At 35.8% G+C, this 115,343-nt stretch carries 121 protein-coding genes, 1 pseudogene and 1 other annotated feature (2 of these 123 running past the window's edge); of the genes and pseudogenes, 31 read left to right on the top strand and 91 right to left on the bottom strand.

Features of this window, described 5'->3' with window-relative positions; genetic code table 11:
• The 8 genes from ACFQU5_RS02845 to ACFQU5_RS02810 form a co-directional block, all read right to left on the bottom strand.
• Positions 1 to 478, bottom strand: the beginning of a protein-coding gene (locus tag ACFQU5_RS02845) for an Ldh family oxidoreductase (RefSeq protein ID WP_390284499.1). 599 nt of this gene lie to the left of the window's left edge; only the first 478 of its 1,077 coding nucleotides appear in the window; its start codon is at positions 476 to 478; its stop codon lies beyond the left edge, outside the window.
• Positions 479 to 481: 3 nt separating this feature from the next.
• Positions 482 to 1,447 (bottom strand): hydroxyacid dehydrogenase, encoded by a 966-nt coding sequence (locus tag ACFQU5_RS02840; protein WP_390284497.1) that lies wholly within the window; start codon positions 1,445 to 1,447, stop codon positions 482 to 484.
• A gap of 195 nt (positions 1,448 to 1,642) precedes the next feature.
• Positions 1,643 to 2,584, bottom strand: a complete 942-nt coding sequence (gene kdgD, locus ACFQU5_RS02835; protein ID WP_390284495.1) for a 5-dehydro-4-deoxyglucarate dehydratase — start codon at positions 2,582 to 2,584, stop codon at positions 1,643 to 1,645.
• A gap of 42 nt (positions 2,585 to 2,626) precedes the next feature.
• On the bottom strand, positions 2,627 to 4,156 hold the full coding sequence (garD, locus tag ACFQU5_RS02830) for a galactarate dehydratase (protein ID WP_390284710.1): 1,530 nt from the start codon (positions 4,154 to 4,156) through the stop codon (positions 2,627 to 2,629).
• 190 nt (positions 4,157 to 4,346) lie between these two features.
• Entirely contained in the window at positions 4,347 to 5,342 is a 996-nt protein-coding gene (locus tag ACFQU5_RS02825; protein ID WP_390284493.1) for a tripartite tricarboxylate transporter substrate binding protein, read from the bottom strand.
• Between the two features lie 24 nt (positions 5,343 to 5,366).
• Entirely contained in the window at positions 5,367 to 6,887 is a 1,521-nt protein-coding gene (locus tag ACFQU5_RS02820) for a tripartite tricarboxylate transporter permease (RefSeq protein WP_390284491.1), read from the bottom strand.
• An 11-nt stretch (positions 6,888 to 6,898) separates the two neighbouring features.
• Positions 6,899 to 7,402 carry a tripartite tricarboxylate transporter TctB family protein gene (locus ACFQU5_RS02815; RefSeq protein WP_390284489.1) on the bottom strand — a complete coding sequence of 168 codons (504 nt, stop codon included), beginning with the start codon at positions 7,400 to 7,402 and terminating at the stop codon, positions 6,899 to 6,901.
• Positions 7,403 to 8,422: 1,020 nt separating this feature from the next.
• The gene (locus tag ACFQU5_RS02810; RefSeq protein ID WP_390284487.1) at positions 8,423 to 8,692 is read right to left on the bottom strand and encodes a hypothetical protein; all 270 of its coding nucleotides are present in this window, start codon (positions 8,690 to 8,692) and stop codon (positions 8,423 to 8,425) included.
• 237 nt (positions 8,693 to 8,929) lie between these two features.
• Here ACFQU5_RS02810 and ACFQU5_RS02805 point away from each other — a divergent pair, with 237 nt between their 5' ends.
• Complete coding sequence (locus tag ACFQU5_RS02805; protein ID WP_390284485.1) at positions 8,930 to 9,400, top strand: DinB family protein; 471 nt, start codon at positions 8,930 to 8,932, stop codon at positions 9,398 to 9,400.
• 63 nt (positions 9,401 to 9,463) lie between these two features.
• Here ACFQU5_RS02805 and ACFQU5_RS02800 read toward each other — a convergent pair whose 3' ends face one another.
• The 3 genes from ACFQU5_RS02800 to ACFQU5_RS02790 form a co-directional block, all read right to left on the bottom strand.
• A complete protein-coding gene (locus tag ACFQU5_RS02800; protein WP_390284483.1) occupies positions 9,464 to 9,577 on the bottom strand; it encodes a YjcZ family sporulation protein in 114 nt (37 codons plus the stop codon).
• Between the two features lie 283 nt (positions 9,578 to 9,860).
• Positions 9,861 to 10,484 carry a nitroreductase family protein gene (locus tag ACFQU5_RS02795; protein ID WP_390284481.1) on the bottom strand — a complete coding sequence of 208 codons (624 nt, stop codon included), beginning with the start codon at positions 10,482 to 10,484 and terminating at the stop codon, positions 9,861 to 9,863.
• A 23-nt stretch (positions 10,485 to 10,507) separates the two neighbouring features.
• A complete protein-coding gene (locus tag ACFQU5_RS02790) occupies positions 10,508 to 10,942 on the bottom strand; it encodes a MarR family winged helix-turn-helix transcriptional regulator (protein ID WP_390284479.1) in 435 nt (144 codons plus the stop codon).
• 206 nt (positions 10,943 to 11,148) lie between these two features.
• Here ACFQU5_RS02790 and ACFQU5_RS02785 point away from each other — a divergent pair, with 206 nt between their 5' ends.
• Positions 11,149 to 12,891 carry a B12-binding domain-containing radical SAM protein gene (locus ACFQU5_RS02785; RefSeq protein ID WP_390284477.1) on the top strand — a complete coding sequence of 581 codons (1,743 nt, stop codon included), beginning with the start codon at positions 11,149 to 11,151 and terminating at the stop codon, positions 12,889 to 12,891.
• A gap of 36 nt (positions 12,892 to 12,927) precedes the next feature.
• On the opposite strand, the gene ACFQU5_RS02780 is transcribed toward ACFQU5_RS02785, so the two are convergent.
• The 8 genes from ACFQU5_RS02780 to nirB all read right to left on the bottom strand — a co-directional run bounded on the left by ACFQU5_RS02780 (position 12,928) and on the right by nirB (position 22,435).
• Entirely contained in the window at positions 12,928 to 13,335 is a 408-nt protein-coding gene (locus ACFQU5_RS02780; RefSeq protein ID WP_390284475.1) for a hypothetical protein, read from the bottom strand.
• 184 nt (positions 13,336 to 13,519) lie between these two features.
• Positions 13,520 to 15,025: an aldehyde dehydrogenase family protein gene (locus tag ACFQU5_RS02775; protein ID WP_390284473.1), complete on the bottom strand. Its 1,506-nt coding sequence runs from the start codon at positions 15,023 to 15,025 to the stop codon at positions 13,520 to 13,522.
• An 80-nt stretch (positions 15,026 to 15,105) separates the two neighbouring features.
• Positions 15,106 to 16,668 carry an alkaline phosphatase family protein gene (locus tag ACFQU5_RS02770; protein ID WP_390284471.1) on the bottom strand — a complete coding sequence of 521 codons (1,563 nt, stop codon included), beginning with the start codon at positions 16,666 to 16,668 and terminating at the stop codon, positions 15,106 to 15,108.
• A 155-nt stretch (positions 16,669 to 16,823) separates the two neighbouring features.
• The gene (locus tag ACFQU5_RS02765) at positions 16,824 to 17,660 is read right to left on the bottom strand and encodes an N-acetylmuramoyl-L-alanine amidase (RefSeq protein ID WP_390284469.1); all 837 of its coding nucleotides are present in this window, start codon (positions 17,658 to 17,660) and stop codon (positions 16,824 to 16,826) included.
• 340 nt (positions 17,661 to 18,000) lie between these two features.
• A complete protein-coding gene (gene cobA, locus ACFQU5_RS02760; protein ID WP_390284467.1) occupies positions 18,001 to 18,771 on the bottom strand; it encodes a uroporphyrinogen-III C-methyltransferase in 771 nt (256 codons plus the stop codon).
• A 1-nt stretch (position 18,772) separates the two neighbouring features.
• The gene (locus tag ACFQU5_RS02755; RefSeq protein ID WP_390284465.1) at positions 18,773 to 19,624 is read right to left on the bottom strand and encodes a formate/nitrite transporter family protein; all 852 of its coding nucleotides are present in this window, start codon (positions 19,622 to 19,624) and stop codon (positions 18,773 to 18,775) included.
• A 54-nt stretch (positions 19,625 to 19,678) separates the two neighbouring features.
• Positions 19,679 to 19,999: a nitrite reductase small subunit NirD gene (nirD, locus tag ACFQU5_RS02750; protein ID WP_390284463.1), complete on the bottom strand. Its 321-nt coding sequence runs from the start codon at positions 19,997 to 19,999 to the stop codon at positions 19,679 to 19,681.
• 18 nt (positions 20,000 to 20,017) lie between these two features.
• Positions 20,018 to 22,435, bottom strand: a complete 2,418-nt coding sequence (nirB, locus tag ACFQU5_RS02745; RefSeq protein ID WP_390284461.1) for a nitrite reductase large subunit NirB — start codon at positions 22,433 to 22,435, stop codon at positions 20,018 to 20,020.
• 269 nt (positions 22,436 to 22,704) lie between these two features.
• On the opposite strand from nirB, the gene ACFQU5_RS02740 reads away from it, so the two are divergent.
• Together ACFQU5_RS02740 and ACFQU5_RS02735 are read left to right on the top strand one after the other, a co-directional pair.
• Entirely contained in the window at positions 22,705 to 23,529 is an 825-nt protein-coding gene (locus ACFQU5_RS02740; RefSeq protein ID WP_390284459.1) for a uroporphyrinogen-III synthase, read from the top strand.
• Between the two features lie 331 nt (positions 23,530 to 23,860).
• The gene (locus ACFQU5_RS02735) at positions 23,861 to 24,079 is read left to right on the top strand and encodes a hypothetical protein (protein WP_390284457.1); all 219 of its coding nucleotides are present in this window, start codon (positions 23,861 to 23,863) and stop codon (positions 24,077 to 24,079) included.
• A 277-nt stretch (positions 24,080 to 24,356) separates the two neighbouring features.
• Here ACFQU5_RS02735 and ACFQU5_RS02730 read toward each other — a convergent pair whose 3' ends face one another.
• Both ACFQU5_RS02730 and ACFQU5_RS02725 read right to left on the bottom strand, forming a co-directional pair.
• A complete protein-coding gene (locus ACFQU5_RS02730) occupies positions 24,357 to 24,890 on the bottom strand; it encodes a D-glycero-alpha-D-manno-heptose-1,7-bisphosphate 7-phosphatase (protein ID WP_390284455.1) in 534 nt (177 codons plus the stop codon).
• 5 nt (positions 24,891 to 24,895) lie between these two features.
• Positions 24,896 to 25,381, bottom strand: a complete 486-nt coding sequence (locus ACFQU5_RS02725) for a hypothetical protein (RefSeq protein WP_390284453.1) — start codon at positions 25,379 to 25,381, stop codon at positions 24,896 to 24,898.
• Positions 25,382 to 25,920: 539 nt separating this feature from the next.
• Between ACFQU5_RS02725 and ACFQU5_RS02720 the strand changes: the two genes are divergently transcribed.
• Complete coding sequence (locus ACFQU5_RS02720) at positions 25,921 to 26,562, top strand: hypothetical protein (protein ID WP_390284451.1); 642 nt, start codon at positions 25,921 to 25,923, stop codon at positions 26,560 to 26,562.
• Positions 26,563 to 26,689: 127 nt separating this feature from the next.
• Here ACFQU5_RS02720 and ACFQU5_RS02715 read toward each other — a convergent pair whose 3' ends face one another.
• Positions 26,690 to 27,106 (bottom strand): DUF378 domain-containing protein, encoded by a 417-nt coding sequence (locus ACFQU5_RS02715; protein ID WP_390284449.1) that lies wholly within the window; start codon positions 27,104 to 27,106, stop codon positions 26,690 to 26,692.
• 224 nt (positions 27,107 to 27,330) lie between these two features.
• On the opposite strand from ACFQU5_RS02715, the gene cbpA reads away from it, so the two are divergent.
• On the top strand, positions 27,331 to 27,978 hold the full coding sequence (cbpA, locus tag ACFQU5_RS02710; RefSeq protein WP_390284447.1) for a cyclic di-AMP binding protein CbpA: 648 nt from the start codon (positions 27,331 to 27,333) through the stop codon (positions 27,976 to 27,978).
• Positions 27,979 to 28,049: 71 nt separating this feature from the next.
• On the opposite strand, the gene ACFQU5_RS02705 is transcribed toward cbpA, so the two are convergent.
• The 4 genes from ACFQU5_RS02705 to ACFQU5_RS02690 all read right to left on the bottom strand — a co-directional run bounded on the left by ACFQU5_RS02705 (position 28,050) and on the right by ACFQU5_RS02690 (position 32,328).
• Positions 28,050 to 28,880: a carbonic anhydrase gene (locus ACFQU5_RS02705; protein ID WP_390284445.1), complete on the bottom strand. Its 831-nt coding sequence runs from the start codon at positions 28,878 to 28,880 to the stop codon at positions 28,050 to 28,052.
• Positions 28,881 to 29,267: 387 nt separating this feature from the next.
• Positions 29,268 to 30,047 (bottom strand): YqhG family protein, encoded by a 780-nt coding sequence (locus ACFQU5_RS02700; RefSeq protein ID WP_390284443.1) that lies wholly within the window; start codon positions 30,045 to 30,047, stop codon positions 29,268 to 29,270.
• Between the two features lie 61 nt (positions 30,048 to 30,108).
• On the bottom strand, positions 30,109 to 31,635 hold the full coding sequence (locus ACFQU5_RS02695; protein ID WP_390284708.1) for a DEAD/DEAH box helicase: 1,527 nt from the start codon (positions 31,633 to 31,635) through the stop codon (positions 30,109 to 30,111).
• Between the two features lie 243 nt (positions 31,636 to 31,878).
• Positions 31,879 to 32,328, bottom strand: coding sequence for an SRPBCC family protein (locus ACFQU5_RS02690; protein WP_390284441.1), 450 nt, complete (start codon positions 32,326 to 32,328; stop codon positions 31,879 to 31,881).
• Positions 32,329 to 33,060: 732 nt separating this feature from the next.
• On the opposite strand from ACFQU5_RS02690, the gene ACFQU5_RS02685 reads away from it, so the two are divergent.
• Both ACFQU5_RS02685 and ACFQU5_RS02680 read left to right on the top strand, forming a co-directional pair.
• Positions 33,061 to 33,225, top strand: coding sequence for a Spo0E family sporulation regulatory protein-aspartic acid phosphatase (locus tag ACFQU5_RS02685; protein WP_390284439.1), 165 nt, complete (start codon positions 33,061 to 33,063; stop codon positions 33,223 to 33,225).
• 519 nt (positions 33,226 to 33,744) lie between these two features.
• Entirely contained in the window at positions 33,745 to 34,134 is a 390-nt protein-coding gene (locus tag ACFQU5_RS02680; RefSeq protein ID WP_390284437.1) for an RDD family protein, read from the top strand.
• A gap of 56 nt (positions 34,135 to 34,190) precedes the next feature.
• On the opposite strand, the gene prpE is transcribed toward ACFQU5_RS02680, so the two are convergent.
• The gene (gene prpE, locus ACFQU5_RS02675) at positions 34,191 to 34,976 is read right to left on the bottom strand and encodes a bis(5'-nucleosyl)-tetraphosphatase PrpE (RefSeq protein ID WP_390284435.1); all 786 of its coding nucleotides are present in this window, start codon (positions 34,974 to 34,976) and stop codon (positions 34,191 to 34,193) included.
• Between the two features lie 124 nt (positions 34,977 to 35,100).
• Between prpE and ACFQU5_RS02670 the strand changes: the two genes are divergently transcribed.
• Positions 35,101 to 35,595: a GNAT family N-acetyltransferase gene (locus ACFQU5_RS02670; protein ID WP_390284433.1), complete on the top strand. Its 495-nt coding sequence runs from the start codon at positions 35,101 to 35,103 to the stop codon at positions 35,593 to 35,595.
• 173 nt (positions 35,596 to 35,768) lie between these two features.
• Here the strand turns inward: ACFQU5_RS02670 and ACFQU5_RS02665 are convergent, their stop codons facing one another.
• The 12 genes and pseudogenes from ACFQU5_RS02665 to ACFQU5_RS02610 all read right to left on the bottom strand — a co-directional run bounded on the left by ACFQU5_RS02665 (position 35,769) and on the right by ACFQU5_RS02610 (position 45,990).
• A complete protein-coding gene (locus ACFQU5_RS02665; RefSeq protein WP_390284431.1) occupies positions 35,769 to 36,224 on the bottom strand; it encodes a helix-turn-helix transcriptional regulator in 456 nt (151 codons plus the stop codon).
• A 237-nt stretch (positions 36,225 to 36,461) separates the two neighbouring features.
• A pseudogene (locus ACFQU5_RS02660) lies at positions 36,462 to 37,127 on the bottom strand (MOSC domain-containing protein).
• A gap of 170 nt (positions 37,128 to 37,297) precedes the next feature.
• Positions 37,298 to 38,458 carry a thiolase family protein gene (locus tag ACFQU5_RS02655; RefSeq protein WP_390284429.1) on the bottom strand — a complete coding sequence of 387 codons (1,161 nt, stop codon included), beginning with the start codon at positions 38,456 to 38,458 and terminating at the stop codon, positions 37,298 to 37,300.
• A 109-nt stretch (positions 38,459 to 38,567) separates the two neighbouring features.
• Positions 38,568 to 39,338: a 3-hydroxyacyl-CoA dehydrogenase gene (locus ACFQU5_RS02650; RefSeq protein WP_390284427.1), complete on the bottom strand. Its 771-nt coding sequence runs from the start codon at positions 39,336 to 39,338 to the stop codon at positions 38,568 to 38,570.
• A 295-nt stretch (positions 39,339 to 39,633) separates the two neighbouring features.
• Positions 39,634 to 39,777 carry a YfhE family protein gene (locus tag ACFQU5_RS02645; protein WP_390284425.1) on the bottom strand — a complete coding sequence of 48 codons (144 nt, stop codon included), beginning with the start codon at positions 39,775 to 39,777 and terminating at the stop codon, positions 39,634 to 39,636.
• Between the two features lie 220 nt (positions 39,778 to 39,997).
• Positions 39,998 to 41,062, bottom strand: a complete 1,065-nt coding sequence (locus ACFQU5_RS02640; protein WP_390284423.1) for a branched-chain amino acid aminotransferase — start codon at positions 41,060 to 41,062, stop codon at positions 39,998 to 40,000.
• Between the two features lie 339 nt (positions 41,063 to 41,401).
• Entirely contained in the window at positions 41,402 to 42,076 is a 675-nt protein-coding gene (locus tag ACFQU5_RS02635) for a GNAT family N-acetyltransferase (RefSeq protein ID WP_390284421.1), read from the bottom strand.
• 120 nt (positions 42,077 to 42,196) lie between these two features.
• The gene (locus ACFQU5_RS02630) at positions 42,197 to 43,054 is read right to left on the bottom strand and encodes an alpha/beta fold hydrolase (protein WP_390284419.1); all 858 of its coding nucleotides are present in this window, start codon (positions 43,052 to 43,054) and stop codon (positions 42,197 to 42,199) included.
• A gap of 44 nt (positions 43,055 to 43,098) precedes the next feature.
• Complete coding sequence (locus ACFQU5_RS02625; RefSeq protein WP_390284417.1) at positions 43,099 to 43,485, bottom strand: retroviral-like aspartic protease family protein; 387 nt, start codon at positions 43,483 to 43,485, stop codon at positions 43,099 to 43,101.
• A gap of 227 nt (positions 43,486 to 43,712) precedes the next feature.
• Positions 43,713 to 44,138 (bottom strand): hypothetical protein, encoded by a 426-nt coding sequence (locus ACFQU5_RS02620; protein WP_390284415.1) that lies wholly within the window; start codon positions 44,136 to 44,138, stop codon positions 43,713 to 43,715.
• A gap of 119 nt (positions 44,139 to 44,257) precedes the next feature.
• Positions 44,258 to 45,568: a hemolysin family protein gene (locus tag ACFQU5_RS02615; RefSeq protein WP_390284413.1), complete on the bottom strand. Its 1,311-nt coding sequence runs from the start codon at positions 45,566 to 45,568 to the stop codon at positions 44,258 to 44,260.
• A 35-nt stretch (positions 45,569 to 45,603) separates the two neighbouring features.
• Positions 45,604 to 45,990 carry a MerR family transcriptional regulator gene (locus tag ACFQU5_RS02610; protein ID WP_390284706.1) on the bottom strand — a complete coding sequence of 129 codons (387 nt, stop codon included), beginning with the start codon at positions 45,988 to 45,990 and terminating at the stop codon, positions 45,604 to 45,606.
• 372 nt (positions 45,991 to 46,362) lie between these two features.
• Here ACFQU5_RS02610 and hpaB point away from each other — a divergent pair, with 372 nt between their 5' ends.
• A complete protein-coding gene (gene hpaB / locus ACFQU5_RS02605) occupies positions 46,363 to 47,814 on the top strand; it encodes a 4-hydroxyphenylacetate 3-monooxygenase, oxygenase component (protein WP_390284411.1) in 1,452 nt (483 codons plus the stop codon).
• Positions 47,815 to 47,973: 159 nt separating this feature from the next.
• On the opposite strand, the gene ACFQU5_RS02600 is transcribed toward hpaB, so the two are convergent.
• From ACFQU5_RS02600 to ACFQU5_RS02590, 3 genes are all read right to left on the bottom strand, one after another.
• Positions 47,974 to 49,041 carry a PQQ-dependent sugar dehydrogenase gene (locus ACFQU5_RS02600; RefSeq protein ID WP_390284704.1) on the bottom strand — a complete coding sequence of 356 codons (1,068 nt, stop codon included), beginning with the start codon at positions 49,039 to 49,041 and terminating at the stop codon, positions 47,974 to 47,976.
• A 131-nt stretch (positions 49,042 to 49,172) separates the two neighbouring features.
• Entirely contained in the window at positions 49,173 to 50,066 is an 894-nt protein-coding gene (gene hslO / locus ACFQU5_RS02595) for an Hsp33 family molecular chaperone HslO (RefSeq protein WP_390284409.1), read from the bottom strand.
• Positions 50,067 to 50,110: 44 nt separating this feature from the next.
• Complete coding sequence (locus tag ACFQU5_RS02590) at positions 50,111 to 50,533, bottom strand: MarR family winged helix-turn-helix transcriptional regulator (RefSeq protein ID WP_390284407.1); 423 nt, start codon at positions 50,531 to 50,533, stop codon at positions 50,111 to 50,113.
• Between the two features lie 307 nt (positions 50,534 to 50,840).
• Here ACFQU5_RS02590 and ACFQU5_RS02585 point away from each other — a divergent pair, with 307 nt between their 5' ends.
• Positions 50,841 to 51,377, top strand: coding sequence for a GNAT family N-acetyltransferase (locus ACFQU5_RS02585; protein ID WP_390284405.1), 537 nt, complete (start codon positions 50,841 to 50,843; stop codon positions 51,375 to 51,377).
• Between the two features lie 40 nt (positions 51,378 to 51,417).
• Here ACFQU5_RS02585 and ACFQU5_RS02580 read toward each other — a convergent pair whose 3' ends face one another.
• Positions 51,418 to 51,555 (bottom strand): hypothetical protein, encoded by a 138-nt coding sequence (locus tag ACFQU5_RS02580; protein ID WP_390284403.1) that lies wholly within the window; start codon positions 51,553 to 51,555, stop codon positions 51,418 to 51,420.
• A 423-nt stretch (positions 51,556 to 51,978) separates the two neighbouring features.
• Here ACFQU5_RS02580 and ACFQU5_RS02575 point away from each other — a divergent pair, with 423 nt between their 5' ends.
• The 3 genes from ACFQU5_RS02575 to ACFQU5_RS02565 all read left to right on the top strand — a co-directional run bounded on the left by ACFQU5_RS02575 (position 51,979) and on the right by ACFQU5_RS02565 (position 54,941).
• Positions 51,979 to 52,116 (top strand): hypothetical protein, encoded by a 138-nt coding sequence (locus tag ACFQU5_RS02575; protein WP_390284401.1) that lies wholly within the window; start codon positions 51,979 to 51,981, stop codon positions 52,114 to 52,116.
• Positions 52,117 to 52,549: 433 nt separating this feature from the next.
• A complete protein-coding gene (gene proB, locus ACFQU5_RS02570) occupies positions 52,550 to 53,632 on the top strand; it encodes a glutamate 5-kinase (protein ID WP_390284399.1) in 1,083 nt (360 codons plus the stop codon).
• Positions 53,633 to 53,675: 43 nt separating this feature from the next.
• Positions 53,676 to 54,941 carry a glutamate-5-semialdehyde dehydrogenase gene (locus tag ACFQU5_RS02565; protein WP_390284397.1) on the top strand — a complete coding sequence of 422 codons (1,266 nt, stop codon included), beginning with the start codon at positions 53,676 to 53,678 and terminating at the stop codon, positions 54,939 to 54,941.
• 88 nt (positions 54,942 to 55,029) lie between these two features.
• Here the strand turns inward: ACFQU5_RS02565 and ACFQU5_RS02560 are convergent, their stop codons facing one another.
• Positions 55,030 to 55,827: an alpha/beta fold hydrolase gene (locus ACFQU5_RS02560; protein WP_390284395.1), complete on the bottom strand. Its 798-nt coding sequence runs from the start codon at positions 55,825 to 55,827 to the stop codon at positions 55,030 to 55,032.
• Between the two features lie 369 nt (positions 55,828 to 56,196).
• Here ACFQU5_RS02560 and ACFQU5_RS02555 point away from each other — a divergent pair, with 369 nt between their 5' ends.
• Positions 56,197 to 56,682, top strand: a complete 486-nt coding sequence (locus tag ACFQU5_RS02555) for a hypothetical protein (protein ID WP_390284393.1) — start codon at positions 56,197 to 56,199, stop codon at positions 56,680 to 56,682.
• Positions 56,683 to 56,715: 33 nt separating this feature from the next.
• On the opposite strand, the gene ACFQU5_RS02550 is transcribed toward ACFQU5_RS02555, so the two are convergent.
• On the bottom strand, positions 56,716 to 57,066 hold the full coding sequence (locus ACFQU5_RS02550) for a DUF3889 domain-containing protein (RefSeq protein ID WP_390284391.1): 351 nt from the start codon (positions 57,064 to 57,066) through the stop codon (positions 56,716 to 56,718).
• A 174-nt stretch (positions 57,067 to 57,240) separates the two neighbouring features.
• Between ACFQU5_RS02550 and ACFQU5_RS02545 the strand changes: the two genes are divergently transcribed.
• Positions 57,241 to 58,698, top strand: coding sequence for an aldehyde dehydrogenase family protein (locus tag ACFQU5_RS02545; protein ID WP_390284389.1), 1,458 nt, complete (start codon positions 57,241 to 57,243; stop codon positions 58,696 to 58,698).
• A 428-nt stretch (positions 58,699 to 59,126) separates the two neighbouring features.
• Here ACFQU5_RS02545 and argH read toward each other — a convergent pair whose 3' ends face one another.
• From argH to ACFQU5_RS02525, 4 genes are all read right to left on the bottom strand, one after another.
• The gene (gene argH, locus ACFQU5_RS02540) at positions 59,127 to 60,497 is read right to left on the bottom strand and encodes an argininosuccinate lyase (RefSeq protein WP_390284387.1); all 1,371 of its coding nucleotides are present in this window, start codon (positions 60,495 to 60,497) and stop codon (positions 59,127 to 59,129) included.
• Positions 60,498 to 60,561: 64 nt separating this feature from the next.
• Positions 60,562 to 61,776, bottom strand: coding sequence for an argininosuccinate synthase (locus tag ACFQU5_RS02535; RefSeq protein ID WP_390284385.1), 1,215 nt, complete (start codon positions 61,774 to 61,776; stop codon positions 60,562 to 60,564).
• A 172-nt stretch (positions 61,777 to 61,948) separates the two neighbouring features.
• Positions 61,949 to 62,698: an SDR family NAD(P)-dependent oxidoreductase gene (locus ACFQU5_RS02530; RefSeq protein ID WP_390284383.1), complete on the bottom strand. Its 750-nt coding sequence runs from the start codon at positions 62,696 to 62,698 to the stop codon at positions 61,949 to 61,951.
• 85 nt (positions 62,699 to 62,783) lie between these two features.
• Positions 62,784 to 63,227 (bottom strand): RrF2 family transcriptional regulator, encoded by a 444-nt coding sequence (locus ACFQU5_RS02525; RefSeq protein ID WP_390284381.1) that lies wholly within the window; start codon positions 63,225 to 63,227, stop codon positions 62,784 to 62,786.
• Between the two features lie 233 nt (positions 63,228 to 63,460).
• Between ACFQU5_RS02525 and hmpA the strand changes: the two genes are divergently transcribed.
• Positions 63,461 to 64,633: an NO-inducible flavohemoprotein gene (gene hmpA, locus ACFQU5_RS02520; RefSeq protein WP_390284379.1), complete on the top strand. Its 1,173-nt coding sequence runs from the start codon at positions 63,461 to 63,463 to the stop codon at positions 64,631 to 64,633.
• 46 nt (positions 64,634 to 64,679) lie between these two features.
• On the opposite strand, the gene ACFQU5_RS02515 is transcribed toward hmpA, so the two are convergent.
• Positions 64,680 to 65,621 (bottom strand): MBL fold metallo-hydrolase, encoded by a 942-nt coding sequence (locus tag ACFQU5_RS02515; RefSeq protein ID WP_390284377.1) that lies wholly within the window; start codon positions 65,619 to 65,621, stop codon positions 64,680 to 64,682.
• A gap of 148 nt (positions 65,622 to 65,769) precedes the next feature.
• Positions 65,770 to 65,993 (top strand) — a binding site (T-box leader).
• 313 nt (positions 65,994 to 66,306) lie between these two features.
• Here ACFQU5_RS02515 and proC point away from each other — a divergent pair.
• On the top strand, positions 66,307 to 67,113 hold the full coding sequence (gene proC / locus ACFQU5_RS02510; RefSeq protein WP_390284375.1) for a pyrroline-5-carboxylate reductase: 807 nt from the start codon (positions 66,307 to 66,309) through the stop codon (positions 67,111 to 67,113).
• A 260-nt stretch (positions 67,114 to 67,373) separates the two neighbouring features.
• Here proC and ACFQU5_RS02505 read toward each other — a convergent pair whose 3' ends face one another.
• The 4 genes from ACFQU5_RS02505 to trhO form a co-directional block, all read right to left on the bottom strand.
• Positions 67,374 to 67,604: an acyl-phosphate glycerol 3-phosphate acyltransferase gene (locus tag ACFQU5_RS02505; protein WP_390284373.1), complete on the bottom strand. Its 231-nt coding sequence runs from the start codon at positions 67,602 to 67,604 to the stop codon at positions 67,374 to 67,376.
• A gap of 188 nt (positions 67,605 to 67,792) precedes the next feature.
• Positions 67,793 to 68,731, bottom strand: a complete 939-nt coding sequence (gene rnz / locus ACFQU5_RS02500; protein WP_390284371.1) for a ribonuclease Z — start codon at positions 68,729 to 68,731, stop codon at positions 67,793 to 67,795.
• Between the two features lie 66 nt (positions 68,732 to 68,797).
• Positions 68,798 to 70,033, bottom strand: coding sequence for a DNA polymerase IV (locus tag ACFQU5_RS02495; RefSeq protein WP_390284369.1), 1,236 nt, complete (start codon positions 70,031 to 70,033; stop codon positions 68,798 to 68,800).
• A gap of 375 nt (positions 70,034 to 70,408) precedes the next feature.
• On the bottom strand, positions 70,409 to 71,368 hold the full coding sequence (trhO, locus tag ACFQU5_RS02490) for an oxygen-dependent tRNA uridine(34) hydroxylase TrhO (RefSeq protein WP_390284367.1): 960 nt from the start codon (positions 71,366 to 71,368) through the stop codon (positions 70,409 to 70,411).
• 342 nt (positions 71,369 to 71,710) lie between these two features.
• Here trhO and ACFQU5_RS02485 point away from each other — a divergent pair, with 342 nt between their 5' ends.
• The gene (locus tag ACFQU5_RS02485) at positions 71,711 to 72,259 is read left to right on the top strand and encodes a biotin transporter BioY (protein ID WP_390284365.1); all 549 of its coding nucleotides are present in this window, start codon (positions 71,711 to 71,713) and stop codon (positions 72,257 to 72,259) included.
• A 62-nt stretch (positions 72,260 to 72,321) separates the two neighbouring features.
• Here the strand turns inward: ACFQU5_RS02485 and ACFQU5_RS02480 are convergent, their stop codons facing one another.
• The 8 genes from ACFQU5_RS02480 to ACFQU5_RS02445 form a co-directional block, all read right to left on the bottom strand.
• A complete protein-coding gene (locus ACFQU5_RS02480; protein WP_390284363.1) occupies positions 72,322 to 72,873 on the bottom strand; it encodes a 5' nucleotidase, NT5C type in 552 nt (183 codons plus the stop codon).
• 17 nt (positions 72,874 to 72,890) lie between these two features.
• On the bottom strand, positions 72,891 to 73,973 hold the full coding sequence (locus tag ACFQU5_RS02475; RefSeq protein ID WP_390284361.1) for an FAD-dependent monooxygenase: 1,083 nt from the start codon (positions 73,971 to 73,973) through the stop codon (positions 72,891 to 72,893).
• Complete coding sequence (gene ribD / locus ACFQU5_RS02470) at positions 73,970 to 75,076, bottom strand: bifunctional diaminohydroxyphosphoribosylaminopyrimidine deaminase/5-amino-6-(5-phosphoribosylamino)uracil reductase RibD (RefSeq protein ID WP_390284702.1); 1,107 nt, start codon at positions 75,074 to 75,076, stop codon at positions 73,970 to 73,972. Before ribD ends, ACFQU5_RS02475 begins: the two co-directional genes overlap by 4 nt.
• An 18-nt stretch (positions 75,077 to 75,094) precedes the next feature.
• The gene (locus ACFQU5_RS02465; protein ID WP_390284700.1) at positions 75,095 to 75,796 is read right to left on the bottom strand and encodes a GTP cyclohydrolase II; all 702 of its coding nucleotides are present in this window, start codon (positions 75,794 to 75,796) and stop codon (positions 75,095 to 75,097) included.
• Between the two features lie 385 nt (positions 75,797 to 76,181).
• Positions 76,182 to 76,904 carry an exonuclease domain-containing protein gene (locus ACFQU5_RS02460; RefSeq protein ID WP_390284359.1) on the bottom strand — a complete coding sequence of 241 codons (723 nt, stop codon included), beginning with the start codon at positions 76,902 to 76,904 and terminating at the stop codon, positions 76,182 to 76,184.
• A 26-nt stretch (positions 76,905 to 76,930) separates the two neighbouring features.
• Entirely contained in the window at positions 76,931 to 77,896 is a 966-nt protein-coding gene (locus ACFQU5_RS02455; RefSeq protein WP_390284357.1) for a DUF294 nucleotidyltransferase-like domain-containing protein, read from the bottom strand.
• Positions 77,897 to 77,974: 78 nt separating this feature from the next.
• The gene (locus tag ACFQU5_RS02450) at positions 77,975 to 79,279 is read right to left on the bottom strand and encodes an ammonium transporter (protein WP_390284355.1); all 1,305 of its coding nucleotides are present in this window, start codon (positions 79,277 to 79,279) and stop codon (positions 77,975 to 77,977) included.
• A 478-nt stretch (positions 79,280 to 79,757) separates the two neighbouring features.
• Positions 79,758 to 80,543 (bottom strand): 3D domain-containing protein, encoded by a 786-nt coding sequence (locus tag ACFQU5_RS02445; protein ID WP_390284353.1) that lies wholly within the window; start codon positions 80,541 to 80,543, stop codon positions 79,758 to 79,760.
• Between the two features lie 416 nt (positions 80,544 to 80,959).
• Here ACFQU5_RS02445 and ACFQU5_RS02440 point away from each other — a divergent pair, with 416 nt between their 5' ends.
• Positions 80,960 to 82,633: a PrpR N-terminal domain-containing protein gene (locus ACFQU5_RS02440; protein WP_390284351.1), complete on the top strand. Its 1,674-nt coding sequence runs from the start codon at positions 80,960 to 80,962 to the stop codon at positions 82,631 to 82,633.
• Between the two features lie 400 nt (positions 82,634 to 83,033).
• Here the strand turns inward: ACFQU5_RS02440 and ACFQU5_RS02435 are convergent, their stop codons facing one another.
• Both ACFQU5_RS02435 and ACFQU5_RS02430 read right to left on the bottom strand, forming a co-directional pair.
• A complete protein-coding gene (locus ACFQU5_RS02435) occupies positions 83,034 to 83,249 on the bottom strand; it encodes a hypothetical protein (protein WP_390284349.1) in 216 nt (71 codons plus the stop codon).
• A gap of 142 nt (positions 83,250 to 83,391) precedes the next feature.
• Positions 83,392 to 83,664: a hypothetical protein gene (locus ACFQU5_RS02430; protein ID WP_390284347.1), complete on the bottom strand. Its 273-nt coding sequence runs from the start codon at positions 83,662 to 83,664 to the stop codon at positions 83,392 to 83,394.
• A 244-nt stretch (positions 83,665 to 83,908) separates the two neighbouring features.
• Here ACFQU5_RS02430 and guaC point away from each other — a divergent pair, with 244 nt between their 5' ends.
• Positions 83,909 to 84,892: a GMP reductase gene (gene guaC / locus ACFQU5_RS02425; RefSeq protein WP_390284345.1), complete on the top strand. Its 984-nt coding sequence runs from the start codon at positions 83,909 to 83,911 to the stop codon at positions 84,890 to 84,892.
• Positions 84,893 to 84,957: 65 nt separating this feature from the next.
• Here the strand turns inward: guaC and ACFQU5_RS02420 are convergent, their stop codons facing one another.
• The 5 genes from ACFQU5_RS02420 to ACFQU5_RS02400 form a co-directional block, all read right to left on the bottom strand.
• Entirely contained in the window at positions 84,958 to 85,446 is a 489-nt protein-coding gene (locus ACFQU5_RS02420) for an SRPBCC domain-containing protein (RefSeq protein ID WP_390284343.1), read from the bottom strand.
• A gap of 174 nt (positions 85,447 to 85,620) precedes the next feature.
• On the bottom strand, positions 85,621 to 86,190 hold the full coding sequence (lepB, locus tag ACFQU5_RS02415) for a signal peptidase I (RefSeq protein WP_390284341.1): 570 nt from the start codon (positions 86,188 to 86,190) through the stop codon (positions 85,621 to 85,623).
• A gap of 147 nt (positions 86,191 to 86,337) precedes the next feature.
• Positions 86,338 to 87,129, bottom strand: coding sequence for an ABC transporter ATP-binding protein (locus ACFQU5_RS02410; RefSeq protein ID WP_390284338.1), 792 nt, complete (start codon positions 87,127 to 87,129; stop codon positions 86,338 to 86,340).
• 357 nt (positions 87,130 to 87,486) lie between these two features.
• The gene (locus tag ACFQU5_RS02405; RefSeq protein ID WP_390284336.1) at positions 87,487 to 88,026 is read right to left on the bottom strand and encodes an NADPH-dependent FMN reductase; all 540 of its coding nucleotides are present in this window, start codon (positions 88,024 to 88,026) and stop codon (positions 87,487 to 87,489) included.
• Between the two features lie 192 nt (positions 88,027 to 88,218).
• Entirely contained in the window at positions 88,219 to 90,126 is a 1,908-nt protein-coding gene (locus tag ACFQU5_RS02400) for an FUSC family protein (RefSeq protein WP_390284334.1), read from the bottom strand.
• Between the two features lie 248 nt (positions 90,127 to 90,374).
• Here ACFQU5_RS02400 and ACFQU5_RS02395 point away from each other — a divergent pair, with 248 nt between their 5' ends.
• Positions 90,375 to 90,893: a methylated-DNA--[protein]-cysteine S-methyltransferase gene (locus ACFQU5_RS02395; protein WP_390284332.1), complete on the top strand. Its 519-nt coding sequence runs from the start codon at positions 90,375 to 90,377 to the stop codon at positions 90,891 to 90,893.
• Positions 90,894 to 91,036: 143 nt separating this feature from the next.
• Here the strand turns inward: ACFQU5_RS02395 and ACFQU5_RS02390 are convergent, their stop codons facing one another.
• From ACFQU5_RS02390 to ACFQU5_RS02370, 5 genes are all read right to left on the bottom strand, one after another.
• Positions 91,037 to 91,516, bottom strand: coding sequence for a DUF4064 domain-containing protein (locus tag ACFQU5_RS02390; protein WP_390284330.1), 480 nt, complete (start codon positions 91,514 to 91,516; stop codon positions 91,037 to 91,039).
• A 2-nt stretch (positions 91,517 to 91,518) separates the two neighbouring features.
• Positions 91,519 to 92,004, bottom strand: a complete 486-nt coding sequence (locus tag ACFQU5_RS02385) for a nucleoside 2-deoxyribosyltransferase (protein ID WP_390284328.1) — start codon at positions 92,002 to 92,004, stop codon at positions 91,519 to 91,521.
• Positions 92,005 to 92,048: 44 nt separating this feature from the next.
• Positions 92,049 to 92,393, bottom strand: coding sequence for a fluoride efflux transporter FluC (locus ACFQU5_RS02380; RefSeq protein WP_390284326.1), 345 nt, complete (start codon positions 92,391 to 92,393; stop codon positions 92,049 to 92,051).
• A complete protein-coding gene (locus ACFQU5_RS02375; protein ID WP_390284324.1) occupies positions 92,381 to 92,740 on the bottom strand; it encodes a fluoride efflux transporter FluC in 360 nt (119 codons plus the stop codon). The genes ACFQU5_RS02380 and ACFQU5_RS02375 overlap by 13 nt, the downstream gene beginning before the upstream one ends.
• Before the next feature lie 296 nt (positions 92,741 to 93,036).
• Positions 93,037 to 93,426 (bottom strand): DUF1648 domain-containing protein, encoded by a 390-nt coding sequence (locus ACFQU5_RS02370; protein WP_390284322.1) that lies wholly within the window; start codon positions 93,424 to 93,426, stop codon positions 93,037 to 93,039.
• Between the two features lie 230 nt (positions 93,427 to 93,656).
• On the opposite strand from ACFQU5_RS02370, the gene ACFQU5_RS02365 reads away from it, so the two are divergent.
• Positions 93,657 to 94,325 carry a VTT domain-containing protein gene (locus tag ACFQU5_RS02365; protein ID WP_390284320.1) on the top strand — a complete coding sequence of 223 codons (669 nt, stop codon included), beginning with the start codon at positions 93,657 to 93,659 and terminating at the stop codon, positions 94,323 to 94,325.
• A 46-nt stretch (positions 94,326 to 94,371) separates the two neighbouring features.
• Here ACFQU5_RS02365 and ACFQU5_RS02360 read toward each other — a convergent pair whose 3' ends face one another.
• The 4 genes from ACFQU5_RS02360 to ACFQU5_RS02345 form a co-directional block, all read right to left on the bottom strand.
• Positions 94,372 to 94,860: a chemotaxis protein CheW gene (locus ACFQU5_RS02360; RefSeq protein WP_390284318.1), complete on the bottom strand. Its 489-nt coding sequence runs from the start codon at positions 94,858 to 94,860 to the stop codon at positions 94,372 to 94,374.
• A gap of 258 nt (positions 94,861 to 95,118) precedes the next feature.
• Positions 95,119 to 96,834, bottom strand: coding sequence for a GMC family oxidoreductase (locus ACFQU5_RS02355; protein ID WP_390284316.1), 1,716 nt, complete (start codon positions 96,832 to 96,834; stop codon positions 95,119 to 95,121).
• Between the two features lie 62 nt (positions 96,835 to 96,896).
• On the bottom strand, positions 96,897 to 97,667 hold the full coding sequence (locus tag ACFQU5_RS02350) for a gluconate 2-dehydrogenase subunit 3 family protein (protein WP_390284314.1): 771 nt from the start codon (positions 97,665 to 97,667) through the stop codon (positions 96,897 to 96,899).
• Positions 97,668 to 97,683: 16 nt separating this feature from the next.
• Positions 97,684 to 97,935: a hypothetical protein gene (locus tag ACFQU5_RS02345; protein ID WP_390284312.1), complete on the bottom strand. Its 252-nt coding sequence runs from the start codon at positions 97,933 to 97,935 to the stop codon at positions 97,684 to 97,686.
• Between the two features lie 375 nt (positions 97,936 to 98,310).
• Between ACFQU5_RS02345 and ACFQU5_RS02340 the strand changes: the two genes are divergently transcribed.
• Positions 98,311 to 98,391 (top strand): twin-arginine translocase TatA/TatE family subunit, encoded by an 81-nt coding sequence (locus ACFQU5_RS02340; RefSeq protein ID WP_390284698.1) that lies wholly within the window; start codon positions 98,311 to 98,313, stop codon positions 98,389 to 98,391.
• 174 nt (positions 98,392 to 98,565) lie between these two features.
• On the opposite strand, the gene ACFQU5_RS02335 is transcribed toward ACFQU5_RS02340, so the two are convergent.
• The 4 genes from ACFQU5_RS02335 to ACFQU5_RS02320 form a co-directional block, all read right to left on the bottom strand.
• Positions 98,566 to 99,678 carry a M20/M25/M40 family metallo-hydrolase gene (locus ACFQU5_RS02335; protein WP_390284310.1) on the bottom strand — a complete coding sequence of 371 codons (1,113 nt, stop codon included), beginning with the start codon at positions 99,676 to 99,678 and terminating at the stop codon, positions 98,566 to 98,568.
• Between the two features lie 556 nt (positions 99,679 to 100,234).
• Positions 100,235 to 101,956, bottom strand: a complete 1,722-nt coding sequence (locus ACFQU5_RS02330) for a GMC family oxidoreductase (protein WP_390284308.1) — start codon at positions 101,954 to 101,956, stop codon at positions 100,235 to 100,237.
• Between the two features lie 40 nt (positions 101,957 to 101,996).
• Complete coding sequence (locus tag ACFQU5_RS02325; protein WP_390284306.1) at positions 101,997 to 102,764, bottom strand: gluconate 2-dehydrogenase subunit 3 family protein; 768 nt, start codon at positions 102,762 to 102,764, stop codon at positions 101,997 to 101,999.
• A 16-nt stretch (positions 102,765 to 102,780) separates the two neighbouring features.
• Positions 102,781 to 103,038 (bottom strand): hypothetical protein, encoded by a 258-nt coding sequence (locus ACFQU5_RS02320; RefSeq protein ID WP_390284304.1) that lies wholly within the window; start codon positions 103,036 to 103,038, stop codon positions 102,781 to 102,783.
• Positions 103,039 to 103,236: 198 nt separating this feature from the next.
• Here ACFQU5_RS02320 and tatC (ACFQU5_RS02315) point away from each other — a divergent pair, with 198 nt between their 5' ends.
• The 3 genes from tatC (ACFQU5_RS02315) (at position 103,237) to tatA (ACFQU5_RS02305) (ending at position 104,532) form a co-directional block, all read left to right on the top strand.
• Positions 103,237 to 103,977 (top strand): twin-arginine translocase subunit TatC, encoded by a 741-nt coding sequence (tatC, locus tag ACFQU5_RS02315; RefSeq protein ID WP_390284302.1) that lies wholly within the window; start codon positions 103,237 to 103,239, stop codon positions 103,975 to 103,977.
• Between the two features lie 18 nt (positions 103,978 to 103,995).
• Complete coding sequence (locus tag ACFQU5_RS02310; protein WP_390284300.1) at positions 103,996 to 104,223, top strand: twin-arginine translocase TatA/TatE family subunit; 228 nt, start codon at positions 103,996 to 103,998, stop codon at positions 104,221 to 104,223.
• Between the two features lie 129 nt (positions 104,224 to 104,352).
• Positions 104,353 to 104,532, top strand: coding sequence for a twin-arginine translocase TatA/TatE family subunit (gene tatA, locus ACFQU5_RS02305; RefSeq protein ID WP_390284298.1), 180 nt, complete (start codon positions 104,353 to 104,355; stop codon positions 104,530 to 104,532).
• A gap of 287 nt (positions 104,533 to 104,819) precedes the next feature.
• Here tatA (ACFQU5_RS02305) and ACFQU5_RS02300 read toward each other — a convergent pair whose 3' ends face one another.
• The 3 genes from ACFQU5_RS02300 to ACFQU5_RS02290 are packed head-to-tail and all read right to left on the bottom strand — an operon-like array spanning position 104,820 to position 107,602.
• Entirely contained in the window at positions 104,820 to 106,538 is a 1,719-nt protein-coding gene (locus ACFQU5_RS02300) for a GMC family oxidoreductase (protein ID WP_390284296.1), read from the bottom strand.
• 14 nt (positions 106,539 to 106,552) lie between these two features.
• Positions 106,553 to 107,329, bottom strand: a complete 777-nt coding sequence (locus ACFQU5_RS02295; RefSeq protein WP_390284294.1) for a gluconate 2-dehydrogenase subunit 3 family protein — start codon at positions 107,327 to 107,329, stop codon at positions 106,553 to 106,555.
• 21 nt (positions 107,330 to 107,350) lie between these two features.
• Positions 107,351 to 107,602: a hypothetical protein gene (locus ACFQU5_RS02290; protein ID WP_390284292.1), complete on the bottom strand. Its 252-nt coding sequence runs from the start codon at positions 107,600 to 107,602 to the stop codon at positions 107,351 to 107,353.
• Between the two features lie 172 nt (positions 107,603 to 107,774).
• Between ACFQU5_RS02290 and tatC (ACFQU5_RS02285) the strand changes: the two genes are divergently transcribed.
• The 3 genes from tatC (ACFQU5_RS02285) (at position 107,775) to tatA (ACFQU5_RS02275) (ending at position 109,074) form a co-directional block, all read left to right on the top strand.
• Positions 107,775 to 108,515: a twin-arginine translocase subunit TatC gene (gene tatC / locus ACFQU5_RS02285; RefSeq protein WP_390284290.1), complete on the top strand. Its 741-nt coding sequence runs from the start codon at positions 107,775 to 107,777 to the stop codon at positions 108,513 to 108,515.
• A 19-nt stretch (positions 108,516 to 108,534) separates the two neighbouring features.
• Positions 108,535 to 108,762 (top strand): twin-arginine translocase TatA/TatE family subunit, encoded by a 228-nt coding sequence (locus ACFQU5_RS02280; protein WP_390284288.1) that lies wholly within the window; start codon positions 108,535 to 108,537, stop codon positions 108,760 to 108,762.
• A gap of 129 nt (positions 108,763 to 108,891) precedes the next feature.
• Positions 108,892 to 109,074, top strand: coding sequence for a twin-arginine translocase TatA/TatE family subunit (tatA, locus tag ACFQU5_RS02275; RefSeq protein ID WP_390284286.1), 183 nt, complete (start codon positions 108,892 to 108,894; stop codon positions 109,072 to 109,074).
• Positions 109,075 to 109,121: 47 nt separating this feature from the next.
• Here tatA (ACFQU5_RS02275) and ACFQU5_RS02270 read toward each other — a convergent pair whose 3' ends face one another.
• Positions 109,122 to 110,669 carry an acyl-CoA carboxylase subunit beta gene (locus ACFQU5_RS02270; protein WP_390284284.1) on the bottom strand — a complete coding sequence of 516 codons (1,548 nt, stop codon included), beginning with the start codon at positions 110,667 to 110,669 and terminating at the stop codon, positions 109,122 to 109,124.
• A 3-nt stretch (positions 110,670 to 110,672) separates the two neighbouring features.
• Positions 110,673 to 111,086, bottom strand: coding sequence for a methylmalonyl-CoA epimerase (mce, locus tag ACFQU5_RS02265; RefSeq protein WP_390284696.1), 414 nt, complete (start codon positions 111,084 to 111,086; stop codon positions 110,673 to 110,675).
• 124 nt (positions 111,087 to 111,210) lie between these two features.
• On the opposite strand from mce, the gene prli42 reads away from it, so the two are divergent.
• A complete protein-coding gene (gene prli42, locus ACFQU5_RS02260; protein WP_390284282.1) occupies positions 111,211 to 111,303 on the top strand; it encodes a stressosome-associated protein Prli42 in 93 nt (30 codons plus the stop codon).
• Between the two features lie 16 nt (positions 111,304 to 111,319).
• Here the strand turns inward: prli42 and ACFQU5_RS02255 are convergent, their stop codons facing one another.
• From ACFQU5_RS02255 to scpA, 4 genes are all read right to left on the bottom strand, one after another.
• The gene (locus ACFQU5_RS02255) at positions 111,320 to 112,330 is read right to left on the bottom strand and encodes an aromatic acid exporter family protein (protein WP_390284280.1); all 1,011 of its coding nucleotides are present in this window, start codon (positions 112,328 to 112,330) and stop codon (positions 111,320 to 111,322) included.
• A 139-nt stretch (positions 112,331 to 112,469) separates the two neighbouring features.
• The gene (locus ACFQU5_RS02250; protein WP_390284278.1) at positions 112,470 to 112,910 is read right to left on the bottom strand and encodes a BrxA/BrxB family bacilliredoxin; all 441 of its coding nucleotides are present in this window, start codon (positions 112,908 to 112,910) and stop codon (positions 112,470 to 112,472) included.
• A gap of 66 nt (positions 112,911 to 112,976) precedes the next feature.
• Positions 112,977 to 114,059, bottom strand: coding sequence for a methylmalonyl Co-A mutase-associated GTPase MeaB (meaB, locus tag ACFQU5_RS02245; protein ID WP_390284276.1), 1,083 nt, complete (start codon positions 114,057 to 114,059; stop codon positions 112,977 to 112,979).
• 5 nt (positions 114,060 to 114,064) lie between these two features.
• A protein-coding gene (gene scpA, locus ACFQU5_RS02240) for a methylmalonyl-CoA mutase (protein WP_390284274.1) crosses the window boundary here: on the bottom strand, positions 114,065 to 115,343 show its 3' portion. The gene runs 872 nt beyond the window's last position; 1,279 of the gene's 2,151 nt are visible here — the last part of the coding sequence; the start codon falls outside the window, past its right edge; it ends in the stop codon at positions 114,065 to 114,067.

Genomic DNA, 115,343 nt, shown 5'->3' with positions numbered 1-115,343 from the left:
CATTTGCTCCGATACTTGGTGTTTTAGCTCCAAACGGCACCATATAATTCGAGGCATTCGAGAAAGCAAAACCAATCATTCCTTCACGGGCTGCCCTCATTGTATAATACCTTCCAATCCCATAATGGTTGGAATTTTTAACACCAACGAAACTTGCGTTATACTCCTTACTCTTCTCGATACAAAGATTCATTGCGTAAACAGAAGCCACTTGCCCCCAGCCGTTATTCGCATTAATGAGTGCCACTGCATTCATGTCGCGTTCTAATTGAATTTCGGTTTTTGGCTCAATGAGTTTGCTATTTAAGCGGTCCAAGCTCGCTTTAAGTTTAATAACACCGTGGGAATGAACACCATACAAATCCGCGAAAACGAGAGAATCCGAGATGATTTCCGCTTCGCAACGATCTAATCGTTTTGCCAAAATTTCCGTACATAACGATTGTAATTGATTTTGTTTGATTCGCATTTTCCCCATGTATTACCTCCTTGCCACTTGTTCGTTCAGGCAGAAAGATGGCTGCTTGCCACATTTCACATCGACAATTTGAGTAGCCGTTACGATAGCCATATCCCTCATAGCATCTACTGTTAAAGCTGCGACGTGAGGTGTAAGTACTGCTTGATCAACTGAATACCACCCGTCATTAATGTCAAACGGCTCTCCTTCAAATACATCTAATGCGGCCCCGGCAATTATGCCGTTATTAATGGCATCCAAGACCGCTTGCTCATCTAGAATACCACCTCTTGCAGCGTTTATTAAATATCCAGTAGGCTTCATTTGAGCAAGCTCACTTTCACCAATTAAGTGATGGGTGGACGGCAGATACGGTACGTGAAGTGAAATAAAGTCCGCACTTTTTAATAACATTTCCATTGAATCGACAAGTTGAATATACTCTTCATCCAATTCTTTGACATACGGATCATAAGCGATAATATTCATGCCAAAACCAAAGTGAGCCTTTTGTGCAACTAGCTTTCCGATATTTCCTATACCAATTAGACCTACTGTTTTATTTTTCAGTTCAATACCCATTAATCCATTACGTTTGTTAAATTGATTTGTTTTGACTGCAATTTGCCCTTCATTTACGCGTTTTGCCAACGCCATCATAAGCATAACTGTGTGTTCGGCTACTGAATTAATATTGGACAATGGCGCATAGCACACTTTAATTCCTTTTGAAATGGCATGCTCCACATCGATTTGGTCAAATCCTACACCATGCCTTGCAATGATTTTTAAATTTCTGGCTTGATCAATCATTTCCTTTCTGAAGTTTGTTGTCCGAAGAAGCACAGCATCGACTTCTTCTATATATTTTTCAATTTCTTGTTCAGAATCATTGGGTAAACAAATTACCGTACATTGGTTCTGTTCAAGAATATCTAGCGCTTCTTGAGAAACAGGCAAAGGAATTAACACCTTGAACTTTTCCATTTTTCCACATCCTTATTAATAATTAAAGAAGAGATATACAATTATCTCTCCTTTCACTTGGTGACTATATTCGTTTCTTGACAAAAATGTATTAATGATAATAATTGATGCATTGCATATATTCAGCAGCTCAATCTTTACCCATAAGGGCTTAGAGTATTTTTATGAGAAATCCATTCACAATTCATGCAGATATCATGAATTGCTATTTACACTCCCACCAGGCACTTCAACATATTTCTCTTTTGCTAGATTAATAATTTCTGTTAATGCATCATAATGATGTTGTTCTACTGGTGCAATAGGTGGACGAACATGAGTATCTACCGCTAGTCCGACAATATTCATCCCTGCTTTTATGAGTGATACGGCATACCCTTTCTTTTGTTTTCTAATATTGTGAATAGGGAAGATCACGTCTTCATAAATTTGTTTAACTTTTTCTTCATTACCATTTAAGAGCGCATTTAAATATTGCCTTGATACGTAAGGAATATAATTTGAGATAGCAGATGAATACGTATCAAAGCCTATATTTAAATAAGTAGGCATTGTCACTTCTGCTAATGGCATACCATTGATCCAAGCCAAACGATTACCTAACGCTTGTGTAAATTCAACATTTGTCTCAATATTGCCTACCCCATCTTTGAAACCAACTAGTTGAGGTATTTCAGCTAATTTTTTCAATGTGTCCAACGTCAGAATGCAGTTATCGCGTTGGTATACAATTGCGTTCAAATCTGTACTTTCAATAATTGATTTCAAATATGCATAGATGCCGTCTTGTGAAGGATCAATTAAATAGGGCGGTAATATTAAGTACCCTTCTACACCATGTTTTGCAGATAACTCGGTTTGTCTCAGCGCTTCTGTAATTTTGCCCCCGACTCCTGTATAAATTGGCACGCGGTTTTGTACGGTTTCTTTCGCTTTAATAATAAGTTGTTCGTACTCTTTTTCATTAATGGCATGAAACTCACCTGCTCCACATGCAATAAACACTGAAGTTAATCCATTATCGATTAAAAACTCAATATTTTCTTGGAAGCTCTCATAGTTAATGGATAGGTCCTCATTCATCGGTGTTACCGGAAAGCCTAAAATTCCTCTTGGAATCGATCGTTCAACTGTCATTTACATTCCCCTTTTCAAATCGTAATATTGTAAGACAAAAATTCAAGTAATTGGAGCAGGATTAAATAATGTTATATCGTTAGTGATACCCCACTTGTCGCCCCAAGTTTTTTCTTCACCACTTGCCACACGGATAATGGAGTCGAAGATTTTTTGCCCTACTTCTTCCAATGTTTCTTCACCAGTAGCAATTGTTCCAGCATCTAGATCTATTAAATCGTGCCATTCTTTTTTTAATGAGCTTCGCGTAGAAACTTTGATGACTGGTACCACGGGTAAGTTATATGGAGTCCCCCGTCCGGTTGTGAAAATTTGCAAATGAATCCCTGACGCTGCTTGAAGCGTCCCACATACAAAGTCACTTGCCGGAGTTGCCGCAAATACCAATCCCTTTTTCCGCACTTTTTCCCCTGGACCAAGTACATCCACAATTGGAGAAGTACCAGATTTCACGATAGACCCTAACGCTTTTTCTACAATATTAGAGAGTCCACCTTTTTTATTGCCAGGAGATGGATTAGCACTGCGGTCTGCACTTCCTTTGGCTAAATAGTGATCGTACCACTTCATTTCTCTGATTAAAGCCTTCCCAACTTGCTCATTTTCTGCTCTAGGTGTTAATAGATGAATGGCATCACGAACTTCTGTCACTTCGGAAAATAATACAGTTGCGCCAGCTTTAACTAATAGATCAGTAGCATAACCGACAGCTGGATTCGCTGTAACACCGGAAAAAGCATCACTTCCTCCACATTGGACACCAATAACCAGATCACTAATCGGACAATCTTGTCGCTTGCGAACATTTAATTTTTTTAATTTTTCTTCTGCCATTTTCAAAATATCTTCCACCATATTTTGAAAACCAGTCTTTTCCTGAAGCAGCAATATATTTCTTGCGTCATCGGTAATAACCGATGCCTGTAATTTTTCGCAGCCCAATCCAACGACCATTATTTCTCCACCAAAGTTTGCATGTGTTGATAGATTCGTAATCGTTCGTATTGGAATCTCCGCGTCTTCCGCTTGAATTGCCACACCGCAACCATAAGCGTGTTTTAGTGCTACAACATCATCGACATTTTCATATAACGGAAGCAGTTCTTTTTTTATTTTTGCAACTGCATAATCCAGGACTCCAACAACACACTGTACACTCGTCGTAATCCCTAAAATGTTCTTTGTCCCGACCGTGCCATTGCTATTTCGGAACCCTTTAAAAGTGAGGTTTGTTTGTTCAGCTTTTATTTCTTTAATATTGGTACTAATATTTAAGTTTTCTAGTGAAGGCGGCGTTGGTAATGTCAACATTGACTCTCGAATCCATCTTCCTTTTTCAATTCGCTGAACCGCATAGCCAATAATCTCGCCATATCGACGAAGGATACCGCCTTCTTCTACTGCTTCTAGTGCAATTTTATGGCCTTGAGGAATTTTTTCAATTGCTTCTATGCCACTATCAAACTTAGCTCCCGCATCTACTCCTCGATCATTAACAACAATTGCTGTATTATCTTGTGGATGCACTTTTATATAGAGCGGTTTTGTTCCTACCACCACTTGCAATCCCACCTTTACCAAGGTTTTTATCACTTTAACCTGAAGTATCCACTGAGCAAGTTAAGATATACTCCGGATTAAAACACTCCAATTTTCCAATCTCAAGCTTTATGGCATTTTGTTACTTAGAGTAGACTATCCAAATCTGGATAGTCTACAATAGGCCAAACTTTTTCTCAATAAATTTGGTTATCGTAATTCTTTATTGAGCTGCGTCTAACAATGCCTTATATTCTTCTGTTGTTTTTTCAAAATGCGCACTTAAGTCATCTGGGCTTAGATAGTTTGTATCTAATAAGTGAGGTTCAATTTCCTTTTGGAACTCAGGATTATTTGTCACATTTTCCAAAGCTTCACTAAATTTATCCACCACTTCTTGTGGAGTATCTTTTGGGAATGCCCAATAGAAGAATTTATCAAACTTCAAATCAACACCTTGTTCAACAAAAGTCGGAACATCCGGTGCTCCAGCCAAGCGTTCTTCCGACATGACACCTAAAGAACGGAAATCTCCAGACTCGATATATTCTTGAACCAATCCCAGCTGAGTTGGAATAATATCAATTTGTCCACCTAATAAAGCCGTAGTTTTTTCTGCTGCACTTCCAACATCAACAATTTTAAATTCTGTATCTGTTAGATTTTGGAACGCAAGCAGCTGTAAATGAGTAAATGCGCCAGTTTCTGTTGCAATTGTAATTTCACCTGGTTTTTCTTTTGCTGCATCAATTAATGATTGCAAATCCGTAAATTCCGAATCTGCACTCACAATAAAGGAATTTGATAAGTCTGTGATTGCAGAGCCGGCTAATTGATAATCTTCATAACCAAAGTCCGCCAATTCTAGTAAACTATTGATAATAGTTGAATTATGAAATGATAAAGCAGTGTAACCATCAGGATCCGCATCTATTACTTGCTGTGCACCCACAGTACCTCCCGACCCATTCACGTTAGTAACAACTAAATTGCCATCCAACTCTTCTGCTAAATATTCCGCCGTAATACGGGTATTTCTGTCTGTATCACCGCCTGCACCAGCAGGAACTATAATATTAATCGGTTTTGTTGGATAGCTTGATTCGCCACCGTCAGAATTGCTGCTGCTATTGCTGCCGCTATCACTGTTGCTACACGCACCCAACAACATTGACAGCGCTACCAAACTTACTGCCGCTTTACTGATACTTTTTTTCATATTCCATGTCCCCTTTATAATTTTTTAACCTGCTATTTTAGCAGATTTAGCCATACGTGATTTTCTATCTTTTATAATGCTGAACACAATCGATAAAACTGTAGCTAGTAAGAACAGTCCAGAAATTGGTTCAGTCAAAAAAGGCATGAAGCTTCCGTCTGATAATTGCAACCCTCTTCTCAAATTTGTTTCTAATAATGGTCCTAGAATAAATCCTAGAATAAGAGGTACAAGTGGAAATTTTGTTTTAACCATTAAATAACCAATGATTCCAAAAGCCAGTAGTGCAAATGCATCAAATAAACGATTATTAACCCCAAACGCACCTACAACACAAAGTGCGATAATAATCGGATAAAGGTAATACTTCTCTATGCTAAGCATTTTTACAAACCCACGCATGCCCAGATATAACAGGATTACCATGAAAATATTAGCGATAAATAAAGCCGCATAAATAGAGTAAACAACCGGACCGTTCTGTTCTATAAGCAGGGGGCCCGGTTGAAGACCATGTAGCATGAGCCCTCCCAATAACATTGCCGTAACCGTATCACCTGGTATGCCAAGTGAAATTAACGGAACCATATCACCACCAATAGTAGCATTATTCGATGCCTCGGAAGCGACAACACCGTCATCTATACCAGTTCCAAATTTTTCAGGATACTTTGATTGTTTCTTTGCAGTCCCATATGCAACTAGGTTTGCGGTTCCGCCTCCAATACCAGGCAATATCCCAATTCCTAAACCAATCAGTGTTGATCTGATGAAGTTCCATTTCTGTTTCCAAAAATCTTTAAGCGACCACCCTAAGCCTTTAATTTTTACCTGTTTCATATTAACTTGACTATTTGGCGTATTGATTTGATTTTTGTTTTCTATTATTTTCAACATTTCCGATATCGCAAATATTCCTATTAATACAGGCAGCATATTAAAACCTGCAGAAAGTTCGCTTATTCCAAATGTAAACCTTGGATACGCGTCTATTGGTGCAGAGCCGACAAAAGCAAATGTTAAACCAAGTAAGGCGCTAATTAGCGCTTTTAATAGTGAACCCTCTGAAAGACTTGAAATTAATGTTAAAGCAAGGAGTGCTACTGCAAAAAATTCAAAAGGTCCAAAATTTAATGCAAACTTTGCTAGAGGCTCTGCTACTAATACAAGCACAATTATGCTGATCAACCCTGCCCAAAATGAAGTGATTATGGATATCCCAAATGCTCTGCCCGCTAATCCTTTCTGGGCCATTGGATATCCATCAAAAGTCGTCGCGACCGAAGATGGAGTACCCGGCAAATTAAGCAGCACTGACGGGATAAATCCTCCGGAAGATCCGCCAATATAAAGTCCTATTAATAATGCAAACCCCTCAACCGGCCCCATTCCATAGGTAATGGGTAAACAAATAGCAACTGCCATAGTAGCAGATAATCCCGGTATCAAACCAAACATTAAACCGAGAAGTGTACCCCCTAATATAAGCAACATCGTCTGGAAATTCAAAACAAGCGAAAACCCTTCAATAACTAAATCAAACATAATTCCCCCCCTTAACCTAAAATTCCTGATGGCAGCATTAAGTAAAATACATTTCTGAATATAAAGTAAACGATTACAGAAGTAAGCACAGAAACTATTCCTATTTTAATATGGCTTCTTTTTTCGGCAGGAGCCATTAAGTAAATCTGAATATATAAGTAAACAGCAGTAGAGATTAAAAATCCTAAAGAGGGCATTACGATTAGATAGAGAACAATTAGTAAAAGAGTAGTAATAACTAATAAATAAATTTCCTTTTTATTTTCTTTTTGTGGAATACTTTCAATACTCACAGCCTTTTGGATCTCTCCTTCTTTTTTCTTCTGCACATATGCTTTGATAAGAAGGGAAAAGCTTAGAATAAATAATGCAATCGCTACAATCCTTGGCAAGAAGTCTGGTCCTACGTTGGAAACAGTCATTTCCCTAAATGAAAAAGTAGCGATAAATAGAATAATTGAAACCGCTATCAAAACTAGGCTTGATATCATGTCTACGAGTTTATTTTCATGCATCTTGTTCACCTCCTTTTCCTAAACCGTGTAAAAACCCTGAAATTTACAAAAAACAACAAGAACACTACAAATAAGTAAGGGAATGGAGGCGACTGATCAATCTAGGTGGGAACTCAACCATTACTTTAATAACATACATGGGTATATTCTCCATGTGATGACAGTTGTTTAAAAAGCTGCCTCACAAAGCGAAAACATATAGGGAATAATACAATACTCTTGCTCGTTACTAAATAAGGACGCGTCTAACTTTAGACTGATAGAAGAGGTACAACTCAACAGTAGAAATGCATGTAAGTGTTTACATTAAAGTGCTACAAAGGATATATTTCCAATAATTCTAATTTTTCTAAATTGTAAGACAATAATACATGTTAAGTCAATCGCTTTTTTTTGCTTTAAACAGAATTATTCTTGTTCTAAAAAGAAATCTTCTGCATAAACGATTTATCGTTAAATATACAAGAATACTATAATTCTCTCGATTCATTTTTTGTATTTAAATAAAATCATAAGGAATTACTTTAATGCATATCTAAAAAATAATAAAACGGGAAGCCAACAACTTCCCGTTTATTTTTCCAATATAAGTATTAAATTATCTTTTTATAGTAAATTAAGTATAGAAAAGTTAAGTGATATATGAAAAAATTTTTGAGTTGAAATTGAAGTTTGTTAAAAACAAAATATCTTGATGTATTTCAAAAGCTAAGTAGAATAGCATTGGAGAAAAGCTGATGAAGCTCACGCGCTCATATTACTTATAATTATGGTAATATTTACGAATATTCACCCTGATGCGCCTAAAATTTTCTGGCCCTCTTATTAATTTTCTTCTTCTGATTTATTGCCAAAAAACTCAATGCAGCTGCTACTCCAATAGCTACAGCAAACCATGCTGCGAAACTCATCAGTATTCTATTAATTTATTGTAAACCACCCGTATAGCGGATTCATAAATCAGCATATGATTAAGGTGGTTGTCGTTTATGAAACTTTTAGAATTAATTCCTGAAACGATTAGTCGATTGTTTTCTTAATGATCGAGATTAACTGTTCCTTTTTAATAAAACCCTGCCTATATTGGAAGAAGGCGTCATTGAATTGGTTAATTTCAATCCAATGAACATTTTCACCGCCCAATGATTTGACGATGAGTTTTTCCGTACGAATAATCAGCTCTTCCAAAAATTGATTACCTTTTAAACTACTAACTATTTGAAGCGCGTTATTCATCTTTCGTTCTTTTTTGATTAAAAAATCATAGAGATCTAATAAATCCTCTATCATATGTTGTTCCCTTCTCTCTCTTTTTGACTTCTAACCACAAAGGATTCGATTATTTATTTTCCCTCTTCCGAAAAGTAAAAACTTAAAATTTCAAAAGATAGTCGTTCTTTTTAAACCATCCCTCTTTTCGTTCGACGAGATTTAATCAGCAGGTAAATTAGACAAATATTTCCTCTCCCCTTTTTCGCGAACATTCATTCGTGTATAATTACGATATAACCAGTAAAGGAGGATATTATGAACTCTATTGATTTAATAATTTTAAACTTGATTGAAGTAAGAAGAAGAAGCATAAAGGTGTGGACATCTATTCCGGCAGATAAGCTGAACTGGAAGCCAGATAGCAAGGCAATGACTTGCTTGGAAATGATTAGGCATGTCCTAGAAAGCGAACATTATTACCATCTAGCGATTGAAAATCGAGGCAGTTTATCTGCATTCGACTCACCTTTTGAAAATCAACCCTATACTACGGTAAAGGCCGAATTAGATTTTGCTGAACCTTATAGAAAACAATTCCTAGATACGATAAATTCTTTTTCAGAAAAAGACTTAAAGAATATTAAAATTGACCGTTCCGATTCAGGGTACATAAGAGATCTAGGTGACATGCTATTACGTATTGCCTACCATGAATCAGTTCATACCGGCCAACTATTGGATTATTTAAGAACAGCAGGTGTTCCAAGAATTCGTATATGGGATTAACTCAATTATATGTATAATATAAAAGACCAGGCAAAAAACCACCTGGTCTTCTAGCTGAAAATACTAATTACCCAAGAACGATGCACCAACGATAATTAGTAAAATAAACAGTACAACGATTAACACAAATTGACTGCCGTTACGGTTGTAACTGCCTCCTTCGTAGTTATAAGACATTATTTCACCTCCCTAGTTGAGATATTTTAGTTTATGGATAATTCTATTTGTTGAATGTGTGAACGTGGAGTTTTGTGAAAAAATAGTAATTTAATAGAAAAACGAAAATGAAAAACTTAGAAATAGCAAAAAATAATTTGTTCATAAAAAAAGCAGGTGGAATCAATTTCCACCTGCTAAAAGTATTTGTATCACAATATTATAAAAACGATTTATATTCTGGCGACTATAAGTTTATCGTATTTTATGTAAAGCGCAAGAAAACTAATAAGTTTAAGTTTACTTAGATATATTTCGCAATTTGTTCAACAGGCAGACGTGATGAGCCATAAGCTGGTGCAGCTGCTTCACCAATAGCGATTAATAAAATAGGTATTTCATTTTTTGGTAAATTGAATTTTTCAGCAAATTTAACCTTGTCAAAACCGCCCATCGGTACTGTATCATAACCCATTTCTTTAGCTAATAACATAATTTGCATTGTGATAAGTCCTGCATCAAAGTGAACAATGCTAGTTATTTTTTCTTCTGGTAAGTTTCCATACAAGGAAAGCGAATTTTTTATCATTAAATCAGCAATTTCTCTACTCATAAAACCTTGTTCAAAATTAGCATCATAGATTTGTTGTGCATTTTTGTACATTTCAAGATCACCGAGCACGGCAATAATTGCAGAAGACGTTTCCACTTGTTCTTGATCATTTGAAATCCGGCGCAACTCTTTTTTCACCTGCTGATCCTCAATTACGATAAAGCGCCATGGCTGCATATTGCTGGAAGAAGGTGCTGTGATGGCGTTTTGAAGTAAAGTATGTAATTTTTCACGAGGAATAGCAACACCTTCTTTATATCTGCGAACTGACTTTCTCTCATGCATTAATTGTTGAATTGTTTGTGTTATTGGCATCTTAGTAACCTCTTTCATAATAATTATATAAACTGTTTTTCAGTATTATCCATCAATTTACTTACTAAAAATTGAAGCTGCTTAGTTTCCTGCTCTGTAAATCCATTAAATAATTCATCGAAAAATTGCCTTCTACTTAAATCACAATGATCTAAAGCTTTTATACCAACATCCGTAATTTGCACAATGACCTCTCGATTATTCTGTTGATTACGATAACGATTAACAAAAGACTTTTCTTCCAGAATCTTTAAGTGTCTTGTAATAGCCGCTTGGTCAATTCTCAAAGCTTGTTGTAACTCTATTTGTGAAAGCTCTCCCCTATTAGATAATGTATATAGCATTTCATAACGAGTTAAGCTAATCCCTGTTCGTTTTTCAAAATTTTGAGTAACCTGCCGATCAATAGTTTTGAACGTAAGAAAAATATGTTTTATTTCTTCACATGATTGTTGCATATCTTCCCTCCTCATTCATTGACCAATCAATTATTGACTAGTCAATTATAATGCAAATATATGATAAATCAAACAAATAGATCCTTAAATACGGATTATTTATTGACAAAATTTCCCCCCCCTTTAAAAACGCATAATATCTAGACGTTGCCCGTTAAAAATCGTATAGTTATATCTTGATAAGTGTCGATAAAGGAGATTCATTCATGAATATAGTTTTAACAACTTTGAACGCCAAATATATCCATACAAACTTGGCGTTGCGTTATTTAAAGGGTGCTGCACAACCTGAGTTTGACCCTAAAATTATTGAATATACAATTAAAGACCCCGCTTTTAATATAGTTTCAGACCTGTATCAACATAAACCGGATGTTGTTGGATTTAGTTGTTATATTTGGAATATAGAAGAGACAATCGGAGTCATCAGGATGCTCAAAACGGTTTCTCCTGATACGAAAATCATTTTGGGTGGTCCGGAAGTGTCTTATGATGTCCATGATTGGTTGCGTCGTATACCAGAAGTGGATTTTATCGTTATGGGGGAAGGCGAACTTTCCTTTAAACAATTACTTCAACATTTTGAAGGAGAAATTCCGCTAGAAGATGTTCCGGGGATTTGTTATTTACAGGAAGGCAAGATGAAAATCCATGCTCAACCTAAGAAAATTGATCTACGGGAGCTTCCAAGTCCTTACCGTTTCGAAGAGGACCGTGCCTCTTTAGGAAAGCGAATTCAATATATCGAAACTAGTCGTGGTTGTCCATTTTCCTGTCAATTCTGTCTTTCTTCTATAGAAGTTGGAGTTCGTTACTTTAACCGAGATAAAATAAAAGAAGAAATTCGTTATTTAATGGACAATGGTGCCAAAACGATTAAGTTTGTCGATCGTACATTTAATATTAGTCGCAGCTATGCCATGGAAATGTTCCAATTCCTAATTGATGAGCATAAACCGGGGGTTGTATTCCAATTTGAAATTACAGCCGATATTATGCGTCCGGAAGTCATTCAATTCTTAAATGATAATGCTCCTCGTGGGCTATTCCGCTTTGAAATAGGGGTCCAATCGACAAATGACTTAACGAATGAACTTGTGAAACGTCGTCAAAACTTTGAAAAACTTAAACGAACAGTGACAATGGTTAAAGAAGGCGGCAAAATCGACCAACATTTAGATTTAATCGCCGGCCTTCCAGAAGAAGATTATAATAGTTTCCGTCAAACATTTAATGACGTCTTTGCTATGCGCCCAGAAGAACTACAACTTGGCTTCCTAAAACTATTACGCGGCACAGGACTTCGCGTTCAAGCAAAGCAATATGGATACACTTATGTAGACTTAGCACCCTATGAGATTTTTTCAAATAACGTTTTAACCTTCGATGAGATTATCCGCATTAAACATGCAGAAGATGTACTTGAAAAGTATTGGAATGATCATCGGATGGACAACACAATCGAGTATCTCGTTACAGAGGTATTTGAAACGCCATTTGATTTCTTCCAGAACTTTGGTACGTACTGGGAGCACAAAGGATGGTCACGGATCGGTCATCAGCTGGAGGATTTATTTAAGCGATTGGAAGAATTCTTATCTACTCAGCCAAATGTAAATCTAAAAATTGTCCGTAGTTTAATGCAGCTGGATTATTTATCAAAACAACAATTCCAACCAAGAAAACTTTGGTGGGAAGATCGGGTATCTCGAGAAGTACAAAGAGAAATATATAACTTATTAAAAGAAACGCCGACACTTGCTGGTGAGGAATTTGCCCAATTAGATCTAAATGAAAAAGAATTCTATAAGCATTCGCTCATCATTCAGTTTTCAATTGATAATAATTCTTTACAAAATGGACAAGTCGTTGAACAAGACGGCTACTTACTCACTTATTTCCGTAATGGACAAACACCTTATTTTGCATCCCTGCAAAAAGCGCTTTAGTAAAAAAATAGAGCCGTTCTACTTAGTAGAACGGCTCTATTTATCCTTTCTTTCAGTTAATAGATCTTGAATGATTTCGATATGGGAAGCGGCCCATGCCTTCTCTCGAAAATGGAGAAATAAACTAAAGGTAATCCCACCGATATAAATCAAGATAAAAATTAACCAATACTTACTCCCCTGTGCAAATAAAATCTCTTGTAGATTATTTGAAAAAATTAGAAACAAAAACGGAATCGATGAAACATACACAGGAATCATTCCCGAACCATTTTTCTCTTTAATCAATCGATAAAAAATTAGCTTTAATAGCTCACTTTCGATGGATTGATAAAAGTCTCGCACTTCCTTCATTTCTTTCAAATACTTTGAATTGGGTATATCAGCCGAATTTTTCTTTAAGTGACAATAGATTTTATGCGCATCGCCTCGAAACAGGTTCACAGTAAAACTTCCTTTCGAAATGCAGGTGAGCTTCAAAACGGAATACTATTTTTCATAACTATTACTTATATTGTGGGACTACAAACAAAATATACGAAAAAATACAAATTGCTGATACAAAAAAACTCCTTTAAATCTACAGGAGTTTCTTCTTCACATATATTATAGAAAAATGGTTGGTTGTCTATTCCGGAATATACGGCAATTCCAAGTTGTTAGGTAAGTTGATTACATGTGTTTCAGTATAGGATTTTATACCATCTTCTCCATATTCTCTCCCAACGCCAGATTGTTTGACTCCACCGAACGGGAATCGAACATCCAGTCCTTGTACTGCTGCTGTGTTAATCATTGTTGTACCGGCTTCTATTCGACGGGCAACCTTAACTGCATGCTCCTCTTCTCCCCAGACAGAGCTGGTTAATCCATAGATGCTTTCATTGTGCAATTCAATGACTTGCTCATCATCATCAAATGGAAGGATTGGAACCGTTGGACCGAATTGTTCTTCAACTACAATTGGATCTTGGTAACTTGCATCCAAAACAAGGGTTGGTTGCAGGAAATAGCCATTGTCCATAAGTTCCGGGTTTAAGATTTTCCCGAGAGGAATTATTTTAGCCCCTTTACTTTTCGCATCCTCGATTAAACTCTGTACATACTGCACTTGATTCTTATTATTTACAGGACCAACCGTTACATCTGGATTAAATGGATCCCCAATGCGAATCCATTTATTTGCTGCTTCAATGTATTTTTCAACAAATGCATTATAAATGGAGCGGTGAACATACACACGCTTGGCAATCATACATATTTGGCCAGCTGTTAAGAAGTTGGAAATAACCATTCTTCGTAATGCACGTTCATCATTCACATCAAAGTCTTCAAGTACAATTGCCGCATCATTGCCTCCAAGCTCCAGCGTCATTTTCTTGATCGTTTCTGATGCAGCTTTCATGATATGTTTGGCTGTCTTTGTTCCACCTGTAAAGGCAATTTTTGCTACCTTTTCATTCGATGTTAGTTCCACACCTACTTCTGCATCCCCATTAACGACATTTAATACACCAGGGGGAAACTCATCTGCAATAAGTTCAGTCACACGACTTACAGCTAAAGGAGCTAATGGGCTTGGTTTTAGTACCATCGTATTTCCTGTTAACAAAGCGGGTGCAATTTTAATGGTCGATAATGAAATTGGATAGTTCCAAGGCGTTATGGCAGATACCACTCCGATTGGATCATGGGTGATAATTGTTTTGCCATTTTCATGTTCTTTCGTTTCAGGTGCAGTTACTTTTTTAACATGCTCGCAAGCAAATTCCATCCACATAAGGGAAATTGCAATTTCTCCTTGTGCATCATATAGTGCTTTTCCGTGCTCACGGGATAATAACTCGGCAATTTCTGAACTCGCATCCTTAATTTTTTGAATCGCTCTCTTCATTCGGTTAATGCGATCATCCACATCACTCCATGCAAAATCCTTAAATGCATCATATGCCGCATCAATTGCTTTCATAGTCTCTTCTCTTGTATTGTTTGGTGCATAACCAACAATTTCTTCTGGATGAGTTGGATTTTCACGCGCTATTTTCTTTTCTGTCTGTATTTTTTCACCATTTATAATCGCATTTACCGTAATGGGTTCTGTAGTCAATTTTTTATGCCTCCAAATTTTATTCATACAAATGATAGTATGAAAATTCACTAACACAATTATTCAATCTGATATTCTTTAAATATCGAAAACTAGAGGCGGGACACTTAACGAACGATTTCGAGTATCCATTCTTTAATATCTACAAGCCGGTTGTATTTAGGCTTTGTATCCGATTCTGAAACAATAAGGGGTACAATGGAATCAACTTCATGAAGTGAGCCGTGTGCACCTCCCCCTGCATGGTCATGACTATGTTCTTCGATAAATTCATGGGATGGTTTAGCATCTACGATAATATAACGACCCTCATGTGAATGTAAGGCTCCATACAATCTCGAAAGACCATCAGGATAATTGCCATATTGAATTAATCTATCCTGTGAGATGGAAAAATCTAAAATAGAAAAGTCTCCTTCCAGATTCCAACTTTGGTTAAATGAATCTTTATATTGGCCGGTTTTTGAAAATGAAAGGACATTTTCCTTTTCTGGACTTATTACATAATTGAAATTCTTGTCTTTCCAAGCAATAAAACCAATCCGCTTATCCTCTTTTAATTGATCTATTATTTCATTCATCTCAATTTTTTCATCATTCAGGTTGATATATGCCATACGTTCATTAATAGCAATCGCTAATTGACCCTCAGGATTTTCTCCACTCCAAAATGAATAATTCTTAAGTATTTCATTAAGATCGATTAAACCCTTTTCTTTATCCTGTTCTATGGGAGATTGCGCACTATCCCCCATCACAATCCACGTTACTTCCTCAAGAGCTTCCTCCCAAGAATTGAATTGATTGAATAATTTCTGAATTGTTTGATCTATTTCTTCAATTGCACTCCCCTCTTCTATTCCTTTTCGATGCACCTGGGCATCGAGATCCGGAAGATAAGCAAGTGTAAAGGACGGCAATTGGTTATGTTCAATTAAGTAATTTAGCTCATTAACCGTAAAATCATTATTTACGCCCATCCGATTCCAAATAAATTTATGATTATCGTTATCAGGATTATATTGAGATAGCGCACCAAGCGATAAAATCGTCGGTCCACCAACTTCGATTTCTTTAGGAAGTAATTGCATCATTGAAAGGATTTTGGGCACGTATAATTGATGGATTGCATCTCCTCTATAGATTAATCCATTTATTGAAGCAGAAGGAATTTGAGCTTCCGCAAGCTGTTCATAAATGGTTTTCACTTCTGAACTTAAGTGTTCATTATTTAACCGAATAACACTATCTTTTGCTACATTTTTCACACCATTATTCCAAATTTCCCTCATTCCGCTCCCATAGCTGATCATTCGATTCTTCTCTTGGTTAAACCAAATAAGACCTGGTATTTTATGTTGATCTGCATAAGCACCGGTCAATATCGTACTATCAATTGCGACAGACATCGTTGGATAGGAGCTAATGACATCGGGGATATATTGCCCATTCTTTATTAAAAAAGAAAAAGCTGGTGCCTGGCCATTTTTCATTGCTTTTTTGAGTGGTTCGTTCATTAAGGAATCAATAGTAAGAAGAATGACAGGCTTCTCAGAGGATTTCACTTCTAGTTCATTCAAATTTTTGCTTGGGCTTACCGATATCGACATGATAACAATCGCTAGTAAAAAGACTAAAACCAATAAAAAACTGAAAATTTTTCTTTTCATAAATTCACCTATTTTGAAGTAATATCTTCATTATGCGTTTTTATCACGTAGTTTATGTGTAATAAAAAAGTCTGAATTTAGCCGATGCTAAATTCAGACCTATAGAAAATGGTAATTATTTCCTAAAAGAACACCTATATCTCTTTACCATTGCTTTATTCTGGTTCCACTACTAGTTGAATTTCACCTGAAGCTTTCCGGTATTCAACTTCTGCCAACTGCTCTCTTGTGAGAGGACGATTCGGATAGACATCACTTAATAGTCCAATATTCGTTGCCCACTCCCATTCTTTTGCATGCTCAGCAAGCGGTTCACGTTCTACTAGTCCAATCAGTCTTTCCAACTCTTGTATTCTCCTAGCCTGAGCATTTATTAAACGTTTTAATTCCTCATATTGTGCCAACGTTAATTCCTCCTTGGGACTTTGTATCGCTCTAGTCAAACCAACAAATTTAGCAAAATTTTGCGCAATAGACCTACCAGCATTTGCTAAAACAGTATCATTACGAAGTTTTGTTATGTCGATTAAACTGTCCATAAAGCCGCCTTCAATTAAAATCGAAGGCATAGTTGTTTCGCGAACTATGTGTAAATTTCCGCGTTTTACTCCTCGATCCCTAAGACCATAAGATTTAACAACTGCAGGATGGATTGCATTAGCTAATTCAACACTTCGAGGTTGAGGACTTGTATACACAAAGGTTTCAACACCTGTATGATTTCCCCACCGACTCCCAAGTGCATTGTGATGAAATGAAATATAGTAATTAGCAGACCATTTATTTGCCCCATCTGTACGTTCTCTTAACGGAACATCTCTTTGTCCTGTGGGATCATCAAATCTCCTAGTCATTACTCCTTTATATAGAGCCAATTCTTTTGCAAATGCACGGGCTACTTTATCGTTGAATGACCATTCTCTTTCTCCATCTGGCGTCCGTTTACCTGCTGTATGCAATCCATGTCCAGCATCATATCCAACTTTTATCATTTCTTATCACCCTTGGAAATAGTATATGCTAAAGGTCTTTAACTGCTAGAACAATTGACTGTGTTTTGAAAATACTTCCTCTATTAATATATATGAATTGATAGAATTTAAAGAGACATCCAATAATAAAAAGCCATAAACAATATTGCTTATGACTTGGTACAATCAATATACACTATACAATTATGTTACATTGGGGAAATATTTACTGCCTGTTAAAAACCACATTCCATAAGATGACTTCGTTTTCCTTCTATTCTTTTGAGTGATAAGTAACATTTCACTTCCGTTTTGAAGAAATCGTGCCTAATAAAGGAGTTGCTCTACTGGCCTGCTTCCATCACAGGGCACTAGCTACAAGATATTCATTGTTTTCTTCGAACCAATTCAATTTTTCTCTTAAACGTACAACTTCTCCTACTATAATCATACTCGGGTTTTTCACTTGCTCTTGAATGGCTATATCAAAAATTGTCTCAAGCGTTCCAATTATCGTACGCTGCTGATTTGTTGTTCCTTGATGTATTAATGCTACAGGTGTTTCTTTACTTTTTCCGTGGGCCAGTAATTGGTTTGTAATATAATTCAAATTCTTCATTCCCATATAAATGGCTAAAGTATCAACACTTTCCGCTAATAACGCCCAGTGAATATTATCAGTTTCCCCTTCCTTTCGGTGCCCAGTAATTACTGCAAATGAAGAACTATATTCACGATGAGTCACCGGGATGCCAGCGTACGCTGCAGCGGCAATCCCTGATGTGATACCAGGTACGACTTCAAAGCGTACGCCAGCTTCTCGACAAGCTGCTGCTTCTTCAGCTCCTCTTCCAAAGATAAATGGATCTCCTCCTTTTAAGCGTGTTACAACTTTTCCTTGTTTTGCATATTTCACTAATTCCAGATTAATTGTGTTTTGTTGCATCGTATGGCAATTAGGAAACTTACCGCAAGAAATTAGTTTTGCATCTTGTTTTGCATGTTTTAATAAATCTTTATTTACTAAACGATCAAAAAAAATGACATCTGCTAATTCAATACATTTTAACCCTTTTACTGTAATTAACTCCTCATCTCCTGGCCCAGCACCAACAATATAAACAACGCTCATATTAGAACCCCTCCACTTCGCTTATCGGATTGGTATTTTTCACTTGATGACGTTCATGTTTGCTTTTTGGTAATTTATGGTAGGTTAAATATAGTGCCAGCCCTGTAAAAATAAATCCTCCAATCATATTGCCGATTAATACAGGAAATTGATTCCATACCCACCAATCTGCAATTCCCACATCAGCACCTAGTAATATACCCGCCGGAATAACAAACATATTTACAACAGCATGTTCAAATCCCTGTGCAAAGAAAATGAGAATCGGTAACCACATTGCAACGATTTTGCCAATAGTGGATTTTGAAGTCATGGCCATAACTGCACCTAGTGTAACCATCCAATTGCAAAGAACCGCTTTAACTATTACTACAATAAGCCCTGTAGCACCCAATGCCTGATAAGTGAGCGTTTTACTTTCAGCCACATTAATAATCTTTTGGGCTACTGCATGGTCAGTGACTGTACCAAGATTCGTAATTGCTATTACAAATAATACAGCGTAAATTAACCCTCCAATTAAATGTCCAGCAATAACCCAAAACCAGTTATTAAGCATTTCTTTTACTGTTGCTTTTTTATCCATTACAGCTAGGGGAATTAATGCAAAATTCCCCGTTACTAATTCAAGTCCTAATAAGATGATAATGACAAAGACAGCTGGAAAAAGAACTGCCCCAACAATTCCTATTTTTGTTTGCATTTCAGCCGTAAATGCTAAAGTTGTTCCAAAACCCAATAATGCACCAGATAAAATACCACGAATAACTAAATCCTTTATTGGTATTTTCGCTTTATCTGCTCCAGCTTGAATCATATTTTCAACAACTATATCCGGTTTAATATAAGACATTTGCATCCTCCTCAAAAGGAAATCGTTTTGTGAACTTTCTTATAGTCGCAGAAATCAATAAAGCAGAATATATACATCGTCACCTTCAACCTCAACATCAAAGGTTTTTACACACCCATGATCAGGCTCTTGTACTTTTCCTGTCGTAATATCAATTTTCCAATCATGCATTGGACAGAATACATGCTGTCCACTTACTAATCCCTCTACCAGTACTCCACCTCTATGAGGACAGCGATTTTCAATTGCATGAAAGCTTCCATTATTTAAACAGAAAAGTGCTATTTCTACCTCTCCTATTCGTATTGTCTTTCCAAAACCCTTAGCAACCTCATCAACTTTAACGACCTTTATACGTTCTGCAATTTTTTTCATTGCTTTCCCTCCAGTTTGTTATTGTTGTACCGTTACTTTTTCAAATAGTTCATTTTTAATTTTTTCATTGCCGATAATTTTCTTCCAAGGATCTTCTTGCACTGTAACTGCTATATTAAGGCGTTCATTTAGTTCTTTTCGTTCTTTTGGATTTTCCATAACTACTCTGATATTTTCCAGGCCCATACGCTCCAACCATTTTGATGTTCGCTCTAAGTAAACGCCAGTTTCGCGATAATACTGGAAGTAGGCTGAGGCATATTCAATCACCTCTTCAGCGGTTTTTACTTTGCCGAGCAGGTCGGCAGCACGTAAATGTGTCCCGCCATTTCCACCTACATACATTTCAAAGCCTCCTTCTACCCCAACAATCCCAAAGTCTTTAATACCGGATTCTGCACAATTACGAGGACACGCCGATACGGCCATTTTAAATTTATGTGGTGAACCAACACGTTCTAATCTTTTCTCTAAAGCAATTCCCAGACTCATAGAATCCTGTGTGCCAAATCTGCAGAATGTCTCACCTACACAGGTTTTAACAGTACGCAATGTTTTCCCGTAGGCATAACCCGAAGGCATATCAAGCTCTTCCCAAACCTTTGGTAAATCCTCTTTTTCAATACCGAATATATCAATTCGTTGACCACCTGTAACTTTCAGCAATTTTGCATTATATTTATCTGCCACATCGGCAATTTTGCGTAATTGATCTGAGTTCGTTACTCCTCCATACATACGAGGAACAACTCCGAAAGAACCGTCTTTTTGAATATTGGCATGTAAACGTTCATTCACATAGCGTGATTCACTTTCATCTTCATATTCGAGCGGATGTATCATGCCTAAATAATAATTCAATGCTGGTCTACATTTCGAACATCCATCTGAAGTAGTCCACTCCAATACATTCATTACTTCACGAGTATGCATTAACTGTTTTTCACGAATAGCCTCAATGACCTCGTCCCGTGATAGACTAGTACAACCACATAGGGTTTCCTTTTGAGTTGCAGGATCAAAGTTATCTCCTAAAGTAATTTCAAGTAATTCAGAGATTAATGATTTACAGCCACCACACGATCGTGATGCACTAGTACACGCTTTTATGCCCTCAACGGAATTGCAGCCTTGTTCGTGGATAGCCTGTACAATGGATCCTTTGGATACCCCGTTACATCCACAAATAACTTCATCAGCTTCCATGGATGCAACAATACTTTCACCAGTATCTCCTCCAACTGGCTGTAGCAGACTAACTTTAACCGTATCTGAAATATCTGCTTGTTTTTTTATCATAGAGAAAAGACGCGTTCCTTCTCTGCTATCGCCGAACAACACTGCACCAACTATTTTCTTACCTTTAAAAACCACTTTTTTATAAAGACCATCTTGTTCATCATAAATCCTTAGCGCTTTTTTCTCGCCACCTTCGATAAACTCCCCTGCCGAGAACACTTCCACACCAGAAACTTTTAGTTGAGTAGATACAACCGAACCTTCATATGGGGAGGATTCTAATCCACAGATTGCTTTTGCCAGCACTTTTGCCTGTTCAAATAGAGGTGCTACTAAGCCATATGCAATTCCATCATGCTCTGCACACTCACCAACTGCATAAATATGGGGGATGCTTGTTTGTAAGTAATCGTTAACGATGATACCTCGATTTGTATTCAGCCCAGTTTTATGGGCTAGCTCAATATTCGGCTTAATACCCACTGCCATTACAACTAAATCACAAGCCAGTTCATCTCCATCAGCGAATTTTAAATACTCCACTCGGTTTTCGCCAATTATTTCAGTTGTGTTTTTCTCTAATAAAAATTTCATTCCCTGTCTTTCTAAATCTGTTTTCAGTAGAGAAGCAGCAGTAGCGTCTAACTGGCGATCCATTAAGTTATTACCAAGGTGGACAACCGTTACTTCCATTCCTAAGTTTAATAAACCTCTCGCTGCTTCCAAACCTAGCAATCCACCACCAATAACAGCAGCCCTGCTATAATTCTTCGAAGCATTTACCATTTCATCGGTATCTTTTATATCTCGAAATGTCGTAACGCCTTCTTTATCGCTACCTGGAATCGGCAAAATGAATGGCTTTGATCCTGTTGCTATTATTAGTTCGTCGTAAGGAATTGCAGTACCTATATTCGTGGTAACCACTTTTGTATTAATATCAATTCCAACAACTTTTTCATTTACAAATAACTGAATATCATTTTCCTCATACCAAGACCAATCATTCAATGTGATATCATCTACCGTCGTATCACCCTGCAGCACCTTGGACAAAAGAATTCGATTGTAATTTGGGTAGGGTTCTTCTCCTATAATCGTAATCTCGAAACTACTTTTCGAAACATGTAGTATTTCCTCAATCGTTTTTACACCAGCCATACCATTTCCTATAAGAACTAATTTTTTTTTGCTCATATATAATCCTCCTCGAAATCGCGATTGATTTGACAGAAAATTCTAAAACCTATATGTCAGATAATATCACATAAGACTCATTTGTAAAGCGTCTTTTTATACAAAAATTATTGTTAACGTTTACATTTAAACACGAATTATACAAAAATAAGTTAAATACGAGCTCCAAATAGCTATCTTAAGTTATTTTGTGTTATTTTTTCTAACATAAGTACTTTTCAACATAATTTCTGTTAATATAGAATTATTAAATAAGGAGGAGGATATAGATGGGTGGATTAGATTACAAATGCATCGCTTTATTAGGAACAAGAAAAATAGATGAGCAAATAAATATTATCAAGCAACTCGGTGGAACTGCTGTACACCGCCCCGCTCAAGGAACCTTATTCTTTGATTCTAGTTTTATTGGAAATGAAGTTAAAGAGATTATCAACGGAAAATTTGAATGGATCCTCTTCACTACTGGTATTGGAATTGAGAAATTATTCGAGGTTGCCAAAGAAATGGACCATGAAGAAGGCCTAAGAGAGGCTCTCCAAAAGATGAATATTGCTATACGTGGTTATAAGTCAGCTAACACATTAAAAAAGAGAGGCTTAGTACCTATGGTAAGGGATGATGACGGAAGTATTTCTGGTCTGATTCGCCAAATGCAGTCATATGATTTGAAGGATAAAACCGTGGCAGTTCAACTTTATGGTGATCCCGCAGTTGAACTCATTAATTGGTTAAAAGAACAGCAGGCTAATTATCAAGAAATTATTCCTTACCAACATATTCCTCCAAAGAAGGATATTTTGGAACAATTAATGGATGAAATACTAACAAATCAAGTTGATGCAGTAAGTTTTACAAGTATCCAGCAAGTTCGGTTCCTTTTCAACCACGCAATAGAGAAAAATCAGAAATCTGAGCTTCTACAAGCGTTTGAACATCAAGTACTTGCTCTTCCTGTCGGGAAAGTTACAGGTAAAGCATTACATGATCGAGGTGTAGAAAGAATGATTGTACCTCAGGACGAAAGAATTGGAAGTGCACTAATGACTTTAAATAAATATTATAAGGAATCTGTCATAAATCAAAATAACTAGTAAGAAGTTGCTGGGACAAAACCCAAAAAACCATTTTTCTCGAGAAAAATGGTTTTTTTCAGTGTGTGAAAACTGATCTTTTTGCGTGCATGTTGAAAGTCTGCAGTCTCAAGTATCGTCATCTTTTTAGTAAACACTTTAATCTGCAATCAATTTATAAAGTATCCGTATGTTATCATTTATTTCGCTAGTTTTATTGAAATTTCTACTTAAGTCCCAACTTTTTCAATCTAAACTTATTAAATTTTATTTTCTATTTACATTTTCCTTCCTTCTACAATTCATTTTACTTCATAGAATGTAAGTATATTAAGTTGAAGGGAGATAGTTTATGTTCGCTGTTCATTTTTACGAAAGAAACACACTATTTATTAGTAAATTATTAAATGAAGTTCCTGCAGTTGGTTCTGAGATTAAACTGAAGGGACGTAAAGGTAAAATTACAGATGTAGCCGAAATCGAGGAAAATAGATTTCATGTACAAATTGAATTAGAAGTTATTAAGAAAGTTCCTTTAGTTGGTGCTGTTGATAAAAAGAAAAGAAAATAGTGTACAAAGCTTCTCGAAGGCTGGGACAAATCAAAAAATATCAAATTTCTCTTTGAGAAATTTGATATTTTTTGATTTTGCTAAATTGAATTACGGCGCAAAAAAACAATGCACCTGTCGCTTCGCTTTCGGTGCAACAAAAACAATGCTCTGCAGCAAAAGGCATAGCCGAAATCTATACTCGCCCCGAAACGAAAATCTATTCAAGCTTTAATTCCTTAGCAAAGATTCTTAATCACTCAAAGATTTTTCTACTTCTAACCAAACTCTGAATATTTTATTGATTTCTATTTGCATCTTCAATGATCCAATCTGCAGCCGTAAACAAATCCGGAAAAATAGCATCAGCTAGTGGATCGCTTTTACCTAAAAACACCGTTTTGGTTCCAGCTTTTTTCCCAGCCTGAATATCTGTATCGGTATCACCAACCATATATGACCTTGGTAAATCAATCTCATACTTCTTCCCTAAATCAACAATCATTTTACTTCCTGGTTTCCGGCATTCACAACCCGCTTTTGGTTTATGTGGACAAAAAGCAACGTCATGAACTTCTGCACCAGATTTTTTTAGTTCTTTAATCATATGTTCGTGAATTTTAATGAGTTGAGCTTCCTTCATAAATCCAAGCCCGACGCCACCTTGATTGGTTACAACAAAGATATGATCAAAATAATTATTTAGCTTATTTATAGCTTCAGGTACACCAGGCAGAAAATAAAAATCCTTTGGTTGATTAACAAATTTTACTCGATTGGTTAAAACCTCATTGATTACACCATCTCGATCTAAAAACACTGCCCTTTTCACATTCATCACACCCTTTTATTTACTTCTCTATTTTTACTGTACTCACCAATCAATCTATGAATTTTTAAAGTGAGCTTATTTTTCAAAAAGTAAGTTTTCGCTCTAACTGAAATTATATTAACTTGCTTTGCAATTCTAGAAGGAACGGTTTTAATCTCGACTGTTTTAACCTTTTTCGCTATAGAAATAATATCGCCTTTTATTTCTCGGCCATTTTCCATAACTTCTACTGTAAATGTTTCTATCAAGGCGACAAACCAAACTGTTACGAGCAGCATTGTAATGACAATGTCTAGTATTTGTTCAACAGGACTTATTTTATCCATTGTAAAAATCATCTTGAACAAAAAGAAGATTACACCGGAGCCGGTACTGACTGAAGCGTTATACAGGATGTAATTGTATGAAACCTTTGTGCCTAGATAATACATTACGATAGCAATAGATAACATCATTAACAAACAAATAAGCAATAGATATGGGTAACTCATTATTTCACCTCTTTTTCCAATTATATTAATTATTACCTAACAATTGGTTTTTAATTCAAATGGTGGGGATTCTGAACAATACAGACCTTTTTGGTATTCATGGCACAGAAAAAAACCTTTAACAGGTTACAGAGTGTAGATAAGGTCAATTACTCGAAATTGACTATATGTTTTATTTTTAAAAAATTAATGCAAACCTAGACCGTCTTGACAACACTTGAAAACAATGCGGTCGCCTAAACGTTAACCCGAAAGTACAATATCTTCATGAGGGACGAGCGAGGCAACCAACCCAGGACAAAGAGTCCGTCTGTAACCTCAACCTGGTCTTTTAAATTGATATTTACCAAAAAAAATTCAATTTAGTTACATTATTCAAGCTGTTCCGACACAGAATAGGAATGGTGATGAGTGACTAATTTCGTCACTTTTTATATTGGGAAAAGCAGCTCATTGAAAAGAAATCAAGGTGGTGAGATATTATATTCTCTTTTCACTTCCCTATCAACTATGAAAATAAACATTAGGAGTGAGTAACAATGAAAAAAGGAAACAAAGTTTGGATTTATTTCCTTACTGTTTTGCTTTCTATCGGGTTATTCGGTACAAGCATTCTTCCCGTCCACGCTCATGAAGACATGCACAAATTTCACGAAGAGTATGATAAATTAGATGATGCAGCAAAAGCAAAAGTGGATGAGTCATTAAGCACATTAAAATCTGATTTAAAAGAAATGGGTTTAGAGGTTCCTCAGAACAAATTCCATGAACAAATGAAGAATTTAGATAAAGAAACCCAAGAAAATGTAAAAGCAATTTTTAAACAAGTAAAAGAAAATAAAATGACTAAAGAAGAAGCTGATAAAAAGCTAGCTGAACTAGGTGTTGACCCACCCAAACATAAAGAATGTAAAGTATTCGAGAACCTTGATGAAGAAACAAAAGAAAAAGTAAAAGCAATTTTTAAAGATCAAAAAGAAGGCAACATAACGAAAGAGGAAGCTCATAAAAAACTCGCAGAACTTGGAATTGAAATGCCTAAGCATCCAATGAATGAAAGTTTTGAAAAATTAGATGATGCAACTAAAGCAAAAGTTAAAGAACGTGTGGAACAAGCGAAATCTGAACTTGAACAACTGGGTGTAAGTCTCCCTAAAAAGTTTGAGTTCTTAACACAATAAAAAAGTGAAGTTTGGTATTCTCTATTAGAGGGTACCTTCTTTTTATGTAGGAATTAAAAAGTGTAGACAAAGTCGAATTGCCACTTTGTCTACACTCTAAAAGTAATCATCAATCTAACAAAAAGACTTAAACAAAATTATCCTTGTCATTTTTGCCTTTACCATCATTCTCATATAATTCAGTAGCTCGATTGTTTCGAACTTCTGGATTATTTGATGATTGGTCAGAGTCTGTAGTTCGATTTTTCTGTACTTCTAAGAAGTCAGCTTCTTCACCAAACTCAGTTTGATAATTCATATTTGTGTAGGCATTGCTATGATTGTTATTGGCAATTTCTACATCATTTTCATCATAAGCCTTAAATAGTAATGGGATACTAAGTAATCCAGCTAACCCGACTAAACTATAGACAATTCTTGATAAAGCCGAATCCTGGCCACCAAACAGTGCTGCCACAAGATCAAATTGGAATAAACCAATCAATCCCCAATTAATAGCGCCTACAATGACAAGAACTAAAGCAAGTCGATATATGATTCCCATGTTTCCCCTCCTATAATTAATTTATTTACTTACTTACTTACACAATTTTTTTCTTATTGTGTTCATTTATTTTTTGCAATTCTTTTTGATTTATACACTTAAATATGTATATCTCCAAAAGTGTATTCATACTATAAAATATACTGAAACTCATTTGCCCAAATTTACATTGTTTATAATATTTGTATGGGAATGTTCGCTATGATTAGAAAGGACGACTTTGAATGATTATTAAACAAAGATTATTAAAGAAAAACGACGTTATATGGTGTAAGGAATCGGATAATAGTACCCAAGTATTAGCAAAGCTGAAGACTTCCGGCTATCGGTGTATTCCCATTTTGGATAATAATGGACAAAAGTTTGTCGGAAACGCTTATAAAGTTGCCATTCTTGAGCACATGTTGGAGCATGAAAAAGAAGAAGTACCGATTGCCGAGTTAGCAAGAGATCAAGATGGAACGATCTTCGAAGAGAGTTCATTTTTTGAAAGTTTTTTTTCCATCAAGCGACTGCCCTATCTCGCCGTTCTCGATGAAGAACAAAATTTCGCAGGAATCCTAACACATTCAAAGGTATTTGAACTATTGGAAGAAGCTTGGGGATATAAAACGGGAAGTTGTGCACTAACTATTGCTTTGCCTGATACAGAAGGAATATTAGCAAAAGTCCTTACACTTGTTAAGAAAAAAACATCTGTTCATAGTGTTTTTACCATTGATGATGATAATTGGTATTTAAGAAGAGTGATTCTAACACTAGGAAAAGACGCCAATCAAACGACAATCAAAGAAATTGAAGAATTGCTTCATAAAGTTGGTGCCCGTCTAATCGATGTCGAAGTATTTAATAAAGATAAATTTTCAAAGTAATAGTATCAGTCTTTTTTTACAATTTGATGAAAATAAAAAGCGCGATTGGAAGATTGCCCAATCGCGTTTTTTTAATTTAGATTAAATTTATAAACATCTCGACCATTTAATTCTTGAATCGGTCGATTATTTTGCAAGAAAATTGAACTGAAACGGTTAATTTGATCATCAGACATTTCAATTGGCTGCTCTAGAATAAACCAATTCACACCTTCTGTACATGGTGGTGCTGTTATCGAGCCCATATATTGGTAAACACTTTTTTGTTCAGGTAATAATAATTGCAAATCAACCGGATTTTTTAATACTTTTGCAGCCTCAACACTATCTGTTGGAATCTCATCCCACATTTCGGCTAACACAAGGTTTTCTTCTCCACTTTCGATAAACAATCCAATGATCGCCATTTCCCCTTCTTCGGACTTATGATATAAATGAGCCTCCATATCAAAGTATTGACCATTTAACTGATGTTCGCTTGGTGAATGGAAATGGATACCTGTCAATTTGTATTCTTTATTATTAATTAACAAGGAGTTTTCAAGGGTTGTTGAATTTGCCTCAATTGTATGCCCGATATTTTCAACTGTGAATATTGCCTGATCATAATTAAGTGAAATTTGTTCTGCTAATTTCACCGCTTCCTGTTGATCTACCCCTTCTTTTATTTCGATGTTAATAGGTGATTGAAGCTCGCCTCTGCCACATGCTTCGTAATTTGAATTTACATTCATCCATTGTTCAGGGCCATTCTCACCTGTATATGACCAATAAACATCAGCTGCAGTTAATTGTTGTTTATTTTCTACAGGCGCCTGCTCTGTCGTATCAATTGCAAAGTATCCAATGACACCTATAACAACAACAAGTGATAAAAAGGCATAGATGTAATTTTTACGCATGATTTTATTTCTCCTTTTTAATGCTCTTTTTATCAAGGTAGCCAATTTATACGCTTTTCTATTCACCCTTGGAGAAATTTAATATTGATTTAATCTTTATTAAAAAAGGTGAGACAAGACCTGAAAACACCATTTTCCTAGAGAAGGAAAATGGTGTTTTCTCGATGTAGCTAAAATTGATTTCCGTTGCGGGGACGCGCATCCTCTGGCACGGCTCGACACGAGCGTCTCTCACTCGTGCTGTTCCCCTTGCAGTCGCCCCTCCTCTCCAACCAATTTATAAAGTATCAATTTCTTAATGCAGGTTTCTACATTCTTAGAAGAAATCCCAGTCTTCAAAGAATTTTACTACTTAAATAAGTGATTTCGTATCCTGTATCGTTCTGATCAGAGTAAGTAAAACAGGCCGCCATTTATGATTTCCACTTTAATACGCGGGTTAAATCTTTCTTTTAAACCTTTTTTTTCAATTTCGTAGCTTTCCGGTTTTTCTTCAACTCCATCATAGAAGAAGTCCAGTACTTCCAATTCTTTTTCCCATCTCATTCTTGCCTCTTCTGCCCATGAATGGTCATCATTTTGAATAATGTTCTGAATCATGGAATCAAGACGTTCTAATGCTCTTGTGGGCTTTATTATATATTGAAGACAAAATTTTTCATCCGGCATATCAGTCTTTAGATTAAGCTCACTGACATATTCATGAAAATTATCTTCAATCTCACCATTAATTAAATTAATTCCTAGAGAATACAGGACTTCCTTTGTTTGATCAGAATAGTAGGAAACTTTATAATTCACACAGAAATATGGGGTTAGCATCCCTTTCCCTTCATTTCCATCGCTATGGTGATACATTTTGACAAAGGAACCTAATTCCTTCGTTGCTTTAAAAATTTGATGCAGCCGCCCTGAACCGAAATGAATAATTTCACCAATAAATTGATTTTGTATTTTCGTCCGATCCGTAATTAAATTTAGTCTCGCCGGATTTGCAGGACTATTGGTCGCTTCAATATATTGCCAATAAAATGGCCTATTCATTATTCTTTTATCCATATCAGCAGTTAGTTGTACGGAAAGCATATGTCCCTCGTCAGAAAGGACCTCACAATTTGTTTCTTTAAAGAATATTTTTAAATAGTCATGAACTTGTTCTGCATACATCTTGATGCTTCCTCCTTTTGTTCATTAAACTATCAAGTGTTTGTTATTTATTCGCTTTTTGCTATTTAGCCTTTCGCGTCAGGATATCATCTAAATCTCCAACTACTTTTTCAAAGACATCAATTTTACTACCTAATAAGTCCAATATCTTTTGTTCTATCGTATTTTCAATTGCTAAATTGTATATATGCACGTCTTCTTCTTGTCCCAGACGATGCACACGTCCGATTCTTTGTTCAAGCTTCATTGGATTCCATGGTAAATCATAGTTGATAACGTGATGACAAAATTGGAGGTTGATCCCCTCACCGCCGGATTCTGTGGCAATCAGGACCTGATCTCGTTGACGGAATAATTGTTTTACCCAGTCTCGTTTGCTTTTACTATACTTACCATTAAAAAGAACACTCGTAATTCCCTTTGTATATAAGTACCACTGTAAATAAGCTTGAGTAGCACGGTACTCTGTGAAAATAATAACCTTATCATTTGCTTTTTCGATAATTTCTATTACTTTCTCTGCCTTTGAATTGATTTCAAGCTTTATTAATTTCGCCAGTATTGCTTCGATAAAGTCACTTTCTTCTTTTGTCGCACATTTTTGAATCATTTTATTAAGGGTTAGGTATGTTGCTTCTTTACTACTGCACATTTCCTTAAGCAAAGTTACCATTGTAAAGGAACTAGAAAAGATTGATGAAACCGTTTTCAAATCGCTGATCATGTCATAGACTTCTCTTTCTTCCGGGGTGTACTGAATTGGTATGGTTTCTACTTTTCGGCTTGTCCATTCAATTCCGGTATCCTGTCTTCGATTTCTGACCATCACTTGATTGACTAATTCTTTTAGATATTTTTCTCCATCCATCGAATTTTTAGTAGTTGAAAAGGATGCTTGGAATGACTCATAGTTCCCGAGATGTCCCGGCTTTAATAAAGAAACAAGATAAAAGATTTCAAAGACATCATTTTGTATCGGAGTAGCTGTTAATAGTAAACAAAATTTCTTCTTCAAGCTTTGAACAAACTCATAGATTTGAGTCTTATGATTTTTTAGTTTATGTGCCTCATCAATAATAATCATGTCATAATCTTGTTCGTATATTTTTTCTCGATGCGGACTTTTTTTCGCCGTATCCATACTCATAACAACTACATCATAATGCTCAATAGGCGTATTTTTTCTATAGGCAATCGCCGGAATAAAAAAACGCATATTCAATTCTGTTACCCATTGATTTTGTAAGGAAGCTGGTACTAAAATAAGTACCTTTTTAACAATTCCACGAATCATATATTCTTTCATGATGAGTCCTGCTTCAATGGTTTTCCCTAATCCTACTTCATCAGCAAGAATCGCTTTACCATTCATTTTTTCAATAACAGTTTGAGCTGCTTCAACTTGATGCGGCAACAGCTGTATATTGGTTAAAAATTTGAGAGCTTGTAATCCTGAGAATTCAGGAATTAAATTCATCTTTTCAATTTCATAGCTTTTGTTGTAAAGTGTCCAACTATCCCATGGACCATCTTGCTCAAAACGTTCGATAAAGTCCTCTCGCCAGTTTGAAGACCTTTCAATAATCATAACGACACCTCGCTTGTTATACATTTTAGCTTGTCCAAAAATTGAAAACATATGAATTTTCGAAAATAAAAAAGGATAGAGGTATTTTGAGTAGTATTGTATGTTAGCAAAAAAATACACATTCTCTTAATGAAGTTTCATTTGATAAGTGCATTCAATGAAGCTTCAATGCTGTGTCCTGGGATTTTGCTATTTGGAGGAAATCATGAGGAAGAGGACAGTTTAAAACTGTCCACTGGGTTATTATTTTTGAGATTCGGCTACTTTTTTTACTCGCTCCACGAATTGAATAACGACTTTATTAGAACCTAGCATTACTAGTGGTTTCAAGAACCATTTTAGTGGCTTATTGGTCGTTGTATATTTAAAATAAGTTGTGTCAAAATCGATTTCTTTCAACTCATATTCCGCTGTAATTTCAAACATATTAGCCAAAATAAAACCAACTTTTAACATCTTGTAATCGCTTCCATTAACATAAGCAAGGGTTTCCACTTCATATTCCTGTACTCGGCTTCCTTCGCGGTACTTTTGAAGGTAAATGCTGCCGATCTTTTCTGGTGTAAGTTTGATTGGTTCATTAGCCACTACTTGAGGCATTATTTTTTGCATCTCTTCTAAATTTCCATCTAATAAATTCCATACTTGTTCAATTGGTGCTTTAATTTCAATATCCTTCGTCCAAGATTTCATTTATTACCTCCAATTTATAGTTGTCAACTACTTAAACATCACATTTTACTATTAATTTTAACATAATCTTATGATAAGAAAATTAATTTTGAGTAATTGATTCTACTTTAAAACTACCTAAGTATATAAAAAAAGAAAAATATTGTAAATTCTGAACCTATCTATTAAAATATTTTAGTACACTCTTTGTATACTATTTTATACATTCTATATAATCACTGTTTATTTATTTACCGAACAATATCAATTTCTATCAACAATATGAAAACACTATAGTAAATGCTATATATTTGTGCACAAAATATATATTAACATAATAAATGCGATGAAAAATTTTAAATTTTCCAACTATTTAAGTCGCTTTAATTTTTCATTTTTCAACCCATTTTTTTCTAAATAATTCGTCATTTTTCGAGTTTTTGTCGACTATCCTAATCTGCTTTTTGACAAAATAATTTGACTTTCTACTCAAGATGAAATCAAGTCTTGAATATTCTTTCAACTCTTTTCTATCACGGTTTTACTTGATTTACGCAACATAATAAATATAAAAACTCGATTGTTTCTGACAGTGATTATAGAATATTAGTACAACTTGTGACAAATTTGTGAATTTCCAATTAACAACCACGAACCGACATAATTTTTATGAGAACTAATATACAATTACTTAAGTAAAAACAAATTATATTAAGCAATTAATATAATACTAAATCATGGGGGATTACTAGAATGAGAAGTAGATTTTACAGACAAATTTTAAAACTATTAATTGAAATGAAGAGAAAAGATATGTATAAAAAAGCAAACGATTTAGGTTTTACACATCCAGAAACTGTTACATGCAGTCAAGAATTAGATGTATTACTGAATATATACAGTCACAAAGCAGCATAAGGGTCAAGGAGGAGTTTTTATTAAGACAATACAATATTTATCCGATTATGAACCCAGTTAGACATGAGTTAATCTGTCTAACTTGGGTTTATTTTTTTGAATTCTTATACTTTTTTAAATCAACTCACTTGGAGAATAAAAAAGAGTTTATTATGATTGAAAACAACCCCATATATCACATCTTTTTTAAAATGGTCTGGGCTTACTATATTAATGTCTATATCTATCGCTATCCCTCTAACACCTACAAGGTATCTAAGTTAATAATGAAACAAAAGCTATTTGTTTATGTAGCGCCTTTTCGCTTTGCAATGCTTTTTCAAGCTTAATCTATGGCTCCCTCTCAAATCGCTTGGGTATGATCATTTTTCTTCGAAGAAATACCTAATGTTTATAAGACATTTATAAGGACTTTTAAATTCAAATTTCTTTTCCATATCTTTTGGGTAATTGAAACTTTTAACGAATAGATTTCGTATAAATGAAAAGGGTGCAATCAGACGTAAAGGAGTGACATTATTGAAAGCCATTACAAAAAAACGAAGAAATGCTTTTTTAATTGATTTAGCTATATCTGGTGTCGTGAATGTCGGGGTCGAATACTTATTAAGAAAGAAAATAAAAAATGAAGCTTTTCACGCTCTTGTGACGCCTACTGCAGTATTATGGACACTGGAGTATGTACAATTACGTAATAGCGGACAAACTCTGGGATACAAAGCTGCAGGACTGGTAGTTGAAAATGCAAATGGCGCGGAAGTAACACCTACCCAAATTGTTAAACGTATGGCTTACCGTGATTTCATTGGTACTGTCGATTATGTATTTAAAAGAAAATCCTTCGAAAGTCAGAATGGCGAAATACTACCCCACGATCGAATTGCCGGTACCGTCGTGAAAGAAGCATAGTAATTGATTAAAGGGTCACCTTCTTTGCCTGAGGTGACCCTTTTTACATTCACATATTATTTCCCAATCGGATTGTCTGCTCCGATTTTACCCGAATAGTTTTTTAATGCATCCACGAAAACAAATTCTCTTTCCGGGTATCGATAACATGTTAACTTTCCGCCAAACACTGCCCCTTGATCAATATTGATCGTGTTATTTATCATCATGGGTTCAGCTTTTGGATCATGTCCCCACACAATGAGCATTTCTCCTTGATGATTTTTAAACCAATCTTTTCTAATGGGCTTTCCCTTTTCATCCATCCCAGCCACATCTCCATATCGACAAAAATCTTTAATCCTTGAATTTTCTCTTCCTATAAATTCGTCTTTTATCCCGGCATGAGTACAGACGACTTTGTCTTTCCCCTCATCCGTAATGATATAGTGAGATGGGGCTTCCATTAATAATGTTTTCAGCCTAGCTTTTAAAACACTTGCTTTTTTTCCACCATGTTTCTTCTCGTATTGTTTAAATTCTTCTTCGACATTTTCATCACCATGTCTCAGTTGAACTTTCCGTCCATCTAACCAGCGTGCAATCTTCCATCCGTGATTACTATCAATCATAAAGGCTAAACCAGCTTCCACGTGGTTTAGGAAAAACAACATAGATTCAATAGATTGGGGTCCCCTACTCATTACGTCACCTAATGATAGGATTTTTCTTCCCTCTGGATGAATATATAGGCCTTTTTCGTTCTTTTGATAACCTAATTTTTCTAGTAATGTTATGAACTCTTCATAACAAGCATGGATATCTCCTATAATATCCAAACCATAGCCTAATTCAATACGCATCAAAACCCTCTCCCTTTTATAGCATACTAATTAGTATGACTAAAATAGCACGTTATTTTTCACGAAATTTCAATAACTCGCTACTAACTGAATATGGTAAACTGGCAGAATAGGGGGTGTTTTTGTGATAATTCGAACAATTCAATTAAGTGATACATCAAAATATCTGGAATTAAATAAAAAAATAGATGAGTCTGGCTATATGCTATATGAACCTGGTGAAAAGCAAATTTCTTATGAACAACAAAAAAAGATTATAGAGAATATCCTATCGAATAACAAATCCACAATGTTGGTAGCTGAGGTAGATCATCAACTTGCAGGCTTTATCGCTGCCATTGGAAGTAATTTAAAACGAACACAACATCGAGCATCTATTGTACTTGGTGTTCATGAAGAGTTTCGAGGAAGAGGCATTGCTACCGAACTATTTAAGAATTTATTTACTTGGGCCAAAAAAATGGGTATTACACGTTTGGAACTAACAGTAATCAAAGAAAACGATAACGCTTTTAATTTATATCGAAAAGTTGGTTTTGTATTAGAAGGGGAAAAGGTACACTCTTTGATGATTAACGGAGAACCTAGGAACGAATACTATTTATATAAATTATTATAAATGATGCGTTTTAATTAACATTTAGTTTCCTTCACGCTCGATATACGAACCATTTCTACTAATTTTTGTGAGGTTTTATTTTTTAGTAATTTAGTATCCACTTCAAACTTTTAAAGAAGTTTTGTAGATTAGGCAGCAAAACTTCTTTATCACAATTACATTGCATGAATACTCTAGATTGTTTTTTCTATATCTTTCCACATTTCATGTGCTACTTCTTCATCAAAAGTACTGTATAATCGATAGTTTTCTTCATCTAAAATACGAAAATGTTTGCTTATTAGATTTCTTTGAAGCTTGAAACCCTTATGCTCAATGATATTCTTCCACATTACATGACCACCCAATGTTTTTTCTTGCGGTCTAATAGTCACATCTTGCACCGTGAGTTCTATTACCTCGATTGGGTCTCCTCCAAAATGTTTATGTAAAAGTGTACTTTCACGGAATATCGCACAAATGGCAATCGTTGTTGTCCAATCTGCCAATGCTCTTCCTTTTTCTATTTGAATAATGTGTTTCTTTGAGACTCCAACTATTTCAGCCATCTTATCCTGAGTATAGTGACTCTCCTTTCTTATTACTCTTAAATTTTCAGAAACAATATGGATAATAAAATCACGATCCATTGTATCACCTCAAAATTTTTAACTATTAATTCTATTTTGGTAAATTTTTATGTAAATCCTCTCAAAGTATAGACTATAAAAACGTCAAAAAGGTTACAGTTTTTCTGAATTTTTTAAATCCATTTATGAAATCAGGACTTTTTTACCAAGCGTCAAAAAATACTTATAGACAAAGTCGTTTATCAACTTTGTCTACACACTGACTCAATATACGTTATCGGACTAAGAGTTTATTTTTTATGATGTGATTAATTTTGATAATCTTTTCTTCATATACCCCTTCCACTCTTCTGCAAGAGCCTCAACAGAGAGTAGAGTTTGCATCGATTCTATATCTTTTGGTCGGTGGAAATACACTTCATTGCTCCAAAGAATAGATATCTCTTTTGGATTTTTTTCAATCAAGGTAATTTGTGAATCCTTTTGGACTTTTCCTTCTTGAAGCACTCGTCAAAAATAGCCGGTCAGTCCTGTCTCTACCATACGTTTCATCAAAGTTGGAAGACCTGTCCGTTTATTGATTGTACTGCAAGGAACACGACCTTGTGTTATTTGGACTACCGCATCACCTAGTTGATAAATATCTCCTATACATACATCTGACTCCAGCATGTTTGTCACAGTGATATTTTCTCCAAAAGCTGAATCCGGCAATCCAATCCCGAATTCTTCTTCCCATAAAATATAATGTTCAAATGGATAGACGCACACAGCCCGATCTGGACCACCATGATGCTTCAAATCCGAAACGCCATCACCCACAAACCCCTCCTTTGTCAGGAAAGCTTCGTAAATTGATTCCTTGCAAATTGCTGTCTCTAACTGACGTTCATTTTCATATGTCATTTTTTTTGGTAAACCGATAGAAAAATTTTTAAGTAAGATTTCTTCATGCTTAATCATTATTATAAAACTCACCTTCATATTTCTTATTTAATATTTAAATTATAAATTATCGTTTAAAGGAATGGTAGTTATTGGAACAGGAAAGTGATAGACTAAGCAATCTCCCATAAAAACGCCTTACTGCAAAAAAATTGTTTGAAATGCCCAAAAAAGACATCTCAAACAATTTAACTTCCCTGGGATATTCGCTCAATAATGGTTGCATTTGCCATACCCATTCCCTCACAAATCGCTAATAATCCATAGCGGGTATTGGTACGATCTAATCTATTTAATAGTGTAACCAAAAGTTTTGTTCCCGTTGCACCTAATGGATGTCCGAGTGCAATTGCCCCTCCATCGGGGTTTAATCTTTCAGGATCGGCTTCTATATCCTTTAACCAAGCAAGGGGTACTTGTGCAAATGCCTCGTTCACTTCATATGTGTCAATATCCGCTATAGATAATCCCGCCTTTGCAAGAACTTTTCTTGTTGCCTCAATTGGTCCTGTTAACATGAGAGTTGGATCTGATCCCACAACGCTGCGTGCTAGTATACGTGCTTTAAGTTTTAATCCTAATTCTTCCGCCTTTTCACGTGCCATCAGAAGCACAGCTGATGCTCCGTCACTTATTTGGCTAGCATTGCCCGCAGTAATCACACCATTTTCATCAAAGACAGTTTTTAGCCTACCTAGAATTTCAACTGTCGAACCTTCACGTGGTCCTTCATCCACTGAAAAGACCCTTTTTGATCCATCTTCATTCTCTACTTCAACCGGAACGATTTCACTTTCGAACCGACCATCCTGGATGGCTGCTAATGCTTTGAGATGGCTATTTGCCGAATATTGGTCAAGTTGCTGCCTCGTAAATCCATATTTTTTCACCATTAACTCCGAGGACAGACCTTGGTTTATAATTAAATAGTGATCCGTTAGCTTTGCGCTGGGCTTTACATCCAAGCTATTCGAAAACATTGGTACTCTTGTCATACACTCAACTCCGCCGGCAATCACTATATCCATATCCCCTGATGCTATGGCCTGAGCGGCAAAATGAACTGCTTGCTGACTAGAGCCGCATTGTCGATCAATTGTTACACCTGGCACATGAATCGGAAACCCGGCAATTAATAAAGAAGTTCTTGCAATATTTGCCCCCTGCTCCCCGATTTGGGTGACACAACCCAAAATCACATCCTCTACATCACTTTTATTAACACCAACTCGATTCACAACCTCATCTAGCACGACGGCAGCTAGTTCATCAGCACGGTATCCTGCTAGTGCCCCCTTACGTCGACCAACTGCCGTTCGAACGCCTTCAACAATTACTACTTCTCTCATTCCCTAACACCGCCCCTTTCAAATCGATATGGTCTTAAAACATGAATTCTTGTTGCATTCTTTCTTTATCTCTAAGTTTCTTTAACTTAAATAATAATTCATTGATCTGTCATCTTGGAGCCAAACGGATTCCACCATCCAGACGTATCACTTCACCATTTATATAGTTATTCTCTATTAAAAATTGTACTAATGCGGCATATTCCTTTGGCTTCCCGAGTCGCTTGGGGAACTCTACCATATTACTTAATTTTTCTACGATCTTTTCTGATAATCCAGCTGCCATAGGTGTGTGGAATAGTCCTGGTGCGATGGTATTAATGCGTATTCCGAATTGGGATAAATCACGAGCAATTGGTAATGTCATTCCAGCAACCCCTGCTTTACTTGCTCCATATGCAGCTTGACCCATCTGTCCGTCAAAAGCAGCAACGGAAGCCGTGTTCACAATAATGCCTCTTTCTCCATCCTCGGTAAGCGGCTCATTGTTAATCATTTGTTCGGCAGCTAATCTGATGACATTGAATGTACCGATTAAGTTAATATCGATTACTTTCTTAAAGTGATCTAATGAGTGTACACCCTTCTTGCCAATCGTTTTACCAGGAGGTGCAATTCCAGCACAGTTTACACAGATATGAAGCTCACCAAACTGTTGAATGGTTTGTTGAATTCCAACTTTTACCGAATCCTCATCCACTACATTTACACATGAGTAGGATACACCTTCTCCTAATACCTCCGAGACTTCCCTTGCTTTATCTCCATTCACGTCAAAGAGTACGACCTTGACACCTTTTTGATGAAGATTTATAACCGTTGCAAGACCTAGCCCTGATGCTCCCCCTGTTACAATGGCTACTTTATTTAGTAAATTCATTTATCCCACTCCCCCTATTCACTTTTATAGCATTCGATACCGATCAGCTATTTAAATCGACTAAAAATTTCTTATAAAAAATTATGAATCTCTTAGTTTATCCTCGACTTTTTCTCAAAAATGCTACTAGCTCTTTATTACTTATATATGGCGTTCCAATAATCTTTATTCCGTCAACTCTCAGACTCTCTGTTCCGAAGTTTTCTTTGAAAACAAAAAAGCAGTATGTATAAGCTTGTTTCCGCAAAAAATAAACTCCAAAGTAGTTAACTACCTTGGAGTAATCCGTTAGATATTATTTTTTATGTTGACTTTGATTATTCTTTTTTGTTGCGTTGTCTGCACGTTTAAATTCATCGTGGTACAGAACTTCTTGAGTTGCCGTCAATTGGTTGTCTTGAACCGTTAACTGCTCATGTGGCTGCTTATGCTCCTTCATGTGTAAACACTCCTCTCGTGATTTAGTCATTGTTTAGTTTGACCCTTGTTTTAATTGATATTCCTATTGTTAAAAACAAGATAGCAAAAAAACAAATTTAACAACAATTTTTTAAAAGGTGCCACTCGACAAGAGTTTTAGTTCCACATAAGGAAGCTTATTAATTACTACTTCTAAAAAATCGCGTAACAGCAAAAAAGAGCTGCCCGCGATTTTGAATTTATAATTTAATCGTCCACCCAAAAGTATCTTCGATGGTTCCGTATTGGATACCTGTTAATGTATCGTATAGCATTTGTGAAACTTCTCCGATTTCACCATTATTAATAATCATTTTATCATCTAAATATTTTAATTCTCCAACTGGTGAAATTACTGCAGCCGTACCAGTTCCAAATACTTCTTCTAGAGTTCCACTATGGTACGCTTCTACTACTTCATCAATCGAAATTTTACGTTCTTCCACTGGAATACCTCTAAATTTTAAAACTTGCAACATGGAATCACGCGTTATTCCTGGTAAAATACTGCCATTTAAAGCTGGTGTTACAACAGTACCGTTAATTTTAAAGAAGATGTTCATACTGCCGACTTCTTCAATATTTTTGTTTCCTTTACCATCTAACCATAAAGTTTGGGCATAGCCTTCACGACTTGCGATTTCTTGGCCTTTTAAGGCACTTGCATAGTTTCCACCAGTTTTTGCTTCCCCAGTTCCACCTTTTACGGCACGGACAAACTGCTCTTCTACCATGATTTTTACTGGATTAATGCCTTCTTTATAATATGAACCAGAAGGAGACATAATAATAATAAATTGATATCTTTTTGAAGGATGTACACCTAAATTAGGTTCTGTCGCAATAATAAATGGACGAATATATAGTGAAGTCCCTGGCGCACTTGGAATCCATTCACGATCAACTGATACTAATTGCTTTAATCCTTCTAAAGCTAATTCTTCATCTATTGCTGGAATACAAAGACGTTCATTTGATCTATTTAAGCGTTTGAAGTTTTGGTCTGGACGGAATAATAATGCTTCTTTATCCACAGTAACATAAGCTTTTAAGCCTTCAAAGACGGATTGACCATAGTGGAAAATCATCGCCGAAGGATCTAAAGTAATAGGTTGATATGGGACGATACGAGCATCGTGCCAACCAACACCCTCCGTATAATCAAGGATAAACATATGGTCCGAGAAGTAATGACCGAAGCCTAAGCTTTCCACAGCAGGTTTTTCTTTTGGATTTGTTGTTAATTCATTTTTGATGTCAAACATTGTTTATAGCCTCCGATATTCATAAAAATTCGGAAATTTTAAGTATTAAACTTCCCATAGATTAATATTACACTTTTTTGACTAACATACTAGTCTTAAATATCAATAAATTCTGACAAAATAATTCGAGATTTTCTTCTTTTTAAAAAAAAGCATATTTTCCAAAAAGATACAAAATGTTAAAAGAGCCTATGACAAAACAAAAAAAATCAATTTTCACTGAGAAATTTGATCTTTTTTGCTATGCTATTTTGACCTCCGCCTGCGCACAGTTTTCCCGCGACACGGCACGACCTCTTCTATTCTCTGACTTCCTATAAGTTAATCTCGATTGCTATCCTATAGAGGAAGCAAGTTTAATGTCTCTTGTTTTTCTAAGTTCGCAATCATATCAAGCCATTGCTGAGGTTTATTTGGTAAGACTGAATAGTAATTTTTCAAGAAATCTATTACTAATGATGAAGGAATTTCATTTAAGTTATCATCAGTTGGCATGAAACAGAAATCCAATCCTGATACTGCCTCTCCATCATTTTTCCATGATGGATGAAAATATGGGAAATCAATCCGTTTGTAGCCTAAATGGGATAATACTTCACGACGTACGAAAGGATTCATGGGCATCACGCCTCCAAAGTCGAAATCCTCTTTCATCATGTAAGGATTATAGATTTCTGCAAAGCCACCCTTTAACACTTCGCCTTGTTCTTCTGCTAATCTGATTAAGTCCTTTTGACGTTCTTGGGCTAAAAAACGGCCAATAGAAAGTCCTGGCTTACCTATAATCGTAAAGTCTGTCATTGCGATTGACCATCCTGGATAATAGCGGTATTCTGTAGCACCCACTACTTCTCCTTCATGAACGGCAACAAAAACGCGAATTCCCGGATCCTCTAATGGCTCCTTCCAAAGTTCAAATTCCAATACTTCTTCCGGTGGGAATATTTCTCCTAAAAGTTCATGCAATTTAGCAAATAAAGGGTCATTTATGTTAGTAATACGAATAAATTCCATAGTCAATGCCACTCCTTTAGTAAATTAGTATAGAGAACAAAACAGCAATAATACTTTATTCGACACTTTCTTCTAAAAACCTTTTTGACAACGTCAAAAGAAAGCACAAATTGGATGGACTTAATTTGCTTGTAAGACTGTTTCTTTTGTTGTTCCCAGGACAAATTCATCGAACTTGTCCTGCTCTTCACTAAATGGATTATGATTACTTTGCTCAAAGAGAGTAAATTGTGAATTTCGTATTAGGCTTGCAATTTCTTTACCGTATTTCATCGGGCATTGTGCATCAAACCTCCCTGCATAAATGAAGCATGGTTTAGAAACAGCGTTTAATTGCTCTCTTACGTCATATGTAGGGTATTCAATCTTTCTGAAATAATCCAAACGCGGTCCTACAGTTTTCCCGCTGTTTGGTATCTTTAATGATTCTTGTAACTTTTCTTCACTAACATAAGACATTAAGCTCCATTCATAACCTAGTTTCCGTCGTTCTTCTACTGAAGTACCCGAGTTATTTAAGCTTTCCATTAACTCAATAATACGAGTGAAATTTGGATTTTTGGAACAATAAATACTCCCGGGATCTTTAGCATACTCAAAACTCGCAGCAGCACCTCCAGCAATAATCTTTATTAATGATTCCGGAAACATGACTACATATTTCAAGGCAAGCATTCCCCCGGCAGAATGCCCAGCAAAACTCCACTTTTCTAGTTTCAAAGCTGCTCTAATTGCCTCTAGATCCAGGACGCTTTGGGCCATACTGTACTGTTCCTCACTCGTAGCACTGATGGAATTTCCAGCTCCTCGCAGATTTATTAAGTGCACTTTATAATAGTTAGTAAATGGGGTGGCGAAGGTATTCCCTCGTTGATCATATTCACTATATAAATGCGTAACTGCTAGAGGCTCTCCTTCACCCTTTTCAAAATATTCAAAAGTTCCTCTTTCGGTTTCTATTAATTTCTGAGTCCACATTTTTATCAATCCCTTCCTTGATTTAGTATCAGGGCTGAAATATCTTAACTCTCACTATGAATTAACAGTTTTTCAATATTAATGAGTGCTTTGACACGCTTTAACAAATTCAAACCTATAATACCTTCTAAATAGATTCCGTAATTCATGGATCCTATTTCTATTTGTACTTGTTCTGCTTTCATATGTCCGATTGTAATGGAGTCTAGCATTTTAGAATACACAATTTCAGCCCCACCCACACCACATATACGGTAAATAGGGTCGTGTGCTTCCGGAATAATTCCAATTGTTTCTGCTATATCTGAGGAAATAATTGAGTTGGATGAACCAGTATCGATTAATACGCGTGTTAAATGTAATTTTCTTCCTCTATATTGAATTTCCATATCAGTTAACAACAATCCTTCATCAATCATTAACTTTTTCAACCAATCACCTGCTTATTTAAAATATAACATTCATGTGCAGCTCACGTTTTTCGCCTATTGATAACATTGATTGCCCCAATATATGCTTGTCTTAATCGTGCTAGTACGCCCTCTCTATAGGAATGCAAGATTAAAAACTAAGCGGGATTTATTCTTAGAAATTACCGAACATAAATAAAAGAGGTGCTCCAACATGGAAACACCTCCTATACTAAGAACAATCCTTTTTACAAATAGCTTTCAAAAAGATTTTTCAATTTGTCCGCATTCTCCTCATTCAAAGTACCATACCCTTCATCTTCATTATTACTGATGATGCTTAGGGAGTTATCTGAATTAATCCACATTCGGTATAGATAAAGCTGATCTTGCCTATCCTCATTAATGGTATAAAAAAGTGTAGCGACGAAATCTTCCGATCCTGTTATTTCTGGTTTTGATTTTGGTTCCCATCGTATTTCTTCCAGCAAGCTTTTAATAGAGTCAAGTGTTACTAGGTCGACAATCATGTCTTCTTCTTCCATAGCCTCATCATTTACAACAAGAATATCTACTCTTGTCAAATATTTATCATCATTATCATCATCAATTGAACAAGCAACTAGTATGAGTCCGGCAAAACAAAGAAACAAAATCGAATATAGATTCCGCAAAATATTCCCCCTCTAGCTATTATCCAAGGACTAAACGCTATCCAAAGATTCTTTACAAAAGTTGCTGGAAATATAAAACCTCTTAAGTCTAAAAAAGACATAAGAGGTTGAATAATGGTTTAAACAGTTAAGTTAGAATTTTGTTTTATATCAATATAGCGTAACTGAAGTCCGTCAATTTCGTGTATCGAGAACGTATAGCCTCCATGTTCGATCACTTGTTCTTGATTCAATTCCACATCTTGCGAGTAGTACCAACCACCTAGTGTATCGACATCCGGGTTATCAATCTCAATCTTTAAAAATCGAGATATTTCTCCTAATAATATTTTTGAGTAGACAATAAAATGACCATCTTTTACTTTGCGAATTTCAGGAACTTCGTCATCGTCAAACTCATCTCGAATTTCTCCTACTAATTCCTCCAAAATATCTTCAACGGTTACAAGACCAGAAGTGCCGCCATATTCATCCAAGAGGATGGCAATATGCGTGCGTTCTTTTTGCATTCTCGTTAGTAGATCTTGAATAGGTGTAATTTCCGTTGTGTAAATCAGGGGATTAATAAATCTTTCTAAAGTAAAATTTTCTACAGTAATACGATTACTTAAACCCTGAGTCAAGAAGTCTTTAATATTAATAAACCCAATAATATTGTCACGGTCATCTTCGTATACAGGATATCTTGTATAACGCTCTTCTTGAATCGTCGTTAATACTTCGTCATAGGTTGCATTTTTGTCAAATCCGATAATATCGGTTCTGGGTACCATAACTTCACGAGCAATTCGATCATCAAATTCAAATACTTTATTAACATATTTTAGTTCATTTTGATTGATTTCACCGTTTTTATAGCTTTCCGTCATTAATAAACGGAGTTCTTCTTCTGTATGTGAAAGTTCATGTTCCGAAGCAGGTTTCATTCCGAAAATCCCAACTAATAAACGGGCTGCTCCATTTAAGAACCAAATAAAAGGGTAAAGAATTTTATAGAAAATCATAATTGGTTTTGCGAATAAAAGTGTAATTGTTTCTGCTTTTTGGATGGCGGCAGTTTTTGGTGCAAGTTCCCCAACTACAACATGCAAAAATGTTGCAATTATAAAGGCTGCAGCAATTGTGAAATAATGGATATATTGCTCACCAATTCCGAACATTCCAAAGAAAGGCTCCAAGATAAACTCAAACGTTGATTCACCAACCATACCAATACCCAGCGCCGTTACAGTAATCCCCAATTGACAGGCAGATAGGTATTCATCCAGGTGGGTAGTTACATGTTTAGCAGCTAAAGCTCCTTTCCTTTCTTCAGCTACTAATTGGTCGATCCTTGACTGCCTTACCTTTACAATGGCAAACTCAGTAGCCACAAAAAATGCAGTTAAAGCAATTAAAATTGCAAATATCGTTAAATTTAATGCGGTCAATCATCGTCTTACTTAAAAAAGTAAGACTTCACCTCCTAGGTTATAAGTAATAATAAAGATTGCATTAAAGCAACACTTTCAGAAGAGACTTTATTTTTTATCGAATCCTTTTTCGATTGTTCCTGTTGTTGCATTATTTCAACAAGGTTTGAAATTTCTGTTTGTAGTGTTTTCATATGAAGACATATATTTTGTAAATCCATTTCTTCATTTTGCACATTTTCTGTTTCTAATGATATTTTTATTTCATTTAGGCACATGCCCTGTGCTTTCATTTCTTCGATGACACGAATACGTTCGATTGTTTCTGAAGTATAGAAACGATAATTTGAAGTAGAACGTTCAGCTTTTAACAACCCCAGATTTGTATAATAATCGATTGTGCGTTTAGTGATCCCAGTTATTACTGCTAATTCGCCAATTTTCAGTTTCTCGATCCCAATTTACTTCCCTCCAAACCGTCACGTTATACTTTTATTATACTTGTAATCTACCAAAATTTCTACATAGCAATCTCAATTTATTTTTTATGAAATTACTTTGAATTTTTTTGTAAAAATCCAACATACTTCATGACATTGAACTTTTTCTTATTATATTCAAAAAAATTTTCAACAGACCTTATTAGTTGCTGAACCCTCAGTAAGACTGAAAATATTTGTTAAAATTTTTATAATCCTCTCTAGAAAAAGTACGAATTTGATCTTATTCAAATAAAATAAAACGATATCGAACTTGTTAACAGCTTTTGAATATATCTAAATCTTAGAAATTAATTTTAGGGAGTGTAAAACATGGGGGCTATTAATGGGCAAGAATTTATTAATAGGATTAATCAATTGAACCCTGAAATTTGGGTTGATGGAAAACGAATTACCGGTTTGCTTTCGGAACATGAACAGTTTAAAGGGATACTGCAATCAAAAGCTTCACTTTATGATTTACAACATAATCCCAAATTAAAAGATGAAATGACCTTTCAATCTCCACTATCAGGAAATGCTGTTGGTCTTTCATTTCTTGCACCGAAATCAAAAGAAGACTTACTAAAAAGAAGGAAAATGATTGAACATTGGGCAGCTTACACAAATGGTATTATGGGTCGAAGTCCAGATTATCTTAACACCGTGTTAATGAGCTTTGCTACTTCTGCTGAATACTTAAAAGGAAAAAAGAATAGCTTTCCTGAAAATTTGATTAGATTATATGAAACTGCAAGAGAAAAAGACTTATCTTTTACACATACATTTATTACCCCACAGGTGAATCGTTCTAATGTTTATGTTGAAAATAGCAATTTGCCAATTGCAGCGAAAGTAATTGAAGTAAATGAGCAAGGGATTGTTATTAAAGGGGCTCGTCTCCTCGCTACTCAAGGTGGTTTGACTGATGAAGTATTAGTTTTTAGTGTTGTGAATTCCCTTTTCACTGAAGAAGATGAAGCCTTTGCGTTCTCAATTCCTTCGAACACAAAAGGGTTAAAATTTATTTGTAGAGATTCATTTATTGGCGGAGAGTCTGAATATGATCATCCTTTAAGTTCCAGGTATGAGGAAATGGACTCCATCGTTGTTTTTGATAATGTTTTAGTATCTTGGGATAGAGTATTCTTTTATAACAATGGAGATGTCGCAGAAGAATTTTTAGAGAGGTGCTCCTTCCATGCCTTCGCAAAACACCAGGCTTTAACCCGGCAAATCGCGAAAAGCGAATTTATCCTAGGTCTTGCTCAAATACTTATAGATACTATTAAGATTAGAGAATACCATCATATTCAAGAAAAAATGTCAGAAATAATTGTGGGTGTTGAGACATTAAAAGCTTTGCTGGAGAAATCAGAAAACCACGCTTCCCTAGATGAATGGGGATACATGAGACCAGATATTCTTCCACTAAAGGTAGCAGGAAATCTATTCCCTAAAATCTATCCGCGATTTATTGAAATTATTCAACTGATTGGTGCAAGTGGAATGATTACTTTACCTACAGAAAATGCATTTCACTCTACTATTCGTGAGGATTTAGATCAATATCTTCAGGCAGCAACTAAACCTGCATTTGATAGAGTAAAGGTCTTTCGGTTAGCATGGGATTTATCTATGAGTGCTTTTGGAACTAGACAAACACAGTATGAAAGATATTTTTTTGGTGATCCAATTCGTTTATCTAGCGCTCTTTATAACAGCTACCCCATTGACCCATTTGTTGATAGGGTCAATCAATTTTTAAATATAAATAATGATTAAATTCAAATATAAAGCAACTTACTATGATATTCATCGTAATTGTCGACAAACGCCCTCAAGACAGTCTAGTGTATATTTAGAGAATGTATTAAGATTGTGTAGACAAAGTCGACTAATCGACATTGTCTACACTCTGAGTTATTCTACTTATGCATCAATTTATCTGGAAAGCCGAATTCGGTATAATTTATCATCATTTTCAGCCGGGGTTCCTCGTCCATCTGTATTATTGCTAATTAAATATAGAAATGGGCCATCCACAAACACATCGCGAATTCGACCAAGACCTTTAACAAATTCATGCTCATTTTTCTTTTGTAAATCAAATTCTAAAACTGCTTGCCCTCTCAAGGCGGCAACATATAATTTATCGTCAATATAACTTAATCCAGAAGGCGCCCAAGTCGATTCAGGCCCTGAAGTAAAGAGTGGTGTCACCATTCCTTCTTTTTGTTCGTTACCTTCTATTATTGGCCATCCATAGTTTTGACCGGGTTCGATCACATTGATTTCATCATTCGCATCATTTCCATGTTCACTTGCATACATAGTACCATCAGATGACCAAGTAATTCCTTGAGGGTTGCGATGTCCGTAGCTGTAAATATATGAATTAGGAAAAGGGTTGTCAGCTGGTATGGAGCCATCCAGATTCATTCTTAAAATTTTGCCGCCTAAAGAGTTCAAGTCTTGCGGAGTTGTTGTATCCCCTGCATCACCAGCTGTTGCATAAAGCTTTTCGTCCGGACCAATTTCAATACGACCACCGTGATGTCGAGTTCCACTAGGAATTTTATCTAAAAGAAGTGATTCTTCCTTCCAAGTGTTTCCTTCATGATGTAGTGTTACAATGCGGTTAAATTGACCAGATTCATCAACATAAGTGTAGTAAGCATAAGCTCTTTGGGATTGCTCGAAATCAGGTGAAAGGACAAACCCCAATAATCCGGCTTCTGAAGCGGTGGCCAACTCTTTTTCAAGCTCAACGGTCTGCTTTTCGGCTTCTCCATTCTGAATCTTGGCAATACCACCTGTTCTTTCTGATAAATAAAATAAATCCCCTGCTTTTTCGATTGACCACGGAATATTTAGACGATCTGCAATCACTTCTAGCTCTTCATTCTCTACCTTTGTTACTTCGATCATTTCACTCTTCAGTTGTTCAGAAGAATTGGAAGTGTTAAAGAATGAGCAGCCAGTTAGAAGAAATATCGTACAGCTTACCATTAACAGTATAATTCTCAAAATTACTTCTCCCTCCCACAATCTCACTTATTCTGCATTATTTACATAATAATGGATTTTAATAATCAATAAAAAGCCTATTTTATCTTTTAAAGATTAAAATAGGCTCAAAATTAATTTAATTGGGTTTTAATTTCATTTACTAAGCTTTGTAATTCTGCTTCTGAAAAATCATAAGTTTCTAGACAGAAGTGACATTGTGTTTCGATACTTCCTTGTTCTTCAATCATTTCTTCTAATTCTTGCACACCTAATCCAATCAGAGCACTGCTATAACGCTCTTTTGAGCATGTACATTGGAATTGTACAGGCATTGTATTTAAAAACTGTACATCTCCTTGTTCACCCAGGACTACTGTTAATATTTCTTCAGGTGTCATTCCTTTTTCAATCATCTTTGAAACAGGTTCAATTGTTGCTAAATGCTTTTCTAATGCAGCAATAGTATCCTCTTCACAACCTGGCATAAGCTGAATAATGAACCCTCCAGCTGCTAGTATTGTATTATCAGGATTTACTAGAACTCCTAATCCTACTGATGAAGGCACCTGTTCACTTGTAGCAAAGTAGTAAGTAAAGTCTTCCGCAATTTCACCAGATACAATGGGAACTTGACTCGAGAACATATCCTTCATTCCTAGATCTTTGACAACAGATAAGAAGCCTTCCGTTCCCACTCCGGCACGTACGTCCAATTTTCCTTGTGCATTTAAATCAAAGTGAACTTGACCATTTGTGACAAAACCACGGACATTCCCTTTTGCATCCGCGTCAAGCACCATTGCGCCAATCGGACCATTACCTTCTACTTTAACAGTAATTTTGTCTTCACCTTTCAGCATCGCACCCATCATCACACTTGCTGTCATAGAGCGACCTAGTGCAGCTGAAACTACTGGCCATGTATTATGTCTTTTTTGTGCCTCTCCAACTGTTTCTGTAGTACGTGCTGCAAATGCACGAACTTGTCCATTAAATCCTACTGCTCTTACTAAATAATCTTTCATATTCAAAAACTCCTATCTTAAAGGGTATACCTTTGATTGTAATTTTACTTTATATTTTCTTGGATACGCTTCAGCATACCCATTAAACTCCGTAATTCTACATTACTAAATAGTTGAAACATTTGGTTAGCAAAACTTGATTTATCCTTTTGACAACTCATGATCTGTTTGTAGCCTTCATCTGTTAAATGGACAATCGTTTCACGGTTATCAGTCGGATTTCGCCTTCTGGATACTAATCCATCCGCCTCTAATTGTTTGAGGTGACGTGTAATAGCGGCATGATCAATATTAATGATTTTTTGTAACCGAGATTGAGAAATTTCATCATATTGCACTAGTTGATACAAAAGCTCAAAGCGAGATAAGCTAAAGTTAGTATTTTTCTCAAACTTGGGACCTAGCTGATTGCTAAGTGTCTTAAATAAAAACAACAGCTCTTCCTGCTCTGAAGCTGTAAACTTCATTCGTATCCCTCCTAGTTAAACTTACATACTCGATTTTTGCTACTATATATTGTTTGAGGCATCAATCATTGACCCCTCAATAATATAGTTTGTTTTCATTTTAAAAGCAAATAAAATGATTTTATCAATCTAGTAACCTATTGGAAGAATGTAGTAAAAAATAGTAATCCTAAGTTATAATTGAATTACTATTATAAAAGGTGTGATGCAAATGACCACAAATGAAAAAGTGATTGAAAAGTAAGAAGCAAACACTCTTTTTAATCCACAAATGCAAGCCTAACTACTACCTGAAAAGAGGTTAATCATGTATTCAGATAAAAATTTAACAATCCGTCCAATTAAAGAAAGTGATTTATCAAGGCTATGGGAGCTTATTTACAGTGAAGAACAGCCTGAATGGAAAAAATGGGACGCACCATACTACCCTCATCAAGCGATGACTTATGAGGAATTTTTGCCTGAGGGAAAAACACTAGTTAATAGTAATCATTTTTGGGCAATTGAAGTAGACGGTAAAGTTCGAGGAACCATTTCTTATTATTGGGAGCATGAGCCATCCAAGTGGCTTGAAATGGGCATTGTTTTCCATGAAGCATCTTCTTGGGGTAAGGGTCTTGGTACTAGGGCCATGAAATTATGGATCGATCATCTATTTTCAACAATGCCACTTGTACGAGTAGGCTACACAACATGGTCAGGAAATGAACGGATGATTCGTGTTGGCGAAAACCTCGGTATGACACTAGAGGCCCGCATTCGTAAAGTTCGTTTTTATAACGATACGTATTACGACTCGATTCGAATGGGGCTTCTACGAGAAGAATGGGAACGTCTGAACTAAATAGTTTTTTTAAAAAGAGTTGGTCTTGTCTTACCGACTCTTAACTTTTCACTAAATTTGATTTCGCAAAGTTAATAACCCCATGTACCACTACAATCCCCTCTATAAAGATTTTTTTATTATCCTCTTCAATAATTTCTGCTCCAGGAATTAAGGTTGCTTTAACAATGAGTTTCATTAAATAGTACCTAATTTCTTCTGGATAAATTACAAAATTTTATGAAACCGTACTCAATATGAACAATATGTGAAATGTTTCACTAGCTATTTTCTTTTCCTAATTTTAGGTGTACAATGAATTCAAGTTGATATATAACAACAACCGAAAAACTCAAACGCAACACGCTTTGTTATATAACAAATGATACTATTTAATGGAGGAGATTCTATCATGTGGGTGATCACTGTATTTGAGAATAATAGGTATCGTATGTTTGAGTTTGAAGACAAAATGGAAGCAAGTCTAGCCCTCAAGGGTTTCAAAAGCTCCGCCATCTTATCCTTTACAAATTAACCTTTAGTTCTTTAATTATGTATTATTAACAAAATTGCAACGGTTTTTGAAGATAAATTTAATCAAAAAATTAGGAGGCGGCCAGCCATGTGGGTAGTAACAATTTTTGAGGAAAAAACTTATCGAATTTTTGAATTTGACACAAAAGAAGAAGCGATGACGGTATTACAAAAAATCGAATCACCAGCAATTCTTTCTTATACAAAGTTAACTTTAGTAGCTTAACAACATCTGAGACATCACTATTGTAGATGTCTCTTTTTTCTGCACTTTTAAATATTCAGAACTTTCGTGTAAATCTATTGACAATTTCGTAAATTTATTGCATATTAGATTCAATATAAATCAGCTTATCGAAGACTAGTACGTAAAACCCTATTGGCAAGAGAGCGATGTTCACCGGCTGAAAGACATCGTACAAAAAGGATTACAGAACCTACTTCGCTAGCCTCTAGCAAAACTAGACGCAGACTCAAGCGTTATGAGCACAAGTGGGAATTGCTTTTTGCATTCCAATCTAGGTGGTACCACGGAAAAGTAGCCTTTTTCGCCCTAATTTATAGGGTGAAAAGGGCTTTTTATTTTTTAAATTAGTGTAACCCCTACTAAAAATCAGTCATTTTCCAAAACGATGTTAAAAGATATAGGAGGAACTTACGTGGAAAACAAACGTATTGTTGTCAAAATTGGTAGTAGCTCCCTTACCAACACTAAAGGCGAAATTGATCATGACAAACTTTGTGATCATATTTCATCACTTGCAGCATTAAATCAGCATGGCCACGATGTTTTGCTTGTTTCATCAGGAGCGGTAGCTGCAGGCTTTCGCAAATTAGGTTATCCATCACGTCCTGTCACATTAAAAGGAAAACAAGCAGCAGCAGCGGTTGGTCAAAGCTTACTCATCCAATATTATTCAGAGCTTTTTAACAGTCATCAAATTACCACAGCCCAGATACTCCTTACACGCACTGATTTCTCGAAAAAGGATCGGTATAGAAATGCCTATGCGACTTTTACTGAACTTCTAGAGCGAGATATTATCCCCATTATCAATGAAAATGATACGGTTTCGGTTTCAGAATTAACATTTGGAGATAATGACATGCTTTCAGCTTTAGTCAGTGGACTTATTCACGCAGACCACCTCATCATTTTAACGGATATTAATGGGCTTTATGATCATAATCCCAAAAATCCAAATGCCAAACAAATACGGTATTTATCTACTATTACAGATGATGCCTTGGAAATCGCATCCGGTTCAAGTTCTAAAATTGGCACAGGTGGGATGCAGTCAAAATTATTAGCTGCCCGAACTGCTCTGCAAGCTGGCGTTAAAGTCTTCATTGGTAATGGAGAAGGAGAAAACAAATTACTGGACATACTGAACGGTCTGGGTGATGGGACTTACATTGGAAATGATCAGAACTCCTCCCTTCCTACTCCTAAACAATGGATTTCATTTACTGAAGTTTCAGGAAAACTTTATATCGACAAAGGAGCTGCTGAAGCAATTTTACTTAAAGGAAAAAGCTTGCTTCCAGCAGGGATATATAAATTAGAAGGTGTCTTTTTCAAAGGGGATGTTGTGGAGGTTTATAGCGAAACAAAATTGCTGGGACGAGGTGAGGTTTTATATTCCAGTAATGAACTTGCCCTTGCACTAGGAAAGCGAACAAATGAAATTGTCACCACTTCAATCGAAGTGATTCATCGTGATAAATGGGTTAAAGCATAGTAACTTGGCAAAAAAATATAATATTAGATAGGAGCATTTATATATGACGAACATTGCAACAGAAAGTGAAGTACGGCTTAAAGGAAAACTAGCAAAACAAGCAAGCTATATCTTGAATCTAAAAACTGCTCTTGAAAAAAATGAAGCGCTAGAAAAAATCGCAGATCAATTATTAATTGATCAAGTCACTATCATAGACGAAAACAAAAAAGATTTACTTGCCGGGAAAGAAAAAGGTCTATCAGGATCTACACTTGATCGAATTATGTTGAACGAAGCCCGAATTCGAGCTATGGCAGAAGGAATTCACCAACTTATCAAACTCGAGGACCCAGTTGGCGAACTACTTGAGAAGACAACAAAGGAAAATGGGCTTCTGATAGAAAAACGCCGGGTGCCAATTGGTGTTATCGGCATGATATATGAGGCTCGACCAAACGTAACAATTGATGCGGCTACACTCAGCTTAAAAACTGGAAATGCGGTAATCTTACGCGGAAGCTCATCAGCTAAATTTTCGAACATTGTACTTGTCGAAACAATTCACCGTGCATTGGGGCACACTTCCCTTCCGTTAGAATCTGTTCAGTTAATCGAAGATACGAGTCACGAGACGGCAAAGGAATTATTCCACTTAAAAGAATATTTAGACGTATTAATCCCTCGGGGCGGCAAAGGGCTAATTGACTTAGTTGTAAGTGAAGCCTCTGTTCCTGTATTAGAAACCGGGGCGGGAAATTGCCATGTTTATGTAGATGCTAGTGCAGATTATGAAATGGGGGTAAAAATCATTCTTAATGCAAAAACACAACGACCATCTGTTTGTAACGCTGTGGAAAGTTTGCTTATACAACGTAATTGGTTTTCACAACACGGCGGTAAGCTATTAGGGGATTTAGAAGGACAAGGCATAACAATTATTGGCGACGAACATGTATGTAACTTGTCCCCAACAGCAACACTGGCAACAGAAGAAGATTATGCAGCGGAGTTCTTAAACTTAACACTGAGTGTGAAAGTTGTTGAAAATGTCTATGAAGCGATTGATCATATTAATCTATATGGTACGAACCATTCCGAATCCATCGTGACGGAAGATAGTTTGGCAGCAAAAACTTTCCTAACCTCTGTCGATGCAGCAGCCGTTTATCACAATGCTTCCACAAGATTTACAGATGGCTTTGAGTATGGCTACGGTGCAGAGATTGGAATCAGTACCCAGAAGCTGCATGCTCGTGGTCCAATGGGCTTGCCTGCATTAACATCGACAAAATACTTCATTTACGGAAATGGTCAAATAAGAGACTAGTAGAACGGCACTTTAAACTGTTTTACTTGTTTGAAGTGCCTTTTCAGTCTTCTTAGAGAGATAGTCTTGTTTTTAGGTTTTACTTTAATCAAGATTCCAAGTATAAATTGCTAACTACTTTGCAATCCTTTGGTAGTTTACTTTCCTCTATCCACGCTTCTACCATCTGATTAAAGTAGGCCGGCATTGCTAAAGGAATTCCATGCCCAATTTTAGGTAAAATGATGCCGATACAATTTGAGTTAGCTTCCACAATATCCTTTGCAGACTTTTTCATTATAGCTTTTTCCTTCTCACCGACAGTAACCAAGATCTTGGTACTTGCCTTTTCGAAATCTTTAGGTATTTCAAACGACATGTTTTCTTCTAATACTCTAATCAGTGTATCAGGTCTTACTTTGGAACTTTCTTCATAATATTTTTCAAAGTAGGCTTCATTTACATACAATGTTTTAGCCTGTAGTTTGGAAAAAAATCTATTTTTAACTAATGGCAATAAACATTTGATAATGGGTTTTATAAAATGTTTGCCGTATGCCATCGGTCGCACCAAAGCGCTGTTTATAATGGCATAATCTATTAAATTAGGTTTCATACTTAAAATTTGCATGATGACTTGAGAGCCCAAGGAAAAGCCAATGAGTATTACCTTCTCTCCACTAGCTTTATCTTCGATTAATCGAATTACTTCTTCTGCACTGCCTTTAATAGAAAAATTAATCACATTATTATTTATCCCATGCTCAGGTAGGATTGGTACAATGCAATGATAGTTAGTGAAATACTGAATTTGTTGATCCCACATCCAATCACTTACTCCCCCGCCATGTAAAAACACCATCAATTCAGCACTTTTATCACCGTATTCTTTATAGAGTATAGCCAATTGGTACACCTCTTTTCTTCAATAAACTTTTAAACTACCTGAAGATTTACTAGTCGTAAATAATCAATATGACCGTTGAAATAAGTTATGAGCGAATAATTCTATTTAATCAAATGAAGAATATAAGAAAGATTAAAAACTAATATTCATAAGAGATAGTTCCAAATTATGACGTAATCACTTGTTTGAATTCAATTCATTTACTTGTTCAAATTTGAAAGATAACATTTTCACCACCTTACCTTTATAGACAATTATGATGGAAGAACTACTCAAAAAACATAAAATTTCGCAATAAACTTGTATATATAAGCATAACTATTTGATTTTGAACGTAAATGAATATGGAACACAGGAAGGAGCTTGCTTTTGAAAAAAAACGTAGTTTCATTATGTCTCTTATTATTCATTGCAGGATGTTCTAATGGAGAACAAACGGAACCATCAAATAAAATTTCTAGCCATAACTTCCTCCCCCCACCTGTGCACTTTCAAATAGAAGATACAACATATACTACCGAACAAGGTTCTTATTGTTGGAGGAATGTGAACTCAGCAGAATGTTTAAGTGTTCCCTCCCCTACTGAAATTGTTGAATCTACTGAGCCAATAAAAGTTACGAAAAAAAAAACAATCTCCATACTTACGCTACGCCCACCTTCACAGCAAACCCTTACCATTACAAATGCTGATTCCAATCAAAGTGAAGAGTTTACTATAAATAAGGAGAACAAGTTTAAAGCACCTGACACGGAGGGGGTTTATATAATTGCTTACTATGCAATATGGGAAAAAGACGATTCCGGTACAAGTGGAGACAGTACATTCGTATTTAAAATTGAAGTGGATAAATAAAAGAGGTGCCAAATTCGCACCTCTTTTAAAATTTTATTGTTTTGTTTCCGTATATTTAATATCAACAATTTCTTCAGTTTGGTTGTTAAATGTAATATCGACAAAGACGCCAAATTCACTATTGTCTTCTGCTCTTAACCAAAGCTTAAATTTTTCAACAGAAGTGACGCTCCCAACTTCTCTCCCGATATGCAAATAGTCGATTACATCCGAGGTTGGATATTTCGCCATCACATTTTTCATGGCAACTCTTCCCCATTTGGCGTAAGCAGGGGCAACCTCTTGTGCACTCGTTGTTTCATTTTCTGGAGGTACCGTCAATATCTTTCCAACCGCAATCGTACTTAAAACCAAGAGCACAGAAACAGCAAGTTTTGTTTTCAACCGACCTCAATCCTCCTTTCGATTAGTCTTTTCTAATCGAAAAAGGATATTCGCCCTTCACATATGTATTAATTAACAATAAAAGCATTCATAATCAGCAAATTTATGAGCAATCTAAATAAGTATCATCCAACAACAAATGCTTCATACAGGTAGTTCTTGGGAGGAATATAAATGAACCAATTCACATCGTTAAATAAAAGCTTTTTAAATGGACAATGGGTTGATGGTGATTCAGGAAAAACTTTTGATATTACAAACCCATTTGATGATACAGTATTAGCGACCGTTAATATGGCGTCAAAAGAACAAGTCATTCAGTCATTCGAGGAAGCACAGAAAGCTCAAAAAGAATGGGGAAAATCGCCTGAAATACGAAGAAGTGTTATTGAAAAAGCAATCACCTACTTTGAACAGAATAAAGACGAAATTATAGAGTTATTAATTGTCGAGTCGGGCAGCAGCTTCATTAAAGCGAATGTAGAATATGGAAGCACTGTTGGCGTATTGCAAGAAGCACTTACGACAATCGATAAAGTCCACGAAGTTCGTACTGAACAATCAGTTATTCCGAATAAAGTTAATGAAATACATCGCATACCTTTAGGCGTTGTTTCATCGATCGCTCCGTTTAACTTTCCATTATATTTATCAATGCGTACTATAGCGCCAGCTTTAGCATTAGGAAATACAGTAGTTCACAAAGCTGATTTACAAGTAAGCTTATCTTCAGGTTCATTAATTGCTAAAGCATTTGAAGAAGGTGGAATTCCAGCAGGTGTATTCCAGAGTGTCCTGACAAAAACGTCCATCATTGGTGATTTAATGGTTGAGCATCCTGTTGTTCGGCTTGTTAGCTTTACCGGCTCGACAGAAGTTGGACGCCATATTGGTACCTTAGCAGGAGGTTTGTTTAAACGAGTTGCTCTTGAACTCGGAGGAAATGCACCGTTTGTAGTATTATCGGATGCACATCTAGATCAAGCTGTAAAGGCTGCGGTATTCGGCAAATTCCTTCATCAAGGTCAAATATGTATGATTACAAATCGTATCATTATTCATGAAGATTTATATGAACAATTTGCAAAAAAATTTGTGGAACGTGTAAAATCTCTAAAATATGGCGATCCACGAAATCATGAAGTAATCATTGGACCAATTATTAATAAAAAACAATTAGAATTCTCCTTACAAAATATTTCCAAAGCGAAAGCGCAAGGAACAGAAGTGTTATTAGATGGAGAATTAATTGGAAATGTCCTTACACCAACTATTTTTGGAAATGTAAAAAATGACAGTGAACTAGCTCAAACAGAATTATTTGGTCCCATCGTTCCACTTATCAAAGCGTCATCTGATGATGAAGCAATCGAATTTGCGAATCATACAATATACGGATTAAGTTCGGCAATTTTTGCTGGAGACTTGGATCGCGCTCGAGAATATGCACTTAATATTGAATTTGGCATGACCCATTTAAACGACCAAACCGTTAACGATGAACCTAGAGCTCCATTTGGGGGTATGCGAGATAGTGGTGTAGGACGTTTCGGTAATCCTTGGATTGTAGATGAATTTACAGTCACAAAGTGGATTTCAGTACAGACAAAACCAAGAGAATATCCTTTTTAAATTAGACGAGCCTGTTCAAATCGCAAAATCTAATGACCTTTATCTATATGGTGAAGGTCATTTTCTTTTAAATAAAGAATGAGCTAAATTTATGGTGAAATTCCCAAATAAATGGAGTTAACTCATGAGAAAATTTACAACATCCGCCTATATACTCCGGTATGTCGCCAGTAAACAAAATAATTCTGCTCAACTCAACCAATTTAGTCCCATAAAACAAAAAAACCGCCTCGCGACCCCGAGAACGGTTTATGTAACTTTATATGTTCACCAATACTTAAAAAAGTAATGGTTGCTTATAAAGTTCTTCTTTTATCAAGTTACCCTCTGGCTTCCAGATAAAAGTCGGCAAACTATTGTGCATCCCTGTACAACATTAATAGCGCGCCTTTTATAACAAATCCTAAATTTAGGTTTGTATCCACTATTTAAAGACAGGTTTTTGCTTTTTCAAGTTGAAGGCGAACTTGATCGAAGCCAGTGCCCCCTAAGGAATTTCGACGTCTTACAGCAGCTTCTGGCGCTAACACGTCATATACATCTTGCTCAATCAACTTACTTTCATTTTGCATGTCCTCAAGAGGTAAATCTAATAGGAAAATGCCTCTTTGAATACATGTAAAGACAAGTTTTCCCGTGACTTCATGCGCTTCACGGAATGGCATTCCTTTTGTTGCCAAATAGTCTGCAAGTTCTGTCGCGTTAGAAAAATCACTATGAACAGCTTGGTGAAGCCTTTCTGTTTTAACAGTCATTGTACGAACCATACCTTCAAAGATTTTCAATGCACCAAGGACTGTATGAACTGTATCAAACATACCTTCTTTATCTTCCTGCATATCCTTGTTATAAGTTAATGGCGTACCTTTTAACACCGTTAACAATCCCATAAGGTTTCCATAAACGCGACCAGTCTTGCCACGTATAAGTTCTGCCATATCTGGATTTTTCTTTTGAGGCATAATCGATGAACCTGTTGAAAAAGCATCGTCAAGCTCAATAAACTTAAATTCATCTGTAGACCAGATAATAATTTCCTCTGCAAAACGTGATAAATGCGTCATTACAAGCGATGAATTTGAAAGAAATTCCACAATAAAATCACGATCACTTACGGCATCCATGGAATTAGCATACACATTGCTAAATCCTAATAACTCCGCTGATTTTACGCGGTCGATCGGGAAAGTTGTTCCCGCCATTGCTCCTGCACCTAAAGGTAAGATGTCAATTCGTTTCATCGATTCATTAAAACGTTCTTTATCTCGCTCCAGCATCCAGAAATACGCCATTAGATGGTGAGCAAAGCTAATTGGTTGAGCACGTTGTAAGTGTGTGTAACCTGGTGCAATTGTTTCTACATGCTGCTCTGCTTTTTCCAAAATAGTTTTTTGGAATGTTTCGATCAATTTTACTACTTCAATAACACGTTTTTTCAAAAACAAATGCATATCTGTTGCAACTTGGTCGTTACGGCTACGGCCAGTATGGAGTTTTCCTCCAACCGGTCCAATAATATCCGTCAACATTTTTTCTAAATTTAAATGGATATCCTCATTTGCTACACTGAACTCGAGTTCTCCAGCCTCTGCCAGAAGTTTTAACTCTGCTAAACCACCAAGAATTTGCTCTACATCTTTAGAGTCTAAAATTCCTTGTGCCCCCAGCATTGTCACGTGTGCAACACTGCCTTCGATATCCTCCATTACTAATTGTTGGTCAAAACCAATGGAAGCTCCAAATTCGTCTACCCAGCTTTCAGCGGACTTTTGGAAACGACCTCCCCATAATTTTGTCATCCTAACACCTACTTCTATCAAGACCCTAATGAAAACTTAGAGCATGAATCGATTTCGATAAAAATTAATTTTTAGATTCTACTTCTTTTTTCTTGTTTACTTCCGCAGCAACCACTGTCGGAAGACCCCATAATTCAATAAACCCTACAGCTGATGCATGATTGAATTGATCTGCTTTTGAGTATGTTGCAAGCTCTTCACTATATAATGAGTTTGGAGATTTACGACCTTCAACGATTGCATGACCTTTAAATAATTTCACACGCACTGTACCGTTTACATATTTTTGTGTTTCTTTTAAGAAACCTTCCAATGCTACACGGATTGGATTGAACCATAGTCCTTCATAAATTACTTCAGAAAGCTTTTGTTCAATAATTGGTTTGAAATGAGCTAATTCTTTTACAAGAGTAATATCTTCTAATTCCTTGTGAGCTGTTAGAAGCACTTTTGCTCCAGGAATTTCATAGACTTCACGTGATTTAATTCCAACCAAGCGATTTTCCACATGGTCAATGCGTCCAATACCATGAGCACCTGCTACTTCATTTAACTCTTCGATAAGATCTGCTAGCTTCATTTCTTGACCGTTTAATGAAACTGGCTTCCCTTCAACGAATTCAATTTCAATGAATTCCGGAATGTCTGGTGTATTTTCAAGAGAAACAGTCAATCCATATGCTTCTTCCGGGGGAGCTACCCATGGATCTTCCATTACTCCAGCTTCGTTTGCACGGCCCCAAAGATTTTGGTCAATCGAGAATGGTGAATCGATTGTTGCTGGAACAGGTACACCGTGTTTTTCTGCATATTCAATTTCTTCATCACGGCTCCAACCCCATTCACGTACTGGTGCAAGAACTTCTAGATCAGGGTTTAAAGCTTTAATCGAAATTTCAAAACGAACTTGGTCATTCCCTTTACCAGTACAGCCATGGGCTACAGCATCTGCATTCGTTTCATTTGCAATTTCTACTAATTTTTTTGAAATCAGTGGACGAGAAAGTGCAGAAACTAATGGATACTTCTGCTCATACCAAGTATGGCCTTGTAGAGAGATCAGTGCATATTCTTCCGCAAATTCGTCTTTTGCATCCACCATATACGATTCAATCGCCCCTACTTGAAGGGCTTTATTCTTGATAAATTCAAGGTCTTTACCCTCACCTACATCTAAACAAACTGCAATTACGTCCCAACCTTGCTCTTTTAACCAAGGGATTGCAACTGATGTATCAAGTCCACCTGAATAAGCCAATACTACTTTTTTATTTGCCATTATTTTTACCTCCAGCACTTAATATGTATTTTTATACACTCGATTAATTGTTTATACACGAATGGTAACATTTTATAAAAATAAATTCAAGTGTATTTTTATAAAATGTTAGATTTTTATAAAAAATAAAAAACGCCCAAATCTTAGGCGCTTATATCTACTCTTTCATGTATTATTTTTTATTAAAGAAACCGCTTCCTAGCTTTTCGATTAATCTAGGGGCTACTGCATAAAGTTTGCTGGTAACTGACATAAACCTCGGTAAATTTACTTCTCTAACTGGTTTTTCTATCGTTTTAACAACTTCTTTAGCGACGTTTTCGGGTTTTAACAAGAATCTCTTCATTGATTCTCTATAATTATTAGTCGAATCTGCCTTTAATAAAAATGGCGTATCAATTGGACCTGGATAAACGGCAGTAACGTGGATATTATATGGAGATAACTCCATTCTTAGGCCATTTGCAAATCCTGTAATTGCATGCTTTGATGCTGCATAAACACTCGCTTTTTTTGTTGGCACTTTTCCTGCTTGTGAACCAATAAAAATAATATGCCCAGTCTCCCGTTGAATCATTTGATTTGCTAGTCTTTTTGTTAAGTAAATTGGTGCTTTTACATTTATATCAATCATATTATCGACATCTTCATCTGAAAGATCACTAGCATTCTCAAAAAAACCAACTCCAGCATTAATAATGGCGATATCAATAGATGGAAGTTCACCATAAATTCGATTAATGTCTTGTATATTCGATAGATCTCCTTGAAGTACGTTTGCCCCCATTTTTGATAAAATCACAAGGGAAGATTCATTTCGACCTGTAGCATACACAATATGACCTTTTTTAATACAAAGTTCTGTAATAATGCGCCCTATTCCACTTGTTGCCCCCGTGATAAAAACTGTTTTGTTATTCATAAATTATGTATATTCCTTTCATAAATGTTGAAATTACAGTTTAGAAGAAAACCTAAAAAAAAGTATAGACTTTATCTATACCCTTTTATGAAGGTTCCATTCCGAGTAATCTGAACATCTCTTCCTTTGATATCAAGAAATCGGCTAAACTATAGCGATCCAAAACTTGCAAATAGGCATTTAATGCTTCGTTGAGTGCAAATTTCAGCTTGCAGGCAGGTGATAATTTGCAAAGATTATTTTCTGAATCAAAGCATTCTACAAGGTGGAAATCTTCTTCGGTATGTCTGACGACTTGTCCGATATTAATATCTTCCGGCTGTGCTTTTAAGCGAATACCACCGCCTCGGCCACGAATCGTTTCGATTAAGCCAAGTTGGCCTAAGTCATAGGTAACCTTCATAAGATGATTTTTTGATATATGATAGCTATCAGCAATTTCTTGTATAGTTGATAAACGTTCATTCCCTTTTATCCCAAGATATAATAACACTCGCAGGGAATAATCTGTATATAAAGTTAAGCGCAACTAAAAAACACCACTCTTTCTTATCATTATTATATCACTTTGATTTTTAATTTTTACAAAAATAACTTGAAATGAAACAATATTTAGGATGTATTTAACATAATTATTTGTGTGTCCAATGTGTTAAACATGTATTCTACATACTACTTTGTGTCAGATTTGTTAAACATGCATTCTGAATATTGCTTTTAAATTTTGCTAGGCGTAAGATGACTTTGAAAGGACGTGATCTTATGTTATCACAACAAACAATTGACATTATTAAATCAACCGTACCCGTATTAGAACAGCACGGAGTTACCATTACAAAAACTTTTTACAGTAATCTGTTCAGAAAACACCCTGAATTATTTAATTACTTTAACCGTGCAAACCAAGCACGAAAACGTCAGCAAACGGCTTTAGCGAATACAGTTTTAGCAGCAGCTAAGTACATCGATAATCTCCAAGCCATTGTGCCTGCCGTTATGCAAATTTCACACAAACACCGTGGCCTTGGAATCTTGCCCGAACATTACCCTATCGTTGGTGAAAATTTATTAGAAGCGATTAAAGAAGTACTCGGTGATGCTGCTACAGATGAAATCATTAATGCATGGGCAGAAGCTTACGGCGTTATTGCAGATGTATTTATTTCGATTGAAGAAGATCTCTATAAAGAAGCTGAGAAAGATGGCGGCTGGAGGTTATTTAAATCCTTCAAAGTAGCTAGAAAAGTAGAAGAAAGCGAAATTGTTACTTCATTTTATTTAGTAGCGGAAGATGGGGAAAAATTACCTGAATATAAAGCAGGGCAATATATCACAGTTCGTGTAAAAGTACCTGGTGACGAATATACTTCAAACCGTCACTATACATTATCACAGCCATCAAATGAAAACGAATTCCGTATAAGTGTTAAACGCGAAGATGCAGTAGATCCAAAAGGCGTAGTTTCAAATTACCTTCACGATCAAGTAGACGAAGGTGATACAATTGAAATAAGTGCTCCAGCAGGATTATTTACATTAGAAGACAACAGCAACCCTGTACTATTTGTAAGCGGTGGCATTGGCGTTACACCACTAAATACAATGCTTCAAACAATGGACCTTGGAAGACAGGTTGCGTTCATACAATGTGCACGCAATGAAAAGGCTGTTGCATTTAAAGAGCAAATTGATAAAAAAGTAAATGAATTGAATGGTTCTTATCGTGTCTTATTCTCAGATGAAAATGGTTATGTGACAAAAGAAGATTTAGTTCCATTTGTTAAGGAAAATACTGAAGTTTACATTTGTGGACCCGCTCCGTTTATGGAAACAGTCATTTCAATTGTTCGTGACCTTGGTGTTCCTGGCGAGAACATTCACTTCGAATTCTTCGGCCCTGCAATGTCACTGGATGCATTAGCAAACGCTAACTAATTATAAAAAAACCACAGGTAGAGCCTTTACTCTTCCTGTGGTTTTTTTAACTTCGATGATAAACGATAACTTCGTTTACGATTTCCTCACTTACAAGACCATCTCTTACTAGACAATCTAAGTAACCCATTGTTTTCGACAATGTTAACCCTAATTCTGACTTATAATTTGCCGGATATAAGTCCATAGTCAACTCAATGACAGTTTTTGGAGTATCAACATGTTTAATTAATTGTTCTAAACGCATTTGATCTTTTTGTAAACGTTTATCGATTAGTTCGTTTACTTTCACTATATCTTCTCCATGACCTGCAAATACTTTGGCTGCGTTTAACTCACGCAAAAGTTTCAACGACTCTTGTTGTTGGATTAAAGCTTTTGGTCGATTAGTCGATAGATCCGTCGGCGGTTCCACTAATGGATTTGCTGCTACTTTATCCAGCAACAGATCTCCACCAATCACTTCATTTGTCGATTCTTCTAGAAAAATTAAATGGCTTTGTGCATGGCCAGGTGTATAAATTGCTTTTAAGCCAGGGTGTCCCGGGACTTCTTGCCCATCTTCAATGTACTTTGTTAAGGGAGTTGAACCGTATAATTTCAGCGCTTCTTTAGATTCAACTATTTTGTCAAGATACTTTTCAGGAACAGCTTGTAATTGCAGCTGCTCACGATAGAAGTTGGATCGATAAGCCATGAATTCGGGTGTTCTACGTAAAAAATGGTCATTATATTCGTGCCCTACGATTTCTGCTTGTGAAAATGCATCCACCCAGCCAGCATGATCCGGATGATGATGAGTTAACACAACTTGCTCTATATCTCCCAATTTGAATCCTGCCTCATGAATTCCTCTCTTTAATGCATCTAATGCATCTTGTGTTTTCGGCCCAACATCGAAAAGTGATAATTTATCTCCTTTGACTAAAAAAGCATTCACATCCCCTATTGGATATGGTGTAGGTATGACAATTTTATGTATATTCATGGACATTTCTCCTTATATTCTAAATAAAACTATTTTCCTTCTATAATGAATCAGTATTCATTCATTTTATCTCTTTTTTTGTTTTTCGTCACGTATGTAATTGACAGAACCGAAAAGAGTGCATATAATTTTCATAATTCCAAAAATTATTAAAACGATGATGAAGACAAGTAAATGACTTTAAGGTTAAAGAGAGTGCTGCATTTGCTGCAAGCAGCATAGCCCGCTAAATTCATTGAACCTACTTCGGAGTAGTCATGTAAACATGACCGTCCCCTCTGCGATAAGGAGGATTCGAGTTGTGCCTATTATCTATTAGGCAAACAAAGGTGGTACCGCGGAAAAGAGCTCTCAAGCGTTTTCGTCCTTAGTATAAGGATGAGAACGCTTTTTATATTGAAAAAGAACTCTATTTTTGTTCACATTTTAATGACCGTTATTTCGTCCTTTAAATAATTGCGCCGTTCATTAAAAGAGGTATATTAGTGAAGTTTAAAGTTCCACTCTGAACTAAGAATACCCAATTTCAGATGCTATTAAAGTAATTTTTAGGCAAGTTCCATGTATAACAAAAAGGACTTTTACTCCCTCAGAACTTATAACTTCTTTTGTTTAGTCCTTTTATAATTTAATGGTTCTAAGAGAAGTTCAAACAGGATAAATATCAATATATGGAGGGATCGTTATGCAAAAAATACTTTTTGTTGGCGCTGGTTCAATGGCAGAAGCACTAATCCAAGGTTGGGTAGAGCAAAAAGTAATACCAAGCGAAAACATTTATGTAACAAACCGTTCGAAATTCGAAAGATTAATTGAATTAAGTGAGAATTATGCAGTCAATATATTGGATAATCATGAGTGTATTTGCGAAATGGACTTAATCATTTTAGCCACGAAACCAAAAGACATTCAGCCTGCAATGGAAAGAATACAACCATTTATAAGCAAAGATACCGCAATCCTTTCTGTACTCGCCGGTATACCTATCCGAACGATTGAAGAAGGCATTGGAAATCGACCTATCGCACGAGTAATGCCTAATACTTCTGCAACAATAGGCATGTCCGCAAGTGGCATAGCATTCAACGAACAAGTAGATGATTATCAAAAAGTCCTGTACTTACAGCTGCTAGAAGCGATCGGTATTGTTATTGAAGTTGAAGAAGATAAGCTACATGCTGTAACAGCTCTTTCTGGGAGTGGTCCTGCTTATCTTTATTATTTACTTGAAGCTTGGGAAGCAGTGGGAGCTGAATTTGGATTATCAAAAGAGGTAGTTCGCGAATTAATGGTACAAACAATTGCTGGTTCTGCTGCCATGCTTCAATCAGTGAAAGAAGAACCTATCGTTTTACGAAGGAAAGTAACAAGTCCAGGGGGTACCACTGAAGCTGGTATTACAGCTTTAGAAAATAATCGTTTTAATGAAGCCATCTATGCTTGCATCAAAAGTGCCGAAGCAAGATCGAGAGAATTAGCAAAAGGTCAATAACATTGATTTAATCTAAGTTCTTAAAGAGTTAATTTATTTCAAACTTAAAGCGATTGTTTATCTATCTGATGTTTTTGTTGCATATTATTCATTTAATCATAATATTTCCTAGGAAATGTCGTTTTTTACTATTTTTCATTTGTCGAAAAGTGTATTTTTTCCTATTTTTAAATTTCATCATTTTACAAATATCTATTTTTTTCAATTATAAACGCGTGAACAATGTTGAAATTTGTACACGCGTTTTTCTTTATTTCCTATTATAATACACCCGCTCGAATACGTTTAACGATGGAATATGTCGTATAAATCGCCATTGGACATAAAATTGCTGCTAATAATAGCCAGAAGTTAAGCGCCTCCGCTGCCTTTAATCCCGTAAAATTCGTTGCAATATATACTAATACTCCAACTAATAATAAATAACTTAGTATATTTGGAAATATTACTAGCAAACGTAAAACAGCAGGACTTATTTTTGGTTGATTCATCAAACCCCTCCCCAAGGACAATCATATAGAATAATTCTCGAATAATCTATAATTTCCTTAATAATTTCATTTTTTACTACAAAAAAATGCAATGCTAAACTTTTATGCGATTTGCCTTATGCACTTAAGCGAAATGAAAGATTTTATATAAAAAAACGAGCTTTCATTTGCTCGTTTTTACTTTAACTTTAAGCCTCAATTAGCGTCCCATTTTTCCATTCAAATTGCGAAAAATCATGAGCGATAAAAGTGTTGGGAAAAACTTCTTTTGCTTGTTCAGATAACGCTTCAATATCATGGGGCAAGAAACGTGAACTGATATGGTTTAATATTAGATTTTTAGCTTTACTTTCGTTCGCTATTTTTGCCGCCTCAACATTTGTTGAATGGCCATAGCTTGCTGCCAAATGCTCTGTTGCATGATCAAATGTGGCTTCATGTACGACAATATCGGCACCTTCACTTAAAATTTTGGCGGGCTCACAGTATTTCGTATCCCCTAGAATACTTATCGTAAATCCTTTTTTAGGTGGTGCTGTAACTGCTTGGCTCAATACCTTCCTGCCATCTTCTAATGTAATATCCTCACCATTTTTTAACTTCCCTAATAATGGGCCTTTTGGAACTCCGAGATTTCTAGCCTTTTCGATGAGAAGCTCCCCTTTCAAGGCTTTTTGTTCAATTCGATAGCCAAAACAAGGGATTACATGTTCCAGTAACTGTGCACGAACAATAAATTGATCATCCTCAAATATTACTCCTTCTTGTACTTCGACATATTCAATAGCATAAGTTAAATGAGTTTTTGATACATTTAAAGTTGTTGCAACCCATTCTTGCAACCCTTTTGGACCATAAAGCGTTAAAGTATCTTCCCCACCTAAAAAGGAGCGGGAGCTTAAGAAACCGGGCAACCCAAAAATATGATCCCCATGTAGATGGGTAATAAATATCTTCTCCACTTTTCTTGGACGAATTGATGTATGTAATATTTGGTGTTGTGTAGCTTCCCCACAATCAAAAAGCCAAACTGTGCCGCGCTCTTCTAATAATTTTAAAACAAGGGCACTTGTATTTCGATCTTTCGAAGGCATTCCCGCGCCCGTTCCCAGAAATTGTAGCTGCATTGATATTCTCCCATTCATCATCTTTTATTTCTAAATTTCATTAATGACTTTTCCAAATTTCAACTATCAATCCTTTAAATCTTCCAAGAAGTCTTTACTAAAACTCGTTTTAGAAGCATAACTGGATTTGTCAATTTCGATTCCCTTTTGAATCGCACCTTTCCCAAATTTCTTTTCTATTTCATCGATTAGTTCATAGATTGGTTCTTGTTTAGCAAACTGTTCGAAATTAAAGATAGATAGTTGTTCAACCGATTGTTTTCGATCCAATACATTTGAAACCGTAATTCCTAGAAGTCGTATTGGTGCTCCATTCCACGATTTATGAAATAAATTGATTGCTTCTTCATATATTAGCTCTTTGTTATAAATAGGATTTTGAAAGGTTTTACTCTTTGAATGGTTGTGCCAATCTGCATCGCGAATTTGGATACTGATCGTAGAACCACATAATTTTTTTGCATCCAACCGTTCCGCTACTCTTTCGGACAATTTTAAAAAAGTCTTTTCGAGTTCTTCTATGTCTGTTTCATCTACTGGCAGGGTAGTGGAATTTCCAACACTTTTCGTTTCATAAATTGAATTGGGGTCCACTTCTCGAGAATCCTCACCATTTGCACGCATTCTTAAACGGCTACCATTTTTCCCTAAAGCTTGCCGAATGAGATACTCATCAACATTGGCAAGCTCACCAATTGTATGAATTTTTAGTGTTGCAAGCTTCTTGGCGGTACTTTCTCCCACACCATGCATCTCGATAACAGGTAAAGGCCATAGCTTATTTTGGACATCCCGTTTTCTTAAAATCGTTATACCCATTGGTTTTTTCATATCAGAAGCAGTTTTAGCAAGAAATTTATTCGGTGCAATGCCGATTGAACAAGGAAGGTCGAGTTCATTGAAAACCCTCATTTGAATCTCCCTCGCAATGTCAATCGGATGACGCCCTGTTCCAATATCTGTAATATCTATATATCCTTCATCAATGGATACAGGTTCTATTAATTCTGAGTAACTTCTTAAAATTGTAAACATCGCCTTCGAAGCCGCTCGATACTTTGGAAAATCAGGAGGTAATAGAATTAAATCGGGACATTTGCGAAGTGCCTCTCCTACATTCATCGTCGTATAAATACCTTTATGACGCGCTTCATACGAACTAGTAACAATAATCCCGCGGCGTTCTTTCGGATTTCCTGCAATGGCTATCGCCTTCCCTTTTAAATCAGGATTATGTGCCTGTTCAACAGATGCGTAAAAACTATTCATATCAACGTGAAAAATAATCCGAGCCTTACCCATGTCCTCACCTCCAAATAATATTCAGATACTAATTTAAATAGTAGCATACTCTTTTTGTAGTTGCATTTTAGTAGGTGTTTTAGATAGTTGTTTTGGGAATTATTCTTACTTTGTAATCTTTGGAGTGATGAGGTTCTTTTTTGGTTATTGTGTGTTTACATCTGGATGCGTAACTATTCAAAACTTCGAAAATACTTCGTTACTCTTATGCTGAACTTCCTTAACTTAATCAACCCACGCACTGAGCTTCTTTAAACTTTTAACACCTTTATAAATCGATCTAACGCCCGAATTCATTCCGGTAAACTATATCACTAGATGAAAAAAATTGGTGAGGAAAAGTCACTCTTCTCCTCACCAATCTATACAATATGCTTAGGCGTTTACTTCTTTCTCTTCAAGCCATTTTAACTGTTGTTGAACAAATTCTTCAGACAGATTGTGATTTGCGATGAAACGATTGCGTTCGTGTTTTGAACATTCAATCGTACATCCGCCTAAATGTTTTAATTCATTTTCTTCGGAACTGATGATTTGTTTGTTGCAATCAGGATTTCCACAGTTAATGTAACGTTCGCAAGGTGTGCCATCGAAATGATCTTTTCCGACAACCACATGTTCAACTTGGTTGATTGGTACAGTTAAGCGCTCGTCAAATACATACATCTGACCATCCCAAAGTTGCCCTTTTGCTACAGGGTCTTTACCGTAAGTAGCTACACCACCGTGTAATTGACCCACATTCTCACCGATTCCTTCACGTTTTAACCAACCAGAGAATTTCTCGCAGCGAATACCGCCAGTACAATATGTTAATACACGTTTACCTTCAAATAAGTCGCGGTTGTCACGTACCCATTGTGGTGTATCACGGAATGTTTCTACCTCTGGACGAATCGCACCACGGAAGTGGCCAACATCATATTCATATGTGTTTCGTACATCTAGTACGACTGTATTTTCATCTTGCATTTCATTTAAGAATTCTTCAGGTGAAAGGTACCGACCTGTAATTTCATGAGGATTAATATCATCTTCCAAGCTAAGATTAACTAGCTCCGGGCGCGGACGCACATGCATCTTTTTGAAAGCATGTTTCTCTGCTTCATCAATTTTAAATACGATTCCTTCGAACAATGGATGATTTTTCATCATTTCCATGTAGGCATTTGTATCTTCAATTGTTCCTGAAACAGTACCATTAATACCTTCATACGCTGCTAAAATGCGTCCTTTTAAATTTAACTCTTTACACGCTTTTAAATGCTCAGCTGAAAAAGCAGCTGGATCTTCAATCGTTGTATAATGATAATAAAGTAAAACTCTGTAATCCATCTATATTCCACCTATCATGTATATTTGCAAGATATATTGATAGTATATCTTTTGTTTTAGGCTTCATCGCAACGACAAAACCAAATAAAAACAGCGGATATAATTATATATCACACTGTCCAAAGATGCAAGAAAACTTCCGTTTAAAGACACCAGGTATCAAATATATCATAAAAATATTAATGATTCCATCATAAATAAGTCTGATTTCATATTCTTTCAAAGATTTATATTAACAGGTATTTTTGAATAAAAATCCGATTGACATTTTTACCATTTTATACTATTCTTTTTTGTGTAAACCTAAAAATAAAACAAGTTAACGCAAGAGGGGGATAAAAAATGCAAACTAAAACATATTCTTACGTAGTTACCGCTTTCGGGGCAGCAATCATTGCCGTTCTTGCTCAAATCACAATTCCGTTACCACTAATTCCTATTACCGGTCAAACACTGGCTGTCGGACTAATTGCAACGATTTTAGGCAGGAAAAACGGGACAATAGCCGTTCTATTATATATCTTGCTTGGAGCAATCGGTTTGCCTGTCTTCTCAGGCTTCTCCGGTGGACTTGGGGTTATCGTCGGACCAACAGGTGGCTATATTATCGGATTTTTAGTACAGGCTTACTTAATGGGCGTATATATGGATAAATTCGGTGTGAACTATACCCATTCAATCATTGCCAATTTAATTGGAATGGTGATTACGCTTGCATTTGGTACTACTTGGTTAAAAATCGTCGGAGATTTATCTTGGACTGCTGCATTTATGGGTGGGGTTTATCCATTTATAATCGTTGGAATTATTAAAGCAGTAGCAGCAGCCTGGATTGGGGTTATTGTTCGCAATCGATTGGAAAGCGCTCAATTGCTGAAACAACTGGCATAGACTCAACTATAAAAAATTTCAAAAAAATACCGAGCTATTCAGAAAAGAATAGCCCGGTTTTTTCAATAAGAAAAACTTGTCCAATCCTTAATTCTTGGAATGCTGACATGTTGGTTATACGATTGATCTTTAACGTAGACTTTTGTTGCTATGTCTTTTAATGTTTCAAGCACTACAGGTTTATCATCAAAATAGAAATCCAGGTTTAGTTGTTTAATAATATCGATTTTCTCTTGGTCCTGCATACCGCAGAAAAAATGTTGCTCACGAACAGGAAAACCTTTTTCTCTTACCCATTCTTGCGTTTCTTGGCAATATTGTTTGGGACGAGATGTAATATAGAAAATCTCATGCCCTTCTCTATCAAGTTGATTCAACAACTCAATTGCCCCATCATAAGCAGGACAATTTGTAAAATAGATTTCCTCCAGTAAACTGTTCCACATTCGGCCACCTGCTACTTTGTCCAAACCAAATGCTTCATGTATTTCTACTGTTTTTAATTCGCGAAATATTTCAATCCCTATATTTTGATTGAGTTTTCGATTATAAATGTGAAATGCATGTTCTCTTAAATTAATGAGTGTATCATCTATATCAAAACCAAATCTCACAAAAAGTTCCTACTTTCCTATGAATAAATTACAAATTGTTTTGCAAAATTTTGTTCTTTTTGAACTTGAATCACTTGTAATTTTTCTACTTCCTTTTTTCGTTGTGCAGCACAATTCACTAAATCCATATTTGAAATGGTCTCTCGCGTTAAAATAGCCGCCAGTGTATCAGCATCCTTCATCGCGCTATTCAGTCCAAATGCTCCAGTAGGTGTCATCGTATGTACTGCATCGCCAATTAAAGCTAATCCAGCTTTCCCCCATGTATCTGTGTAATTACTATGCACATCCAATAAAACAAAATCCTGCCATGAGGTAATGTGACGTTGAACAGTTTCTTTTACCTGAGGAAAGGCTTTTATTAACTTATCAATAAAGGGGGTAAAGGGTTGCTTTCGAAGTTCGGAATAAGATCCTTCTTTTATATTCCAGCCAATCTGAATATAGCCTTTTGTTTGGGTGAATAACGATAGCTGCATTTCATCAATTAGTGCCATTTTAATAGACGGTTCCCAATTTAGTGGTGCAGGAATCTTTGCCCATAACAAATCATACCCATGTTTTCGTACTGTAACATCAATTCCCGATTTTTTGCGAACCGTTGAAAACCTGCCATCAGCACCAATAACCAAGTTGCTTTCAATAACAATTTCTCTATCTTCACGTATCGCTTTTATCCCCTTAAAACCATCTGCCTCATCTTTTATTAAATCTATAAGTCTTGTATTTGTCATTAATGAAAAATTAGAATATTTCTTTGCTTCCTGGATAATGACCGAAAGCAAATGTGCTTGAGGAACATGAATTCCTAGGTGGCCTATATCAGGATTAGGGTTAATCAATTTAAATAATTTCCCATTCTCCCAATACTCCAAAGTTTCCATTCTAAGCAATCCTAATCGTTCAACTTTTTCAAATAAACCGTGATGTTTTAATATTCCTTCGCCTTCCTCATTTAAATGTTCACCACGGAATTCTTTTGCAACATCTTTACTACGCTCTATTAAAATAACAGATACGTTCTTTTTTGCTAATAAGTATGCGAGTAAGGCTCCACCTGGTCCAGCACCAACTATGCAGACATCCGTTTTTAAATTCATCTCGCCTCTCCCGTAGGATAAGCTGTAATGCATAAATCCGGCCCGACTTGTTCAATCGAATCAAATTCTAGCTGAAGCGCTTCATCGATACCATCTATATCCATTCCGGCAAACGGGGTTTTCGAATGTATTCCACCTAATATTTTAGGTGCCATATATAAAAGAACTTTATTAATTAACCCCGCTCTTAAGAAGGAGGCATTAATTTCTGCTCCTCCTTCTACTAGTACATCCGTAATTCCCAGTTTATAAAGTTCATCGAGCATTTCACTCAAGTTTAACCCCTGTTCTGATTTTGAAACAGTTAGGATTTGAACACCTTTTTCGGATAGTTGCTTAGACTTTGTTCCATCGACATCATTACCACAAACAATAATTGTTTGTGCTTCTGCTGTATTAACAACATCGGAATTTAAGGGTGTTTTCAATTCGCTATCTAAAATGATGCGGACGGGATTTTTCCCCTTTCGATGTGGAAGTCTTGCTGTAAGGGATGGATTATCCGCTAACACCGTCCCCACACCTACCAAAATACCATCGATTTCATGACGAAGCCTGTGAACTTGCAATCGTGCTTCTTCACTTGTAATCCATTTTGAATGACCATTATGAGTCGCAATTTTTCCATCCATCGTCATCGCAAATTTCGAAATAACAAAAGGTTTATTAGTAAGCATATTGTAAATAAAACGCTCATTTAATTTACGGGCCTCTTCTTCCAATAAACCTACCTCAACTTCAATCCCTGATTCTCTCAATAAGTTAATCCCACGTCCTGCAACAGATGGATTTGGATCCATCGTTGCCACTACTACACGGCTAACTCCTGATTCTTTTACTAACTTTGCACAAGGTGGTGTTTTTCCATAATGGGAACACGGCTCTAACGTAACATATAAAGTAGCTCCTTTGGCATGATCTCCTGCCATATTAAAGGCATGTACTTCGGCATGCGGTTCTCCCGCTTTGCGATGTAAGCCTGTCCCAACAATGACACCATCTTTTACAAGAACTGCTCCAACACAAGGATTTGGATTTGTGTTTCCTTTAGCTGAAGCAGCAAGATCTAAAGCTAATTGCATGTATTCACGGTCACTCTTCATCACTTGCTTACACACTCCTTATACAGTTAATTGCTCTTTTGGAATATGACCCGATTTTTTCACCTTGGTTTCAAGGTAATGACGATTCGTTTCAGTTAAGCCACCCCATAGTGGAATATGACTATGCGCAAGTAAACCATGAGATTTTAAGGCAGCAAGTTTTTTAGGATTGTTTGTGATTAATGTAACCGGTTTTGCTCTTAGTGTTTCCAAGACTCGAACTGCTTCCTCATAATTACGTGTATCATCTTCAAACCCTAGTGCATTATTCGCTTCTACAGTATCATAGCCTTCTTCCTGCAAAATATAGGCCAATGATTTAGAGAACAAACCAATTCCTCGACCTTCATGGTTTGCTAAATAAAAGATGGCTCCGCAGCCATGTTCTTTAATCATCTTCATTGATTCATGGAGCTGATAGCCACAATCGCAACGTTGGCTCCCAAAAATGTCACCTGTATGACAAATGCTATGCATACGAATAATCGCATCATCCGCATTTGCAAAATCTCCATAAACTAGTACAGATGATTGTTGCTTTGAAGCTAAATCCGCATTTACGATAGACTGCAGTATCGATTCTTTAGTATTCATCTCATTATTTACTGTTGCCCATGTATACCATTGGAAAGTCGTCTCGAATTCCCCTTGCTTTATTGGCAGTTTCACCGGACCCACCACAGCTAAATTTTCTTTATCATTAAATGAAACAATGTTCATCTTATCTTTTAAAATTTTATTGGCATCTGAAAAATTCTTCAATTCCCTATCACCTATCTTTTCTTTATCATTCGTAAGGTACTTTTTTACAACAACTTACTTTTCGTAACTAAATATATAATAATAAGTCACAAAGGTCAATTCCATTTCATTTAATTCTTACTGTTTTTATATGATATATGACTTTGCACTTTAAATATAGCTTATGTAGGAAATGAAATCAAAAGCAGTGCTTCCACACAAATGATTTAAAATAAAAAAATTGGCCTCAATATTAAAGTCGCATATTTTTTGCGCATCCATGCAATCAATTCTATCTTACTGAGTTAAAAGAGTGTCTCCAAAGTTTAATAACTTTGGAGACACTCTTTATATACAACACCTATTAAATTCTCGCAAAATGGTTATAGACGTCATTTAATGATTCACAACCCAAATCCAGCACCTTTTCTACATAAATACGCCAAATTTGAGCTGTCATTTTAGCATCTCCCAAAGCATTGTGACGTTCAATAATTGGAATATCGTTTTGTTCACAAAGTTGCTCTAATGAAACATTATGGACATCTCGATCTACTAACTTATAAACAAAAGATGTGTCCACAATTCGATGCTTAAACTGCGTTTTAAAGTACTTCGAGCTTACATATTGCATAAAACTTCTTTCATGTGTTGCGTGATGGGCAACAAGAGTTGAATCTTTTACAAATTCAAAAAAACTCATTAAAACATTGGATATGGGAGGAGCTTCGCGGACTGCTTCATTTGTAATTCCTGTCAGCTGAACGATATCCTCCGGAATTTCCTGATCATAATTAATTAAAGTATAAAATTGCTCTTCTTCCAAAATTTTTGTCCCGTACATTTTAATGGCGCCAATGGATAAAATACAGTCCCCTTTTTCAGGACTAAACCCCGTCGTTTCGATGTCAAAGACCACTACCTTTAGTTTATCCAATGGGGTATTCATGGCATCATCTTTATTGATCTCTTTTTGCAAATGTCTTAAATAGGCCATTTGATGAGAATTCTGAATGCCACCAACGCCATCATGCACACGTTTTCCTTGAATCCCTCTTAATAATTGCATAAATGGTTCAAATGCCATTACAACACCCTTTTCTTAGACACTCTTTATTTCTCATGATTGTTAACTAATTCCATAACTGCATCATGTAGTTTTTTTCCACCCTTTAAAATTTGTTTTATTTCTTTTTTTTGCTCCTTGGTCAAGGATTTTATATTTAAATAATGAGTATCATCGTACTCTTTCACATGAAATAAAGATAATCGATAGTTCATCAATAAAGAAAAACTTTCATTACTGTATGTCAGCAGTGTTTCGTATTCCCCTTTGCCTTGTAATCCCTTGATTCTCTCTAATGTTGCAGTTTCACATAGACCTTCTTTAATTGAAAGGAGTCGAACAGAATTTACATAGGGCAAGAAAGCAGCGTATTTTAAATTAATATACCCCTGGTAATTTCCATGTTGTTCTACTAGAATCTGACCCATAGGACCAATTGAATTTTTAAGATGCTTAACATTCTCCATAAAACGCCTAAGTAATGATGGATGCTCTTTTTGATATTGATAGATCATTGTTTTTAATTGTTTTATATCTTCTTTATTCCCAAATAAGGCTCTAGCATCATAAAAAATTTGCAAATATCGAATGGATTCCCAGCTCTCATCCTCCATCCATTTATATAGCTGCGCTTCCCATTCTTTATAGGATTTACACCAAATCGGGTTTGAGCTCATAATGTTTCCATTACAATAGGGGTATCCGACAAAATCCAACCCATAGGATAGCTCTTCTCCAAGCTCCTTAAAAAATATGTCATTCTCTGGAGTTGATTGCTCATAGATAATGCCATGGTCTTGGTCACTAATTAATCCTTGTTCAAAGCGACCGCCACTGCCAGTTATAAACCAAGTATAAGAACAAGGTGCTTTCTTTTGTTTCGATTTTTCTTTTGCCACTTCCAGTACTTTTAGCATAACTTGATCATGAAACGTGTTAAGTGAAACGTTATTTGCTAAGAAGGATGAAATATGAGCATCCTTCCAATCTTTTATTGACTGATACGTTTCCAAGAGAACACTTCCTTTATAGAAAAAACCTCTGAGATTCAGAGGCTTTTTGTTTAAGTATAATGTTTTTAGATTATTAGTTTATGAGAATTTTTCTTTTGTTGCAGCAGTAGCTAATTTTGCTTCTTCTAGAGCCATTTGCTCTGGATATCCATAACTTCCATGTTCCGAAATATCTAGGCCCATGATTTCTTCTTCTTCAGTAACACGAAGACCGCCCATAACTTTATCCATAATTTTAAGAAGAATGAATGCCACTGCAAATGCATAAGCACCAGAAGCTACAACACCTAAAGCTTGAACGCCCAATTGTTCCCAGCCACCGCCATAGAACAATCCTGCTTGACCCCAATCAATATCGGTAGATAATGCAGGTAATGCGAATAAACCGTTTGATAGTGTACCCCAAACCCCAACAGTACCGTGTACTGATAATGCAGCAATCGGATCATCCAGTTTTAGTCTTTCAAATAATTGCATACTGAATACAACCATCATACCACCAATTAATCCGATGACTACCGCAGCCCAAGGAGCTACAAATCCACAAGATGCAGTAATTGCTACTAAACCAGCAAGTGCACCGTTTAAAGTTGTTGGCACATCTGCTTTCCCTGTTTTAACCCAAGCTGTAAACATTGCGGCAACTGCACCAGCTCCAGCAGCTAATTGCGTATTTAAAATGACATAACCCAGGAATCCATCAGCAACTCCGAATGTACTAGCACCATTAAAACCGAACCAACCTACCCAAAGAACCAGAACACCCAAAGTAGTATAAACTTGGTTATGACCAGCTAGGACATTGGATGAGCCGTCTTTGTTATATTTACCAATACGAGGTTTTAAAATCATTGTTGCAGCTAAAGCAGCCATAGCACCTGTTAAGTGAACAACAGTCGAACCAGCAAAGTCTTGTTTACCGTGTTCAGCTAACCAGCCACCGCCCCAGATCCAGTGAGCAACTACCGGATAAATGAATGCAGAGAACAGAATTGCAAAGATTACATAGACTGATAATTTTGCACGCTCAGCAAACCCGCCAAAAGCAATTGTAAGCGAAACTAACGCAAACATTACTTGGAAAGAGAAGTCAACTGCCGGAGTCAATCCACCTGCTTGTTCTGCAGTCGTTGTATCTCCATAGAAAAAATTCGATAATCCGATGAATGCATTTCCTTCACCGTATATAAAGCCATAACCTACAGCCCAAAAAACTAAGGTCCCCAGACCAGCTGTAAAAATTGTTTTACCAGCTACGTGACCGGCATTTTTCATTCTTGTCGAACCTGCTTCGAGTAAAATAAATCCACCTAACATAAAGAATACTAAAATTGCACCAATCGCTACCCACAGGTTATCCATCAGCACTTGAACAGCTTCCATAATTTTCATTCTCCCTTCAAAAGTAATTCATCATGTTACATTATATTATTCTATGATGTTAGGAAAAGTAACACGTTTTATTAAAATTAATTTTACATTATATTCCCCTTATGTCAATACATTTTTTATAAATAATGTCAGGAAACTTCACATAGTTGTACATCCGATAGTTGAATAGGCATTTTGTTATTCTAAAAAGCATTTCACGAGTGCAATTTGTATGCGATTACATTAAAATTAATGATATTTCCTTACGTAGCACAATGTCTTTTATACACATCAATGAGGAAAAAGGATCATACAGAAAATGGAAAACAAAAAATATTTCGAATCAAGACATGTAACTTTTCTTTACAATATCCAGATTTGCTATGTATAAATATAAATCGCTTTATAAAGTTTTTTCATTTTATTGCTAACATAGCAAAAGCTCTAGAGAGTCAAATCTCTAGAGCTTCTACTTTTCTTATCAATATTATTAATTAAGAATTTTTAGCTTTACCTGTTTTCGACCCCATTGTAAAGCTTCATTACGTGTTGGTATGAAAACATCAATTTTATTTCCTTTAATTGCACCACCAGTATCTCCTGCAATCGCTTCACCGTATCCCTCGACCCAAACCCTGGAACCAAGCGGTATGATATTTGGGTCTACAGCAATCACTTTTTGATTTGGATTAGAACGCAAATCAATACCAATTGCCGTTGTACCGGAACATCCTTCACAATAGGCAGTATAAGCAGTAGCAGTAACCATTAATTCCTGTCCAGAAGCAGGTTCTTCCACTGTACTTTGCACTACTTTTGGTTGGCTAGATTCTGAGTTATTAGATTGTTGATTGTCACTATTCTTTTCGTCATTTTGATTTTGACTAGTTATTGAAGCATTGGCTACAACAGTGTCATCTTCCTTTTTACTCCCATCCTCAAAAAGAAGCAATTCTTTACCGGGATAGATCGTATAGTCTGTTAGATCATTCCATTCCATTAAGTCCTCTAATTCTACTTGATTATTTACAGCGATTCGGAAAAGGTTATCCCCTTCTTGTACTTTATATAATTCTGGTTGCAACATTTTATAAAAAACAATATCTCGATCTAATGCATCATCAAACAATTCTCCACCATATTCGTCCGTTATGAATAATCGTTCATTTACATCGTCCGTATGCATTGCAGCTCTGTCAATTTCCATCCCATATACATTGGTAGTTGATATCGAAAATACGATTAGTAAAATTATGAATGCTAGTTTATTTTTCATTTTTTTCGTCCTCCTGACAATTAATCTCGAAATTTGTATTGAAATTACGAATTAAGTACTGTCCAGGGACTTACAAAAATATACATATTGATATAAAAATAGAAATAAAATGTAATATTTGTAATAAATGAAATATTTTATAATACCATTACTCTTAGTCTGACACACTAGGAACTTTAACCTTATATAAATGCAAAAAACTGATTTAAAAGCAATTATTGCTTCTAAACCAGTCATTTAGGAGATTTAATTATCTACAATAATAGAGAATAATAACCAAATAAAACTAGTTACTCTTTTTATTTACAATTCATTTCTACTATTTTAACTTCATGATACAATTAATATAAAATTGTTACGATCTACTACATAGCTCTTGTACAGTTGCACTTAAAACTAAAAAGGTGGCTTAACGTATGCAAATGAATGTACATATTATTGCTCCATATGAAGCAATGTTACCTACCATAAAAGAATGTACTCCATTTTTTCCCGAAGTAAATATCTCCGTTTCAGTTGGAGAATTACAAGCAGGCGTTGATATCGCTTTATCTAAAGAAAGCAATACAGATCTATTCATTAGTAGAGGTACTACTGCTAAGCTTATAAAAGAGGCAATAAAAACACCTGTCATTGACATGAATATTTCAGGTTACGATATGATGCGTTCACTTTCGTCAGCCTCGAATTTAAGCAATAAGTCAGCACTTATTAGTTTTCCGGATATCACTAATTTTGCAGCCTCAATAATTGATTTAATGGAACTGCCGATTTCCGTTTTTACCATTGACCACATTGATGAAGTAGCTTCTTTAGTTGTCGATCTAAAAAACAATGGCTATAAACAAATTATTGGTGATACGATTACCACTAAAACCTGTGAAGAATATGGTCTAAAAGGATTTTTAATCCACGCAAGTAAAATGACGATCATTAAAGCGTTAGAACAAGCTACAGAGCTATATAATTACATTAATAAAGTTAACATTCCCAATAAAATTTTCGAAATCATCGTACAAAACAAATATAAAAATATAGTTCTTCTCGACGAGCAGAATAATATAGTCTACGAACATTTTACAACTTTACGGTTTACAGATGATTTAAAGAGGCAATTGTACATCTTAAATACGGACATAGACTTAAACAAAGACAAAGCTTCAAGAAAATATGTAGCCGAAGATGTACTAATCGAAATCAATGGCTGTTATTTACCGGATTTCTCATATAAATTATATTTTTTAAATAAACATGAAAAGCTATTGAATGAAGAAGGCTTAAAAGTTCATACAGATAATGTATATAAACCGTTAATTGCCGATTCAGGTAAAATGCAATTCACTTTACAGCAAATAAAAACCCTTTATCAAAAAAACGAACCTATTATTTTGCTTGGCGAAAAAGGAACCGGTAAAGATTTTATTTCTACCTATATACATTATCAATTTGAAGACGGTTTACTTTTGACCATTAATTTTGAGAAATACGATGTGAATAAGTTAGATGGAATTTCACTAGAACGTGTTCGTACTATTAAATTTCAAAATTTATCGCGTGTAAAAACAAATCATGACAAGGTGTCCGCATTTATCAACATGTGTATCGAATTAAAAATACATGTGTTTATTCTATTGGAAAATTGCAATCAAATTGAAGCTTTTTCTTGCAAGATTTCCAATCCAGTAGTAATTCCTCCTTTAAGTGCACGAAAAGAGGATATCCCTTCCTTTGTACATTATTTTTTATCTGCTTACCATGAAAAATATGGAACAATTGCAGTCAAGATTAAAGAAGAATCTTTATCTTTACTAAAGGAAACTACATATCCTATCAACATTGATGACTTACAACTTATCGTCAAGCAAATTGCTTTAAATGAAAATCATATTGTTATTCAACAGGAAACTGTAGAAAAAGTTTTAAACGAAGAAAAGCTTACCATAAAAGCACTTTCCCTTAAGGGCACTTTAAAGGATATTGAAAAAGAAATAATCGATCTTGTGTTAAAAGAAGAAAATTTTAACCAGTCTAAAACAGCGGAACGACTTGGCATTAACCGAGCAACATTATGGAGGAAACTAAAAGAGTAACTAGAAAAGCGAAAGGCGCCCGCTTATCAGCGACAAGCATAAGTGGAGAGCTGACAGAAGGCGCTCTTTACCTTCCGAAGCGATCGACTTATACCTTCGCCTGGAGCTGTCATACTTCGAAAATTTATACTTTCTTATCTTTAAATAATAGGTTTAGCGCCACGTGATGAAAACCTCACATTATGTAGCAACGCCAATATGACTTACATCGTGCAACACTCAAACTGCTTGCGCTAGAGGTTAATAACTACTTCAGAAAGTTATCCTCACAACAAAATTTTATATTTTAACGATACTCATAGCGTGGAGATAGTCAAATTGACTTGTCCACGCTATTTGTCTATAAAAAAAGAGATACCCCAAAATAAAGGATACCCCATTATATATTCTAATTGGTTTATTAATTTAGCATATCATTATCGCAGCTAGGGAAAATATAGATCCCTTGTATCAGATCATAATTGTAATACTTTTGAACAAATTTTGCTTGATATAAATACTCCAATAAACAAATTTCGTCTTCATCTGCATCACATAATACACCCGAGACGCTAAGCCCATTCTTAAATGCAACGCCAATCGGCTGACCAATTAATAGTTTGATTTTATCAAGCATCGATTAGCTCCCTCCTTCCTCTATTTTATGAGGAGAGATGAAAGCCTATTGTGCTTTTGTCTTATATGTTAAATTTGATTTTTGAAAAAGCAAATTCAATATTATAAGTTTCAAAAAATTAATGGCACATACCTTAACTAAATTAAAATAGTCCCGTGCTAATTATGAACAACATATAATCATTACCTTTTTTTGTCCCTCTCATCAGCTTCTCGAATCGCTGCATCATTGGATCTACTTTCGGAGTAAATTTAAAAGGATTTCTCTCCATTCCAAATTCTACACGTGGTTTTAGTTGAGTTGAGAAAGTTAGCTTTTCATGTGCTGTACCTGGCGGATTATTTAAAGTTTCTTCGCCATCGAAATGTGGTGTAGATTCTACATGTTGATTTTCTGAGTTTCTTGGCATCATCATTTCATCTCCTTCGTTGTTTAATATGACAACAATGGATTATTTTTATTCAAAAAAAAGCACTTAATGTCAAAATTTCTAACATAAAAAGTTCACATAATATTTCATTTTCTTTTGGAGAAGCTAAAAAATATATAAATTTTGGAGAAATGTTTTGACATAGTCCCAAAAATAAGGTAAATTACCAAAGGGCGAACAATTAATGCCCATTATTAAAAAAATATTCGTGATTTAGAGGTGTTCTTAAATGGATAACGTATTTGATTATGAAGATATTCAATTAATTCCAAATAAATGTATCGTAAACAGCCGTTCAGAATGTGATACTTCGATAATGTTTGGTGGCTTTAAATTCAAACTACCAGTAGTACCAGCAAATATGCAGACAATTATTGATGAATCGATTGCAATTAACTTGGCAGAAAATGGTTATTTCTATATTATGCATCGGTTCAATCCAGAAACTCGTGCAGAATTCATTAAAAATATGCATTCTCGAAAACTAATTGCCTCTATTTCTGTTGGTGTAAAAGAAGAGGAATATGCTTTCATTGAACAATTAGCCGTAGAAGAATTAATACCAGAATTTATTACAATCGATATTGCTCATGGGCATTCAAACGCCGTTATTAATATGATTAAACATATTAAACAGCATTTACCGCAAAGTTTTGTTATCGCCGGGAATGTTGGAACTCCTGAAGCAGTGCGTGAACTTGAAAATGCTGGGGCGGATGCAACAAAAGTTGGTATTGGACCAGGTAAAGTATGTATTACGAAAATTAAAACAGGATTTGGTACAGGTGGTTGGCAGCTAGCCGCACTACGTTGGTGTGCTAAAGCGGCAACAAAACCAATTATTGCAGATGGCGGCATTCGTACAAATGGAGATATCGCAAAATCAGTACGCTTCGGTGCTTCAATGGTCATGATTGGTTCCCTATTTGCTGGCCATGAAGAGTCACCAGGACAAACGGTTGTAAAAGATGGCAAAATGTTCAAAGAGTATTTTGGTTCAGCGTCTGAATTCCAAAAAGGTGAAAAGAAAAACGTTGAAGGTAAAAAAATGTACGTTGAGCACAAAGGATCTTTAATGGATACTTTAGTGGAAATGGAACAGGATCTACAATCCTCTATCTCGTATGCTGGCGGAAGTAAGTTAGAGTCTATCCGTACAGTTGACTACGTAGTGGTTAAAAACTCGATTTTCAATGGAGATAAAGTATATTAAAAATAAAAAGAGTAGAATTTCAGAAATTGAAATTCTACTTTTTTTATATCAAAAATCCAAGCCAGTTATTTATTATCTAAATTGTTTACTAACAACTTGTATTCTACATACCATTTTTCCCATTCATCTTCAGCTATTAAATGGGATTCACCGGTTACAACATTATCGAAATGCAACAAGCAAACATGCCAACCTGCTAGATCTTTGGGCGTATGGTCCGTCAGATTAGTTAGAAATTGTTTCATAGTTAACTGTGAACCAGTGTTGTTTGGACTTATTTCAAAACGAACAGTGTCTTCACCCCATTCAAATTGGAGGACCTTCCCTTCGACATAATGTGTGATACTAATTTTCTCAATAGTACCAGACCCATCGTTATAATGAAAATTAATATTCCCACCTTTACTTAAATCAGTTATCTCAAGATGTTCCATCCAAAATTTAAAGTTTTCATTGCTGATTAATGAAGACCAAACACTTTCACTTGAAACCTTATATACATGTTCATATTCTGCCGTATAGCCTGTATCGTCTTTGTAAATTTTCGCCAGCACGTGAAATACCTCCTAAAGGATGAATATTTAGTAACTACCTCTCCTATTTTATAGTTAAAAAAGTACCATATCAAAAAATAGGTTCAATAAAGATACACTTGGGAATAGATTAATTGGATGCCGATTCTAATAATGGAAAAGGTGGGACTAACAAATAATGTCAGTCTCACCTTTTTATTCTTTATTCGAGTTAAATAATTTAATACCACTTAATGGATAGATTCTTATTTTGGATTCACCCAATACCGATTCAACCGGTATTAATCCAAAATGTCGACTATCCGAGCTTCTTAATCGATTATCCCCTAAAACAAATAAATAACCTTTAGGAACAGTATCATACCCTGTTATTTCCTCTAAAGTAAAGTTTTCAGTAACTCTTTTTTGAAATGGATTGTCATTATCCCGGTTTACATATGATTCTTCATACTCTTCATTATTTATTAATAAAATATCTTCCTTCATTTCGACTGTATCGCCAGGTAAACCAATGACACGTTTAATATAATACTCATCTTCATACGGAGCCTCAAAGACCACCTGATCAAATCGATTAATTTCACTTATTTTACTAACTATAATAACATCCTGATTTTCGTATGTAGGCATCATCGAAGCCCCTTTAACAATAAGTGGGGAAAAAAGAAATTCACGACAAATAAACGAAATGACAATTCCAAATAAAATCGCAACTAACCAAGACATAAATTCATTTTTTGGTTTTGCTGGTTGTGGTTGTGTCATTAGATCTCCCCTTTTAAATTACATTTCAAATGAATGCTTTATTTTTATGATATTCCTTTAAAATTAATTATTTTTCTCGCTTATTATAAACTATATGTTCACTTTAATCCATCATGCAGACAAGATCGAAATATCCTGATGATCGTGTCAGGCCTTTTGATCGACAATTTCTTTTAGAGCAACCCAAGTACGATTTTGTTCTTTTTGAACTGCTACAGGCCGATTATAGAAATTGGTCAAAGCATTCTCGGTTAGCAGTTCGGAAGATGATCCTTGTTCAAATACTTCCCCATCCCTTAATAAAAGGGTCTGAGTAAAACATGGAAGAACTTCTTCTACATGGTGCGTGACATATATAATTATTGGACAGTCTTTCGATTTAGATAAATTCTCTATAATTTTTAGCAACTCTTCTCGAGTAATAATATCTAAACCGTTACATGGTTCATCCAATATTAATAACTTTGGTTTGGCCATTAATGCCCGTGCAATCAATACTCTTTGACGTTCCCCCTGCGATAAAGTTCCATACTCACGCTCTTGCAAATAATCGCAGTTTAATAGTTTCATATACTTTTTGGCGATATCGACATCCTCCCTCTCAACCGCCTCCCAAAGTCCAATTGATGCAAACTTTCCACTTAAGACAATACTTAAAACACCTTCAAAATTTTGAATTTGTTGTTGAATAGAAGCACTGACTAAACCTATTTGCTTGCGAAGGTCAGGTATGTATGTCTTTCCGTATAATTCACCTAATACCTCTACTTGGCCGTTTGTTGGATGTATATACCCATTGATTACATTTAACAAAGTTGTTTTTCCTGAACCATTTAATCCCAATATTGACCAATGCTCTCCTTTTTTCACTTGCCAATTAATATTTTTTAAAATAACCTTTTTATTTTTCGTAACAGTTACATTAGACAGGTTGATCAAGAACTTTGCCTCCAATCCTTAAGAATCTCCGTTATAACAATCTTCTAACTATTAACTTTATTTTAATACCTTTGAACCCTTACTGTATAGAAAAAATGCAATAAAAGCAGAGGGAAATAAAATTGAGGCTAGGAAAAAAAACTCCAGACTTTTGACTAACGCTCGCAAACAGCGTTGGTTGCACGGTCGTCCCCTCATGATCGTCATGTTCTATTCCCTTCTTCAGTCGGGCTTCCCGCCTTGTTTAACAAGCGTTTTCAAGTCAGTCTAGGTGCCTTGTTTTATATAGATTTAACTAAAAAAGTGTAGAAAAAGTCGGATATCGACTTTTTCTACACTCTGACCCACATACTAGTTTTACTTTCGGATAGTTTTTAATGCAGTACTCCAAGAAATGAGTTGATCTAACATATCATTAACTGATTGATTTTGTACTTCTTTTGGCTTGAAATCAGTACCATTTTCGAAATCTGTAAATAAAGATAATGCTGGGTGAACACGAACGTCAGCGACAAGCAGCTCGCCTAAAATCCCACGTAAATGTTCTGCGGCACGAGCACCACCAACTGAACCATAGCTTACGATTCCTGCTGCTTTATTGTTCCATTCCTCACGCAAGAAGTCTAAAGCATTTTTTAATGCTCCAGTAATAGAATGGTTATATTCTTGTACTATAAAGACAAAACCGTCACAGCTTGCAACACTAGCTGACCAGTCGCTAACCCCTGAAGCATCTCCCCCCGGCTCACCTAGTAAGGGTAATTTGAAATTCGCAATATCGATGATTTCGTAAGTTGCATCTCCACGAACCTCAGCTAATTTCTTCACCCATTCTCCAACCTGAGGGCTAACTCTTCCTTCACGTGTACTACCTAAAATGATACCAATCTTTAACATTTGCTTTCCTCCATTTTGTAGGCAATATAATTCACAGCTACTAAATAATATGATGAAAAATCCATCACTTTATCCACCAAGTTTTTATAATGATTAGCTAGAAGTACTAACCATTATTACTTTTTCCAAGTATTCTATTTTTAAACTTAGTATTTAATTCATATTACGTTTTTAGAGAGTAGCTTCTACTAATTATTGCTTGAGTAAGTTCTGTTCCAACTGTTCGATTTTTTCTACAATAATTTGGAAACCCTCAATTTCAGGCAGATATCTTTTTTCTACATATTTTTTTCGATCAGCCGCAATCGCCATGGATTCAAAAATTAACAAATACTGAGCAAGCACGTTATCTTCGAGAACTGGTCTTGTAATTGAACTTGCACATTTCTCTAATAGAAACCCAAGTTCTTCCAAGACATGAATAATTGGCCAATAATAGTCGATTGCTTCTTTATCTTTTGGAAATTCCCCTGTAGCTGTATCAAAAACTGTTCTTAAATTTTGAATATTTGTCGCCATTTTGTTAAATTCATTTTGATGTAACTCCTGGTTTGAAAAAAGTGCATAAAATGCTTGAGCTTGTGAGCGAATCGTTTTTGAAACTAAATGTGGCGTCTTACTCGAGGCAGATTTCCGTCCAACAAACCAAACTCCGATTAATCCGATTATAACACCAATTATTACATCAACTAACCTTGCTGACGCTATAAATGTAAAAGTAGCTTCTCCATTTGATCCTGCTTCAGCCATTATTAGTGCTGCAGGAGTGAAAAATAGTGCTGCTAATCCATAATTTTTCACAATAAATAACTCGGTAATAAAGGTTAAAAGGAAGATTAGAAGAGCAATAAAATAACCTGATGGTTGAAAAAAAAGAATTACACTTGCTATTAATATCCCAAAAATGGTCCCAAAGCTACGTTGGATTGCACGGTGAAGAGAAGCGATTACAGTCGCACCAGACAATACGGCGACACAAGAAAGAGGAACCCAGAAGGAACGATCGAATTCTAGTTCAAAAGCAAAAATGGCTGCAAAAATTGTAATCGCACCGAATCTTATTGCATTGATGAAAATAATGGAATTTTTATCGAATGCCCCAAGTAAAATTCTTTTAGCTGAGTTTTTTTGAATAACGACTTGATTTTTTAATGAAACACTCGAATCCACTAAAGTATTCTTAACAGCATTCATTTCAATATAAACTTGCGCAATTTTTTCATCCATCTCATTAGGGTGTGGTAAATTTATTGTTGCTGCATCGGACATGTTTTTAGAATCAATTATTTCCGCAAATTTGCGTAAGGATTGCCCCAATTCAACGGGAACTGAACTTTTTCGTCCTGTAAACTGTTGTTCTACAGAAAATAGATAAATTTTATGCGCAAAATTATTTAATACAAATAAATTATTATAGCTATCCGATTCACGCCAAGCAATATACCCTGATGCCATTGTCTCACTAGCTTCTTTCAAGGTTGACATTACTCGATGTTGTGCTTCATTTACACGACTAGTTCCGATTGCCTCGAAATAATTAGCTAATTCGAGATAGCATCTTTTTACAACATTTTTTTCGGGTCCATGAGGATTAAATAACCAACCACTCATAGCTATTCCCCATGATAAGACGCCACCTAGAAATGCCAATCCTGCTCTGTTAAATGCTTCTTCTGGTGCAACCGGCATTCCGGTAACCATTGCAAAAATAAGAACAAAAAAGAAAGCAGAAGGCCCCACTAATCTAAATGCCCCAAATATAAATATGCCGATAGCTCCAATAATCCCCATCATAATCGCTGATACAAGTGGATATGGGGCCAATAAAGTACCTAAAAATACACAGGTTGTAATTGCTAAAATACACCATGCCAGTTTCTTTGCTAACTGTGCATAAGGAATTGGAAATACATACAAAAATGTAAAACCTCCTAACCCAGCAATCAATCCATATTGCAAACTGCCAAATAATAAGCCTATCGCAATAGGAAGTCCGGCTGCTATGCCAGCTAAAAAAGCTTTTAACCAGGGAAACGGTTTTTTATTAACTGTTAATGCCTGTCTAAAAATGGATGATGTTGCTACTTTTGTTTCCCCCATAAAAATCTCTCCTTGCAATAAATTTATCTAGTTAGAATCCCCTAATTTAGACTTTGTATTTACACATCAGTTATCGAGGATTCAAATAACAAAAATCGCTCAGTTCTTGTTTAAAAGAACAGAACGATTTTTACTAAGATTAATTATATCATAAGGTTTAATTGTAATTTTTTATTATGTATAGAATTAGAAAATTAGACTATAAGTTAACATTTCCATGATAAGATATAGAAAATGGAGGTGTGTTCATGGATAAAAAAACGGTAATCCATTACCAATTACTTTTACATAAACAATGGAAAGTATATATTGCAGCAACCGAAAAGGGAATGTGCTTTCTAGGGACAGAGCACTCATCAATGGATGAATTATGGAAAACATGCATTAAACAATTTCCAAATTGCAAACTTTTAGAAGCTGAGGATGAGCTATCACTATATAAAGAGCAATTAGTAGAATATTTTGATGGGTCAAGAACTCAATTTACGTTTAGCTTCGATGTTCGTGGGACAATATTTCAAATGAACGTGTGGAAGGCCCTAAGCACAATCCCCTATGGAGCATCTTTTTGTTATTCTGATATCGCCAACAAAATCGGAAATCCAAAGGCAGTCAGAGCTGTCGGAACTGCAATCGGCTCTAACCCAGTTGCAATTGTCATTCCCTGCCACCGTGTCTTAGGGAAAAACGGTTCCCTTACCGGCTTTAGTGGTGGATTAGATGTGAAAGAGAAGCTTTTGTCACTTGAGAAAATTTCATATAAATAAAGAATTAACGCCAAGTTCTTTTGATTTAATTAGACGACCTAACAATAATTGTATAAAATGACATAAGGCATTCAGAATAGAACATTCCGAATGCCTTATATCAACATGGCAAGCTTTTCTATAGTGTACTGTTTCACTCTACATTAATCGATGATGTAACCATTTTCATCGGTTTTTTGCAGTGCTAATTCTTGTGATTGCGGTTTTCGTACAAAGCACATAATTGCTGCAATAATCAGTAAAATACCAGGTAATGAAATGATGCCCGATAAAACTGCGGCAATAATAAATAAGATTCCTGCTACCTTTGCATTTTTGTTTACTTTCACAGCACCAATAATTCCAAGTACTATTGCAATCACGCCTAATACAACAAATAACCAACCGATACCATTAATAAAGGATACAAAATCTCCCATTAATAGTAAAGCTTCATCCATTTCGGCTTCTGTTAGCCCACTCGCAGCCATTTGGCTTTCAATTTCACTTTGAAAAATGGGATCGTTCATACCCGTATCAATCAGCATTTTGCTGCTAAATAATATTAAAATCAAAAAACCTACTGATAATACATTGAGTATAGTCGCAATGATACTTAATACTTTTTCTCCGGTTCTTTTCAACGTTATTCCTCCCTCAAATATTTTTTCACAGTTTCAACAACATCTTTCACTGTACTTACAATAACACCGCTTTTCTTAATTATCCCTATGACAAATAAGTTGCGATAAATAAATTGATTTTCTGTTCCATCTTCAATTAGAGCATTAATTTTTTGATGATTGTCTCGACCGAGTTGTCGAACATCGGAAAATAACGCAATGATTGGTCGGTTATAAGTAGAAAATACGCCAATTTCTGCTGCTACACCCGAATCTATTTCTATCCCATCCAATACTGCAATAAGCACTTTACTTTCATGCAACTTTTTCATATCTGCTTCCGCTATTGCTAAACTATTTGCAAATGCTTGTTTATCATTAATTGCATCATTTTCTTGTGGAACATATAATTCGATTTCCGGTATTTCTTGCCTAATTTCCTTAGCAAGCATCTCATTTACCAATCGGTCGCCAATAGAAAATAATCCATTTGCTAAATATGCCTTCATATTATTACCGCCTCTAATGTATGTATTTCTTTTTTTATATAGTACTAAATTATCCAACCCAACCAAAAGGCCATTATCCCACCCATTAAATTTACATTTATAAATAAAAGTGCTGTTCCCCATTTTTTTATTTCGATTAATTTAACAATATCAAATGCAAATGTCGAAAATGTAGTAAATGCTCCTAAAACGCCAACAGTTATAAAAGTCAATAGAGAACTTGTTTCAATTGCCATATTACTTGTAATACCAAGCATAAGAGATCCCAATACATTGACCAAAGCAGTAGCCCAATAAGAAGAAATCAATTTTTTTCCTATCCACAATTGTACCAAAAATCTTATTGTTGCCCCTACGCCTCCTCCAATAGCTATAATTATCCATTCCATGCTAGTTTACCCCGATTCAGAACGTACCCAATAAAAGCAACTGTAAAACATGTTAGGGTCATGGCAACTCCATAATATATGCCTAATAAAAAATGCTCTTGTAGCTGATTAAACCAATTTCCTGTAAATGTAGAAAATGTGGTAAATGCACCAAGCATCCCGGTTGTTAAAAATAAATTTGCCTGCTTGCCCTTCTTTAAAAAATACCCGTTTAAACTACCAAGCACGAAACTGCCTATAATATTGACGATCCATAGCATTACCGAGGTACTTGTATAAAGTTGAACAAGATATCGCAAAAGACTTCCTACCATACCACCTAAAAATACTTGAATATAATTTTTCAAAACGTTCTCTCCAGTCGGGAACGAATCTCGGATTAATAAAATATTCATATTAAAATATTCTTTATATCCTCTCTCTATCCACTTATCTGTCTCATTAAATTGACATTTTTACCTATATTATAATATATTTATGCATTGCTTCCCAGCAAATTAAAAAGCTTGTGACCTGTAGTTTTTTATTTAATTTTTGATTGCTTAAATAAGCCAATTCCAATGGTCGCAAATAATATTATCAGAATGATCGGAACAAACCCGATACTCAAGGAATGAATTTCTCCTAAGGATACACGCCCAATTTAGACGATTAAATATGCAAACATCACTAAACATATATTTTTTATGACATTTAGTAATTTCCGACTAGGCAAATAAAACAGTTCTGCATTGGATTCATTGATACGATTTGGATAATTATGCATATGAGGCACCTTTTCCAATAGGCTCATGAGCACAAAAATGAAGAGACCGATGATCGGTAGGATGATTAACTCAACCCTTGACCCGAAGCGGTCCACCTCTCCAGCTCCATTAAAATGAACAGGCACTTTATCAGGAATCCCATCCCAATTCATTATTAAAAAGACAATGGAACCAACAAATAATACAATTCCAATCGCATCCATCATCATTTCAAATTTTGTTTTTGGTAAATGAAGAATCGGTCTATGTGGTAAATATTTTTTCATCATTTCACCTCGAAAATTACAAATCATTGTTCGTTTTACTATACGTTTTATCCTTGTAAAAGTTTCAAAATCTATTTTTACGTGAAAATAACAAGTGAAGCGAATTTGCATTAAGATAATATTTTGATGAAAATTAACAAATTAAAGGGTAAATGCAGGTTAATTATTTTAATTTAAGAATATAATTTAATAAGTTATATTTTGAAATGACAGAAATGGAGCTAGCTACATTGATTATATCTGATATCTTTGAGGTACTGCGAAAGCTTGATTCTGAACTTTATTTTTACATAGACCGGTTTGGAATCTATATATACTTATTACTTTTTCTAATTGTCTTTTGCAAAACTGGATTTGTTATCTTATCCTTCTTGCCCGGCGATTCCCTTTTGTTTGCCAGTGGTGCAATCGCTGCAATTGGTGAATTAAATATCTTCGGATTATTTTTATTATTTTTTATTGCAACCTCATTAGCCGATAGCAATAATTTTTTGATTGGAAGCGCATTTAAAAGAATACCTGCTGATAAAAATTACCTAGCAAAACTTATTCCACAATCAAGCATTGAAAAGGCAAGCGATTTCTTGCATGAATATGAAAAAGTTGCGATTACTTTCTCAAGATTTATTCCCTTAATGCGTACGATGATTCCGTTTATTGCTGGCTTTACCGGTCATTCTTACACAAATTTTGTTCGCTATAATGTGCTCGGTGCGTTAATTTGGACATTTGTATGGCTAGGTACTGGCTTTGGATTAGGAAATATTCCTTGGGTTGAAGAAAACTTGTTATTTACTCTTGCTCTAATTACCGTAATTATGTTCATCCCAAGTATTTATGGATTTATCGCTCATTTCTACAAAAAGAATTCAACAATCACAAAAAATAGTGAATCCTAAAAAAAAGAAGCTAGAAGGACTAATTTAATCCTACTAGCTTCGATTATTATGAATTCGGTTGATTATTTTCATCCTCAAGTAACTTATGTAAATACTCTATGATTTCTCGTATGCCATCAAGTGAATTTACTAAGATTTTTGGGTCCACACAAGCGATCATGCGCTCTTCTAGATTCGCTACTGCAGTAAAGTAACGTGTTTTTGTATAATTTACTAGCCCAACTTGTTTAATTTCATTCTCTGTTAGATTTATGATTTCTTTTGCCTCACTAACAACTAAACCATAATTTACGATATCCGTATTCAACACAATAATGCGACATAAATCTCCCTGGCTCGATTGATTATACAAGATACGGTTAAAGTCAATGACTGGAATTAGCTCTCCTCTAACCCTTGCAAAACCAAGCAAATAATTTGGCAGATGAGGAATAGGTGTAATATGACTCAATTTCTCAATGGATACGACCTGTTCTACAGGTACAGCGTATTCTTCTTTTCCACAATTAAAAATAACTACTTTTTCAAATGACATTCTTTCACCTCATAAAAGCTGCTTTGAAGAATATTATACTACTTATGCTGATAATCGGCTGAAAAATATAGCAGATTTTGCCGATAATTCTAGATTCATGCGATTATGTTTGGTTTTCAATTAAAAAATCCCCCCTAAGTAAAGATGTAATAGCTATTTTTATCATAGCGTACTTTCATTTTCTACCTAGAGAGAATCATCATTAACTTTTGTTGACTAGAATCTTAATAGATTTATTTTAATCAATAGTTTAATAGATTAAACTAAAGAACCACCATTTTTCATGTACTTATCAATACCTTCAGCAGCACGGTAAGATAATGCTCCGATTGTACCTGTTGGATTGTAACCACTGTTATGAGGGAATGCACTTGCTCCTGGAACAAATACGTTTTCAAAATCCCACATTTGTAGGTAGCTGTTTAATGCACTTGTTTCAGGATCAGATCCCATGATTACGCCACCAGTGTTATGTGTAGATTGGTAAGGAACGATATCGAATGGTCCTTGCTCTCTGTTTGTATAAGTATGAGTTGCGCCCATTTCTTTTACAATTTTTTCAGTTTGATCGCCGATAAATTTAGCCATTTCACGATCTTGATCTTCGTAATCATATGTCATACGTAAAAGCGGCATACCCCAAGCATCTTTATAAGTAGGATCTAGATCTAGATAGTGATATCTGTGACCAAGGTTCGCACCCTGTGCATCAATAGCAACTTGACTAGAATAATATTTAATCGATTCTTCTTTAAATTGTTTACCCCAGTTTTTCGTACCATCTTTCGTTGGGTTAAATCCAATAGGTCCTTTACCAGTTTGCAATAGGAAAATACTACCACCATGAATAAAGTTTAAATCTGTATGGTCAAAGTTATCCCCATTATAGTCATCGATTGCAACACCTAATGAACCAGCGCCCATATATAAGTTAAATTGTTTATCATCAAATAACCCAACTGTTTCACCACAGTTATTTTGGTATGCGTAGTTTTTACCGATTACGCCTTTACCCGTTTTTGGATCATAAGGAGTACCCATATTAGACAATAATAGTAAACGTGTATTGTTTAGTGTAAAACTTGTTACCGCTACAACATCTGCAGGCTGGATAAATTCTTCACCTGATTGAACATCTACATAACGTACACCTGTAGCTTTATTACCTGTGTGAAGAATTTCTACTACTTGTGAATGTGTACGCAGTTCAAAGTTCCCTGTAGATTGAGCAGTAGGAACCACTGTCACTGCAGGATCTGCTTTAGCCCCATATTCACAGCCATAACGTGAACAGAAACCACAATATTGACATGCCGCTCGGCTAATTCCATCTGGATTTGTGTAATCTTCAGAAAGATTTGCAGAAGGCACCATATAAGGATGGCATCCTAAATTTGTCACTGCTTCTTTAAATGTGTTTAGAAGCGGTGTCATTTTCATCGGTCCTGTTGGATAAGGATTTGATCTAAATCCACCAAGTGGGTTTTCTTCACCAGAAATACCTGCCATTTTCTCGAACGTGTCGAAATACGGCTCTAACTCATCGTAAGTAATTCCCCAGTCTTGTAAAATGTAGTTAGAATCAAGCTTGTTTTTACCATATCTTTCCTCTGTTAAAGTCTTAATTTGGAAATCGTATGGTAGGAAACGGTAGTTTTGACCACTCCAGTGAGCACCAGATCCACCTACACCAGTACCAACAACGAACGCTCCATGTTGTCGCATTGGTAATGCACGCATTTTTTCATGGTTACGGAATGTAATTGTTTCTTTAGATAAGTCCTGCATCATTTCATGACGTTTTGTATAACGCAGTTCATCGTGTACCATTAAGTAATCTGATGTGGTGCGACCTTTACCACGCTCTAGCCCAACTACTTTATAGCCTTTTTTTGTTAGTTCTGCAGCTACAATACCGCCTGTCCAACCAACACCGACTACTACGACGTCTGTTTTAGGTAAAGTTGTTACCATTATATTCCACTCCTAAGTATCTAATAATACATAATTTTTTAAATCTATTATTCTATTTGAAATTAATGACCATGTTGTGAAGATAACGGAATTGGATCCAATTTGATAACCTCATCTTTTTCAATCATGCTCATGAAGCTCATTTGATGTCCTGGGAAGTTTTTCATTTTCCAACCTGCCATATTTGCGTTACCACCATATAGAGGATCTGCATAAACACCTTCAATAGTTGTTGAGCGCAGTAAGCTAAAGAAGAAGTCTGAAGAAACACCCTTCATTTTTACTTTACCATCGTCAAATTCCGTAAGAATTGCGTCTTGCTCTTCTTCCGTTAACTCTGTAAATGATTTCTCATATGTAGATTTACTATGACTTTCAAGTGCTGCTAAACCAATTGTGAAAACATCTTGACGGTTTAATGAACTTTGATAACCTTGTGTATCTTCACCTGGGAAAAATGGTCCTTGTGTATACTCTTTTGCTCCTGTTCCCCATCCACTTGCTAATTGGTGATCAATGAAATAAGCCACTAATAATTCTTTCGCACCAGGGCCATTGTCATCTGCAGGGAAAATTCTTTCTACTGCCGCTTCTGTAATACGATATTGTTCAGGTGAGAAGAACATCAATGCTGCATTTGTATTTGTTGATGATGTTTCAGCAGCATTATGCTGTTGGTGCACTGACTCTTCCGTTACATTGGTAGTATCTTTTCCTAGTAGACTACCAACTGCTCCTCCAAGAACCACCCCACCAATTGTTAATCCAGAGTTTTTTAAGAAATTACGTCTTGTTGATTTTTTTTCAGTAAAACTTTGACCTTTTTCCGACATAATGAATCCTCCTTAATCAAATTGCGCCTACAATAAAAAAGACTGATAAAACGACAGACATTGCGACTAAACTAATGATGAAACCCAGATGTTTTCTACCGATCCAACAAGCTAGTATTATAGCTAAGCCTAATGCCGCCCCAATTAAAGTGAATGCAGGTACATTGCCGTTGTAGTTATTAATTGCTAGTGCATATCCAGTTATTAGCGTGATTCCTGCCAATACCTGCATGATTGTATATAATTCATTACGGTTATATTCTGTCACATAAATCCCTCCCTTTTGCACTCGATAATTTACTTTTTTAAAATAGTGTATAATCTGTTGATGTCCTTTGAAAAAATATTTCATTCCATAACAGATTAGTATATTATACAACTTCTTTTGTATACACTTTATTTTTTTTATAAATTTTATATACTTAATTGTTTTTGAAAAAGTTGGTGAATATATGGATAAACAAGAATTACCTCTAATTAAGCATTTGATTGAACTTCGGAAAAGCTAATTATAATAAAGTATGGTGTTTTTTGTAACTCTACTTATTGGTTTCCTTTTCGCGGCTGAACTCCTGCAGTTCATTACATCACAAAAAAATCAATCGAAGTTCCAGGATTAGTTATAATTCTTGTTATCGCATGAATTCTTTTTGGACCAACTAAACTTCCGCAACTTGTTGGTGTTGTTGGACAAACATTCAAAGAGTTTAAAGATTCAATATGATTTTAATACTCTGCCTTATACACCTCCAAAACTAAGATGCCAAAATGAAAAAAGGCTAATCGGATACTTTACCCAATTAGCCAATTTATAGGCGATACCATATTTCTAATCCTTAAGTATTTCTGTAAATCCTTGATTATCTACAAATGCCATTTTTTCAACCCTGTTTGTGCTCTATTTAGAAGAACATTTGACTACTTCTACTAATAAATCGGCTAACTTTTCTAATTCTTCAATAGGCATGCGTTCATTCGTTGTATGAATTTCTTCATACCCAACAGAAAGATTTACCGTCGGGATACCAAATCCAGCAATTACGTTTGCATCACTTCCACCACCGGAAATTCCAAGCAATGCTTCACGTCCTATATTTTTTACAGCTTGCATTGCAATCTGTACAACGCGATCAGACTCCGTTACCGAGAAACCTGGGTACATTAATTTCACTTCAACCTCTGCGCGGCCACCCAGACTTTGCGCTACACTTTCAAATGTTTCTTTCATATGATTCACTTGAGCATCTAATTTTTCTCTATTGATGGAACGTGCTTCAGCTAAAATATAGACCTCGTCACAAACAATATTTGTCGCCTTGCCACCCTCAAAACGACCAATATTTGCTGTTGTTTCTTCATCAATTCTTCCAAGATTCATTTTCGCTACAGCTTTTGCCGCTAAAGTAATTGCAGATATTCCCTTTTCCGGGGCTACACCAGCGTGAGCGGTTTTACCAAAAACCTTTGCTTCCAATTTTGCTTGGAATGGTGCAGCCGTAACAATCCCGCCTACTTTTCCATCACTATCCACAGCAAAGCCTAGTTTTGCTTGGATACGAGACGGATCTAATTCTTTTGCTCCTGCTAAGCCACTTTCCTCACCAGCAGTTATAATGAATTGAATTGTTCCATGTTCAATATTTTGTTCTTTTAAACGACGTGCCATTTCGAATAATGCCGCCATCCCTGCTTTATCATCCGCTCCTAGTATCGTTGTTCCATCGGAGTAAATATATCCATCCTCACGGATTTCCGGTTTAATGCCAACTCCTGGAACTACTGTGTCCATATGAACAGTAAAGTAGATGGGTTCAACATCTAATGTACCTGTTAAAGTTGCAATAATATTGCCCGCACCATGACCATTACGTGTATGAGCGTCATCTTGATAAACTTCAAATCCCATATCTTTTAACTTTTTGACAAGGATTGGCGCGATGATTTCTTCATGTTTTGTTTCAGAATCAATTTGAACTAGCTCTAAAAATTCATTTACTAAACGATTGTTCATGTTAAAACTCCCTTATCCTTCAATATTCTTCTATTTTACGCTTCAAAAAGAATGAAGACAAGACAGCTCTATTTCCATATCCCCATAATTCCATTTTCTTCGGATAAATTTCATTAAACGTTTCTTCAAGTAAAACTAGTTTCGGGTCTAATTTAAACATTGTATTGCGTATATCTGCAATAACTCTTGAAACATGTTCTTTCGATAAAAAAATATTATAGTGAATTGACCGAGCCCAAAAAATATCATCAAAAAAGTAATCGTCAAATTTTTCGCTGAATCCAACGAGTTAATTGCTCCATCTAATTATTGATTGCTTCACTACCCGCTGACTTTACTTCATCAAAATTTGGGAAAATGGACTGAAGCTTTTTGTAACTTATTAATTTTTGGAACATGATCTCTAATTGTCCATTCTTTTCTCTTGCATCAAAAAAGGTTGTCTCACTATACGTGAGACAACCTCTTTTTTCGTTGTTGACTAGAAAGTTGTATTAATGGTCCAAAATAGACTAGTCTATTTTGTTTGTAGAAGAATGATAGAGTTTAATATTTACTATACTAATAACCCGCCGCCGTTTTTAATATAATTTTGAATACCTTCAGCAGCACGGTACGATAATGCCCCAAGTGTACCAGTTGGGTTGAAACTTGAGTTATGAGGGAATGCAGACGCACCCACAACGAATACATTTTCTACTTCCCACATTTGCAAGTAAGTATTTAAAGCTGATGTGGCTGGGTCGGCACCCATGATTACGCCACCTGTATTATGCGTATTTGTATCTTTGTTAACGCTGAAATTCCCTTGCTCTTCAGAAGTTTCAATTATATCAGCACCAATTTTTTCACCGATCTCACGAGTTTTTTGCGCCATGAATTTTACCATTTCACGATCATTGTCTGTATACTCGTAAGTCATACGAAGCAGTGGGTAACCCCAAGCATCTTTGTATTCTGGATCAAGGTCTAAAAAGTTCGTTTTAGATGGCATACTTGCACCTTGTGTTTTAACTGGGAAGTTAGAGTTCGCATATTTAATGGATTGCGCTTTAAAATCTGCACCCCAGTTTGCTGTTCCTTTAGGAACACGGTTTACTGCGATAGGACGGTCACCATATTGTGTAGATCGGATACCAGCACCGTGAATAAAGTTTACATCAGAATGGTCGAAGTTATCACCCATCCATTCTGCAATCTCAATACCAAGTGCACCTGCACCACCATACAGGTTAAACTCACGATCTTCAAAGAATAATTGAGTTGTACCACCTGTTACTTGGTAGCAATAATTTTTACCAATTGTCCCAGTACCAGTTGTTGGGTTATAAGGTGTACCTAGGTTTGAATTTAATAATAAACGTGCATTATTAAATACGTATGAAGCAACAACTACTACATCAGCAGGTTGTTCAAATTTTTCACCTGTTAACATATCAACGTAGATAACGCCTGTTGCTTTACCACCGTTTGATGTAATTTCTAATACGTTGGCAAATGTACGTAAATCTAATTTACCTGTTTGTTTTGCAACAGGGATTACTGTTACAGCCGGGTCACCTTTTGCGCCATATTCGCAACCGAAGTTTTCACAGAATGCACAATATTGGCATGCACCACGTTGAACACCGTCTGGATTTGTATAGGTTTCAGAAAGGTTAGCTGCAGGAATTACAAATGGTTTGTACCCAAGGCTTGTAGTAGCTTCCTCAAACGTTTTCATTAAAGGAGTTTTTACTAATGGTCCTGTTGGGTATGGATTAGCACGTTTCCCCCATAACTCAGGAACTTCTTCCCCAGAAATACCCGCCATATATTCAAATTTTTCATAATATGGTTCGATTTCTTCGTATGTGATCCCCCAGTCTTGAAGAGTCATCCATTCCGGGATCTTATCTTCACCATAGCGATCAACTGTCATAGAGCGAATTTCAAAGTCGTATGGTAAAAAGCGATAAGTTTGTCCATTCCAGTGAGAACCTGCACCACCAACACCATCACCAACGATGAATGTACCATAATGACGCATTGGAAGCGATTTCTGATCAAGTGTACTACGATATGTTATTGTTTCTTTTGATAAGTCTTGCATTAATTCAGTACGATGTTGATATCTTAATTCATCGTGAGCCATTGTATAGTCCGCAGTTGTACGGTCTTTACCGCGTTCTAGACCCACTACGTTTATACCAGCTTTTGTTAATTCAGCTGATACGATACCACCAGCCCACCCCATACCGATTACTACTACTGGTGCTTTTTCTAATTTTGTTACCATTTATTAGTCAATCCTTTCTCTTCCGTTCAAAATCAAATCTTTAGCTCATGTGGCTGCTTAGACCCTCTGGTTTTAACTCGATAAATTCTTCACTTTGGATCTCGTTTACATATTGCATACGAGAACCCGGATATTTACGCATTGACCAACCAATCATATCGCTGTTACCACCATACATAGGGTCAGCGTAAACACCTTCGATTGTCATTGTACGCAATAGACTGAAGAATTCTGAAGAACTAGTTTTACCATATAATGTTGCTTTGCCTTCACTAAATGCAGTTAGCACTTCGTCTTGTTGTTCAGGTTCTAATGTCGTAAATACACCCTCATAATTATCTGTTGAATAAGTATCTAATGCTTCTAATCCAGCACGGAATAAATCTTTACGCAATAATTTCGTTTGTGGACCTTGGTTTTCACCTGGAGCATAGAAACTACCTAAACGATAGTCTTTTACATTGTTACCCCATTGGCCGGCTAATTGGTGGTCGATATATACTGCAGCTAATAACTCTTTAGCACCAGGACCGTTTTCATCTTCTGGATAAATGCGATCTGCAGCAGCTGCTGCCGTTTGATATTCTGACGGTGTAAAAAACATTAATGCGCGATTGAAGTTGGTAGCACCTGTACCATGTTGAGCATGTTGTGTATCTGTTTCAGTAGTAGTAGTGCCATCATCATTTTTCACTACTAAACTTGTTACTGCACCACCTAGAACCAACCCTCCAAGTGTTAACCCTGAATTTTTTAAGAAATTACGTCTTGTCGACTTTTTTTCTGTGAAGTTTTCTTTCTCTGCCATAATGAGTCCTCCTTAATTAACTGAACATAGCTCCAAAATTGAAATAAATAGCGAAAATTATTGATGCCATAATTAGCGTTAGCATAAAACCTAAATGTTTAATTCCAATCCAACATCCTATTATCGTAGCTAAACCAACAGCTGTTCCAATAAGAGCAAAAAATGGTACCACAGTATTGTATACAGAAATAGCGAATGCATATCCTACCGTTAAAGTAATCCCAGCCAACACTTGAATTATCAACGAAAGTTCTTCGCGGTTATACTCTGTCATCTTATCCCTCCCCGAAGATTATACCCAGATTATTTATTTACTTTTTTAATAAAGCGTGTATAATTTAATTTTGTTCCTCTCAAAAACTATTTCATTCTATAACAGTTTTGTATACAAATCAAAGTTTTTTTATGAAAATAAATATTTTTTCGTAAATCGGTGTTATTTATTATATATTGATGAAAGTGTGGTGAAATCATGGAGGAAAAAGAATATACATTAGTAGAACACTTAGAAGAATTACGTAAACGCTTGATCATTATATGTGCAGTCTTTGTAGTGACTCTCCTGATTGGTTTCATTTTCGCACCTGACATTTTACAGTTTCTAAAATCCCAGGATGTTGCGAAACATGTTGATTGGAACGTGTTTGGATATACTGACGGTATATCAATCTATGTAAAGTGTGCACTATTAGTTGCAATATGTTTCACTTTACCAGTTACGATGCATCAGCTTTGGCAATTTTCAAAACCTGGCTTAACTAATAAGGAAGCTGCCAGCGCTGGAACATTTATCCCTGCTGCATTTATCCTATTTTTAGTAGGTGTATCTTTTAGCTACTTTATTTTGTTTCCACTCATGCTAAATTTTATGTCCAATATTAATGAATCTATCGGTGCAACTGAAACTTACGGAATGAAGCAATATTTTACACTTATGTTTAACCTGCTAATTCCAGTAGGTCTTGTTTTTGAACTACCAGTTGTTATCTTGTTTTTAACAAAGTTAGGAGTAGTTACTCCTACTCGTTTACGAAAAATGCGAAAAATTTCATACTTTATCTTAATCGTAGTTGGGGTCGTGATTTCTCCACCTGATTTTGTTTCAGATTTCCTAATTATTATTCCATTATTGCTTTTATTTGAAATAAGTATTGTCGTTTCGGAGAAAGCTTATAGAAAGCAATTAAAAATTGCTGATGAAGTTATTCACTAAATATGAAGGAGGTTTATTATGTTACAATCCATCGGAGTACCGGGATTAGTCATTATCCTGGTAATTGCTTTAATATTATTCGGACCATCTAAACTGCCACAATTAGGTAAAGCAGTTGGACAAACTTTAAAAGAATTCAAAGATTCTACAAAGGATATTGTAGATGATGTAACTGGCGAGTTCAAAGAAGTAAAAGATGAGTTCACATTAGTAGAAAACAAAAAAGAAGACACTGCAAAAAAATAATTCCTATTAAACAACAAAAAACGTTTGTCCCCTCTAGATAGTAGTGATACTTTTTAGTGGCACTGTTATCTAGAGAGGATTAATAGGAATTAACTTAGGGCACTGTCCTTTAAATGGAGGAATAATTTTATGTTAAACTCAATCGGAATTCCAGGATTAATCATTATTTTAGTGATCATCTTAATCATATTTGGCCCATCTAAACTACCTAAACTAGGACGCTCAATTGGTGAATCCATGAAAAACTTCAAGGATTCCACTAAAGGGGTATTAGAAGATGAAGACGATAAAAATAAAGAAAAAATGTAATTGATTTAATAAAATTCACCTTCACAATTTCATAGTAGGATTAGGATTAAGTTTTAAAAATAGATCTTGTTTTATTTCTATATGTTAGATTTTATAGAAAAAGGCAGAAGGAAACTTCTCCTTCTACCCTTTTTCTATAAAATAGTTAAAATTATTTTTTTTTTAGTTAATTAATATTATAAAAATGAGTTATCTCATAGAAGAGATAACCCATTCAACGTTGACTAAAAGCAATATATTAATCTAGTAATGCAGAAATTTTTTTCATTCATCTAAAAAATTACAGATTAAACTAATGATCCGCCACCGTTTGTAAGATATTTTTCAATACCTTCGGCTGCACGGTAAGCTAACGCTCCAACTGTACCAGTTGGATTCATACCTGAGTTATGAGGGAATGCGTTTGCACCTGGAATGAATACATTTTCACAATCCCACATTTGAAGATAACTATTTAACGCAGAAGTTTTTGGATCAGCACCCATTATAGCTCCACCGGTATTATGAGTTGTTTGATATTTAGTTGTATCCCAATCACCTTGATCTCCTGGTGTCGTAACTTCCGTTGCACCCATTTCTTTTAGGATATTCGTTGTGATTTCACGGATATATTTTTGTTGATTAATTTCGTTTTCTTTATAGTTAAATGTAATACTTAATAGTGGATCGCCATATTGATCTGTATACTGTGGATCCAACGATAAGAAGTTGTTTTTATTAGGCATAACTGAACCTTGAGAACCAACGCTCATATATTTATTTGCCCAGTAGATCGATGCATCTTTAAACTCTTTACCCCAAGTAGCCGTTCCTTTCGGTGTTGAGTTATTTGCAATTGGACGTCTACCGTAATGGCCTAGTGCGATATTACCACCGTGAATGAAATCAAGATCAGAGTGGTCGAAATGGTCACCATTGAAGTCGTCTAATACGCCAGCTAGTGCACCTGTACCAATAAATGAGTTGAATTCTTTATCTTCAAAGAATCCAGTAGATGATGCTGAAGTCATTTGATATGCATAGTTCTTACCAATGATTCCTTCACCTGTTTCATAATTGTATGGTTTACCTAAATTAGATAATAATAAAAGACGAACGTTGTTCAAAATATAACTTGTTACTGCAACAACTGTCGCTGGTTGAATAAATTCTTCACCAGTATTTGTATCGATATATAAAACACCTGTCGCTTTCCCGTTTTCGTGGATGATGCGACGAACCGAAGATTCTGTACGTACTTCAAACTTACCTGTTTTTTCAGCAACTGGTAAAACAGTCACGATTGGGGATGCTTTTGCTCCATATTCACAACCAAATCGTTCACAGAAACCACAATATTGACATGCTCCACGTGTAATTTCGTCTTTGTTTGTATAAGTTTCAGACAAAGTCGCTGCAGGTGCAGTATAAGGATGATATCCCAGATTAGTTGCTGCTTCTCTAAACATCTTCATTGCTGGAGTTTCTTTTAACGGAGCTGTTGGATATTTAACTTTTGGCGCGTCTGGATGTGGATTTTCTTCCCCAGATAAACCAATCATCTCTTCAAATTTTTCAAAGTAAGGAACCATTTCATCATATGTAATTCCCCAGTCTTGAATCGGCATATCTGCTGGTATTTTATCTTCACCATAACGTTCGATTGTTTTTGTACGGATTTCAAAATCATACGGCATAAAACGATATGTTAAACCATTCCAGTGTTCACCAGAACCACCTAATCCGTCACCAATCAAGAAAGAACCATGGTTACGATATGGTAGTGCACGTTTACTTGGGTCATGTCGAACAGTCCAAGTTTCTTTTGATAAATCTTGCATCATTTCGTTTCGATTTGCATAACGAAGTTCATCATGCACCATCAAGTAATCATTCATACTACGTGTTTTACCACGTTCTAGACCTACAACTTGATAGCCTTTTTTTGTAAGCTCAGCAGCGATAATTCCACCTGTCCAACCTACTCCTACTAATACTATATCTGTTTTTGGTAATGTTGTTGCCATTGTTAAACCTCCGATTAGTGATTATGTTGTGCATTTAAGCTTTGCGGCTCAATTTCAACAAATTCTTCTTTTTCTACCATGTTTGCATATGACATTTGGTGACCTGGGAATTTTTTCATCTTCCAACCAGCCATATCTTTGTTTCCGCCATACAATGGATCAGAATATACACCTTCAAGTGTTGCTGAACGTAATAATTTAAAGAAATAAGAAGGTGTTATTGTTGCTTTTAATTCAACTTCATCTGCTTCTACCGCTGTCAGAATTTCAATTTGCTGTTCAGCTTCAAGTTCATAGAATTTTTTCTCGAATCTTTTAGTTGCTTCAGAATTTAACAATTTAATTCCTAATACAAAAACGTCTTGACGAGTTAAATGTGATTGATGACCGAATAATGGCGTTGCTTCATTAGGATAGAACGGACCTTTTGTATATTCTTTACTCATCAAGCCATATGACCCTGCTAATTGATGGTCAATAAAATATGGAACTAGTAACTCTTCGGCACCAGGACCTACTTCTGTCTTAGGAAAGATTTGTTCAGTTGCAGCGGCAATAGTTGAATATTGTTCTGGTGTAAAGAACATTAAAGCTTTATTATAGTTGACCGCTTCATGATTGTTTTCTGAATGTAGTGGTGCAGAAGTTGTGATACTTTCATCATTGTTTTTTACAACTAAACTTGTTACTGCCCCACCTAGTACTAGACCTCCAAGTGTTAACCCTGAATTTTTTAAGAAATTACGTCTAGTGGATTTTTTTCCTGTAAAATTTTGTTCTTTTTCTGACATAATGACTCCTCCAATAAAATACTAAATTGCTCCCAAAATGAAAAAAATTGATAAAACTAAAGACATAGAGACAGAACTAATAATGAATGCTAGATGATTTCTACCAATCCAGCAAGCTAGTATTATAGCTAATCCCAAACCTGAGCCAAAAAGTGAAAATGTCGTCACATCTCCAAAAAAGTTATCAAGCGTTAAGGCATACCCACTGAAAAGTAGTAGTCCTGCTAATACCTGTATAATTTGATTCAATTCGTCACGGTTATATTCAGTCAAGGTTTAATCCCCCCTTCAATACACCTTAAATACTATACTAATCTATTTACTTTTCAATTTAAGCGTGTATAATTTACATGGTTCCAATGAAACTACTATATTCTATAACAAATCTGTAATTAAAATCAAATCTTTATTTTATTTTTGTAATCTTTTGTATGGGGGTGAAAATATGGAGGATAAAGAATTTACATTAGTAGAACACTTAGAAGAATTACGTAAACGACTTATAATTATTAGTATAATTTTCGTCATCACACTATTAATAGGTTTCATATTCGCACCTGATATTTTACAGTTCTTAAAATCGCAAGATGTTGCTAAACACGTTGATTGGAACGTATTTGGGTACACTGATGGTATATCCATCTATGTCAAGTGTGCGCTTCTTGTTGCAATATGTTTCACTTTACCAGTCGGGATGCATCAGCTTTGGCAATTTACAAAACCTGGATTAACTAATAAGGAAGCAGCTAGCGCTGGAACATTTATCCCTGCTGCGTTCATCCTATTTTTAATAGGTGTTTCATTTAGCTACTTTATTTTGTTTCCACTTATGCTAAATTTTATGTCGAATATTAATGAATCTATCGGTGCAACCGAAACTTACGGGATGAAGCAATATTTTACACTTATGTTTAACCTGCTAATTCCAGTAGGTCTTGTATTTGAACTGCCAGTTGTTATCCTGTTTTTAACAAAGTTAGGAATAGTCACTCCTGCTCGTTTACGAAAAATGCGAAAAGTTGCATACTTTATCTTAATTGTGGTTGGGGTTATGATTTCTCCACCTGATTTTGTTTCAGATTTCTTAATTATTATTCCATTGTTGCTTTTATTTGAAATAAGTATTATAGTTTCGGAGAAAACTTATAAAAAGCAATTAAAAAATGCTGAAGAAGTTACACACTAACTTTTAAGGAGGTTCTCTTATGTTACAATCCATTGGAGTACCGGGATTAGTTATCATCCTGGTAATTGCGTTAATCTTATTCGGACCATCTAAACTGCCACAACTTGGTAAAGCAGTTGGACAAACTTTAAAAGAATTTAAAAATTCTACAAAAGATGTTGTCGATGATGTAACTGGTGAGTTCAAAGAAGTAAAAGAAGAGTTCACATTAGTAGATAACAAAAAAGAAGACAGTGCAAAAAAATAATTCCTATCAAACATAAAAACGTTTGTCCCCTCTAGATACTAGTGAGATCCTTATGTGCCATTATTATCTAGAGGGGATTAATAGGAATTATACTTTCTAAGCAGCTGTTCAAGTCGGAGGAAAAATCTCATGTTAAATTCAATCGGAATTCCTGGTTTAATCATTATTTTAGTGATAATCTTAATCATCTTTGGTCCTTCTAAGCTACCAAAATTAGGACGCTCGATTGGTGAATCGATGAAAAACTTCAAAGATTCCACTAAAGGTGTTTTAGACGACGAAGAAGACAATAAAAAAGAAGAAAAAATGTAATATAAAAGAGTTGTCCCAATTCAATTTGGAACAACTCTTTTACTTTTTTATAGCGGGATATTTCCGTGTTTTTTCGCTGGTCTTGTTTCCTCTTTGTTTGAAAGCATGTCTAAAGCTTGTATCAATTTGATGCGAGTTTCACGAGGATCGATAACGTCATCTACCATGCCACGCGAAGCGGCTACATATGGATTGGCAAATTTATCTTTATATTCTTCTATTTTTGCCGCACGAGTTGCCTCTGGATCTTGTGATTTGGCAATTTCATTTGCAAAAATAATATTCGCTGCTCCAGCAGCACCCATTACAGCAATTTCAGCATTTGGCCAAGCAAATACTAGATCTGCACCAATGGCTTTTGAGTTTAATGCGACATATGCCCCGCCATATGCTTTCCGTAAAATAACTGTAATTTTTGGAACTGTCGCTTCTGAATAAGCATATAAAATTTTTGCCCCATGTCGGATGATTCCACCATGCTCTTGTTTTACACCTGGGAAGAAACCAGAAACATCCTCGAATGTGATAATCGGTATATTGAAGGAATCACATGTGCGAATAAAACGAGATGCTTTATCTGACGAATCAATATCTAAACCTCCAGCAAGTGCTTTAGGTTGGTTACAAACTAGTCCAACAGACTCCCCAGCAATACGGGCGAAACCAACTACGATATTTTTTGCAAACTCAGAGTGGACCTCCATAAATGAACCTTCATCTACTACTTGTTCTACTACTCTACGAACATCGTACGGTTTTGTTGGTTCAATTGGTACATAGTCGATGATATCTGGACGATAATCATCAGTTTGTGGTCTTGGTTGCTTTGGTGCTTTTTCTTTATAACTTTGGGGTAGATAACTTAGTAATCTACGAATTTGTTCAATAGATTCTTCTTCGGAAGGTGCACGGAAATGGGCATTCCCACTAATGGAGTTATGCACTTTTGACCCACCCAAATCTTCGGAAGAAATTTTTTCGCCTGTTACAGTTTCGATTACTTTTGGTCCAGTAATGAACATTTGTGAAGTCTTATCAACCATTAAGATGAAGTCAGTAATTGCTGGTGAATAAACTGCTCCTCCAGCACAAGGCCCCATAATTACCGAAATTTGAGGAATAACCCCTGAATAGATTGAATTGCGGTAGAAAATATGACCATACCCATCTAACGATAGTACCCCTTCTTGTATACGAGCTCCACCTGAATCGTTAATACCGATGAATGGCGTTCCATTTTTTGCTGCCAAGTCCATTACGGCAGCGATTTTCATGGCATGCATTTCACCAAGGGCACCGCCAAATACAGTAAAGTCTTGGGCAAATAGATAGACATTACGTCCATTAATTTTTCCGAATCCTGTTACTACGCCATCTCCTGGCCCAACTTGCATGTCCATTCCAAAATCGGTTGTTCTATGCGTGATAAATGGATTGATTTCTACAAATGTATTCTCATCAAGTAATAAGTCAATGCGTTCACGAGCTGTTAGTTTCCCTTTTTCATGTTGCTTTTCAATTCGTTTGTCTCCCCCACCAAGCTCGATCTCGCGCTTACGGTCATACATTTCGTTAATTTTTTCAAACATATCCATGGCTTATTTATCCCCTTTTCCACTTTTATCACAAAGTTCATATAAAACACCAAAAGAATCCTTAGGATGTAAAAAGGCTACTTCCGCTCCTCCTGCACCTGGTTGTGGTTCATCCGACAGAATCCGAACCCCTTTTTCTCTTAATTCCTGCATTCTCTCACGAATGCCAGTTACCCCAAAAGCTAAGTGTTGTATACCTTCTCCTCGTTTTTCAATATGTTTATAGATTGCGCTTTCCTCGCTTGTCGGCTCCAATAATTCAAGCTTAACATTACCAGCATCTACAAATGCTACGCGAACATGCTGAGACGGAACTTCTTCAATTTTCAGTAATTTCAGTCCAAGTGTTTCCGTATAATATGTAACTTGCTCATCCAAGTTTTTAACAGCAATACCAATATGATCGATTTTCTCCACCATAGCTCCCCCTCTGTTATAGTACATATATATTTTAACTAATTTGAAAACAATTCGCTACGTACTTGTGTTATTTTTTAAATTTGATAAACTTAAAAATAAGAAACAAAGGAGAGAAAAGAATATGAGTAATAAAAAATTTCAAAAAGTCGTTGTATATAGTATGATAGCTATTATGGTAATCTCTACTTTAGCATTTGGACTATCATTCTTCTAAATTCTGCCCTTTGCGATTACACCTCATCTGTAATCGCCTTCTTTTTTCCCTTTTTCTTAAATCCTTTAAATGACTGTTTAATCATTAGATACTCATCCATCTCTTCAATAAATTGATAAAGTGATGCCATTGCAAGGAATTTTTCATGCGTTTCCGGGTTAGGCATTTTTGCAAACTCTTCTTTAACGATCTCTAATTTCTCTCTAAATCTCTTTGCGGTATTTCCGGAATGGACGTTTTCCGCTAAATCCTCCATAAACTCTGCTACTAATTCCGCCTGTTGTACCATAACAGGCAATGTTGTAATCTTTGGAAGTACTCGTTCAATAATCTCAAATTGCTTCTCACGCATATCAAAATAAAGATAAAATTCATTTTGTTTACGCGTTAAATGATTTTCAACATCCTTGAAGGCTAAAGATTTTGCTCGATTTAGCAGATTCTCAGCTTCAATAATTTCCTTTCCATCCCAGGATGTATCTCCATTTCGCAAATACTTTACAACTTCTGAAAAAATTGAACGATAAATTGATTCTAATTCGTCGATATAACGTTCCAAATCCTTCTGATAATCACCCATATACATATTCACAGCAAGTGCTGTACCAAAGCCGATTGCCATTAAAGCTAGCTCATTTAAAAATAAATCGATTGTAAAATTAGCTTCTGAATAGACATGCATAATTATTACAACACTTGAGATAAAACCCGCCGAGACATTTATTGAGACAATTGTCGGAATAAATAATAGAATCATAATCCCAAGCACAATAGGATTGTACTCGAATGTTTCAAATAATAGATAGGCAAAAGCCATTCCTACCAAGCTAGCTACAAATCTTGTATACACTGCATGGACAGATTTCCTTTTGGTAGTCTGTATACAAAGTATTGTTAAAATAGCAGCAGAGGATGCAAATTGCAAATTAAAATAACTCGCAATTGCGATGGCAATTGTTGCACCTACAGCAGTTTTAATTGTTCGATAGCCGATTTTATACCTTTTAATATCGACTTCCTCCTTCAAACATCATGACAATAAAGTAGTATGAAGATTTAGATAATATAAAATAAAACTTGTCCTTAAAGCTATTGCTTTAAGGACTTTTTTACAATGAGTTACATATTTTCATCAGGAACTCTACTGATACTTACAAGATATTCGATTACACTTCTTCACAATATTCTTCGAAGTTGCCTTGAAGATTTGCAACAACCGACATCGGATCATGTCCTTCAATTTCATGACGACCAACATCAGCAACTACTTTTCCGTCTTTTAATAAAACAAATGCTGGTGATGATGGGATATGATTATCCCCAAAGAAATGACGTGCAGCAGCAGTCGCTTCCTTATCTTGACCAGCAAATACTGTTACTAAATGGTCTGGACGTTTATCATAATGAATAGCGTTCGCAGCTGCTGGACGTGCAATACCTCCTGCACAGCCACATACAGAGTTCACCATTACTAGTGTAGTTCCAGGACGTGCAAATGCTTCCTCAACTTCTTCCGGTGTTTTTAATTGTTCATAGCCAGCACCTTCAATTTCAGCACGTGCTGTTCTTTTAATCTCTTCCATAAATAAATCGTAATCCATATTCATGATTTATCGCTCCTCTCAACTATTCATTTTAACATAAAGCAATCAATTTGCAGATTATCTTGCTCTCTATGAAAACAATTTTGATACTCCCTGTGTCACAGTAATTTCTCCTTGCAGAATTGCCTCTTCAATCGACTTTACTTGACTTTTTCTATCCGAATTTTGGAAAAACGCATCAATCAATGTATCGCGAATCATTGTATGGAACCATTCTTTCGTTTGTTCGCGACGTCTTGCTTCCCAAATAGAAGTACTTTTAATGGTTGTTTCAAATTGGCAGATCATTTCCCAAACATCCGTCAAACCTGCTTTTTCTATTGAGGAAACTGGTAATGCTTTACTCATCCAACCTTTTGTTGCGGGTTGTAGAAAATGAAGAATTTGCATATATTCACGAACCGTCTTTCTCGCCTTTTGAACATTATCTCCGTCACTTTTATGAACTACTATACCATCAGCCAATTCCATAATGCCTTTTTTCATTCCTTGTAATTCGTCACCTGCACCTGTTAATACTAACAATAGGAAGAAATCAACCATCCCTCGTACATAAGTTTCGCTTTGCCCAACTCCAACCGTTTCAATCAGGATGACATCATAACCTGCAGCTTCACATAGAAGCATCGTTTCTCTGGATTTCTTATGCACTCCACCTAGAGTACCGGCGCTGGCAGAAGGTCGTACAAAAGCACTTTTATTACGACTCAATTCCTCCATTCGGGTTTTGTCTCCTAATATACTCCCCCCCGAAAGGGTTGAACTAGGATCGATTGCCAAAACTGCGACCTTCTTCCCCATATTACAAAGCATCGTACCAAAAGCTTCAATGAAAGAACTTTTACCCGCTCCCGGGACTCCGGTAATTCCTATTCGGATACTATGCCCCGTAAATGGGAGGAGCTCTTGCAGTAGCTTTTGAGCCTGTTCTTTATGCTCGTTATTCGAGCTTTCGATGAGGGTGATGGCTTTTGAAAGCGACGTTCGCTGTCCATTGCGCACTTCAATTGCTAATTTAGCAATATCTATTGGGTCCTGCTGCTTTTTCTTGAATTTTTTTGGTTTAATGGTCATCCCATCATGACCACCTTCTACTCCATGCCTGACATTTAATGCGCCCTTGTTTTCCTGCAAGTTTTCTTTTCGTTCCATTAAACTTACACTTCCTCATAGCCTAAACGTCGATAAATTTCTTCGATGATTTTTATTGCAGACACTGGAATAACTGTACCCGGACCAAAGATGGCTACAGCACCAGCATCATAAATAAATTGATAATCTTGAGCTGGAATAACGCCCCCTACAATGACAATTATATCTTTCCGACCAAGTTTTGCGAGTTCTTCAATTAGCTCAGGCACTAACGTTTTGTGACCTGCGGCAAGAGAAGATACGCCCACACAGTGGACATCATTTTCAACCGCCATTTGTGCTGCTTCTTCGGGTGTCATAAATAAAGGAGAAATATCTACATCAAAACCCAAGTCTGCATAGCCCGTTGCTACTACTTTTGCTCCACGATCGTGACCGTCTTGCCCCATTTTTGCAACAAGAATTCGGGGGCGGCGGCCTTCATTTTCCAAGAATTCTTCTGTCATTTGTTTTACTTCTCGAATTAATTCATCGTCCGAGAAATTAGATGAATACACACCGGAAATAGAACGAATTACTGCTTTATGGCGATCTGATACTTGTTCAATGGCATCTGAAATTTCACCTAGGGAAGCACGTGCACGAGCAGCATCAACTGCAACTGCTAATAGGTTTTCTTCACCTGTTTTTGCAGCATTCGTTAGGCGAGCTAGATGTTTTAGGACCTCTTCTTCATTACGTTCGGCTTTTAGCTTTTCTAATCGCTCAATTTGCTTTTGGCGAACAATAGAATTATCAATATCTAAAATGTCGATTGGTTCTTCTATATCTAACAGATATTTATTGACCCCGACGATTGTTTCTGATTTAGAATCAATTTTTGCTTGTCGTTTTGCAGCAGATTCTTCGACTTTCATTTTAGGCAAGCCCGTTTCAATCGCTTTTGCCATTCCACCAAGTTCTTCAATCTCCTCGATTAATATCCAAGCTTTTTCAATTAGTTCTTCAGTTAATTTCTCAACATAATAAGAGCCGCCCCATGGATCAATAACTTTTGTCATTGCCGTTTCTTCTTGCAGGAACAATTGAGTATTCCGTGCGATACGAGCAGAGAAATCAGTTGGCAGAGCAATTGCTTCATCAAGCGCATTAGTATGCAGCGATTGCGTATGCCCCATTGCAGCCGCATTTGCTTCAATTAATGTTCTCGTTACATTATTAAATGGATCTTGCTCAGTTAGAGACCATCCCGAAGTTTGAGAGTGTGTACGCAAAGCTAAAGACTTTGGATTTTTCGGATTAAATGTACTCATCATCTGTGCCCAGATACGGCGAGCAGCACGC

Origin of the sequence: Ureibacillus sp. GCM10028918, assembly GCF_042666115.1 — a bacterium.
In the GTDB taxonomy this organism is placed as follows: domain Bacteria; phylum Bacillota; class Bacilli; order Bacillales_A; family Planococcaceae; genus Ureibacillus.
This window is presented reverse-complemented; position numbering and strand designations above follow the sequence as displayed.

Coding starts and splice junctions, on each gene's coding strand:
- ACFQU5_RS02840 (WP_390284497.1), bottom strand. CDS start 1,447: ATGGAAAAGTTCAAGGTGTTAATTCCTTTGCCTGTTTCTCAAGAAGCG.
- kdgD (WP_390284495.1), bottom strand. CDS start 2,584: ATGACAGTTGAACGATCGATTCCAAGAGGAATTTTAGGCTTTCCGGTA.
- ACFQU5_RS02825 (WP_390284493.1), bottom strand. CDS start 5,342: ATGAAAAAAAGTATCAGTAAAGCGGCAGTAAGTTTGGTAGCGCTGTCA.
- ACFQU5_RS02820 (WP_390284491.1), bottom strand. CDS start 6,887: ATGTTTGATTTAGTTATTGAAGGGTTTTCGCTTGTTTTGAATTTCCAG.
- ACFQU5_RS02815 (WP_390284489.1), bottom strand. CDS start 7,402: ATGCATGAAAATAAACTCGTAGACATGATATCAAGCCTAGTTTTGATA.
- ACFQU5_RS02810 (WP_390284487.1), bottom strand. CDS start 8,692: ATGATAGAGGATTTATTAGATCTCTATGATTTTTTAATCAAAAAAGAA.
- ACFQU5_RS02805 (WP_390284485.1), top strand. CDS start 8,930: ATGAACTCTATTGATTTAATAATTTTAAACTTGATTGAAGTAAGAAGA.
- ACFQU5_RS02800 (WP_390284483.1), bottom strand. CDS start 9,577: ATGTCTTATAACTACGAAGGAGGCAGTTACAACCGTAACGGCAGTCAA.
- ACFQU5_RS02795 (WP_390284481.1), bottom strand. CDS start 10,484: ATGCCAATAACACAAACAATTCAACAATTAATGCATGAGAGAAAGTCA.
- ACFQU5_RS02790 (WP_390284479.1), bottom strand. CDS start 10,942: ATGCAACAATCATGTGAAGAAATAAAACATATTTTTCTTACGTTCAAA.
- ACFQU5_RS02785 (WP_390284477.1), top strand. CDS start 11,149: ATGAATATAGTTTTAACAACTTTGAACGCCAAATATATCCATACAAAC.
- ACFQU5_RS02775 (WP_390284473.1), bottom strand. CDS start 15,025: ATGAATAAAATTTGGAGGCATAAAAAATTGACTACAGAACCCATTACG.
- ACFQU5_RS02770 (WP_390284471.1), bottom strand. CDS start 16,668: ATGAAAAGAAAAATTTTCAGTTTTTTATTGGTTTTAGTCTTTTTACTA.
- ACFQU5_RS02765 (WP_390284469.1), bottom strand. CDS start 17,660: ATGATAAAAGTTGGATATGATGCTGGACATGGATTGCATACAGCAGGT.
- cobA (WP_390284467.1), bottom strand. CDS start 18,771: ATGAGCGTTGTTTATATTGTTGGTGCTGGGCCAGGAGATGAGGAGTTA.
- ACFQU5_RS02755 (WP_390284465.1), bottom strand. CDS start 19,624: ATGTCTTATATTAAACCGGATATAGTTGTTGAAAATATGATTCAAGCT.
- nirD (WP_390284463.1), bottom strand. CDS start 19,999: ATGAAAAAAATTGCAGAACGTATAAAGGTCGTTAAAGTTGATGAGGTT.
- nirB (WP_390284461.1), bottom strand. CDS start 22,435: ATGAGCAAAAAAAAATTAGTTCTTATAGGAAATGGTATGGCTGGTGTA.
- ACFQU5_RS02740 (WP_390284459.1), top strand. CDS start 22,705: ATGGGTGGATTAGATTACAAATGCATCGCTTTATTAGGAACAAGAAAA.
- ACFQU5_RS02735 (WP_390284457.1), top strand. CDS start 23,861: ATGTTCGCTGTTCATTTTTACGAAAGAAACACACTATTTATTAGTAAA.
- ACFQU5_RS02725 (WP_390284453.1), bottom strand. CDS start 25,381: ATGAGTTACCCATATCTATTGCTTATTTGTTTGTTAATGATGTTATCT.
- ACFQU5_RS02720 (WP_390284451.1), top strand. CDS start 25,921: ATGAAAAAAGGAAACAAAGTTTGGATTTATTTCCTTACTGTTTTGCTT.
- ACFQU5_RS02715 (WP_390284449.1), bottom strand. CDS start 27,106: ATGGGAATCATATATCGACTTGCTTTAGTTCTTGTCATTGTAGGCGCT.
- cbpA (WP_390284447.1), top strand. CDS start 27,331: ATGATTATTAAACAAAGATTATTAAAGAAAAACGACGTTATATGGTGT.
- ACFQU5_RS02705 (WP_390284445.1), bottom strand. CDS start 28,880: ATGCGTAAAAATTACATCTATGCCTTTTTATCACTTGTTGTTGTTATA.
- ACFQU5_RS02700 (WP_390284443.1), bottom strand. CDS start 30,047: ATGTATGCAGAACAAGTTCATGACTATTTAAAAATATTCTTTAAAGAA.
- ACFQU5_RS02695 (WP_390284708.1), bottom strand. CDS start 31,635: ATGATTATTGAAAGGTCTTCAAACTGGCGAGAGGACTTTATCGAACGT.
- ACFQU5_RS02690 (WP_390284441.1), bottom strand. CDS start 32,328: ATGAAATCTTGGACGAAGGATATTGAAATTAAAGCACCAATTGAACAA.
- ACFQU5_RS02685 (WP_390284439.1), top strand. CDS start 33,061: ATGAGAAGTAGATTTTACAGACAAATTTTAAAACTATTAATTGAAATG.
- prpE (WP_390284435.1), bottom strand. CDS start 34,976: ATGCGTATTGAATTAGGCTATGGTTTGGATATTATAGGAGATATCCAT.
- ACFQU5_RS02665 (WP_390284431.1), bottom strand. CDS start 36,224: ATGGATCGTGATTTTATTATCCATATTGTTTCTGAAAATTTAAGAGTA.
- ACFQU5_RS02655 (WP_390284429.1), bottom strand. CDS start 38,458: ATGAGAGAAGTAGTAATTGTTGAAGGCGTTCGAACGGCAGTTGGTCGA.
- ACFQU5_RS02650 (WP_390284427.1), bottom strand. CDS start 39,338: ATGAATTTACTAAATAAAGTAGCCATTGTAACAGGGGGAGCATCAGGG.
- ACFQU5_RS02645 (WP_390284425.1), bottom strand. CDS start 39,777: ATGAAGGAGCATAAGCAGCCACATGAGCAGTTAACGGTTCAAGACAAC.
- ACFQU5_RS02640 (WP_390284423.1), bottom strand. CDS start 41,062: ATGTTTGACATCAAAAATGAATTAACAACAAATCCAAAAGAAAAACCT.
- ACFQU5_RS02635 (WP_390284421.1), bottom strand. CDS start 42,076: ATGGAATTTATTCGTATTACTAACATAAATGACCCTTTATTTGCTAAA.
- ACFQU5_RS02630 (WP_390284419.1), bottom strand. CDS start 43,054: ATGTGGACTCAGAAATTAATAGAAACCGAAAGAGGAACTTTTGAATAT.
- hpaB (WP_390284411.1), top strand. CDS start 46,363: ATGGGGGCTATTAATGGGCAAGAATTTATTAATAGGATTAATCAATTG.
- ACFQU5_RS02600 (WP_390284704.1), bottom strand. CDS start 49,041: ATGGTAAGCTGTACGATATTTCTTCTAACTGGCTGCTCATTCTTTAAC.
- hslO (WP_390284409.1), bottom strand. CDS start 50,066: ATGAAAGATTATTTAGTAAGAGCAGTAGGATTTAATGGACAAGTTCGT.
- ACFQU5_RS02590 (WP_390284407.1), bottom strand. CDS start 50,533: ATGAAGTTTACAGCTTCAGAGCAGGAAGAGCTGTTGTTTTTATTTAAG.
- ACFQU5_RS02585 (WP_390284405.1), top strand. CDS start 50,841: ATGTATTCAGATAAAAATTTAACAATCCGTCCAATTAAAGAAAGTGAT.
- ACFQU5_RS02580 (WP_390284403.1), bottom strand. CDS start 51,555: ATGAAACTCATTGTTAAAGCAACCTTAATTCCTGGAGCAGAAATTATT.
- ACFQU5_RS02575 (WP_390284401.1), top strand. CDS start 51,979: ATGTGGGTAGTAACAATTTTTGAGGAAAAAACTTATCGAATTTTTGAA.
- ACFQU5_RS02565 (WP_390284397.1), top strand. CDS start 53,676: ATGACGAACATTGCAACAGAAAGTGAAGTACGGCTTAAAGGAAAACTA.
- ACFQU5_RS02545 (WP_390284389.1), top strand. CDS start 57,241: ATGAACCAATTCACATCGTTAAATAAAAGCTTTTTAAATGGACAATGG.
- argH (WP_390284387.1), bottom strand. CDS start 60,497: ATGACAAAATTATGGGGAGGTCGTTTCCAAAAGTCCGCTGAAAGCTGG.
- ACFQU5_RS02535 (WP_390284385.1), bottom strand. CDS start 61,776: ATGGCAAATAAAAAAGTAGTATTGGCTTATTCAGGTGGACTTGATACA.
- ACFQU5_RS02530 (WP_390284383.1), bottom strand. CDS start 62,698: ATGAATAACAAAACAGTTTTTATCACGGGGGCAACAAGTGGAATAGGG.
- hmpA (WP_390284379.1), top strand. CDS start 63,461: ATGTTATCACAACAAACAATTGACATTATTAAATCAACCGTACCCGTA.
- ACFQU5_RS02515 (WP_390284377.1), bottom strand. CDS start 65,621: ATGAATATACATAAAATTGTCATACCTACACCATATCCAATAGGGGAT.
- proC (WP_390284375.1), top strand. CDS start 66,307: ATGCAAAAAATACTTTTTGTTGGCGCTGGTTCAATGGCAGAAGCACTA.
- ACFQU5_RS02505 (WP_390284373.1), bottom strand. CDS start 67,604: ATGAATCAACCAAAAATAAGTCCTGCTGTTTTACGTTTGCTAGTAATA.
- rnz (WP_390284371.1), bottom strand. CDS start 68,731: ATGCAGCTACAATTTCTGGGAACGGGCGCGGGAATGCCTTCGAAAGAT.
- ACFQU5_RS02495 (WP_390284369.1), bottom strand. CDS start 70,033: ATGGGTAAGGCTCGGATTATTTTTCACGTTGATATGAATAGTTTTTAC.
- trhO (WP_390284367.1), bottom strand. CDS start 71,368: ATGGATTACAGAGTTTTACTTTATTATCATTATACAACGATTGAAGAT.
- ACFQU5_RS02485 (WP_390284365.1), top strand. CDS start 71,711: ATGCAAACTAAAACATATTCTTACGTAGTTACCGCTTTCGGGGCAGCA.
- ACFQU5_RS02475 (WP_390284361.1), bottom strand. CDS start 73,973: ATGAATTTAAAAACGGATGTCTGCATAGTTGGTGCTGGACCAGGTGGA.
- ribD (WP_390284702.1), bottom strand. CDS start 75,076: ATGAAGAGTGACCGTGAATACATGCAATTAGCTTTAGATCTTGCTGCT.
- ACFQU5_RS02465 (WP_390284700.1), bottom strand. CDS start 75,796: ATGAACATTGTTTCATTTAATGATAAAGAAAATTTAGCTGTGGTGGGT.
- ACFQU5_RS02460 (WP_390284359.1), bottom strand. CDS start 76,904: ATGGCATTTGAACCATTTATGCAATTATTAAGAGGGATTCAAGGAAAA.
- ACFQU5_RS02450 (WP_390284355.1), bottom strand. CDS start 79,279: ATGGAAGCTGTTCAAGTGCTGATGGATAACCTGTGGGTAGCGATTGGT.
- ACFQU5_RS02445 (WP_390284353.1), bottom strand. CDS start 80,543: ATGAAAAATAAACTAGCATTCATAATTTTACTAATCGTATTTTCGATA.
- ACFQU5_RS02440 (WP_390284351.1), top strand. CDS start 80,960: ATGCAAATGAATGTACATATTATTGCTCCATATGAAGCAATGTTACCT.
- ACFQU5_RS02435 (WP_390284349.1), bottom strand. CDS start 83,249: ATGCTTGATAAAATCAAACTATTAATTGGTCAGCCGATTGGCGTTGCA.
- ACFQU5_RS02430 (WP_390284347.1), bottom strand. CDS start 83,664: ATGATGATGCCAAGAAACTCAGAAAATCAACATGTAGAATCTACACCA.
- guaC (WP_390284345.1), top strand. CDS start 83,909: ATGGATAACGTATTTGATTATGAAGATATTCAATTAATTCCAAATAAA.
- lepB (WP_390284341.1), bottom strand. CDS start 86,190: ATGACACAACCACAACCAGCAAAACCAAAAAATGAATTTATGTCTTGG.
- ACFQU5_RS02405 (WP_390284336.1), bottom strand. CDS start 88,026: ATGTTAAAGATTGGTATCATTTTAGGTAGTACACGTGAAGGAAGAGTT.
- ACFQU5_RS02400 (WP_390284334.1), bottom strand. CDS start 90,126: ATGGGGGAAACAAAAGTAGCAACATCATCCATTTTTAGACAGGCATTA.
- ACFQU5_RS02395 (WP_390284332.1), top strand. CDS start 90,375: ATGGATAAAAAAACGGTAATCCATTACCAATTACTTTTACATAAACAA.
- ACFQU5_RS02385 (WP_390284328.1), bottom strand. CDS start 92,004: ATGAAGGCATATTTAGCAAATGGATTATTTTCTATTGGCGACCGATTG.
- ACFQU5_RS02380 (WP_390284326.1), bottom strand. CDS start 92,393: ATGGAATGGATAATTATAGCTATTGGAGGAGGCGTAGGGGCAACAATA.
- ACFQU5_RS02370 (WP_390284322.1), bottom strand. CDS start 93,426: ATGAAAAAATATTTACCACATAGACCGATTCTTCATTTACCAAAAACA.
- ACFQU5_RS02360 (WP_390284318.1), bottom strand. CDS start 94,860: ATGTCATTTGAAAAAGTAGTTATTTTTAATTGTGGAAAAGAAGAATAC.
- ACFQU5_RS02355 (WP_390284316.1), bottom strand. CDS start 96,834: ATGGTAACAACTTTACCTAAAACAGACGTCGTAGTAGTCGGTGTTGGT.
- ACFQU5_RS02350 (WP_390284314.1), bottom strand. CDS start 97,667: ATGTCGGAAAAAGGTCAAAGTTTTACTGAAAAAAAATCAACAAGACGT.
- ACFQU5_RS02335 (WP_390284310.1), bottom strand. CDS start 99,678: ATGAACAATCGTTTAGTAAATGAATTTTTAGAGCTAGTTCAAATTGAT.
- ACFQU5_RS02330 (WP_390284308.1), bottom strand. CDS start 101,956: ATGGTAACAAAATTAGAAAAAGCACCAGTAGTAGTAATCGGTATGGGG.
- ACFQU5_RS02325 (WP_390284306.1), bottom strand. CDS start 102,764: ATGGCAGAGAAAGAAAACTTCACAGAAAAAAAGTCGACAAGACGTAAT.
- ACFQU5_RS02320 (WP_390284304.1), bottom strand. CDS start 103,038: ATGACAGAGTATAACCGCGAAGAACTTTCGTTGATAATTCAAGTGTTG.
- tatC (WP_390284302.1), top strand. CDS start 103,237: ATGGAGGAAAAAGAATATACATTAGTAGAACACTTAGAAGAATTACGT.
- ACFQU5_RS02310 (WP_390284300.1), top strand. CDS start 103,996: ATGTTACAATCCATCGGAGTACCGGGATTAGTCATTATCCTGGTAATT.
- tatA (WP_390284298.1), top strand. CDS start 104,353: ATGTTAAACTCAATCGGAATTCCAGGATTAATCATTATTTTAGTGATC.
- ACFQU5_RS02300 (WP_390284296.1), bottom strand. CDS start 106,538: ATGGCAACAACATTACCAAAAACAGATATAGTATTAGTAGGAGTAGGT.
- ACFQU5_RS02295 (WP_390284294.1), bottom strand. CDS start 107,329: ATGTCAGAAAAAGAACAAAATTTTACAGGAAAAAAATCCACTAGACGT.
- tatC (WP_390284290.1), top strand. CDS start 107,775: ATGGAGGATAAAGAATTTACATTAGTAGAACACTTAGAAGAATTACGT.
- ACFQU5_RS02280 (WP_390284288.1), top strand. CDS start 108,535: ATGTTACAATCCATTGGAGTACCGGGATTAGTTATCATCCTGGTAATT.
- tatA (WP_390284286.1), top strand. CDS start 108,892: ATGTTAAATTCAATCGGAATTCCTGGTTTAATCATTATTTTAGTGATA.
- ACFQU5_RS02270 (WP_390284284.1), bottom strand. CDS start 110,669: ATGGATATGTTTGAAAAAATTAACGAAATGTATGACCGTAAGCGCGAG.
- prli42 (WP_390284282.1), top strand. CDS start 111,211: ATGAGTAATAAAAAATTTCAAAAAGTCGTTGTATATAGTATGATAGCT.
- ACFQU5_RS02250 (WP_390284278.1), bottom strand. CDS start 112,910: ATGAATATGGATTACGATTTATTTATGGAAGAGATTAAAAGAACAGCA.
- meaB (WP_390284276.1), bottom strand. CDS start 114,059: ATGGAACGAAAAGAAAACTTGCAGGAAAACAAGGGCGCATTAAATGTC.